The organism is Streptomyces sp. H27-H1, assembly GCF_026627445.1.
Classification (GTDB): Bacteria; Actinomycetota; Actinomycetes; order Streptomycetales; family Streptomycetaceae; genus Streptomyces.
Genome location: NZ_JAPNLJ010000015.1, coordinates 113,417 through 198,745 on the forward strand (window position 1 = coordinate 113,417; position 85,329 = coordinate 198,745).

The following is an 85,329-nucleotide window of genomic DNA, read 5'->3' on the forward strand; positions in this document are numbered from 1 at the left end:
GTGATCAGGCTCGCTCCCACACCGGAGCCGAAGAGCACGACCACCGCGTTCCGGGCCCCGCGTCCCGCGCCGAACCACATCTCCGCCTGGCCGAGCGTGCGGGCCCCGTTGTCGATGATGTACGGGACCTCGGGCGGCACGGCTCCCGTCGCGCGCAGCAGCGCCTCCAGCGGGACCGCGTCCCAGCCGATGGTCTGCCCGTGGACCACGGTCCCCCCCGTCGCGTCGCGGTCGACGATGCCGGGTACGCCGATGCCGACCCCCAGGAGCCGGTCCGTCCCGACCCCGGCCTGAGCCAGGACGGTGGCTATCCCGGTCCGTACGTGGTCGACGATCGGGCCGACGTCGTAGCAGCCGCGAGGTTGCAACGGGAGCTCGGTACGCGCGAGTTCGGTGAGGGCCAGGTCGAACAACTCGACCCTGACGCGGGTTTCGCCCACGTCGATGCCGATCATGTGCGCACTGCCGGGCGCCACGCGCAGCAGCGTGCGAGGGCGGCCGCCGTCCGAGTCGACGATCCCGGCCTCCTCCAGCAGTCCGTCCGCGACGAGTTCACCGACCACGTTGCTGACGGACCCCGAGCTCAGCCCGGTCGCGGGGCCCAGTTCCTGCCGGCTCATGGGCCCGCCGAAGTACAACCGCTGCAGCACGGCGCTGCGGTTGCCCCTTCGCAGGTCCCGCACCGTACGTCCACTGCGCCCCGTGGTCATGTGGCTCCTTCCGCCCTGACATCGATCGCAACATACCCTTGCGCGACCCCTTGACGCGACCCTTTCCCGAGGCTTAACTCACGTCCTAAATTAAGGCCTGGAAAGAACGGGGCCGCCGAGCACCCGGTTGGGGCCGGATGCTCGCACCGTTTACCGGCCTATCGCCTCAACCCTGCCGAAAGGGACCGAGCCGCCATGCGTAGAACCCGAGCCGTCGCCGTCACCGCCGTCACCGTCTCCATGCTCGCAGCCGCCACCGCCTGTGGAGGCGGATCCGCGGATGCGGAGGGCTCCAACAAGGCGCCCAAGGAGATCACCTACTGGGCCTCCAACCAAGGCCCCGACATCGCGGCGGACCAGGCGACCCTCGGCCCGGAGCTGAAGAAGTTCGAGGAGCAGACCGGCATAAAGGTCAAGCTCGAAGTGGTCCCGTGGTCCGACCTGCTCAACAGGATCCTGGCCGCCACCGCTTCCGGGCAGGGCCCGGACGTCCTCAACATCGGCAACACCTGGTCCTCCTCCCTGCAGGCCACCGGCGCCCTGCTGCCCTGGGACGCCAAGAACTTCGAAGCGATCGGCGGGAAGGACCGCTTCGTCGACTCCGCCATCGGTTCGGCGGGCGCCGCGGGCAAGGACCCGGCCGCCGTCCCGCTGTACTCGATGTCGTACGCGCTCTACTACAACAAGAAGGTGTTCAAGGAGGCGGGCATCGACAAGCCCCCGGCCACCTGGGACGAGATGGTCACCATCGGCCAGAAGCTGTCCAAGGACGGCAAGTGGGCGCTGGGAGCCGAGGGTTCGAACCTCTCCAACAACATCCACCAGGCCTTCGTCTTCTCCCGCCAGCACGGAGCGGAGTTCTTCGACGCGAGCGGCAAGCCCACCTTCGACTCCGCGGCCAACGTCGACGCCGTCAAGCAGTACGTCGACCTGATGGCCAAGGACAAGATCATTGCCCCGGGCAACGCCGAGTACGACAAGAACCAGTCCCTCCAGGACTTCTCCAACGGCAAGACCGCCATGGTGCTGTGGCAGAGCGCGGCCAGCAGCTTCAAGGCCAACGGGATGAAGGAGGGCGACTGGGGCGTGGCCCCCGTCCCGGTCCCGGCCGGCGGCGCCCCCGGTGCAGGCAAGAACATCAATTCCATGGTCGCCGGCATCAACATGGCGGTCTTCAAGAACACCGACAACATCGACGGCTCGCTGAAGTTCGTGAAGTTCATGACCAGCGACGAGGAGCAGAAGACCCTCAACAAGACCTACGGCTCCATCCCGCCGGTCAAGGCGGCCCAGACGGACGCCGCCTTCGCCAGCGAGGACCTGACGGTGCTCCGCAATACGCTGTCCACCAGCGCCGCCCCGCTCCCGCAGGTCCCCGAGGAGTCGCAGTTCGAGACCGCGGTCGGAACCGCCGTCAAGGAGCTCTTCGCCGACGCCGCGGCCGGCCGCGCGGTGACCACCGAGTCGGTCAAGGCGAAGCTCACCAAGGCCCAGCAGCAGATGCAGAATTGAGTAACCGTTCATGACTTCCGCCACGGCGGGAAGGGTGCGGCGTACCACTGCCCGGGTACGCCGCACCGGGCGCCTGCGCCGCGCCGCCCTGCCCTACCTCCTGCTCCTGCCCGCCCTCCTCTTCGAACTGCTCATCCACCTTGTTCCGATGGTGATGGGCATCGTGATGAGCTTCCGGCAGCTGACCCAGTTCTTCATCCGTGACTGGTCCAGCGCCCCCTGGACGGGCCTCGACAACTACAGCCTCGCCGTGGACATCGACAAGCCCGTCGGCGCGGCGCTGCTCGACTCCTTCTTCACCACCTGCATGTTCACCCTCCTCTCGGTGGCCTTGTGCTGGTTCCTCGGCACCGCCACCGCCGTGTTCATGCAGGAGACCTTCCGCGGCCGCGGACTCCTGCGCGGCCTGTTCCTGATCCCCTACGCACTGCCGGGCTACGCGGCCGTCATCACGTGGGCGTTCATGTTCCAGCGGGACAACGGCCTGGTGAACCACGTCATCCACGACCAGCTGGGCCTCGGCGGCGCCGAGCACACCTTCTGGCTGCTGGGCGAGAACAGCTTCTGGGCCCTGCTGACCGTCTCCGTCTGGAAGGGCTGGCCGTTCGCCTTCCTCATCGTGATGGCCGCGCTCCAGAACATCCCCAAGGACCTCTACGAGGCGGCAGCGCTGGACGGGGCCGGCATCTGGCAGCAGATCCGCCGGATCACGCTGCCCTCGGTCGGCGCCGTCAACCAGGTCCTGATCCTCGTGCTGTTCCTGTGGACCTTCAACGACTTCAACACGCCGTTCGTACTGTTCGGCAAATCGGCCCCCGAAGCGGCCGACCTCATCTCCATCCACATCTACCAATCCAGCTTCGTGACCTGGAACTTCGGCACCGGCTCGGCCATGTCCGTCCTGCTGCTGCTCTTCCTGCTGCTGGTGACCGCCGGCTACCTGTTCTTCACGACGCGGGGACGGAAGGACGCCGATGCCTGACCGCAGCCCCGTACTCGCCCGGCACGGCAGCCCGCGCAAGCAGCCCCGTGCGAGATCACCGCTCGACCCCCCGGTGTCGTTCAAGGTGATCCGGGCCGTCTTCCTCACCGTCCTCGCCTGCTTCGTCGCACTGCCCGTCTACGTCATGGCGGCCAGCTCGCTCAAGCCCCTCAAGGACGTGGCGGGAGAGTTCCGCTGGATCCCCAGCGGACTCACCATCCGCCCCTACATCGACATCTGGCACACGGTCCCGCTGGCCAAGTACTTCATGAACTCGCTCATCGTGGCGGGCTCGGCCACCGCCTGCTCCGTCGTGATCGCCATCTTCGCGGCGTACGGGGTCAGCCGCTACCGCTTCCGCGGCAAGCGCCTGTTCACCGTGACCGTGCTGTCCACCCAGATGTTCCCCGGGATCCTCTTCCTGCTCCCGCTGTTCCTGATCTTCGTGAACATCGGCAACACCACCGGGATCGCCCTGTACGGATCCCGGGCCGGACTGATCCTCACCTACCTCACCTTCTCCCTCCCCTTCTCCATCTGGATGCTCATCGGGTACTTCGACTCGGTACCGCGCGAGCTCGACGAGGCAGCCACCGTGGACGGCTGCGGACCGCTCGGCGCGCTCTTCCGCGTCGTCATCCCCGCCGCGATACCCGGCATCGTCGCCGTGGCCGTCTACGCGTTCATGACCGCCTGGGGCGAAGTGCTCTTCGCCTCCGTCATGACGAACGACGAGACCCGGACCCTCGCCGTCGGACTGCAGGGCTACTCCACGCAGAACGACGTGTACTGGAACCAGATCATGGCCGCCTCGCTCGTCGTCAGCATCCCCATCGTCGCCGGATTCCTGCTGCTGCAGCGGTACTTGGTGGCCGGACTCACGGCAGGAGCCGTCAAATGACCCTTTCCACGGACCGTTTCAACACAGCCCTCACCGACACCTCCGCGGGCCTCATCGACCTCGCCGCCCTGCCGCGCGACTTCGTCTGGGGCACCGCCACCTCCGCCTACCAGATCGAGGGCGCCGTGGCCGAGGACGGCCGCGCCCCCTCCATCTGGGACACCTTCACCCGCGTCCCGGGCGCCATCGACGGCGGACACAACGGCGACACCGCCTGTGACCACTACCACCGCTGGCGCGAAGACATCGACCTGATGCGGCGGCTCGGCACCAACGCCTACCGGCTCTCCGTCGCCTGGCCGCGCGTCATGCCCGGAGGGGACGGCCCGGTCAACGCCAAGGGCCTCGACTTCTACGACCAGTTGATCGACGGCCTGCTCGCCGCCGGCATCGAGCCGTCCGTCACCCTCTACCACTGGGACCTCCCGCAGGCCCTGCAGGACCGGAGAGGCTGGCCCGAGCGGGCCACCGCCGAGCACTTCGCCGCGTACGCCGGGGTCGTGGCGGAGCGCCTCGGGGACCGGGTCACCCAGTGGGCGACGCTCAACGAGCCGCTCTGCTCGGCGTGGATCGGCCACCTGGAAGGCAAGATGGCCCCCGGCGTGAGCGACCTCACCGCCGCCGTCCGCGCCTCCTACCACCTGCTGCTCGGCCACGGCCTGGCCGCACAGGCCATCCGTGCCGCAGCACCCGGCGCGCAGATCGGCATCGTCAACAACCTCTCCACCGTCGAGCCCGCCACCGACAGCGACTCCGACCGTGCGGCCGCCCGCCGGATGGACGGCCACGTCAACCGCTGGTGGCTCGACCCGGTACACGGCCGCGGCTTCCCCGCCGACATGCTGGAGGTCTACGGGGTCGACCTCCCCGAACAGCCCGGCGACCTGGAGACCATCGCCGCCCCGCTGGACTGGATCGGCCTGAACTACTACTTCCCGCAGGTGGTCACCGCCGACCCGCACGGCGCCGCCCCCTACGCCCGGATGATCGACAGGCCGGACGTCCCGCGCACCGGCATGGACTGGGAGGTCGACGCGGACGGCCTGGAGTCCCTCATCATGCGGCTGAGCGAGGAGTACGGCGCCCAGCGCATCCTCATCACCGAGAACGGCTCCTCGTACCCCGACATCGTCGCCCCCGACGGCAGCGTCCACGACCCCGAGCGCACCGCGTACCTGAACGCCCACCTGGCCGCCTGCGCCCGCGCCGCCCGCCGTGGCGCCCCGCTGGCCGGCTACTACGCCTGGTCCCTCCTCGACAACTTCGAATGGGCCTACGGCTTCGACAAGCGGTTCGGACTGGTCCACGTGGACTACGACACCCAGCAGCGCACCGTCAAGACCAGCGGACGCCACTACGCCGACGTGATCGCCGCCCATCGGGCGCTGTAACCACCCGCCCCTCCCCGTCCCGCCGACCGGACCGCTCCGCCGCGCCGCGCCCGCCCCTCCGCCCGGGGCGGGCGCGGCTCTTCGTGGTGGGATGGGGCAGGGGGCGTGTGACTCACGGAGAGGCGAGAGGTATGTCCGAGGACCAAGAGGGCACCATGCGGGCGATGACGTACGACGCGTACGGCGGAGTGGAGGTGCTTTCCGAAACCCGGATCCCGGTGCCCAAGGTAGGCCCCGGAGAGGCTCTGGTACGGGTCCGGTACGCCTCCGTCAACCCCGTCGACTGGAAGATCATGGCGGGCGGACTCGACGGCCTCATGGACGTCGTGTACCCCGTCGTCCCCGGCTGGGACGTGGCCGGGACCGTCGAGTACGCGGGCATCGACACCCCCGAGTTCACCGCCGGCGACGAGGTCATCGCCTACGCCCGCAAGGACTACGTGCACGGCGGCACCTTCGCCGAGTTCGTGACCGTGCCCGTACGGGCCCTCGCGGCCAAGCCCGTCTCCCTGACCTGGCAGCAGGCCGCGGGGCTGCCGCTGGCCGGCCTCACCGCCTACCAGCTGCTGACGCGCCTGGAGACCGGCAAGCAGGACACCGTCCTCGTACACGGCGCCGCGGGCGGCGTCGGCTCCCTGGGCGTGCAGATCGCCCGCTCGCTCGGGGCCCGCGTCATCGGCACCGCCTCCGCCCGCAACCACGACCGGCTGCGCGAGCTGGGCTGCGAACCCGTCGAGTACGGCGACGGGCTCGCGGACCGGGTCCGCGCCCTGGCGCCCGACGGGGTCACCGTCGTCGCCGACTTCGTCGGGGGAGTCCTGGAGACCACCCTCGAGGTACTGGCCGACGGCGGCCGGCACGCCTCCATCGCCGACCACACCGTGCTCGGCGCCGGGGGCCAGTGGATGTGGGTACGTCCCGTCGGCGCCGACCTCGCCGAGCTGGGCCGGCTGGCCGACGCGGGACAGCTCACCGTCACCGTCGCCGAAGCCTTCCCGCTCGCCGAACTGGCGGCCGCCTTCGAGCTCAGCCAGGAAGGACACACCGCCGGAAAGATCGTCCTGGAGCTCTGAGCCGGGCCGGCCGAGCCGGTACGCACGACCGCGCGCCGCCCGGGTCAGGTTCGGGCGGCGCGCGGGGTGTGCGGGGCGTCTGGCCAGGGATCAGGCGTAGACGCCGAAATGGAACAGGGAGTAGCCGTAGCCGGTTCCCCGCTGGGACATGTCGAGGCGGTCGTCGGCCGGTTCAGGGCCACGTTCGTGCCCGGCACCGGCGGCGGGACCACCGTCACCGAGCGCTGCTCGACGCCTACGTTGCCCCGGCCGGAACGGGCGAGCTACGGGAGGCGTCCGTCGGGACCGAGCACGGTGCCGGCCTCCGGGTGGTACTGGTCGTAGCCGCGGTTGTTGCACTGCAGGCCACCCTTGATGCACTGCTGGACCATGGCGTTCAGGGTGCGCTCGTCCCACGCGTTGAAGAAGTCGTAGTGGAAGGAGTGGCCGGACCCGCTGGACAGCCTGACCTGCGACATGTCCCCGCTGACCGGGAAGGCCATCTTGAACTCGACCATCGGGAGCGCGACCGGGTGGGAAGCGGGGCAGACGTTGTCGTTGTTGCCCGGCTTCGTGACCGGGTAGGCCATGTGCGCCTTGTGGTCGGGAGTGTCGAGGCTCTTGCCGTCCCAGCAACTGGGCGACTGCATACGGATGTTGAGCTGGGTGCCGGCCGGGCAGTTGGCCGGGAACTCGGTGTTCTTGAAGCTGTCACCGCACTCCCAGCCCTCGACCCAGCCCTTGTGCCCGCGGAACTCCGCCGCGGTCTGGGTCGGGCTGCCGACCACGAACCGCAGGCCCTTGGGGAAGGGGCGCACGCTCGTGTAGTCGGTGACCCCGGTCTTGTAGTAGATGACCTGGGGGCCGGTGGGCAGGATCTTCTGGTTGCCGTTGAAGAGCGTCGGCATCCAGTAGCCGGACAGGTCGCCGACGGCGGTGCAGGCCGTGCCGCCGGCGCTCAGGGAGGCGGTGGTGCTGTTGGCGTCCGTGCCGGTGTTGCCCAGGAAGGTGTGGTCGTGGGAGGCGCCCGGGCGGCCCGCGAAGACGATCGGGTCGTCGGGCGCGGTCTTGGTGACCGCACAGTTGGCCTGGAACTCGTGGAAGTAGCGGTCCGGCGGGTTGTTCCAGGACGGGGTCACACCCGTGACCTGCGGAACGGCCGGGATGTAGCCGTCACCGTCGGGGTCGTCGCCGCCCGCGAGCGGGGCCACGGCGGAGTGGTCCATGGTCATGTGGACGGCGCCGGAATCGGGCGTTGCCTGGGCGGTGAGCGCGGTGGCGCCGATACCGGCGGCCGCGGTCACGGCGATGGCCGCCGAGACCATGAATGCGGACAGGGTCCGCGGTCGGAGATTCATCGTGCAGCTCCTTGTGGGGGAGGGGTGGCGAGAGGGCGGCTTGGGAGAGCGCTCTCTCAGATGGCCAGGAAAACGCGGGGCGGCCGGTGGCCGCCCCGCGAACCGGGGGTCAGTGGAGGATCAGGGGAAAGAGACGACGGTGGAGGGAACGGTCGAGGTGCCCGACGTCGGCGCGCCCGTGTTGTTGATGACGTGCTCGTACTGGCCGTTGCCGCCGAGCGAGACGACGAGGAGGTCGTGGAACTTCACGCCGGCCTTCACCGGGACCTCGAAACCGTGGTCCTGACGGATCGTCGGGTCGACGTTGAAGTAGCAGTAGCTGCCCAGGCCCCAGCCCTCGTGGGTGTTGACCGAGTCGGCGACCTTGTAGGCGGCGTATCCCTTGACCGAACCGTTCTGGATGGCGGCCTGGTTGGGGGCGTCGTACGCCTTCTCGTTCTGGAAGAAGATCGTACGGCCCCGCTCGCCGTTCCACTCCACGTCGTACTTGTTGAAGTGCTCGACGAACAGGCCGGTGGCCAGCACGTCGTCACCGTTCACGCGGAACCCGTAGTCGGAGCGGTTGGTCTCCCAGCCCACCCCGTCGCCGTGGTCGGCGCGCCAGATCCAGGTGTGGTCGACGATCGTGTCGTGGTTGTTGATCACCATGCCGGCCGTGGCCTTGCCCGCGCCGGCGCCGCCGACGCGGATGAAGACGTCCTGGACCGTGGTCGGGTTCGCCGCGTGGTCCGTGCCGGCGCCGGCCGGGCCGACCTCCAGCAGGGTCGGGGAGTTGACCTGACCCGCGTCGATGAGGAAGCCGGCGAGCTTGACGCCGTCGACGTCGGCGACCTTCATCGCCGTGACACCGTTGTCCGGAATGATGGTGGCGAGGCCGAGGCCCAGGACGACCGTGTCGGCGCGGTTGACCTGGATGGTCTGGTCGACGTGGTAGACGCCCGGGGTGAAGAGCAGGTGCAGGCCCTGGGCCAGCGCCTGGTTCATCGTCGCGGCGGTGGTGCCGGGCTTGACGACGTAGAACTGGTTCAGCGGGACCGAGGTGCCCTGCGGGGCACCGTTGCCCCAGGAAGTACCGCGTGCGTTCACGCGCTTGGCGGGGACGAACACCTTGTACTCGGAGCCGTCCAGGTAGAGGAACGGCTTCTCGCGGGAGACCGGGGTGGTGTCCAGGGTGGTGTAGCGCGGCTCCGGGAAGCTCTGCGCGGGTGCGCCCTGGGTGCCGGAGAAGACCTGGTTCCAGACGCCGTTGGACCATCCGCCGATGGAGCTGTCACGGGTGTACCACTGCTGCTGCGAGTAGTTGCCGACCTGGCCGTCGATCTTCGAGTCGGCGATGAAGCCGCCCGAGGACCAGCCGTAGCCGGACGGGGCGAGGTTGAGGCCGCCCTTGACGTGCATCCGGCGGAACGGCGCGGCCTGGGACACGGCCCAGCGGTCGGTGCCGTTGACCGGGTTCAGGGCGAGGTTCTCGGCCGAACGCCAGAAGTTCTGGGTGGCGTTGCCGTTGAACCAGCCGGCGTCGACGGTCACGTCACCGTTGATGGTGGTGTCGTCCGGGCTCAGACCGAGGCCGGAGATCGAGGTGTAGAAGCCGATCTGGGCGTTGAGTCCGTTGTACGTACCCGGCTTGAACAGGAACTGGTAGCGCCCGGAGCCGAACTGCGCCGACTCCTGCTGGGCGAAGACCTGGTCCAGCTTGGCCTGGATGTTCGGCGTGGACGGATCGAAGACGATCACGTTGGGGCCGAGGTCACCGCCGCCGGGCAGGGTCGGGCCGGTGCCGCCGGTGGTCCCGTAGACCTGGAACTCCCAGAGGGAGTACCCGTATCCGGTGGTGCGCTGGGTGCCGTACACGCGGACGTAGCGGGCTGTGCCGGTGATGTCGTGGGTCTGCACGCCACCGGTGCTGGTGGCCGTCGAGTACGCCGTGGACCAGTTGGTGCCGTCGGTGGACAGCTCGACGCGGTACGCCTTCGCGGCGGCGGTCTCCCAGCGCAGGACGACCTGGCTCAGCTGGGCGGCCGCGCCGAGGTCGACCTGTATCCACTGCGGGTCGGAGAACTGGCTCGACCAGCGGGTGCCGTTGTTGCCGTCGACGGCCGCGGAGGCCGGGGTGCCGGCGCTCTCGGAGGACGAGGAGGTGGCGGGCTTGCCCTGGGAGAGGAGCGTCGGCGCGGCGGTCGCCGCGGTGCTCGGGAGGAGCACGAGGAAGGCCGCGACCAGAACGGCCGCGAGGGATGCCACGGTCAGCCGGGTGGAACGCGAGCGGCGCCACGAGGGGTGTGGCGGGTGGGCGGAGAGGAGGGGCATGCGGGGCTACTCCTGACGTTGTGGATCCGGGGGGATCGAAGCGTGAGTGAACTGCCCGTGGCCGAGGCCGTCAAGGGTTTGAACGTTCATGAACTGAAGATCCAATGAGGTGTCAAACACGCATCAGGCCTGTGAACTTGGAGTTTCTTCAATCCTTGTGAAAAGTGTTGACGAAAAAACTTCGCAGGACTGTACTGAGGCTCTGACCGCTCCGTCTCGCCGTGCCCGCTACGGCGGGGCGGAGCCTTGGTCCGGAGCCTTCGCCGTGTTCGGAAAGTGGGGCCCGATGGGCGGCCCGTTGATGCCGTGCGTTCGTTACTTGTCGTCAGTGGAGGTCGGGAACGCTGCCGCAGTCCGCCCAGGCCACGTCGGTGCCGGGGAGCGTCGCCGACCAGGGTGCGGCGAGGGCCGCCAGGGCGCCCGGGTCAGGTGGCGTGTGGCCGAGGCCGATCGCGTAACGGGCCAGGCTGGGCGTCCGCTCGAAGGGCCGGGGCCAGGCGTGGACGTCCACGTGGCCCGCCTCCGCCAGGGCGCCGAGCAGGGCGCGCAGCCGGCCGCGGGTGCGGCCCAGGTTGTCTTCGAAATCGTGGGGCCGGGCAGCCGCCACGGTGACCACGGCCCAGGCGGCGTGCCGACGGTGCGGGGGCGTCGCGGCGATGAGGCGGCGCGCGGCACGCTCCTCGCCGGTACGGGCCTCCTCCAGCGCCTCCCACGCGGCGTACAGCTCCCGTGCCAGCACATCGGCGGTTCCCGCGCCGACTTGGCCGGTGCAGCTGCGTACCGGGGCCGAGGGGGTCAGTACGGTGACGGCGCCCTCGCCCCTGCGGCCACCGGCCGCGGCCCCGCCGAGGCAGCCACCGGCCGCGCCCCCGCCGGCCGCGCCCCCGTCGGCGCCCCCGTCGGCCGTCGGGGCCTTCGCAGGGTCCAGGGTTACCGGGATGCGCCAGTCCCAGGCGGCCCAGGTGGCGAAGAAGCTGCGGAGCAGGGCGCCGGGGGAGAGGCCGGGGCAGGCGCCGACCGTGTGGGCGGCCAGTACGGACCAGGCGAGTCCCGGCAGACCGCCGAACGGCGCCGAGTCCAGACCCCGGGACCGGGCCCAGGCCTTGACCTCGCGCGCCAGCCGGGCGAACGCCGCGTGCTCCGGGCCCACGAAGACCCGTACCGCATCGGCGTCGCTCACCGCGCTCAGCGCCACCGCCGAGGCCTCGCCGAGCCGCGCCCGCCGGGCGACGGCCTGGTCCGGCGGCATGGGCCCGGTGGCAACCACGACCAGGTCCACGTCCAGCGCGGCGACGCGCAGCCGCAGACCCGGTACCCGGGCGCCGGTCACCTCACGCAGCCGCTCCGCCTCGGGGAGGGCCGAGGCGACCCGCGCCCGTACCTCCGCCAGGGAGACGGTGCCGGGCAGGGCCGTCACCAGGTCCAGGTCCGACTCCGTCAGCGCGCAGCCCATCCGGCGCGAGCCGGCCACGTGGACGACACCCTCCGGGAAGGCCGCCGCGATGCGCGCCGTGAGCGACTCGGCCCCGGCCCCGGCCCCGGCCCCGGCCCCGGCCGGCTCCGCGCCGCCCGTCCCGGTCGTCGTGGGGCGGTCGGGTTCAGGTGCCCAGCGGATCCTTCCGGTTGCGAGTTCCACCGTCGCCCGGACCTCCATCGGGCCGTCCCCGCGCCGGGACAGTACGGCGAGGGAGTCCACGCGCGCCGACCGGCCAACGCCCAGGCGCGCCGCGAACTCACGCTCCGCGCGCCGAGGATCAGGGCTGCGGCCACGCGTCAGGTGGGGAGTGAACCCCTCGGCCCGGCCCCGGCAGCCCGGGAACCGCGCCTCCAGGGTGCGTCGCAGCTCCTGCCAAGGTGCCTCGCCGACCGCCGCCGGGTCCAGCCACAGGGTCGGGCCGAAGCCGTGCACACCCTCCAGGCGGGCCGTGAACGCGGCTGTTTCCGCGGCCGCTTCGGCCAGCAGGGGCAGCGCCGCCTCGAAGGAGGACTCCGGTACGAAGCCGAAGAGCAGGTTCACGTGCGCGGGCCGGCGTTCCGCCTGCGGATCGTGTGCGCGGCGCACCGCCTCCACCGCCGCGTCCTCGGGCGCCAGCCACGCCACGGCCGTGCGCGCGGTGGCGTGGACTGCCAGTACCGCGTGCCCGGAGGCCTCGCCGCCGCCCTCGCCCCCGTCGGCCGCCGGACCGAGGTCCAGGGTGGCCTCCACCCCGTAGTGGTCGGAGATGAACAGGCCGCCCGCCGCGGCAGAGTTGCCGCGCAGTGCCGCCCGCGTCACGCGAACCTCCGCCGAGCGCAGCAGGATCCGGTCCAGGCGTCCCGGCCGCCCCGACAGCGATGCGACCGCCGCGAGGGGATTGGCGGTCGGATCGAAGGTCGGGGTCCGGTCCTGTGCTCCGTGCACCTCGTTCCACGCATCCCGCAGCCTCAGCGCCTCGGCCGGCCCCTCGGCTCCCGACCGTCCGTCGTTGAAGTCGCCGACCAGAGCCACGTGGTCCGCGTCGACACCGGCCAAGCCCTTGTCGATCCGAGCGAGTTCGGATGCCCGCCGGTCCTCTCCCCGCTCCGTGTGATCGCTCGTCAGATGGGTGGCCGCGACCACCAGCGGCCCGCCCTCCGTGTCCACGGTCACGGCGACGACGGCCTTGTGCGGACCCAGCGCGTGAACGCCAGCCTCCCGCACCGGCAGCCGGCTCAGCACCAGCAGTCCGCTCTCCGCCACGTCCCGCCCGCCCGGGTCCGCGGCGACCGTGTATCCGGCCCGGACCCACGGCTCGGCGAGCAGCATGCCGAGCAGATCGCGCTCCACCTCCTGGAGCGCGATCACGTCGGCGTCGGCCGCCGCCAGATCGGCCAGCAGCAGCGGTCTGCGCCGCGCGGTGGCGATGCGCGGGGCGTCGTACCGGTCCCAGAGCGTGTTCCACGTCAACAGGCGTACGAGGGAAGGCCTTCGGCCGGTGGCCGCGCGGTCCGCGCCGCCCTCGGGGGCCGCTCGCCACGCACCGCCGCCGGACGCGTCCCACGCGTAGGCGGTCCGCGCGGTGAAGAACGGAGCCCGCAGCAGCCTCGGGACGCGGACCCGCCCGGCATCGGTGCCGTCGATGATGTCCACGCCCGTCGCCCGGTCCCACACCAGCTCGCCGTCGGCTTCCACGAACAGCACCCGGTGCCAAGGGACATCGCCCCCGGGCACGAAGGACGGGAGGGGTACCCGCTTCGGTGCGGCGCCGCGCTGCAGCAGTCCCAGCGTGAACCGGGCGGGGTCGAAGCGGGGGTCCCAGCGGACCTGGTGGTAGAGCTCCTCGCTGGTACGCATCAGCCCTCCCCGCCCGGCCCGGTCCAGGCGGCCCCCGCGGTCGCCGTGCCAGTCGCCGAAGCACGGGCCGAAGCACGGGCCGAAGCACCGGCCGAAGCACCGGCCGACGCGCCGATCGAGCCCGCCGTGTCCTCGACGGTTCCGCCCGCCCCGATGTACCAAGTGCGGTGGGCCTCACCGGGATACGGCGGAGCGAAACGCCGCAGCTGCGAGGCCAGCACGGGCGCCGGCACCGGATGCGCGCGCGTGGAGTTGCGGCGCAGCAGATCCGTCTCCCCGACCAGCAGCACGGCCTGGGTGACCAGCGCGTCGCGTCGCCGGGCCACCGCGCCGGCCAGGCCGCGCTGCTGGGGGGTGAGCGAGGTCGCGTCCCACACCACCGTGCCCCCTCGCCGTGCGGCCGCGGCGAGCGCGGAGTCCAGCCGGTCCAGACCCTCGCGGAGCACGTCCGCGTTGTCCCGCTGGTCGGTGCGCGAACCCCGCGCCGTACGCAGATCGTCGAGGCTGATGTAGGCCTCCACCCCGGGCAGGGTGCGGGCGTACGTGCTCTTCCCGCTCCCCGAGGGCCCGCAGAGCTGCACGAGCCGGGGGAACGACGCCCCGTCCCGCCACCGCCAGGTCGCCGCGACCGCCTCCTCGGCGCCGCTCAGCCTGCCCTGCGCGAAGGCCCGGCGCGCCTCGGCCCAGCAGCGGTCGGCGGCGTCGCCTCCGTCGCCACCGCTCGCCGTGTCGCCTATGCCGGCTTCGGCGAGGGCGTCCCGGAGCCCGGACCGCAGCGGCTCCAGCGGTGCGGGCCCGAGCAGCCCCGCCTCCTCGGCGTGCAGCGCGGACCACTCGACGCACTCGCCGTCCCCGTCCCCGTCGCCGCCCTCACCGGACCCCAAAGGCCCGACGGGCCCGACCGATCCGACGGACCCGCCAGGCCCGTCGGATCTGGGGACCGCCCCCGCCAGCGCGTGCAGCACCCCGAGATCGGCCGCCTCGGCCATCCGCGCCAGCCCCGCCCGCCGTTCCGAGTCCGGGTGGGGGAAGGGCCTGCGCAGCGCCGGGTAGAGCCCGACCAGGTCCGCGACCCGCCGCGCCGTGGCCATCCCGAGCGGCCCCGCCGCCAGCCGGGCCGACAGCACGGACCGCGGTATGCCGTGCAGAGCCGCCGCCAGGATTCCGGTGAGCCGCTCCTCGCCGGACCTGCGCACGGCCAACCCGTCGATCCGGTCCGCCACTTCGGCGACCAGCCCCTCGACTCCCGCCGCCTGGACCGCCGTGTCCGCCCCCACCGCGCGGAGCAGTCCGGCCACGTCCGGGTCCGCGCCCGACCGGCAGTCCCACAGGGCGGCCGCCGGACCGAGCCCGTTCGCCACCACCTGGGCGTACATCCAGTGCGTGTCCGTCTGCACATGGCCGCCCCGCACCCATTTGGCCACGCACCGCCCGAAGTCGGCTCGATCGAAGCCGGCCACGGTGCGGACGACGTACCCCTCCTGCCGTGCGGTGTCGACCCGGAGCCGGCGCAGCGCCCGCTCGTCGAAGACTCCGCGCCACAGGACACGTGGGCCCGGCACTCCGAGACCGCGCAGGAAGAGCACCGTCCGGTCCCAGTCCAGGCAGTGGTCGCCGTCCCACACGGAGAACCCGTAGAACCACGAGTCGAGTTCCTCGTACGCGAGCGAGTGCCGGGCGTAGACGTTCTCCCCGCACACCCGCCGACCGGCGGGGATCGCCGGGCCGATACGGCTCTGCAGGCTCTTCACCCAGGCCCGCGACGGATGGTGGCCCGAGTCGAGCGAGCGGGCGTGGAGGCCGTCGGCGTACAGGGTGGTGTTCTCGCCGTCGAGCTTCTCGGTGACCACGATCTCGCGCCCGGCGAAACCGGCCAGCATGCCGGGCCCGGTGGTCCGGACATCGTCGGACGTCACCCCGGCGGACCACGGCAGATGCGGGGTCCGGGGGTAGTGCGTGCGCATGATCCGCTCCCTGCGGCCGAGGCTGGTGCCTGGCCACTCTAGGGAGGCGAAACCCGGCGGACCAGCGAATATCGACGCCGGGCCGCCCCGCCGAAGGCCCTTTTCGTACGTCGGCCACCCGGTCCCACGCGCGGACGGGACCCGGCACCCCCCGCAGGTGGAGCCACCACTCACAGGCGGGCTGCCGCCGGGATCCGGCGGACGTCGCACGCTCCGGTCGGGATCCGCGGAAGAGGCCGACTCCGCTCGCCCCGGCACCGACGGCAGCGGCTGCGCCACCGGCGAGGAGACCTGGCAGGGGCGGGCGGACCGGGCGGACCGGCCGGCTCAGTACCCGATGGTGAACCGCTTGCCCGCGTGCGCGTCGCGCTCGATCTCGTCCACCAGGGCGACCGCGTAGTCCTCCGTGGAGATCAGACTGTGTCCGTCCTCGTCCACGATCAGGTCGTCGAGCCCCAGCCGGTACGTGCCCGTCCGGCTGCCCGGCTCGATTCCGGCGGCCGGGCTGAGGTTGGTCCAGTGGACCTCCTCCACCGGAACGGTCCGCAGGAAGTCGAGGGCGTCCCCGTGGGCGTGCATGACGGCGAGCACCGGCGCGGGGATCCCGGCCTGGTCCCACACCAGCGGTCCGCCGGGGGTGCGCAGGGAGCCCGCCCCGCCGACGGTGACCACCCGTGGCCGGGGACCGTCCGGGCCGAGGGCCTGCACGCCGCCGACCAGTGCCTTCGCGGCGCCGACGAGCGTGCCGGGATCTCCGGAGCCCGGACCGTACGCGCTGACCACCACGTCCTGCCCGGCCGCCGCCTGGGTGACGGACGCGGGGTCGAGGACGTTGCCGCGTACGACGGTGATGTCGGCGACGCTGGCCTCGGACTCGGAGAAGTGCGCGGGATCGCGTACGACAGCCGTGACCTGGTGCCCGCGTCCGAGTGCTTCGTGCAGCACCCGGGATCCGATGGTGCCGGTCGCGCCGAAGAGGGCGATCTTCGCCATGGCGACTCCTGGGGGTGGAGGCTGGAGGGACCCCGGTCGGGGTCCGCCGGGCCCATCCAAGCGAATCCCGCCTCCCGCTCCCGGGAGCGCCACGCGGTCGGCGCCACGCGGTCCGTGACGCGAGCTCAGCGGCGCGGGTTCAGCGGCGCGGGTTCAGCGGCGCGGGTTCGGCGGCGCGGGTTCAGTGGCGCGAGCCCAGCGCCACCCACTCAGCGCCACGAGCCCCGCGCCATCCGCTCAGTGGCACAGCGCGACAATGGCCGGGTCCACCGTCCCCCGGGCCGCCGCGCACAGCGGCGCCATGTCGTACGTACGGTTCGGCTTGGGCCGCGAGCCGCGGGCCTTCGCGGCAGGCGCCGCCGCGGGCTTGCGCGGCGCGGCCCGCCGGGGCCGCTCCGGCCGGTGCCGCGGTGCGGCGGGCTGCACCCGGGTCCGCCCCGCCGCGGCGGGCGCCGCGGGCCCCTTCGGCCCGGGAGCGGCGGCGGCCCCCGGCAGGGGAGTCGGGGCAGCCCCCGGGACCGGATCCTGCGCCACCTCCGGCAGCGCTCCCAGCGGCAAGGCCTCGGCCGCCGGTCCCGGCAGGCCCGTCCGTACCTCCGCCGGGCCCGGCCGTGCTCCGGGGCCGGGAACGGCCCCCGGCCCGGCCGGACGCACGGTCACACATCCGGTCAGACATCCGGCCGTCACGGCCAGCGCGACAACGATCAGGGGCACCCACGGTCCCCGGCGCGACTCCATCCGTCCACCCTGCCCGACGAACGCCGGCTCCCCCGCACGCGCTCACCCGCACGGGTGGTCCCGGTCCCCCGGTGGGGGGCCTCAGCCGCAGGTCACGCTGTCCCTCGGCGTGTAACGGGTCTTCATCTTCTCCCGCTTGACCTCCTGCCCGTCCTTCACGAACACCCGGTCGACGGCGACGTCGAAGCCCTCCAACGGGGACTGCGGTTCGCACTTGGGGCCGGTGTCCGTGCGGGTTGCGGGCGGTTTGACGTTCGTCCGCGGGCCCTTGGCCGCACGGATCTCGTCGTACCGCTTCGTTCCCAGGAAGGTGATGGTGATGGAGGTGTCGGTCGCCTCGGCCTGGATGTAGAGGGCCTTGCCCGAGTCGTTGGCGAAGCGCAGGTCCAGGCTGCCCCATGCGACGGTGGCCTCACGGCCCTCCGGGTAGCGCTCGATGTAGAAGGAGTGCGCCCCGTACTCGACGGGTTTGACCCCGGAGAAGAACATCGCGTTGAAGACGGTGGTGGCCACCGCCGAGACACCGCCGCCCGCGGCCTTCTCGTACTGGCCGTTGTTGATGATCAGGCCGTCGACGAAGCCGTTCTCCTCGGTGCGCTCGCCGACGCGGCGGTTGAAGCTCCACGTCTCGTCGGGCAGCACGAGCGAGCCGTTGATCAGCTCGGCGGCCCGGCCGATGTTCGTCGTACGGTACGGGGCCTTCTCGAAGTCGACGGTGAAGGTGGACACCTCCTCCTTGATGCCGAGCTGCTCGACGGTGTTCTCGGTCAGCTTGGGCCGTATTTCCTCCGTGGCGACCTCGGCCGTACGCTCGGCCGCGCCCGCCCGCGTGAGCAGCGGCAGCACGGTGGCGGCCAGCCCCGGTTCGCCGACCCGGCGTCCGGCCCGGCCCTCCTCGGCGACGGAGACGCGGCCGGCGGAGTCCGTACGCAGCTTCGCCTCGACGGGGCCCGGCGTGGCCTGCCGCAGCGGTCCGGCCAGCTCCGGGTCGGCCAGTAGCGCCTTGGAGTCGAGGCCGGGCGCGAGGCGGCCCCGGCCGTCGTCCTTGAGGGTGAGGTGCTTGGCGAGGACGGCGGGGCCGACGGGTATGCGCTTGCCCTCCACGGTCAGGGTGACCGGCGCGGACACCGCCGGCTCGGCGAACTCCTTCAGCGCCCGGTCCGTCTCCCGCTGCCCGATACGCGGCTCCGTGCTCCGGACGGGGAGTACGACGGGCCCGTCCGCGGCCCGGGGGCAGGAGGCGCGCAGCACGTCGAGGGATCCGTCGACATCGAGGGCGGTACCCGTGACCGGGGCCACCGCCTCGGCCTTGCCCTTCTCGAAGGAGACCGAGCCCTCCCGGACCTCCTGCCGGGTCTTCGCGCCGATCCCGTCCAGGGCGGAGCGGGCCGCCGCCTCGTCGAGCCGGACCACCGGCTCCACCCCGGGATCGCCGGAGGAGAACAGCCGGCCGATCACGCTGACCGGGCCGGAACCGGAGCGGGCCGCCCGGTCGGCGGTGGCGCCGGTGTCCAGGGACAGGCCGAGTGTCGCCGGCTGCGCCCGCTCCGTCCGCTCCCCGATCCGCAGCAACAGCGGCGCCGCGGCGGACGGGCCGAGAGCGCGGGCCAGGGTCTGCCGGGCTTCGGCGCGGCTCATCCCGCCTATGTCGACGCCGCGCACCTTCGTACCGGCGGCCATGTCCTCGCCCGCCAGCAGCAGGCCCGCCGCGTACAGCCCACCGAAGCCGAGGACCGCGACACCGCCCGCCGCACCGGCCACACCCTTGGCGGTCCACCGTTTGCCGGTGGCCGTCGGGGGGCCCGTACGGGAAGCGCGTCGCATCCTGGGTCTCTCCTGTGCTCCGGTGACGTGGTCGGACCGGAGGTTTTCACGCCGCCAGTCCGCACCGGGAACGTAGCAAGATCCGTGTAACCAGGTAATAAGGAGGTATAGGGGTGGCAAAGGGGAATGTGTTGATCTCCGTAACCCGGGGGACGTCCGCGGTGTTGCACAGCCCGCGGGCCCACCCGTGCGCAGCGCCCCCACGTGGCCCCCGCACGGCGCCCGCGGTGCCCCTACGGTGAATGGAGTCCGATGCCGCAGCTGACCGACGAGGCCGTGACCGAGAAGACGGGCGCCGCCCCCGCCGCACCCGAGGACCAGGACCGGGACCGGGCGGCACCCGAGTCCCAGGGCCCGGCCGGACGTCCGGGCACGTGGATGACCCCGGAGGAGTACGGGGCTTCGCGCGCCACGCTCTGGACCGGCGCGGTAGTCCTCGTCACCGATACGGACGGGCGCGTCCTGGTCCAGAGCGTGGACTACCGCTCCGACCGGCTGCTGCCCGGCGGCGCGGTGGACGCCGGCGAGGCACCGGCGGCCGCGGCCGCCCGCGAGATGCACGAGGAGCTCGGCGTCGAGGGCCGCTACCCGCGCTGTCTCGCCGTCGACTGGATCCCGGCCGACGCGCCCGGCATGCCGCCGGGGATGCGGTTCCCCGGCGAGATCCTGCACGTCTTCGACGGCGGCACCTGGACCCGGGACCGCATCGGCTCCGTCCGCCTGCCCGCGCAGGAGATCACCGGCATCCACTTCGCGGAACCGGCCGCACTGACCGCCCTGATGGACGCGGGCGACGCCCGCCGCGTGCTCTGCGCCCTGCGGGCCCGCATCAACGGTGGCGGCGCCGCCCTGCTGGAGGACGGCCGCCCCACCGCCCCCACCGCCCTGGACCGGCTCGGCGCCCTGCGCACCCGCCGCGTCCCGCAGCACGGCACCTGGCACCCGGGTCCGGCCCCCGCGCACCTGACTCCGCAGGACCCCGCCGGCTGGCTCTTCGCCCCCGACGGACGCGTCCTGCTGCTCATCGCCCGCGCCACTGGCGCCGCCCAGCTCCCGCCCCCGACGGCGGGCCGCACCGCCGGCGCGCTCCCGCTCGGGTACCGGTACGCCGACCAGGGCGCGCACCCGCGCACCGCGGCCCGGCTCACGGCGCTGCCCCCGGGCCCGGACCCGGCGTACGCCCGGCTGCTGGCCACCCCCGAACAGGTCCGCGAACTCAGCGACTGGGGCCCGGCCGGCCACGAGGAACTCGCCGCCGTCCACGGCGCCCGCACCCACCTCTCCCTCCCGTCGCCGCCCCGCACCCCTCCGACGGAACTCCCGCCGGAGGGCTGCCACTGGTGAGCACGGAGCGGCTCAATGCCCGTTCCGCGGCTCCCGGTCCCGCAGCATGAGGGGATGAGCGACACTGCGATCACCTACACCGTGTACGTACAGGCCGACCCCGCACGGGTGTGGCAGGCCCTGACCGAGCCCGCGTTCACCCGCCGCTACTGGGGACTCGACTTCGAGACCGACTGGCGGGTCGGCTCGACGATGGTCTGGGTGGAGCGCGGGGCGCGGACGAGCGATCCGGAGCAGGTGGTGCTGGAGTGCGTACCGAACCGGCGGCTCGCCTACACCTGGCACACCTTCACCCCGCAATGGGCGGCCAACGCGGGCGTCGGCGAGGAGCTGCGCGCCGAGCTGGCGAGCGAGCGGCGCACGAAGGTGACGTACGAGATCGAGCCGGTCGGTGACACGCTGGCCCGACTGACCGTCATCCACGAGGACTTCGAACCGGGCGGCACCCTCATCGGCATGTGCGGGCGCGCATGGCCCATGCTCGCCTCCAGCCTCAAGACCCTGCTGGAGACCGGCGCCCCGCTCCCGGAGCAGGGGCACGCCAACGAGCAGGGCTCCGGCGGCTACGAGTCCTACGGCGGGGGTGCCCGAGGGTCAGGTGCGTGAGTGTCAGGTGCCCCAGTGTCAGGTGCCCGAGTGTCAGGTGCGTGAGGGGACGGTGCAGCTCGGCCGGCCGTCGGCGATGTCCTTGCTGTCGTCGTACGGATCGACCCTCGGCCAGGGAAGATCGGCGGCGGCCGCCTCCTTGGAGAAGTAGGGGTGGACGAAGCCGTCGACCGTGCCGCAGTCGTGGTTGCCGAGCTGCCTGCGGTAGTCGGCCGGGACCAGCTTCCCGGCCGTCACACCGGGGGACCCGGACGCGGCGTAGAGCAGCACGAGCTGCCTTCGTACGACGACCCGTGCCACCTCCTCCGTGCCCGGGGCGGGACCGGGCTCCGAGTGCGGGGCCACGCGCCGCAGGGCGTAGACGAAGGTGTAGTCGGCGTGGATCCGCAGCTGTCCCGGATTCCCGCCGGCTTCGAAGGACATCCGGCCGCGCACCCTGATGCCACCACGGGCCGGCGTGAGCTCGGCGGGGTCGAAGCGCGTGAACAGCTCGGTGGGATCGGCGTCCGGGAGTCCCGGTTCGCGCAGGTGCTGCGTCAGCTCTGCGCGGTCGGGCTGCTGCGGATCGAGCAGGTCCATGGCCTCGGCGGGCCATCCGCCGCGGAGCACCTCCGGATCCAGATTGGCCGCGACCAGGAACTCCCCGGCCCGGCGCAGTCCTTCGGAGACGCGTTCCTTCGGGATCGAACCGACCGACGTGGCCGCGGGCAGCGGGAGCTCCTCGCTCTCGGTCGCCCAGGTGCGGGCGGGCGAGCCGCGCAGCGGCAGGCTCGTCGTGGCCGGCCACTCATCGGGCCACGCCTGCTCGTCGAGCGCGGCCGCGTAGGACTCGTCGGCGGGCGGTTCGCCCGGGGCGGCCACCAGCCACGCGGTGACTCCTGCGAGCGCCAGTGCGGCGACGGCTCCGACGGACAGGCGCCTGATACGGCGGCGCCGCCGGTGGGTTTGGAAGGCCGCCTCGGGGTCTTGGCCCTCGTCTCGGTCTTGGCCCTCCGCGCGTAGACGCGCGAGAAAATCCACCGGTTCCGACATGTTAGGCCCCCGCCCTGACTCTTGACTCCGCTCCATCTGACAGGGCGTCGCCCCATGGCACAAGCCGTACTGTGATCACGTAATGGTCCTGTGACCTGCGCAGATGTGCGCCGGCCGGGGTCGTCGACACGTCAATCGACCCGCTCCCCTCCAAGGAGGTATGACCCATGAAACTCGCCGAGATACTGGACGCGGCCGCCGCCGGACGCTTCCCGGCCCCCGACGGCAGCACCACCGTCGTCCCGCAGCCGAGCCCCCGTGACGCCGGAGTCCTCGCCTTCACCGCGCACTCCGTGATCTTCACCGACGAGGATCCGGACTGGGTACGGGCCACCCTCGCCGCCATCGACTGCGACAGCCTGGCCGCCACCATGAACCCGCGCTTCCTCGCCGCGCTCCTGGATCGCACCGGCCGGTCCCACGACACCACCGATCTGCTCACGGTCGCCGGTCCGCTGCCGGGCGAACCCGCCCTGGAACTCCGCGAGATCGACGACCCCGACCATCCCCGGGTCCGCAGGGCCCGCAAGCGCCGTGACGGCGTACGGGTCTGGGCGATGCCCGCGGGCGGGGGAGTGCTGGTACTCGGCCGGGGTGTGGCGGGCCGCTGGGAGACGGCCGTCGAGGTGGACGAGGACGCCCGGCAGCGGGGCCTGGGCAAGGAACTGGCCCGCGCCGCCCGCCACCTGGTCCCGGACGGGGCGCCGGTCTGGTCCCAGCAGGCCGCGGGCAATACGCGCAGCATCCGCGCCTTTCAGGCGGCCGGTTACCGGCCTGTCGGAGCGGAGGCCCTGATGCTGGCACGGGCTTGATGCCACCCTGACAACTTGTCGTTCACCTGTGTCGTGTGGAATGGCCGCATGGGGAGAAGTGAGTACCAGATACGCCAAGGCGGCCCGGAGACCCGGACCGAGGAGGCGGCAGGGTCGCCGGCGGCGAGCGGGCCGTCCGAGCACTGGCGCTACGGCCGCCACTTGGAATCCCTGGCAGCCGTCTCCGGCGAGCCCGCGGAGGCCGAGGCCGTGGCCGCCGTCCTGCGCGACCCGGACCGGGTGATGGCCGAGAGCGCGGTGGTCACGCACCTCGACCGGCGGGCGGCCGGGCTGCTGGCCGACGAAGGCTTTCCCGCCTGGGCGCAGGCCGTCGGAGCCGCCCTCGGCGAGCGCACCTTCGCGGCACGCCGGCTGCGCGAGTGGACCCTGCTGAAGGCCGTCACACGGGGCGAGAGCTGGTCCGCGGCGGAGCTCCTCGCCGCCTCCGACTGGTGTCAGCGCACCGCGGCGCAGTCCCTGCACGCGGACGAGGCCCTGCGTCTGCTCGCCGCCGGCGCCCGGACCCGCCGGGTCCGCAACGCGGCCGCCCAACGGCTGCTGCGGCGGGCCGCGGTGACCTCGTGACCTTCCCGGCACCGGGACCCCGACCTCCCGCCCCGGGCCGCGCGGAAAAGTGTTTGTGCAGGTCAGGGCCGCGAGGTAGACATGCGGCCATGACTACTTTCACGGCCCCGGACGGGACCACGCTCGCCTTCCACGTTTCCGGAGAGGGCGAGCCGCTGATCTGTCTGCCCGGCGGCCCGATGTGCGCCTCCGCGTACCTCGGTGACCTCGGCGGGCTGTCGAAGCACCGCAAGCTCGTCATCCTCGACCTGCGCGGCACCGGGGACTCCGCGCTGCCGGCCGACCCGGCCACGTACCGCTGCGACCGGCAGGTCGAGGACGTAGAGGCTCTGCGCCGTCATCTCGGCCTGGAACAGCTCGACTTGCTCGCCCACTCCGCCTCCGGTGACCTGGCCCTGCTCTACGCGGCCCGGTACCCGGAGCGGATCCGCTCCCTCGTGCTGCTCACCCCGCGCGCCCGGGCGCTCGGCGTCGACTTCCCGGTGCAGGGCCGCAAGGAGGCCGTCGCCCTGCGGGCCGGGGAGCCGTGGTTCGAGGACACCCGCCAGGCACGGGAAGCGGTCTGGGGCGGCACCGCGACCGAGGCCGACTGGGACGCGATGGCGGCCTTCGGCTACGGGCGTTGGGACGAGGCCGCGCGCGCCCACGTCGAGTCCTCCACCGGGCAGTACAACGACGAGGCCGCGCTGCTCTTCGCCTCCGACGGGGCCTTCGACCCCCAGGAGACCCGCGCCGCCCTGACGGCCCTGGCGGCGCCGGTGCTGATCGTGGCGGGCGACGTCGACACCGGTCCGCGCCCGGAGACCGCTCGCGAGATCGCGGAGCTGCTCCCGAAGGCCGAAGTCGCCGTCCAGGCGCGCACCGCCCACTATCCGTGGCTCGACGACGCCGAGGCTTTCAACCGGACCGTCGGGGACTTCCTGAACCGCCGCTGACACCCGTCTCGCAGGGGCGGACGGAAGGGCCGCGCCGCACTGCGGCCGCGGCCCTCCCCTCGCGCTACTTCGCGCCGCGGCGCACCCGCGCCGCCGCGCGGGCCTCGGCGGCCTGCCGGGCCTCGATGGTCTTGCGGGACTCCTTGCCCTTGCCGGGCCGTCCGGGACGGGTCCCGATCCCGCGGAAGCCGAGGTCCGAGCCCGAAGGCCGGCCCTTGGCATCGGTCGCCGCGGCGCCCGCCAGCGGTACGCCGGACGGGGCCTTCGCGCCGGTGATCCGGCTCAGCGCGGCCTCGCCGGAGCGGACCTGGGTGATGGTCGGCCGGATCTTCGCGTCGGCCATCAGCCGGACGATGTCGCGCCGCTGGTTCGGGGTGACCAGGGTGACGACCTTGCCGGACTCGCCGGCCCGCGCCGTGCGGCCGCCGCGGTGAAGGTAGTCCTTGCTGTCGGCCGGCGGGTCCACGTTGACCACGAGGTCCAGGTCCTCGATGTGGATGCCGCGCGCTGCGACGTTGGTCGCGACCAGGACGTTGAGCAGGCCGTCCTTGAACTGCCCCAGTGTCCGGGTGCGTTGCGGCTGCGACTTCCCGCTGTGCAGTCCCTCCGCCCGTACGCCCATGGCCCGCAGGTGCTTCACGAACTGGTCGACCCCGTGCTTGGTGTCCAGGAACATCAGCACCCGGCCCTCGCGCGCCGCGATCTCGGTCGCGGCCGAGACCTTGTCGGCCGCGTGGACGTGCAGCACGTGGTGGTCCATCGTGGACACCGAAGCGGACTGCGGGTCCACGGAGTGTCCGACCGGGTCCTTCAGGTAGCGCTGGACGAGCTGGTCCACATTGCGGTCGAGCGTGGCCGAGAAGAGCATCCGCTGGCCCGCGTGGTGCACCTGGTCGAGGATTTCGGTGACCTGCGGCATGAAGCCCATGTCGCACATCTGGTCGGCCTCGTCGAGGACCACGATCTTCACGCGCTCCAGGTGCACGTCCCGGCGCCCGATCAGGTCGCTGAGGCGCCCCGGGGTGGCCACCACGATCTCGGCGCCGGTGCGCAGGGCGCCCGTCTGCTTGCCGATCGACAGACCGCCGACGACCGTGGCCATCCGCAGCTTCAGGGCCTGCGCGTACGGGGCCAGGGCCTCGGTCACCTGCTGCGCCAGTTCGCGGGTCGGTACGAGGACCAGTGCGAGCGGCCGCTTCGGATCGGCCTGCTGCCCCGCCGTACGGGCCAGCATGGCCAGCCCGAAGGCGAGCGTCTTGCCCGAGCCGGTCCGCCCGCGGCCGAGGATGTCGCGGCCGGCGAGAGAGTTGGGGAGGGTCGCCGCCTGGATGGGGAACGGCTCCGACACCCCCTGGTCGGCCATCGTCGTCACCAGCTCAGGGGGCAGGCCGAGCTCCGAGAAGGACTCCACCGGCGGCAGCGCCGGCGTGGTCGTCCGGGGCATTGAGTACTCGCCCTGGGGGCCGAGGGTCCGGGGGGTCTTCCCGCCGCCCTTCGCACCGCCCTTCGAGCTCGCCTTGGCTCCGGCCTTGATGCCGAAGCGCCCATGAGCCGACGGGTTCTTCATGCAGAACCTTCCGTGAGACGTACAAGATGTCCGATATCGCGACGCGAACGTCGCCAAAAGGCGAATTTTACCATCGGGGCTATGGGGCCAGCGGCCCGAGTTCCCCGGCCCGAACCTGGTCCAGATGGGCGGTGACCTCGGCGGTCGCCCGCCCGAACCAGTCGGCGATGACGGCGATCTCGTCGGGGGTGTACTCGGCGAACACCGCGCCGAGCCGGGCGTAGAAGGGTTCGTAGACGGCGAAGATCCGGGCGGCGGCGGCGGGGTCAGCGACCACCCGTACCCGGCGCCGGTCGTCGGGATCGGGCTGCCGGCTCGCGTAGCCGGCGCGCTCCAGGCGGTTGAGGACCCCGGTCACGGCGCCGGTGGTGAGGTTGGTGAGCTCGGCGAGGTCGCCCGCGCCGAGCGGGTCGTCCCCGGCGCCCAGGATGTGGCCGAGGCAGGTCAGGTCGGTGACGTTGAGCCCCAGCAGCTGTGCGATCTCCTGCTGGCCGACGATGCCGAGGGCGACGTACCGGTCCATGCGCGTCAGCGCCTCCTGGACCGTGGCCGCGGGGCGGGACTTGCCCTGCACGCGGTTACTCCTTAGCATCTAAGTTACTTAGCTCGTGAGATAAATGGCTTTTTCTGTGAGAGAACGCCGTTTCGAGCCTACTGAAGCGACGAACCAGGGGATAACGATGAGCGCTCACGGCCACGTGGACCTCGGCCACACCGTGGCGGGCTGGACCGGCACCGCGATCGCGCTGGTGGGGAGTGCGGCGGCGGGCGCCGCCGTGTGCGCCTCCTGGACCCCCGGCATCTGGATCGGCCTGGCGGTCGTCGCGGCGGCGGGGATCGTCACCTGGCTGCTGCACCTCGCCGGCTGGGGCAAGCCGAGCGGTCCCCGCCCGGAGGCGCAGTGGGACTGGCGGGTCCGCGACACCCTCGCGCACGCCGGCCACAGCGACTGCCTGGGCTGCCGGCTCGGCGGGCCGCGGCGAGGAGTCGCGGCGGCCCCCGCGCCCCGATCCGCCGTGGCCCGCGCGAAGGTCTGATCCCCCGTTCCGCGGACGGGGTGGAGAAAAGTTCGAATAGTCCGAAGCGCCCCGGTTGGCCGCGCTTGGCGTGTGCTCGGGCCGCTCAGTGGGCAGGATCGGGTCCGGCCGCATGTGCGGCCGGTGGAACGTTGTGAAGGATCAGTACAGATGGCAACTGGCACCGTGAAGTGGTTCAACTCCGAGAAGGGGTTCGGCTTCATCCAGCAGGACGACGGCGGTCCCGACGTGTTCGTGCACTTCTCCGCCATCCAGACCGCTGGCTTCAAGGAGCTGGCGGAGGGGCAGAAGGTCGAGTACGACGTCACGCAGGGGCCGAAGGGCCCCCAGGCGGAGCAGGTGGTCGCCCTCTAGTGCCGCTTCACGAGCCCAGTCCGTGACGTGGGCCCCGCCGGATCCTCCGGCGGGGCCCACGCGCGCGTCCGGCGTACGGGTAGCGTGGGCCGGATGATGACGGGCACGCCGGACACCCGGCTGATCGTATTGCGCGGCAACTCCGCTTCGGGCAAGTCCTCCGTCGCCGAGGGCATCCGCGACCGACACGGCCGGGGGGTCGCGCTCGTGGGCCAGGACAACCTCCGTCGCGTCGTCCTGAAGGAGCGGGACACGCCCGGTGCGGCGAACATCGGGCTCATCGGCAGCGTGGCGCGCTACGCCCTGGACCACGGATTCCACGTGATCGTCGAGGGGATCCTCTACGCGGACCGCTACGGCCCCATGCTCGACGCCCTGCGCCGGGCCCACCGCGGGCGGACCCACTTCTACTACCTGGACGTGCCCTTCGAGGAGACCCTCCGACGGCACGAGGGCAAGCCGCAGACCGACGAATACGGCGAGGAACAGCTGCGCGAGTGGTACCGGCCGCTCGACCTGCTGTCCGGCGACTGGGAGAGCGTCATCGAGGCCGAGCACTCGCTGGAGGACACCGTCATTCGGGTCATGGCCGAGACCGGTCTGGTCGCCGGGCCGGCGTAGCCGGTACCCATAGGCGGGCGGGGGGTCACCCCGCCCGGTGCAGCGCGATGAGGAGCAGCCAGATCCGGTCCGCCAGCTCGGCCGGGTCCGCCAGGTCGGCGGGAAGTCCGCCGTGCAGCCAGTCCGCGAGCACGGCGGTGAACGTGGCGGCCACGGCCGAGGCCACCAGCTCGGGGCGCGGAGCGCCCACCGCGGCGCGTTCGGCCAGGCTGCGAGCGCGCAGCTCCCGGTGCAGGCGCTCGCCGAGCGGGCCACCGCCGCCCGGCAGCAGCAGGGTGCGGTAGAGCGGGGCCCGGCCGGCGGCGCCGCCGAGGAAGGTGGCCAGCGCGGCCGGGGGGCGGGCCGGGGGGAGCGCCGACGGGTCCGTCTGCCAGGCGTGCAGGGCATCGACCGCCGCGTGCACGACGTCGGCGCACGCGTCCACCGCCAGCGCGGTGAGGTCCTCGTAGTGCAGGTAGAACGTGGCCCGGCCCACTCCCGCCCGCCGCACCACCGCCGAGACGCTGACCTCGGCGAGCGGCCGGTCCGCGCACTCGGCGAGGAGACTCGCGCGCAGCCGGGCCTTGGTGCGGGCGGTCCGCGGGTCGGTGCGGGCATCTCCGGGGGAGGCGGCCCCGGCGGTCGGCCGGGCGTGCTGTTCGCCGGAGGTCATCCGGCGAGCAGGGCCGCGCCCAGGGCGAGGGCGCCCGGCAGGGCCTGCGCGACGAGGATGCGGCGGTTGGCGGTCGCGGCCCCGTACACGCCGGCGACGATCACGCAGACGAGGAAGAAGATCTGCGTGGCGAGGGAGTCGATGACGAGCGACCAGACCAGGCCGGCGGCGAGGAACCCGTTGTAGAGGCCCTGGTTGGCGGCGAGCGGGGCGGTCAGGCGGGCCGTGTCGGCGTCGAACCCGGACAGCGCGCGGCCGGGCGGACGCTGCCACAGGAACATCTCCAGGACCAGGAAGTACGCGTGCAGCGCGGCGACGAGGCCGATGAGGATCATTGCGACCGTGTGCACGGCCACCTCCCGAGGGGCGGGGTGAGCGAAGAGCGGTCCCTTCGACTTCCTGGACAACTGTACAGGAAGTCCGGTCGCATCCGGCGGCCCGCGGCGCGGCTACGCTGACCGCATGACTGCGCTCGTATATGAAGACTTCGCCCCCGGACGCCACCGCGAGGCCACGCTGATCCGGCACGCGCTCGGCAGCGTGCACGACGAAGCCCTGGTCGCGGGCCTGGCGGGCGGCATCGGCTTCATGTACTTCGTGTTCGAGTACGCCGGCCGGCCGCCGATGCCGACGATCGTCGCCCAGGCCCACCCCGACCCCTGGGTCCAGGTCGCCCTCGGTCGCCTGCGCATCCCGTACGAGGCCACGCGCAGCGCCAAGCCCCGCTGGCACCGGGTCGAGGCCGCGCTCGACGCCGGGGCCCCGGTGTTCTGCACCGTCGACCGGACCGCCCTGCCCTGGCACGGCCCGGCCCCGATGGCCGAACTGGCCGCCGCCGACCCGTACGTGGTGGTCGTCGTCGGTTACGAAGGGGACATCTACTACGTCGAGGACGGGGCGGGCCGCGCGAAGGCCCCGTACCCGATCGGCCGCGAGCAGTTCGGCGCGGCGTGGTCCGGACACAAGAAGGGCCGCCACCAGATGGTGGTGACCACCGGGAAGCCCGCCGGTGAGCCCGACCTGGAAGCGGCGATCGCCGCTACGGTCTCCCGCCTCACCGGGCCGGTGCTGGGCAACCACTTCGACGTCAACTTCGGCTTCTCCGGCATGGAGAAGTTCGCCGCGCAGCTGCGCGACACCACCACCAAGACGGGCTGGGAGCGCCGCTTCGCGAGCCCCGAGGCCTTCGCTCTCGGCACGCGCAGGCTGTACGCCTGCCTGGAGGAGGAGTGGACCGCCCCGGGCGCCACCCGGCCCCTGTACGCGGACTTCCTCGACCTCGCCGGGCACGGGGACGCGGCCGAGCTCTTCCGGGACTCCGGACGGCAGTGGTCGCAGCTCGCGGAGCTGGCCCGCGCGGCGGACCCCGAGGCGGACGCGGCGGGGCGCCGGGCGCTCTTCGACGCCTGCGCGGACCTCGTGGACGGGGCCCTGGTGCTGGAGCGGCAGGCGGTCGGACTGCTGCCGCAGGCGGCGCCCGCCGAGTGACCCACGGGGCGGGCCGGTGACTCTTGCAACCGGCGGGGACCGCGTCAAAAGTTGAGTCGCGCCTGGACGAGGCCCGGCTCCAACGGCTCGGCGACCTGACCGGGAAGTGACGAGCGCCCTCAGCCCTCGTCGACTGTGACCGCCGACACCGGGCAGGCGCGCGCGGCCTCCCGCAGCAGCGGACTGCCACCGCCGTCCTCGAAGCCCGGCAGCACCGCGCCGAAGCCGTCCTCGTCCTGGGTGAAGACGCCCGGCGCGGTCAGGGCGCACTGCCCGGCCCCGATGCAGACGTCCGTGTCCACGGAGACCCGGGCGGCGGGCGGCGGCGTGGGTGCGGGTGCGGGCGTGGGCGCGGGGCTCACCGGGCTCACCACGCCACGGGGAGTTCGAGCATGCCCTGGACGGTGTCCCCGGGCTTGAACGGGATCCGGTCCGGTTCGTCCGCCAGCCGCAGCTCCGGCAGTCGTTCGAAGAGGGTGCCGAGCGCGATCTCCATCTCGGCGCGGGCCAGGTTCTGGCCGAGGCACTGGTGGATGCCGAAACCGAACGCCAGGTGGTGCCGGGCCGGCCGGTGCCAGTCCAGGGTGTCGGGCTCCTTGAAGACGGCCCCGTCACGGTTGATCACGGAGGTGGAGAAGATCACCCCGTCGTCGGCGCGGACGGTCACCCCGCCGATCTCGATGTCCTCGGTCGCCACCCGGAGCATTCCGTCCGCGATCGACAGGAAACGCATCAGCTCCTCCACGGCCGACGGCAGCAGGGCCGGATCGGCGTGCAGCTCGGCCAGCTGCTCGGGGTGGCTGAGCAGGGTGAACGTACCGAGCGAGATCATGTTGGCCGTGGTCTCGTGCCCCGCGATGAGCAGGATGGCGGCCAGCGAGACCAGCTCCTCGACATCGGTCTCGCCGGTCTCCAGGCGCCGGGCGATCAGCTCGTCGAGCAGCCCCTCGCCCGGGTGCTCGCGCTTGTGGCCGATAAGCGCGCGCAGGTAGCCGTTGAGCTGGTCGCGGGCGTCTTCGACGTCGGCGGGTTCCGGGCCGCGCAGCAGGCGCCGGGACTGGCTCTCGAAGAACTCGTGGTCCGCGTACGGGACTCCGAGCAGCGCGCAGATCACCATCGACGGCACCGGCAGGGCGAAGGCGCCGACCAGTTCCGCGCGGGGCCCGGCCGCGACCATCGCGTCGATCAGCCGGTCCACGGTCTCCTGGATCCGGGGGCGCAGGGCCGCGGTGCGCCCGAGTGAGAAGCTCGGGATCAGCATCCGGCGCTGGGTGTTGTGGACGGGATCGTCGACGCCGAGCAGGGCGGCGCGCTGGTTGCGCAGGCCCTTGAAGCGCCTGGTGGGGGCGGGGAAGGAGAGGTTCTGCCGGTCGGCGGAGAGCCGGCCGTCGGAGAGCAGGGCGCGCGCCTCGGCGTGCCCGGAGACGACCCACACGGAGCGGCCGTCGAAGAGGGTGACCCGGGAGAGCGGCCGGCCCGTCCGCAGCGGCTCGTAGGCCGCCGGCGGGTGGTAGGGGCAGGTCCGGTCCTGGGGGAAGGCAATGGTCTTCTCGGACATACAGCACCTCGCACGCGATGGTTCCGTTTCGCCGGGACCCATTACATGCCTAAGGCACCTATCCGATCCATGTGACTTTCGGCCAGATCGCTCGTCTTCGCCCGGATGGCCCAGCGAGCCCGTGGAGGGGTCGCGGGGGAAGGCGGCCGAGGCACCCGGAGCAGCCCCCAGGGAGGCGCGCGGTGAGGCTCTCAGACATGCGCGTCGAGGAGCACCCGGAACTCATCGGCCGTCACCGGTCCGGCCAAGGAGGCCAGTACCCCGCCGTCCGCGATGAGGACGGCGGTCGGGGCCCCGGTTACCTCGTAGCGCTTGGTCTGTCCGGGGCAGCGGGTGATGTCCACGCGTACCGCCGTCAGCCGGGTCCCGTACTCCTGCGCCAGTGCGGCGACGACCGCGTCCATCGCGCGACAGGGCTCCAGGGCCTTCGGCCAGCTCCCGCAGAAGTAGGCGAGCACCGGCCCGTCCGTCATGCCGAGGATGAAATCGAACTCCTCGTCCTCCAGTGGCTGGTGTACCAGACGCGCCATGGATGGTGCTCCGCTTCGTGTGCCGTGCGATCCGAACGGCACCCATCATCGCCGCTCGGCCGTCTCTTTCGGATCGTGCCAGGGCCCGCGGGACCTGGCACCGGCGGTACGCGCCGCCGCCGGGGCATTGTCAGTGCCGTCTGTGAAGCTGACCGGTATGGACGACAGGATGCTCCGGCGCCGGGTCTACGGCGCCGACCACGACGACCCCGACCCGGGTCCGCTCCCGGGACACGCCTACGGAGAGCTCGTCGGCGGCCCCCTCGACGGGTTGCTGCTCGACATCACGGGCTGGAGCGGTCCCCAGCTCGCGGAAGAGGCCCGTCTCCCCACGGAGATAGGGCGCTACGGACCCGGCGGCCGGACCCACTACCGCCGCCGCGCCGCCGATCCCGGCCACTGGGACTGGACGGGCGACAGCCGCTGACTCGCGCGGGGGGACAGGGACACCCTGCCCGGGCGCCCCGCCCGGGTGGCCTCAGCCCGCCGCGTTCCGCCCGACCTTGCGGGCCCACAGCACCAGCGGGACCTGGAGGGGCAGCCGCCCCAGCGCCACGGCCCGCAAGGCGGGGGAGCGGTGGCGGGCGTCGGCGGCCATCTTGACGTTCGCGGGGAACACGCCGACGAAGAACGCCGCCGTCGCCAGCGCCGCGACCCGGCGGGTGCGCGGATGGGCGACCCCGACCGCGAGTGCAAGCTCCGCCGCGCCGCTCACGTACGTCCACTGGCGCGGGCTGCCCGGCAGCGAGCGCGGCACGATCGCGTCGAACTGCTTCGGCACGGCGACGTGTGCCACCGCCGCACCGGCCAGCAGGCCGGCGAGCAGGAGCGGTGAGGAAGGTATGCGCGGCATGGGGAGATCCTCTCGAGGGGGCCCGGGTCCGGCGATCCTACTCGCCAGTAGCCCGGTGTGGGGCGGTGCCGGAATCCGCGCCGCCGCGCGCGTCCCGGAAGTCCCCCAAGATTTTTCCGGGAAGCTGTCGATCCCGGCGTCTCCCGTTCGACGCAGGAGTGAGAGGCGGGGAGGGTCCCCGTCCTCCACCACCGAGGAGTCACCATGCCGCGCTTCCTTTCGATGATCCGCATCGACGAGCAGAGCCTCACCCCCGACACCCCCTTCCCCGCCGACTTCGAGCAGCGCATGGGCGCGCTGATGGAGGAGATCACCAAGGCCGGGGTCATGCTCGACACCGCCGGACTCCTCCCCACCTCCGAGGGGACCAGGGTCACCTGGTCCGGCGGCAGGCTCAGCTACACCGACGGGCCCTTCACCGAGACCAAGGAGGTCATCGGCGGGTACGCCCTCATGCAGTGCAAGGACAAGGACGAGGCGCTGGAGTGGACCAAGCGCTTCCTGGAGACCCACCCCGAGAACTGGACCGTCGGAGCCGAACTCCGCCAGCTCGCCGAGGGCTGACCGCCCGATCCGCTCCGCGCACCGTTTGCCCTGCCGCGTCACGGCTGCTCTGATGGGTGGCCGTGACGGCAGTGAGTACGACCCGAGCGGTCGAAGCGGTGTTCAGGATCGAATCGGCGCGGATCATCGCGGGCGTCGCCCGGATCGTGCGCGACGTCGGCATCGCGGAGGAGATCACCCAGGACGCGCTGGTCGCGGCGCTGGAGCAGTGGCCGCAATCCGGCGTGCCCGACAAGCCGGGAGCCTGGCTGATGGCCACAGCCAAACACCGGGCCGTCGACCTCGTCCGCCGCAAGGAGACCTACGCGCGCAAGCTCGCCGAGGTCGGCCGGTCGCTGGAGGACGCGGCGCCGCCCGCCGAACCGACGGCCCCCGAGGACATCGACGACGACCTGCTGCGCCTGATCTTCACCGCCTGTCATCCCGTCCTCGCCACGGAAGCCCGGATCGCACTCACCCTGCGCCTGATGGGAGGCCTGACCACCCAGGAGATCGCCCGCGCCTTCCTGTCCACCGAGCCCACCGTCGCCCAGCGCATCGTCCGGGCGAAGCGGGCGCTGGCCAAGGCGGGGGTGCCCTTCGAGGTCCCGTACGGCTCCGACCGCGAGGAGCGCCTCGGCTCCGTCCTGGAGGTCATCTACCTGGTCTTCAACGAGGGCTACTCGGCGACCGCCGGCGACGACCTCGTACGCCCCGCCCTGTGCGAGGACGCACTTCGCCTCGCCCGGGTCCTGGCCGGGCTGATGCCCAAGGAGCCCGAGGTGCACGGCCTGGCGGCTCTGCTGGAGTTCCAGGCCTCGCGGATCGCCACCCGCACCGGCCCGGACGGGGAGCCGGTGCTGCTCGCGGACCAGAACCGGTCCAGGTGGAACCGCCTGCTGATCCGGCGCGGGGTCGAAGCCCTGAACCGGGCGGGCGCCGGCCCCTACTCCCTGCAGGCCGCCATCGCCGGCTGTCACGCCGACGCCGTCCGCTACGAGGACACCGACTGGCGGACGATCGCCGCCCTGTACGGACGGCTCGTCCTGCTGATCCCGTCACCCGTGATCGAGCTCAACCGGGCCGTCGCCGTCTCGATGGCCGACGGCCCGGCGGCGGCGCTCCCCCTGGTGGACGCCCTGACCGCGGAACCGGCCCTGCGCTCCTACCATTTGCTGCCGAGCGTACGGGGCGACCTGCTGGAGCGGCTCGGCCGCCCGGCGGAGGCCCGCGCGGAGTTCGAACGCGCCGCCTCGCTCACGCGCAACGCCCGCGAGGAGACCCTGCTGCGCGAGCGCGCGGCCCGGCTCTGAACCCCTCGACGCCGCCACCGCCACCGGAGAGCCCGCCGGGCCGTGGAGCCGGCGTCAGCCGCGCCGGGCGAACGCCGCGACGTCGAGCGGGGTCCGCGGCGTCGGCCGGCGCGGCGGGGTCAGCGCGATGGGACGCCGGAAGGAGCCGTGGCGGGCGATCTCCCGGACCGTCTCGCGCAGGGCCTCCAGGAATCCGTCCATGGTGCGGCGGGCGGCCGGGGTGTCCGAGTAGATCGAGTTCATGTGCAGCCCGTCCGTGTCCCGCTGGAACCAGGAACAGGCGCCGTTCGCCTGGGCCGACCACACGTGGGAGGTGGGCCGCCAGTCCTCGTGGCGCTCGGCGCCCGGACACTTGCGCATGTCGATGTACGAGAAGAAGTTCACCGGGTAGGGCCAGGAGCGCGCCGCGAACTCGCGGGGCGCGAGCAACTCCCAGGCGCGCACGAACGGCACGTCGATATGGTCGATCATCTCGCCGAACCCGGCCCGCACGGACGCCATCACCTGCTCGAAGTCCCGGCCGGGCGAGGCGTCGAACTCGATGGGCATGGTGTTGACGAACCAGCCCACCGAGTTGGCCCACCCGGCCCGGCCGCGCTCGCTCACCGGCATGAACCCCCGGTAGACCCCCGGCCCGCCCGCCTCGCGCAGACAGACCGCGACCGCGGCCAGCACGCCCATGAACGGCTTGCCGTCCACCGCCAGGCACGCCTTCTCGAAGACCTCCGCCTCGGCGGCGTCCAGGAGCGGAGAGGCCTCGTTCACGATGGAGTACATCTGCCCCGGCCGCACGCCCAGTTCGAGCGGGAAGCGTGGGAAGAACTCGCCGTCGCCGCGCGCCATGAACTCCTTCCAGTAGCCCAGCCGCTCGTCGTCCGCGTCGATGGACAGGTAGCGGCCGCGCTGCTCCTCGGCGAAGTCGAGATAGCTCGGCGCGGGCGCCGGATCGAGGTGCTCGCCGCGGCGCAGGGCCTCGTAGGCGCTCTGCACCTCCTGGACCACGATGGGCATCGACATGCCGTCGCAGACGATGTGGTCGAAGGCGAGGTAGACGGTCGCGGACTCCTCGCGCAGCACCGCGCCCATGGTGAACAGCGGCCAGGCCAGCGTGTCGATGCTCCGCTTGAACCGCTCCACCAGGAAGCCGGTGAGCTCGTCGGTGCGGTCGAACTCGGCCACCGGGACTGTGTCCAGGGCCAGTTCGGTGGCGGGAATCGGAGCGCATGCCAACTCCCCTGCCAGGCGCCGGAATTCGCAACGCAACACCTCGTGGCGGCGTACGAACGCCAACAGGGAGAGGCTCAGGGCGTCTTCGTCCAGCGGGCCCGCGACCTCGAAGGTGACCGCGATCCACGAGGCGGTGGGGTCGTCGGCCGCACGGCTCTCCTCGGCGACGGTGAAGTGCTTGTCCTGGTTGAAGGAGGCCCTCCTGTCCGCCGCGCCGTCCGGGCCGGGAGCCTGCGCCCCCGCCGTGGACCGCAACCGCCACTCGACGACCCGACCGGGCGCCATGTGGTGCATCTCCAGAGGAAACTGCCGCATTCCGTCATCCCTTCGACCCCCGAGTCAACCCCGAGCGCCTAACGACATCCGGGGCACGGAAGTGACGCGCGCTACGGGTTCAACGGAAGCGGCGCAGGCGTACGCGCGGCCCTTGCGGGCCCTCGGCGGCTCTGGCGAGCGTCACAGCCCGTCCGCTGTCGCGGCGTCCTGGCCCGCGGGGGACGCGTCATCGGGGCGCAGTTCGATGTGGTCCGCGGCGAGGTCCACCGCCACCCGGTGCTCCATGCCGAGGGCCTCCAGGAACTTCTGCGGGAGCTGTACCCGACCCGTGCGGTCGAGCATCACGTACTCCCGCTCGCTCACCGACTCGGCGCCGTGCTCGTCGGTGACCGTACGGCGCAGCACCTCACTGCTGGTGCGGCCGTCGCGCATCGCCACTGTGCGCCGGACCTCGCCCGCGACGAGCGGGTCGTGGGTGACGATGACCACGGTCGCACCCAGTTCCCGGTTGACGGTGCGGAAGGCCTCGAAGACCGCCCCGCCCGTCTCGGAGTCCAGCTCACCGGTCGGCTCGTCGGCGAGCAGCACCGAGGGGTCATTGGCCATGGCCACCGCGATGGCCACGCGCTGCTGCTGGCCGCCGGAGAGCTCGGCGGGGCGCCGGTCCGCCAGATCGCCGATCTCCAGGGCTTCGAGGAGTTCGCCGGTGCGGACCGCGTGCCGTTTGGCGGCTGAGCGCCGGCCACCCTTCAACTGCATGGGCAGGGCGATGTTCTGCGCCGTCGTCAGGAAGGGGAGCAGGTTGCGGGCCGTCTGCTGCCAGACGAAGCCGACCGCCTCGCGCCGGTAGCGCAGCCGGTCGCGCGCCGACATCTCCAGCAGGTCGTAGCCGCCGACACTTGCGGTGCCGGCCGTGGGCACGTCCAGTCCCGCGAGAATGTTCAGCAGCGTGGACTTCCCGCTGCCGGACGCGCCGACCAGGGCCATCAGATCGCCCTGCTCCACGGTCAGTTCCAGTCCCTGCAGGGCCTGCACCTCGACCCCGTCCGTACTGAAGATCCTCACCAGGCGGTCGCAGGCAATGGCCGTGTCCGCGCCGTGCCGGCGGGGTGCGGACTCGGCCAGGGCCTGCCGCCGCAGCTCGTCGTAGGTGGGCTGATCGCTGTTCACCGCTGGTCTCCCGCTCTCAACTCGGTCGTGATCTGTCGCCTGCCGGAGACCGCCGCCTCCGCGAGCACGGCCCCCGCGACGAGGGCGGCGAGGCCCAGCGCCTGGGTCAGTACGGGCCGCACGAGGACCGGCAGGCCGTCCGGAATCTTCGCCCCGACCAGTGTGGACAGGTCCACTGCCGGGCCCAGCAGGGCGACGGCCCCCGCCGCGAGGAGGGCGCCGCCGAGCGCGGCGGCCAGGGCCAGGGGCACCGACTCCGCCAGGATCAGCAGCACACCCTGGCGGGGACGCAGTCCCATCGTGCGCAGCCGCGCGAGGAGCGCCGCCCGGTCCGGGGCGGCGCGGACCAGGGTCAGCAGGACGGCCAGCAGGGCGAAGCCCGCGGCGCCGGCCAGGGAGGCCCAGAACAGCCGCTCGGCCGAGCGCTGCAGCGGGTCGGAGCCCAGCTGGGCAGCCGTGGCGGAGCTGGTCCGGACGCGGTACCGGTCCTCGGCGGCCCCCGGGTCCTCGGCGCGCACCAGTTGCTCCAGCCGGTGCTGGTCGACCGTGCCGAGCGCGTACCAGCCGTTGGGCGGTCCCATCTGGGGCACGGCGGCCAGGACCGGTGCGGCGGGCAGCACCACGGTGGTGAACTTGGCGCCGGGCCGGGTGGGCGTGCCGTTGACCACTCCGACCACCGCCAGTTTCAGTTTCCCGCCGTTGTCCAGGCGCAGTTCGAAGCCGGAGGTGTCGTCGTCGGCGAGGTCCCCGCTGATCAGCGCGGGTACCGTCGTGCCCGAGGTACCCGCCGCGCCGGTCGCCAGGAGCGCCGGATCGAACTCTCCGCGCCCGAGGGCGCGGGACAGTTTCGCGTATTCCACCGGGTCCGCGACGATCACCGAGACCTGGGTGCTGCCCGCCTTGGTGCCGTAGAGGAACACGTTGTCGTCGTTCCACAGCCGCACCGACGACCGCACGCCGGGCAGAGCGGCCGCCGCCTTGGTGACCGCTTCCGGCAGCGTGCCGCCGAGCGTCGAGATCTGTGCGTCCCCGCCGACGGCCTCGCGCGCGGCCTGGACGCGGGAGTCGGCCATCGCCGTCAGCACCGTGGCGCCGAAGCCCCCGGTGGTGACGGCCAGCAGCATCGCGATGAGCGGCAGTACGGACGGACGTGCCCGCCCCGAGGTGCCCCGCGCGGCGCGCGCCAGCCCGAGGAAACCGATCAGCCCCGCGCCCCGCCCGGCCGCCCGGGCCAGCGCCCCGACCAGGGCGGGCTGGAGCCGGGCCAGCAGCAGACCGCCGCAGAGCGCCAGCAGCAGCGGGGCGGCGACCAGCAGTGGGTCCACGCCGGCGCCGGCCGGAGCGACCCCGCGCGAGCGGACCTCGAACACGGCCGCCGCCGTGGCGGCCAGTACGAGCACTTCGGCGACCAGGCGCCGTCGCGGAGCCGGCCCGCGCGCCGGCGCGAGCAGCACGGCTGCCCGTAGCGGGAAGGCCAGCAGGGCCAGGAGCGTGGCCGCCGCGGCGGCCAGCAGGGAGCCCGCGGAGCGGGGGGTGGGCAGCAGGACCAGGGCGATTGCCGTCGCGAGCGCGGCGGCCGGCAGGACGGTGACCGCGTTCTCCGCGAGGAGCCGGCGAACGATGCCCGCGCGCGAACCGCCGCGGGCGAGCAACAGCCGCAGTTCGGCCTCGCGCCGGTCCCCGGTGAGCGCGGCCGCCAGGCAGAACACCACGAAGGCCACCCCCGCCACGCCCGCCGGGCCCATCGCGGCGAGCGGCGCGGCCGCCTGGCGCCGGGCCTCTGCCTGGGTGAACAGTTCGGGCAGGTGGGAGGTGACGGCGAGATCGCGCCGCTGGGTCTCCCGGGTCAGCCGTGAGGAGGTCGGGCCGGTCACGTAGGAGGCGACCGCCTCGGCCGTGGCGGGCAGTTGGTCGGCCCGCAGCACGGTGGTGTCCACGGGGATCCGCCAGAAGTCCTGGGTGCCCCGCTCACTGCCCTCGCCCCATTGGCCGAGCCGGTCGAGCGACTCGGGGCCCACGAGGCCGTCGAACCGCCAGAACGGCTCCGGCGGGTGGGTCGGGGTCTGGGACTGGCAGGCGCGGACGATGCAGCCGAGATCGGTCCAGAAGTCCTCGGCCTCGTCGTTCACGCTGAACAGCCCGACGACCTCCGCCTTGGCGGGCACCCCGTCCATGCCCGCGAAGGTTTCGAGCACCATGCCGAGCCGGGCGCCGACGGTCTTCGCGGCGCTCTGCGACAGCACGACGGGCACGGGGGCGCCAGGTGCGGCGGCGGCTCCCGGCCAGCGCCCTTCCACCAGCCGCACGTGGCCGGCGGCCTCCCGCAGGTGGGTGAGGCCGAGCCGGGGAGGGATGCCCTCGGGCGCGGTCAGCCCGGGGTTGGCGAGCGAGCGGGGGTCGGCGGCGACGCCGTGGACGGGGCCCGAGGCGGCGACGGAGAATCCGGGGGCGGTCGCCGCGACCAGCTTGGCCAGTACCTCGTCCAGCTCCTGCGGCGTCTGGTTCCCGTAGCGGGGGCTCGCGCTGACCGACAGGCTGGTCTGACCGGGACCGCGCGACTCCAGGAAGGAGCGCAGCGCCTGGTCGGTGCCCCGGTCCATGGCGCGCGGCAGCGCGGCGCACAGCAGGACGGCCACGAAGGCCAGGGCCGCGCCGAGCAGGGTGCTCAGCGGGGTCGCGCGCAGCCGGGTCCGCACCCAGGGCGCGGGCGGGGGCACGGCGCGCGGTGAGGTCCCGCCCGCCGCTGACGGGCGGTCCTGCGCCGGGCCGGTCCCGTCCGGGGTGCGCCGGTCGGCGTTGGTCGCGGCCGGCCCGGTCATATGTCCTCCACGTGCCGCAGCCGGTCGGCCGGCTTCGAGCGGTTCTGATTGCGCCGGCCGCCGAAGACCGCGGACAGCAGCGGTACGGCGGCGATGGCGGCGGCGAGCAGCAGGGTCCGGGCCGCGGGCAGGTCCACCAGGACCTCGGGCACCGGGCGCCCGGCGGCCGGGGTCAGCACGGTCAGCGGTACGAGGAGATGGACGATGACCGCGCCCAGGCCCAGCCCGACCGCGGTACCGAGCCCCACGAGCACGCAGCTCTCGGCAGTGGCCGTCCGGGCCAGGTCCCGGCTCCGGGCCCCCAGCGCCAGCAGTACCGAGAACTCCCGGGCCCGCTCACGGGCGGCGGCCGCGGCGGCCGCCGCGAAACCGATCGCGGCCAGCACCGCGCAGGCCACCGCGAGCGCGGCCAGTGCCCCTTGCGGGCCCGCGCTGAGCGGATCGTCGAGCAGGGTCCTGGCGACCTCCGCGCGCAGCCGCACCTGCTGGGAGCCCGCGCCGGAGCGCAGTTCCGCGGCGGCGCGGGCGGGAGCCGGGTCGTCGGCGGAGGCGGCGGGCAGCCACCATTCTCCGGGCGTCGGCAGCTCCCGGCCGCCCGTCGCGAGGATCCGGCCGGCGGTGGCCAGGTCGACGGCGACCGCGGTGTCGCCGGCCACGGGCAGCGAGCCGACCGCGGCGGTGACCCGGACCGGAAGGGTGACGTCGTCGAGTTTGACCGGCACCAGATCGCCCACGTTCCCGCCGACCGAGGCCAGGTAGGCCCGGGTGGCGATCCCGGGGATCTCGGCGGCCGCAGCGGGTCCCGGCGTCAGGGCGAGCTGTACGCCGCCGCGTTCGCCGGAACCGTCCCGGTAGCGCAGCCGCACCAGGGCGGAGCCGCCCGGTGCGGGCGCGGAGCCCGCGAGCAGCTCGGCGGCCGGGGCGCCGTCGGTGAGCGCCGGGGCCGACAGCTGCCAGTCGGGTGCGGGCACGGCGACGGGGGCCGCCGCTCCGTCCCGGGTCTGCGCGACCGCGAGGCCGCGTACGGTCAGCTCGTCGAAGATTTTGGCGGTGGCGGCGGGCTCACCGGAACCGGCACCCGGATCGGCGTTCGGATCCGCGCCGGGGAGCGGGCCTTCCAGGTCGTACGAGAACACGAGCCCGGCCACGCTGAGCGGGGTGGCGGCCGACCCGATGGGGGCGCCGAGCATCGTGCTGACGTGCATCGACAGGGTGGCGTCACCGCTCTCCGGGAGCTGGACCATCGGCACCCGGTAGGTGATGCCGAACCGGTCGCGCAGCAGCAGCCCGAGGCCGGTGCGGCCGCCCGCACCGGCGGACCGTACGGAGACCGAGAGGTCGATGCGCTCAGGGTGACCGGGGAGGGGGAGACCGGTGGCGGCAGGCGCGGGAGCGGGGGCCAGGGGGGCGAACAGCTCCCGCATGCCGCGCCCGTCCCGCAGATCGGGCCGCAGGGCGAGCCGGTCGGCGGCGGCCGCCGCGTCCAGCGCCATCACCTGGCCGGTGCGCCCGCCCGGCAGATCATGCCGGGTCCGGAGCACCGGCAGCACGCGCTCACCGCCGGGCAGCGCCGCGTACCGGCCGCCCCGGCCCAGCGGGGGGAGGTCGCTGCCCGATATCAACAGGCCCCCGGCGGTGGTGAAATCGGCCTGGTCGCGCTGGGACGCGGACCACGCGGTGTGCTGGCCCAGCGCGAGGACCCCACTGGAGACGGCGAGTACGAGCAGCAGCACCGGCCCCGTGGCCCGGCCGGGCCGGCGGGCCAGCTGCCAGCCGACGAGCGCCGGACCCAGGCCCCGGCCCCGGGCGGCGATGCGCGCGCCGAGCCGCGCCGCGAAGGGCAGCAGCCGCAGCACCAGCAGGGTGCCCGCGCACAGGGCCAGCGTCGGGGCGGCGACCAGCACCGGGTCCACGCCGAAGAGTCCGTCGGACCGCGTCGCCGGGCCGGACCCGGCGGCGCCGTACCGGGAGAGCTGCTGGTAGGCGAGTACGGCCAGGGCCACCAGCGCCAGGTCCGCGCCGGAGCGGGCGGCGCCGGCGACCAGCGCCTGGCGGCGGCCCGCCCGGTGCAGGGCGGCCGAGGCGACGCCCCGCAGGACGACCGGGAGGGTGGTCAGCACGACGCACCCGAGGGCGCAGCCCGCCGCGACGGGCCAGAGCGGCCAGCTCCGGGTGACCGCGAACGGGACGTGGGCCAGGGAGCCGTAGCCACCGAGCAGACGCAGCAGCGGCGGCGTCAGCAGCGGCGCGAGGAGGGCGCCGGGCAGCGCCAGCAGCAGCGACTGGGCCGCGGTGAGGACACCGAGTCGGCCGCGGGAGGCGCCGCGCGCGACGACCAGGGCCCGCTCGGACTCCTGGCGCTCGGTCAGCAGGTGCGAGACCAGCAGCAGCGCCGCCCCGGCGAGTACGGCGAGTTGCAGCGCGCCGACCAGCAGGGTGGAGCGGGCAACGGTCAGGCCCGACCTCAACTCCTCGAGCAGCGCCGGAAGTTCGGTCGTCAGGTGGAGCCCGGATACCTCCTGGAACTCCTTGGAGGCCTTGGTAGCCCGCGCGCGGACCGCCTCGGCCCCGGCGGCGTCCACGCCTGAGAAGTCGGCGCTGAGCAGCACGGCGCGGCTGTCCTGGGGCAGCCCGCCCGCGGTGAAGACGGAATCGTCCACCAGCAGCGGGCCGTACGTGGCGAATCCGGCCACCTGGAGCCCGCGCGCACCGAGCGGATCGAGCCGCCAGTACGGGGCGTCCGGGTCGGCCGCCCGGTAGACGCCGGTCACCAGCACGCTCAGCGGGGAGCCGCCGTACCGGTCGTCGAGCCGCACCTCGGCGGGCAACGCCCCCTCGGCCAGCCCGAGCCGGTCCAGCGCCGCCTTCGGCACGGCCACGGGAACCGGGCCGCCCCGAGTGGAGACCGGCCCCGGGACGGGCTGCGGCCAGGTGCCCGAGAGGAGGCGCACGCGCTCCTTGGCGAAGGCCGCCAGCAGCGTCAGATCGGCGTCCTTGCCCGGGGTGTGCGGGCCCGGCAGCCCGTACGAACGGCTGCGCGCGACACCCTCGGCGGCGACCGGGAGGGGGTCGAAGAGCTCGCGCGCGAAGCCCCGTACCGCCTCGTCGTCCTTGGCCCGGTCGGCCGTCGGGTGCCCACCGGTGACCAGTACCGTGCCGCGCGCGAGTCCCGGCCCCTGGAGGGCCTGGCGCAGTCCGGCGTCGCCCACTCCGCGGGTGAAGGCGAAGAGCGCGGTGAGCACGGTCGTGGTGATCAAAACGGTGAGCAGTACGGCGGCGGCGAGCGGCAATCGCCCGCGCAGCCGGCGCACGACGAAGCCGAGCATGTGCCTGTTCCTCCCCCGCACCGGACTGGTAGCCCCGGATACCGGACGATGCTGCCAGATTCGAACAGATAGCGGAAGGGACTTGCGTGAAGGGTGCAACGGATGAACAAATCGACGGGGCGGGGCCCTCGCAAGGTCGTCTTCATCCGCTCATCCGCTTGGAGGGGGAGCCGCAGCATGACGCAGGAGCAGGAACGGCGACAGGACACCGAGGCGCCGCCGATGGTGGTGGTGGACGGCGTGCGGCGCAGTTTCGGGACGGGGCCGCAGGCCGTGCACGCACTGCGCGGAGTCTCCTTCGAGGTCCGCCGCGGCGAACTCACCGCGCTCAAGGGAAGGTCGGGTTCCGGCAAGACCACCCTGCTGAACCTGGTCGGCGGCCTCGACACCCCGACCGGCGGCAGCGTCGCCCTCGACGGCACCGATCTGGCCGGCCTGGACGAGGACGGCCGCCTCGCGCTGCGCCGCGACCGGATCGGTTTCGTGTTCCAGTCCTTCGGCCTGATCCCGGCGCTGACCGCGGCCGAGAACGTCGGAGTCCCGATGCGGCTGCGCAAGGTACCGGCGAAGCAGCGCGAGGAACGGGCCCGCACCCTGCTCGCCCTCGTCGGCCTCTCCGACCACACCGAGCAGCGCCCCGGCGAGCTCTCCGGCGGCCAGCAGCAGCGGGTCGCCGTCGCGCGCGCCCTCGCGAACGAACCCGACCTGATCATCGCCGACGAGCCGACCGGCCAGCTCGACTCCGACACGGGCCGTCAGATCATGCGGCTGCTGCGCGCGGTGGTGCGCAGCGAGGGGGTCACCGCGCTGGTCGCCACGCACGACCCGGCGCTGATGGAACTGGCGGACCGGGTGGTGGAACTGTGCGACGGCCGGATCGTGGAGGCGGAGATCGCGCAGGCGGACACGGCGTCGCCGGCAGGAGGCCCGTCGCCGCAAGCCGCCTCGGCCGCCGGACCGGCTCCCGGGAACCTGCCCTAGGCCGCAGGCCGGGCCCGGCGGGGCGGACTCGAGGGCCCTACTCGGTGTGCAGGGCCGCGGCGATGGTCATCCGGGCCGCCGAACGGGCCGGGACCAGCGCGCCCAGGACGGCGATCGCGACCCCCGCGCACAGCATCCGGGCACGGGTGCTGGGGTCACGGGTGTTGGCGCCTTGGGTGCCGACGTCCTGCGCGTCGGGGTCCGGGGTGCCGGGTCTGTGCGTCCGGGTCTTGCGCGTCGGCGTTCTGAGCCCCGCCGTCGAGGGTGCGATCGCGGGCGACGTGGCCGTCGGCCATCTCGAGGAGGCGGCCGGCGCAGCGGGTGGCCAGATGCGGGTCGTGGGTGACGATCAGCAGGGTCTGGCCTATCTGGTTGAGGTCGATCAGCAGGTCCATCACCTGCTCGCCGGAGCGGCTGTCGAGGGCGCGCCGGTCGGCTCGTCGGCCAGCACCAGCGCCGGACGGTTCATCAGCGGCCGTGCGACGCCGACGCGTTGGCGCTCACCACCGCTGAGTGTCGCCGGTAGTTGTTGCGGCGGTCGGCGACCCCGAGCTCGTCGAGGAGTTCCAGGGCGCGGCGGTGGGCCTGGCGCGCGGAGGTGCCGGTGAGCTGGGCGGCCAGGGCGACGTTGTCGAGCGCCGGCAAGTCGTCGATGAGGTTGAAGAACTGGAAGATCATGCCCACGTCGCGGCGGCGGTAGAGGGCGAGGCCGGTCTCCGTCAGCCTCCCGAGGTCCTGTCCGTGCACCGAGAGGGTGCCGGCGGTCGGCCGGTCCAGGCCGGCCACCATGTTGAACAGGGTGGATCTCCCGCATCCGGAGGGGCCCATCACGGCGACGGCCTCAGCCGGCGGATCTCCAGGGACAGGGCGTCGAGCGCCAGGGCGTCGCCGTACTCCTTCGAACCCGGTCCAGGCGGACGACGGCCTGGTCGGCGTTCTCGTGATGAGGTGTCATGGCACGAACCCAGAAGGCGGGTCGGACCTGCTGCGTCACCCCCCGGAGGTAAACGGGAGGCCTGGTCATCCTGGGGATGTACGCGGGAGGGACCCGGGAGGGTGATGTGGACTACACGCGGTGCCTGCGATGGTCTGGTAGCGGAAACGCGGAACGCGGGCCGCGGCCCGGGAGGCGGGGAGGGGGATTTGCCGTGACGGCGGCATGGGGGATCGGCGCCGCGGTGTGCGCCGTGTGCGCGGTGTCGGCCGTGCTCGGGCTGACCGGGGCGCTGCTGCGGGCCCGCGCGGCGCACCGGGCGGCGATCGAGGAGCGCGGCTGGCTGCTGGAGCGCGAGCGGGAGACCGCGGCGCGCACCGCGGTGGGCGCGGAGCGGGCCCGGATAGCGGCGGAGCTCCACGACATAGTCAGCCACAACGTCAGCCTGATGATCGTCCAAGCCGGCGCCGCCCGAGAGGTGTTGGCGACGATGCCGGTCGAGGCGGCGGCCGCGATGGCCGCCGTGGAGAAGGCCGGGCGTACGACCATGACCGAACTGCGGCACCTGCTGGGCCTGCTCGCGCCCGCCCAGGACGGCAACGACGAACCGTACCGGGGCCCCGGCGCCGAGAGACGGGATGTGTCGGCGGAGTTGGCGCCGCAGCCGAGTCTGAGCAGACTCGGCCCGCTCATCGACCGCATCGCCTTCGCCGGGCTGCCGGTAGAGGTCCGGATATCCGGCGACCCGCGTCCGCTTCCCGCCGGGATCGACGTCACCGCCTACCGGATCATCCAGGAGGCGCTGACCAACGCACTCAAACACGGAGACGGGGCGAAAGCCGAGGTGACGGTGAGATACGCGGACCAGGCACTGAGGGTCGAGGTGCTCAACAGCGGACCGAGCGTGCTGTCCGGAGACCGGGCACCGGCGCGGACGGGAAGACCCGCCCAGGCCGAATCCACCACGCCGCGCCCGAAGGCGGACGGCGCGGGGCACGGGCTGGTCGGCCTGCGCGAGCGGGTCGCCGTGTACGGAGGGGACTTCGACGCACGCCGCCGCCTCGGCGGCGGCTACCGGGTCCGCGCGCGGCTCCCGCTGGAGCGGCCGTGACCACGCGGGTCCCGGCCGCCGAGCCGGCCACGAGAGCTGCTGCGCCCCGGGTGGTCATCGCCGACGACCAGGAACTCGTTCGCACCGGATTCCGCATGATCCTCACCGCCCGGGGGATCGACGTGGTGGGGGTGGCCGCCGACGGCGTGGAGGCCGTCTCGGAAGTACGCCGGCTGCGCCCCGACGTCGTCCTGCTCGACATACGCATGCCGCGTCTGGACGGACTGGAGGCCGCGCGGCAGATCCTCGCCGAAGCCCCGGAATGCCGGGTGATCATGCTGACCACCTTCGACCTCGACCAGTACGTCTACGCCGCCCTCGCCGCCGGAGCCAGCGGATTCCTGCTCAAGGACGTCACCCCCGAACACCTCGCCAACGCCGTACGGCTCGTCGACACCGGCGACGCGCTGCTCTCCCCGTCGATCACGCGCCGACTGGTGGAACGCTGCGCCTCGGCATCGGCCGCACGCGGCGGTGGGGTACTGGCGTCCCACCCCGACCTGGGCGCCCTCACTCCGCGCGAGCGGGAGGTGCTGACCCTCATGGGTCACGGCCTCTCCAACGCCGAACTGGCCCGCCAGTTCACGCTCAGCGAGGCCACCGTGAAGACCCATGTCGCCCGGATCTTCGCCAAGCTGAGCCTGCGCGACCGCGCCCAGGCGGTCGTCCTGGCCTACGAGACGGGCCTGGTCACCCCGGGGAGCGTCTAGGGCTGTGACCGGAAAGGTTCACCGTGTCGCGGCGCCCGGCACGGCACTTCTCCCCCAGCTACCGCTGGGAGGTGCCCCCTGCGTTGTCGGACCGGGCAAGTACGTCCAGTACGGGCCTCGGCCCTCCGCCTTGCGATGCACCGCACCGGACACCGCGACCCGGCACACCTTCCCGGCCACAGCACTAGGGCGCGCCCGTCGGACCAAGTCGGATCATCCCGCGGGTGGGCCGGGGCTCGCCAGGAGGTGCAGGCGCAGGGCGAGTTGGATCTCCAGGGCGCGGGCCGGGGTGTTCCAGTCCTCGCCGAGGAGCCGGCCGATCCGGTCGAGGCGCTGCACGACGGTGTTCACGTGGATGTGCAGCGCGTCCTTGGCCTTGGAGAGGCTCGCCCCGTGGACGTAGTAGGCCTGGAGGGTGTGGACCAGTTCGGTGCCGCGCTGGGCGTCGTAGTCGATGACGGGGCCGAGTACCTGGCCGACGTACCCGCCGACGTCACCGCGGTCGCCGAGAAGCAGGCCGACGAAGCCCAGGTCCGGCAGGGCGGCCCCGTGGCCGGCATGGCCCAGGGCGTGCAGGGCCCGCAGGCAGCGCAGGGCCTCGGCGTACACGGCCGGCAGCCCGCCCGGGTCGGCGGCCGGTCCGGCGGAGCCCACGGTGACGGGCGCGCCCACCGCCTGGCCCAGCTCTGCCGCCAGGGACCGTGCGAGGTGTCCGGGTCCCTCGGCCGGGGCGAGCAGGACTACGTGGCCCTCGTGCAGCCCGGCCAGGCCGTCGAGGGCGCGGGCACGGCGCGCCGCCTCCGCCGACAGCCGGGGTCGCAGTGCCGCGTCGCAGTGGAGCACCAGGATGGAGTGCGGGCGGGTGAGGTCGACGCCGAGTTTGCGGGCCCGGATCGTCCGGCTGCCGGGGTCGGGGGTGCGCCCCGGGCTCCGCGGGGTCAGCAGGTCACCGAGGAGTTCGCCGCGCACCCGGTCCTCGGCATGGGCCACGGAGCGGCGCAGCAGCAGGAGGAGCGCGGTGACGAGCCCGGTGCGTTCGAACAGCCGGCGGTCGGTGTCCGACAGATCCGCCCGGCCCGTCAGGGCGATGCTGCCGAGGAGTTCGGGCCCGGCCAGGACGGCGCAGACCCACACCCCGTCGACCGGCACGGCCCGGCCGCCCGAGCGGGAGGCCGCCACTCCCTGGGCGGGCGGCCCGATCGGTTCGGTGGCGACCCGGGCCAGTTCGGCTCCGTCGGCGTCGTGCACCACCAGACCGCCCCGCAGCAGCGCGGCCACCTCGCGGGCCACATCGGTGACGTCCCCGCCGCGCAGGACCAGATCGGTGAGCCGGTCGTGGGTTTCGGTGGCCAGCCGGGTGGCCTCGCTGTGGGCCCGGGCGGTCTCGGTTGCGGCGTTCAGCTCGAACAGGGCCGTACGGGTCTCCTCCAGCAGCCGTGCCCCGTCGATGGCGACGGCGGCGTGGTCGGCCAGCGAGGAGAGCAGCGCGACCGCGTCGGGTGCGAACTCGCGCACCGAGCGGTCGGCGGCGTAGAGCACCCCGATGACCCGCGAGGCGACGCGCAGCGGTACGCCGAGGATGCCCCGCAGCCCCTCCTCGCGCACCCCGGAGTCGATGGTGCTGGTGTGCCGGAAACGGTCGTCGGTGCGGTAGTCGGCGCTGGCGTACGGCCGGGCCGTCTGGGCGACCAGGCCGCCGAGGCCCTCGCCCATGCCGAGGCGCAGCTGCTGGAAGGCGGCGGAGACGGAGCCGTCGGTGACCCGCATGAAGGTATCGCCGACGACGGGGTCGTTGAGGGTGAGATAGGCGACGTCCGTACCGAGCAGGGTCCTGGCCCGCCGCACGATGGCCCGTAGCACCGCGTCGAGATCCCGCAGCGCAGCGAGGTCGCCGGCCGTGTCGAAGAGGGCGGTGAGCTCCGCCTCGCGCCTGCGGTGCTGGTCGAGCGTGCGCCGGATGTCGAGGGCGACCCGGGTCGCCTCGTCCACGAGGGCCTGTTCGGCGGCGTCGGCCCCGGCGGTACGGGCCTGCGCGCCGGGCCGCGCGAAGTGCTCGAGGGGCGCACCCTGGGCGAGGAGGTCCAGGAGTCGGCGCAACGCGGCCGCGGGCGCGGTGGGATCGTTCACGGGGGCCATGCTGGCAGCCCTTCGGTGCGGGGTGGTGAGCGGGTCCGCCCGCCGGACCGGACGCACCGGTCACGGCGGGCAGACCCGGGGGCGCGCGGACTCAGGCGGTGTCGGAGGCCGCGGAGGCGTACCCGCTCTCCGTGGGCACCCCGGCCGGCGCCGCCGCTCCCGCCCCCGCCTTCGGGACGGACAGGTCGCGGCCCCGGGTCTCGCGGGCGAAGAGGACGGTGAGGGTGGTGACGAGGGCGGCCGCCGACAGGTAGACGGAGACCGGCAGGGAGGAGCCGTAGTCCTTCAGGAGCTCGACGGCGATGATCGGGGCCAGGGCGCCCGCGACGATCGAGGCGAGCTGGGAGCCCATCGAGGCGCCCGAGTAACGGACCTTGGTGTCGAACATCTCCGAGACGAAGGCGGCCTGCGGCCCGTACATGGCCCCGTGCAGGAGCAGGCCGGCGGTGACGGCCGCGGTGATGACGGCGAACGACTTGGAATCCACCAGCGCGAAGAACGCGAACGCCCACAGGGCCATGCCGACCGAACCGATCAGCGTCACCGGCCGGCGGCCGATCCGGTCCGACAGCGCGCCCCAGGCCGGGATGGTGATGAAGTGGACGGCCGAGCCGATCAGGAGCGCGTTGAGCGCGGTGGTCTTGGGGAGCCCGAGGTGGGTGGTGACGTAGACGAGGAGGAAGGAGGTGAGGACGTAGTACGAGATGTTCTCGCCGAACCGGGTGCCGATGGCGGTGAGCACCTGCCGCCAGTCCTTGCGGAACACCTGGACCACGGGCGCACTCTCCTCCTCGGCTCGGCCCGCGGCCTCGGCCTGAGCCGCGAGGAAGACGGGTGACTCGGAGACGGAAAGACGGATCCACAGCCCGACGACCACGAGGACCCCGGAGAGCAGGAAGGGGATCCGCCAGCCCCAGGCCAGGAACGCGGCGTCCGACTGGACGGCGGCGAGCACCGCGAGGACGCCGGTGGCCAGCAGATTGCCCCCGGGAGCCCCGGACTGCGGCCAAGAGGCCCAGAACCCGCGGTGCTCGGGCCCACCGTGCTCGGAGACGATCAGCACGGCCCCGCCCCACTCGCCACCGAGCGCGAACCCCTGCACCAGCCGCAGCGCGGTCAGCATGATCGGAGCCCCGATCCCGATGCTCGCGTGGGTGGGCAGCAGCCCCATCGCGAAGGTCGCCCCGCCCATCATCAACAGGCTCAGCACCAGCAGCTTCTTACGCCCGACCTTGTCCCCGAAGTGCCCGAAGACGACACCGCCGAGCGGCCGCGCGAGGAACCCGATGGCGTAGGTGAGGAAAGCGATCAGGGTGCCCGTGAGCGGATCAGCGGTGGGGAAGAACAGCTTGTTGAACACCAGGGCGGCGGCGGTCCCGTAGAGGAAGAAGTCGTACCACTCGATGGTGGTCCCGATGAGACTGGCGGCGACGATCCGTCTGATGCCGGACGGAGCCTTCGGGGCGGCTGCGGGGGAGACCATGTGCACCACTTCCAGGGTGTCTGCGGGGACGTCGGGTGTGGGCACAACGTAGAAGTCCGCAGGTCAACGGCATATGTGGCTGGCCGTCACAATCACCCGCAGCCCGATGTGTCCGGTCACCACACGGCCACTCTCGCACCTCGTCGGCCGCCTCCGGAAGGAGGTGGACAGGCCGTGCCGAAATTGCAGAGTTGTACCTGTTTTGGGGAGGCGGTGCTGGTTCCCGTGCTGGTTCGGTGCTGGTTCGGTGGTGACCCGAAACCCCACGTCAGCACCTCTCGCAACCCGTCCCGTGCTGGTTCGGTGCTGGTTACGCTGCGTGGAGCACACCCGCTTTGGCTTCGAGTCGGGGCAAAGGGCGAATCGCTGTGGCTGTGGTTTCCATGGTTCCCAGGGCCCCTTCGTGCCCCGGCGTCCGAGGCCAGACACGCAACCTCTCGTGGTTGATGCCCGGGGCCCTGGCTGCCGACAGGTCGCCCCTTCCCGGCGTACTAATGCTGGCTTGCCCTAGCGGCGACCTTTGGATCTTCCACCTGCGTTCCCCGCCCGGGGTGGCACGCATCCGTGAGTCGTGCGGTTGGCAGACGTCGGTGTCAGTGGGGGCTGATTGGATGCTCTGGTGAGCTTCCTGCTGCAGTACCCGCTGGTCAGTTCCATCCGCGACGCCTACCGGATCCGGATACACGATCCTTGGGTCCACTGGCATGATCGTCGTGAGCAGGCCGCATGCGACGAGCTGCACTCTGCCTTGCAGCAACTCGGTATCCAGGATCCGATACCCCATCATTTCGAACGGGGTCTTCGGCGGGAGGCACGTCGGAGGTACGCGACCGTGTCACGGACAGCGATCGCCACCGTCATCCTCGTTGCATGGTCCGGCTTCTGGGCCTTCGCCGTCGTGCGGTTCGGCCCCATGGTGTACCTGGAGCCGGAAAAGCTGCTGCCAGGTCTCGGTCAGGAGATGGTCAGGATCCGGGATGCGGCGCCACGGGACATGGGATGGAAATCTCTGGAGCTGGTCGTCCCACTCGGCTGGATGCTCGTGTTCGCATGGGTGCTCCTGTCCTTTGGGTCCATTGTCTCCGGCATCATCAGGAACCCCTCCGCAGCCAGTCTGATCAGGCATCCGCGCGGCATCATGACCACCTACCACCCGGTCACGCTGGCCGCCCAGGTGATCGTGCGTTGTGCCGCTGCGAAAACTGCCCAGGCCGAGAGCCGTGCCGCCGCCACGATGCAACTGACTCCCGCCATGAACCGCTTCACACGGTCGTTGCTCCACGGTCCGATCCTGCGTGGCAGCATGCCGACGTCATCGACCAGGTTCCGGGCGGCGAGGGAACACGCCAGGCGTGTGGTCGCTCATTTGCTCACGGCTGAGGAGGAGACCGACCGTGCGCCCGATCAAGCGTTGAAGAAGCTGTCCGCGAAGGTGCTCCGTGCCGGGGACCGGTATGCGGAGGGCCGGCTCGGGGCTCTGCTGGACGACGATCTCAGTAACGTTGCCCCGATCCCCTCGCGCGCCCGATGGGTACGAATCGGTGCGGTCGTGGGGCTGATGCTGGGGCTCGTCTTCACCATCGCGGCCTTCGATCTGCCGCAGGCGGTCGAGGCCTATGCCATCGCGGGAGTGGGAGCCATCGTGACGCTCGTGCTGAACGGCCCCGGCGATGTGCTGCCCCCTGGACTCGGGAGGGCGCGGTGAGGACGATGTTCGGATTCCGAGGGCTGTAACACCCGGAAACGCAGAAGTGCTTGAGCAATGCTGATCCCAGCCGTGATCTCGCGCCCACGCTCGGGGGAGGTCGCCTTCGTACAGGGAGTTGGGGCGGGTGGCTGGTGGCTGTGGCAGGCCACCACCGTACGGCGTCGTGATGTGGAAACACGGTGCTGATTCTGGGGGATGGGCGGCCTGGGGCCGGCCACCAGCGGGACGCCGGTGCAGACGGACAGAAGGGCGGCGCGAAGCATGACGAAGTGGGTACGGTGCGGGCGGCCACTTAAGAGCACGGGCGCGCCGTGTTCGTATTGGACAATCTGGAGTCTGGGTGGATGCCGGTTGCATCTGGACGATGAGGACTGGCAGAAGCTGTACGAAGACCCGCTGCTGACGTACCGGCAGACGTATGGTTGCCTGCTCTCCACGCCGGAAGGTCACATCGAGGACTTCCGGCGTGGGGCCCTGCCTCCGGCATGCCAGGCCTGGGAGCACCCGTCTAGCGTGGCGCCGCCCGGGGATGGCGCGCTGACAGCGCTGGTGGCCTGGCAGGCGGGCCGCTGCGCGGGGTGTGGCCACGTCATGTACTCCGCGTATGGGGACGCTGCTGATCTGATGCTTGACCATGACCACCACACCGGTTTGGTGCGGGGTCTGCTCTGCTCTCAGTGCAACGGGCTGGAGGGCATCTCTCCTCCGCGCCATCCTCGCTGGTTTCGATACCGGACGTTGTCGCCCGCGCACATCCTAGGGATCTCGGTGACGTACGGAGCCAAGTCGAAGAAGCTGGCAAAGGCGCTGATCGCCGAAGGGCGCGCAGCTGCGCTTGCCGCCAAAGTGCCGTTGGCACGTTCGCTTTGACGGGCAGTGTGAGTGGGGTTAGCCATAAAGGCTGTTTCCGTGTCACTCGATAGGACAGGGGCTTAGAAGGCGCCTGCTCTATCCACTGAGCTACGGGGGCTGACCTGCGAAAACGCAGCTTCCGAACACAAGTCCTGTGTCGCTGTGCCACACATGTGCCACAAGGGTACGTGTGCGGCTACCGGCTCGACCTCCAGCGTCTCACAGGATCTTTACATCCCCGAGGCCCGGTGCGGAAACAATTCTGCCTCCCCGGCCGTTGTGGCGTCTGGGTAAAGGGACGCATGGGGGTGCTGAGACTGAGGCTGTTCGACGTCAACGGTGGGGGTGCGGTGGAGATCACCGCACGGTCGGCGGAGCTGGAGCGCCATCTGCAGGACGTGGTCGAGGCGAACATGGAGCTCCTCCTCGGGGTCCGGTTCCTGGCGAGCGAGTACAGCACGGGGCCGGTGCATGGAGGCCGGATCGACTCGCTCGGCTTGGACGAGAACGGGTCGCCGGTCGTCGTCGAGTACAAGCGCGGCCGTGACGCTGGCGTCATCACGCAGGGGCTCTTCTACCTGTCGTGGCTGGTCGACCACAAGGCCGAGTTCCAGCACCTGGTCCGCGACCGGCTCGGGGATGCGGCCGCGGCCCAGGTGCTGTGGAGCGCACCCAGGCTGATCTGCGTCGCGGAGGACTTCACCCGCTATGACGTCCACGCCGTACGCGAGATCCGCCGCAGCATCGACCTGGTCCGCTACAGCTACTTCGGCAGCGACTTGCTGGCGCTTGAGCCCGTGGCGACCGTGGTTGCCGACGGGGCCATCCGCAGCGACCGCAGACAGCGCAGGGCCGTACCGGGGGGAAGGCAGGCGGAGAGCGCCGGCGTCGCGGACCTGCGCACCGCACTGGAGGAGCTGCTGCTCGGGCTCGGCGACGATGTCAGCCGCGTCGACCGCAAGCAGTACCGCGCCTACCGGACACTGCGGAACTTCGCCTGCGTCAGCCACGGCCACCAGCAGGAAGTCGTCATGACACTGCGCCTGTCTCCGAAGTCGGTCGATCTCGTTCCCGGGTTCAGCCGGGATGTCGGCGAGATAGGCCACCACGGAACGGGAGATCTGGAGGTGCGTCTGCGTACTGAGCGAGATCTCCACAGGGTGGAGCCGCTCCTTCGGCTGGCCTATGAAGCAGTGTGATGGCTCGGGCAGCAGAGTTGGTCCGTCGTGGAGGCAGCGGTGGTGGCCCTTCGAGGGAGGAATGGGGGATGGCGGTGTCCTTCCATGATGCGGCGGATTCAGGAATTCGGAAATCCTGGATCCACTGCTATGGAGAGCATCTCCCTTCCCAGCGGATCAGGGGCATCGCAGCCTTCTCCCCCACGCCAGCTGCTGGCTAGAAGTACTTCGGGGCATCTCGGGTGGCCGTGCCTGCCTGCCTGCCTGCCTGCCTGGCTGGGCGGGTCGGGGCGGTGTTCAACGCCGGGGAGCGGGGCGGGGAGCCGATGCCGGAGGGCGGGCGACGGCGGCCTTCGTCGCCAGGTGGGATGCGGTTGTGGCGGCGCGGAGCTGAGGCTGCCGGAGGCCCTGACCGTGGGCGAGTTCGAAGGCGACGTCCTGGATGAGCGCTGTGGGGGCGTGCGTCGAGAGGTGGATGGCCCAGTGGGGGCTGTCGGCGGTGTTGCCGCCCCAGACGGTCCAGGCCGGCAGGACGCTGGCCTGCTTGACGGAGGTGTCGAAGCGCAGCCCAGCCCCGTGGCCGGGGGTGGGTGCCGTCCAGTCGATGAGCCGGGATCCGACCTTCAGAGGCCAGCCGACGTCCTCCAGCGGGCGGGAGGCCTGGGCGAGGTGTTCCTCCGTCACCGGGGAGTTGGTGCTCGGGCTCCAGGCGTTGTCGGTGTTGAGGCTGTCGAGCAGGGTGCGCATGATCTCGACGGGGGTGGTGGGGGTGGCGGTGGCGTGCCAGAGGCGTTCTCCGACGGGTGACTCGTAGGCGGCGATCGTCCAGGCGTCGTCGCCGCGAAGCGCTTCGTGGAGGAACTCGACGCGCAGGGTGAGAGATTCGTGGCTGGCGATGGTCGTCTCGTCGTGGGGGCGCCACTTCTCCCACTCCTGGTGTTTGGTGAAGAAGTCGCGCAGGAGGGCTTCGTGATCGCCGGGGTCGGCGGCGTACGCGGGAACGCTCTGCGAGACCGGCTCGGCCGGGGCACCGGCCTGCACGAGCGGCGCGGCGGGCGCCGGTACACCGACGGGAAATGAGGCGAGGGCTTCGGCCGCGGCGCGCTCGATGTCTGTCGGGGGTGCGGGTCCCGGTCGTGCTGCGACGGGGTGGCTGCTGAGGAATCGGGCCACCGCCTCGGCTTCGGAGTCGAAGAACCAGGTCTCCTGGCGCAGGTAGTCCTCGCCGTGGAGGTGGATGCTCCTGCCGTCCTGGTAGGTGCCGACCGCGACGGTGGTCCAGCCGTCGTGGGCATGCATGTGGATCACCAGACGGCCGGCGGCGATGTCGTCGTGGATGCGCTGGGCCTCGGCGCTGACCTCGCGGATCTCCTCCCGGTCCAGCCAGGTCATGGGGTAGTTGCCGTACGTCCACTCGGTGTCGATCTCCTCCTGGAGGGCGGGATCGATGTCCACGGTGGTGCCGTCTTCACGCAGGGCCTGGGCGGCCTTTCCGGCGTAGTGGGGTGCTTCGTGGTCGATGCGTGCCAGAACCATGGTCGTGTCGCTGGTCGAGCGGAATCCGTGGATGGCGAGGGCAGCGCGCGCGAGGTAGAGGGGGCTCCCGGTGATCGTGGCGGTCACGGCGGTGCCGTGGCCGGGGTGGAGCGCCAGGCGGACGTGGGCGGAGGGTGAGGGGCTGGGCATGGGGCTCGCTTCTCGGGTCCGGCCGGCAGAGGGCCGGCCGGACCCGGTTGGGTGGGCTTATCGGGAGGACCGTGTCGACACGGTGGGGGCGCGGGTGGTGCGGGGGGTGGGTGGCCCGGCCCGGGAGGCTGGGGCCGGCCGAGGGCGGGGGCGTTCGGCGGGTGTCTGGCTGGTGACGTGTTGCCAGCGGGCTCGGACCGAGGTGAGGTCGGCGAGGGCGCGGCGGCTGCCGGTGACCAGCTGGTGCGGGGAGTTCGCCGGGTCGTGGGTGAAGGCCTGGATGTGCCGGCCGGTGGTGTGGGCGTGGTGGAGGAGTGAGCGCCGCAGGATCTGCTCCCCCCAGTGCTCGGGGACCCCGGCCGAGGCGGCGAGCATGTCCAGGGCGGCCTGCGCGGTGAATGCCTCGGTGAGCAGGCCGTGCTGCTGGGCCTCCCAGAGCACGGTCACCTCGTCGACCGGGTCCCCGCGCGCGGCCAGCGAGGTCAGGCATCGGTAGAGGGCGCCGTGGAGGGGGACGGCGAAGTCCTCAGGGCGAAGCCACCGCATCGACGACAGCGCGGCCGGGTACGCGGCGGCCGTCGACAGCAGCAGCTCCTCCTCGCTCACCACGTCCGGCCCGGTGTCGCGGGCGGGCGGTGGCGGGAGTGGGGTGCGGGGGAGCGAGCCCGGGTGGGAGGGGAACGCCGCGGCCAGGTGGTCGAGGAGGGCGGCGAGGGAGTCGGCCCGGCTCAGGGTCACGGTGGCGGGGTCCGGCAGCCCGGTGTCGGTGGCCGCCTGGATGAGGACTTCGCTGTGGGCGCGGACGGTTCGCCGAGCGTGGTCAGCCCTCACCATCCGCGCGTACGCGTGGGCGTGCGCGGGCTCGGGGCAGGCCGCGGCCAGCGTGTGGAGGTAGGACAGGGCCAGGCCGCGGGAGTTGGGGAGTGCGTGGGCGTGGACGGCATTGATCCAGACCGGCTCCTTCGCGTGCAGGGGCGAGGCCGGCGGGGTGAGCGTGGCCACCGCCGCGAACAGGGCACGGTGCCTGGCGGAGGAGAAGTGCGCGGCTTCGAGCGGGCCGACCGCCTTGATCCCGTACGGGTCGAGGAGGAGTGCGCCGAGCAGGGCCTGCTCGGCGTAGTGCACGGGCGGACCCGCGGGGATGTCCTCCAGGCCGAAGTCCGCTTCCGGAATACGGTTGTTGGCCATCAGGCCGCCAGCACGAAGTCGGAGCGGGTGAGGGTCTTGCCGAGGTGCGGAGCCAGAAGGTGGGCCGCAAGAAGAGGCGGTACGGCGTTGCCTATCTGGGAGAACTGCTGGCCCTTCGTACCGGCCCAGGGATAGTCCGCCGGGAAAGTCTGCAGCGCCCCGGCCTCGGTGGCGGTGATCCGGATCGGATCAGGCGCCGGATCCAGTCCGCCAGATGCCGCCGCCGAGGCTTCGGCGACCCACACGCACTCGTTCGCTCGGTGGCCGAAGAACAGGGTGCCGGCGGGCTCGTGCGCACCGCGGACGGTTGCGTTCGCTTGATTGTTGCTGCGCAGGGACCAGGACCAGGGACAGTTCCCGCAGGTGCAGGACGGGGTCACCGCCCGGGAGGCGCGACCACGAGTACGTCGCGGGGCGGCGGTCGGCCTGGGCGCCTTCCAGGTACCGCGGTCGCGGGCGTCGGTGAGGGTCTTGCGGGCCCCCGTAGGGAAGGGCTCGGGGCCGCCGCCAGGCCCGCCGCCGGCGCACACGGTGGGCACGGGGCGGTCGGTGGCGCCCCAGCCGAGGGCTTCGGCCATGGACACCCACTTCTCGCGGCCTGGCCCGAACAGCGACTCGGGCTCGGCGGCCTCGGCGTGGGTGGGGGGCGGTGGCTCGGCTGTGCGGGTCCGGGAGGCGAGCAGGATCGCCCGCTTCCTGGTCTGCGGTACCCCGTAGTCGGCGGCATTGAGGATCCCGGTCCAGACGGAGAAGCCCCAGGTACGCAGGATCACGGCGTACTGCCGCCATAGCGGCAGGACGTCCGGGACCTCCTCCATGGCGATCCACTCCGGCTCGCCGACCTGGTGCAGGGCGTGGAGGTAGCGCATCGGCTCCGCGGCCAGCAGGCTCCGGGGATCCTTGCAGGCGGTCAGCAGCTTCGCGCGGGTGTCGCGTCCGGCGGCGAGGTCGGCGACGGCCTGGTGGACGAGTGGCTGGTCGAGCAGGCCGAGCCGCTTGCCGGCCATCGACCATGCCTGACACGGCGGGCTCGCTATGAACCCGAGGGTGCGGCCGACCAGTGGCCACGCCGGGTACATGGCCACATCAGTGCGGATCGTCAACTGGCCTGCGCGGGCGCGGGTCTTGCACGCCCACTCGTCCCACTCCAGACCGACGTCGCGCACGCCCAGGACGTGCATGGCGTGGCTCCAGCCCCCGGGACCGGCAAAGAGGTCCACCACGAGCCTTTCCATCACGAGGCCAGCCCGAAGTCGTCCTGCTCCTGCTCGCTTTCCTCGCCTCGGCAGGCCCAGGGCGAGCACCCGTTGGCCACGCCGTTCTCCAGCTCGTCGGATGCGGCGGCATCACGTTCCGAGCGGGTGACATGGTCGATCGGGGCCACGGCGAGCGGGACGCGGGAGCGATGGAGAAAAGCCTCACCCAGCAGCGGATTACCCGATGCATTGGCCCTTGCGTTTCCCTGCCGGATGGCCGCGTCGAAGGCTACGACGTCGTCCCATTCAGCCGGGGAGTTATCCCGCAGGCTCCGCCACTGGCATCCGAGGCAGCTCGACTTCGGGGTGTCCGCCAGGCTGACGCTGGAAAGGTAGCGGATGCAGTCTGCGCGCGACCAGTCGAGATCGCTGATCAGTGGATGCCGATTGCGCATGTACTTCACGTCGGAGTCCTTGGCGCGATGGAACTCATCCGTCGATATGCCGACCCACTGCTCGACGTAAAGGCCCTTGGGAACCCGCTGCGGATACGGGAAACCCAGCAGCTCACGAACCTGTCGTTTAATCGGCTTGATCTTATACTCGCCGGTACATTGGCGCCTGGTCATTCCAGGGAGACTGTCTCGGTTGAGAATGTAGAGCGGCATGGAGGCGAATCGGCGTTCCGGATCCAGGGCGTCATCCCTGATGTTCCCTGAAGAAACTCGGAGAATCGGTATACCGGCCGGTTTGGCTACCTCGCGTTCTAGCCGGTCGAGGTGATCATAAACGGCCTGGGGTTCCCAGCCTGTGTCGGCGAAGACCGCGAAGTCGATTCGCGGGAGTATTCCTTCGGCGGAAAGCGCGAGCAGGCAGGACGACTGTACTCCGGCGCCCAGAGAAAGGATGCGGTAGCGGGGGTTTTCCAAGAGAGGGGATCCAAGGGGTGGTACGGGCGCCGAAGGCGATCACGGCGCGAAGGAGGCGGACAGAGGGGAAGAGCGGACGGATCAGCGGGCCTTTGCCGCTGCCGCAGTGGTGCGGGCAGGGAGGGAGCTGGGCGCTGACCGGGCTGGTGGGCGGGGACCGTGCCCGAGGAAGGACGTCACGGCCGTTGCCCCGCTGAGGGTGAGGCGGACCCGGTCGTTCGGGGGACCCCCGCTGAAGTCCGGCGGCGCGGACCCGGGTTCCACCGCAACGAGCCCGGCGTGTTCCAGAGCGCGCAGGGTGTCGATGCGCACGGAACTGCCACGGCTGTGAACCAGCTCGCGGCCCTCCCGTCGGCCGATCACGAGGTGTCCCCGGGCGGTGGCCTGAAGCGCAGCCTGCTCGCCGGGAGTCAACGCATCGTTAGTGATGGGCGTCGCGGGCCGACGCCGGTGGATCTCGGAAGCAACGGCGCTCGCCGACTCCAGGGCCATGACCGCAGCCAGCGCTGTCAGTTCCCGTGCGAGCTGTATCTGGTGTGCGACTTCACCGCTCCCGGACGGTGGGGCCGAGAGCGAAGCCGGGCTGCTGAGTCGGGCCTTGGCCTGGGCAAGGTGGCGTACCGCTTGTCCGGTCAGGACAGCCAGGTGCTTGATCCGGACCGTGGCCTCGGTCAACGTCACACCCGCGTACATCGGCTGGTCGACGATGGCCTGTACGGCCTCCAGGCACGCGCCCACCAGGACTTGCGCGGAGGCGTGCCCCCAGGTGGCACCGTAGGCCGGCTGGAGCCGGGCGAGGTGATCGTTGTGCTGGGTGAACTGGTCGGCGAGTGCGAGCAGACGCACCACGGGTGAAGGCGGGGTGGGGATGGACGGCGGTCGGGCAGCTGACGCGGACAGCGCGGGTGGAGCGGCTACGGACGGCGCCGGAGGGCTGGGCGCGGTCTTCGAGGGGCGGTCGGGCCCGGAGGTTGTGGGTGGGTCGGGCAGGGCGAAGAGGGCATCATCGGTCATGAACGGGTGGGACCTTCGTAGGTGCACCGCCAGGCGGGACGGTCCGCCACCGGGGCGGATCTGGTCAGCGGGCGTATGTGGGACCTGGGCGACGCGGAGGTACGGGCAGAACGGGCTCGAGCGCGGGACCGAGGCGTCGGAGAGCTTCGTGCCCCGGGGCGTCGAGGACGCGGCGTCCCAGGTCCGTCACGCGGAGCCGCTGTCCGGCGGTGAGGCTTCCGCTGGCGTCTAGGCGGACGAGCTCCTTGCTCGTCAGCGAGTCCACGGTCGCCGTGGAGATCCGCTCGCCGCTGCCGATCCAGATCCGACGGGCGCCTCTCCGGTCGGCGGACAGGAGGACCTGGTCGTCCGCGATAAGGCATAGGGCCCGGTACTCGGCCCGGTTCGAGTCGGGCAGCGGCACGGGTTCGGCGGCGCGGGTCGCCTCGCGCAGGCCGGCTGTCTGGGTGAAGGCGGCGGCGTTGTGACAGGCGGCACGGGCTGCCTGGATCAATGCGACGGCGCTGTCGAGATGCCCGTCGAGGGCCCACCGGTGGACGGCTGGCTGGGCGAACATCCGTCCGGCGGCAGGATCCGGGAGCCCGTCGGCACGGTGGTACTCGGCTGCCACCGCAACCGCCCCCATGACGTGGGCCGTGATGTCGGAGGAGGTCTTGACGAGCTGCCCGAGGGACTCCACGGCGTGGTGCCCGGACACGGTGGTGTAAGCGTACGGCCGCTCGGCGGTGCTCAGCAGCAGCACGAGGGCGGTGGCGGACAGATCTTGGGCGGTGGCGTACCAGGACGCGAGAGTCGGCAGCGAGCCGATGCCGGCGACGGGGCGGGCTCCGGCGAGGAGTTCACCGAAGGCGCCGAGGTCGGTGGACAGGCCGTGAAGGCGCTCGATCGTGCGAGCCGCTTCGAAGGGGAGGCTTTCCAAGAAGGGATTCCAGGAGTGGTTCGGGCACCGGAGGTTGCCACGGTGCGAGGCGGGGAGCGGGGCAGGGCATCAACAGGTAGGCGGCGTGCGGGGAGGTGACCGGTACGAACACGGCGGGAGGGGCTGGGTCAGCGGGTTCGGACGGGTCCGGACGCGGTGTGTGCGTGGGGGACGGCTAGAGCAGTGGGTGCCGCGGGCTCGGTCGGCGCGGTGGTCACGCCGGGGCTGTCCGCTGCACGGGCGATGAGTTGCTGGTCCTCGCGCCGTGCGGCGAACGAGGCCAGGCGATAGGACAGCCGCTGTGCCAGCCGGCTGTACGTCTTCGCCGCCCGATCCAGCTCCTCGGTGGCCTCGCTCAGCCTGCTGCGGCTCGCCGCCGGGGTCTCATCGGCGTCTTCGTACAGCAGGACTTCGGTGCGGCGGTGGATGGCGAACGTGCACAGGGTGGCCGCGAGGGATACCTGGGTGGTGGCTTCCACGAGCTTGGCGAGGTTCTCGTGGCCGCCCTTCATGGCGGCGTACTGGCTGGTCGACAGCACGAGGGCCTGCTGGGTGCACTGCATCGCGAATTCCTGTACGCGGATGGCGGTCGGCCCGATCTCGCGCAGGGGTTTGGCCATCTCTCCCGCCCTCACGCTCTCCACCTCCTCGCGAAGGGCCTTCAGGGTGGGGGCCACCTGGCCCAGGAGGCGTGTCTGTTCTACAAGGTCGACGATCTGCAGGACGAACTCCCATGAGGCGTTGGGTACGGGCTGGGTTCCCGGGCGCGGGGACGAAGGTGTGGGCGCTTTTGCCGACGGGCGGTCCGAGGCGTTGTCTCGAAGCCCGGCTAGCGGGTGCGGGCCGTCGGTGGGCGGACAGGGCGTACGGGAGTGGAAGCCGGTGTGGGCGGCGGGGCTGGGCCGAGGGTGTTAAGGGCCTGTTTGCCGGTGGGAGTGAGGCGCAGTCGCTGGCCCATGACGAGGCTGGTGGCGAAGCTGCGGTTCACCAGGTCTTTCGCCTCCAGGGCCTCGACCGTGCGCATGGTGAACCGGTGAGGACCGGGTTGCCCGGAGAGGGCCAGCTTGTGCTTGCTCAGGTACACCACGATCTCGTGCTCGGCGATGGCCTGGAGCGCGCGGTGTTGGGCGTCGTTCAGCTTGGGCGGGGCCTGGCGTGGGGATGGTTGCGGACCGCGGTCGGCGCCCGGGTCTACCGGCGAAGGGACGGCGTGCCCGGGTGCCTCGCCGATTGCGGATGCCTGGGTGGGGGAGTTGGGCGCTGCCGACGGCTGGGGGGCGGTCGTGTCCGGCTTCACGTGGTCACGGGCCTCGGCCAGAGCCCGGCGGATGACGGGAAGGTGCTTCTCGGCGGCCTCACGGAACTCGATTCGGTCCATGGCGTCGTCGACGGTCCCGTATGGCGTGGGCTCGCAGGCGATGGTCAGGGGGGCGAGGATCTTCGTGTAGCCGGACAGCGCTTCGGCCAAGGCGACCGAGGCCATCGAAAGGATGTGGGTCGGCCGCCAGATGCGGGGCTCGGGGTGACGGCGGGCGTGGTCGCTATGGGCGTGAGCCTCGCTGGCTACTCGTGCGAGGAGTGCACTGACCTGGCTGATGTGCCGAGTGACGGTGGTGACGGAGACGTGGTCGATGCCGATCGGGTGACGGCGAAGCTCCTGGATGATCTCGTCGATGATGTCGGACAGGCCGGGATATTCCAGGGGCGGTGGGTTCGAATCAGGCACAGGGGTCCTTTTGTTTGCGGGGGCTGGCTGTTGTGGGCCGAGACGAGACCCCGTCTGCTTCTTCCGGGAAGGTCAGCGCGGTCGGCACGGTGAGTGCGTCGATGAGCGGTCCGGTTGGTTCATCCCGACTTCCCGAAGTCGTTCTTCTCGATGAGTCATGCCGTGGTCCCGAAGTCGGCCTGGCTGGGCGCCACCTTGGTGATCGCTCGGGCGGTGATGGCCTTCGAGGCTCGGGTGGACGCGGCGGACAGCTCGTCGGCTCCGGGCTCCAGGTACCAGGGGCGCATGGCGAGCATGGCGGGTCGCATGCCGGTGGCGAAGAGCAGTCCGGATCCCTTGGGGAGGGCGCGGATGGCGTCGGCGGGCAGGATCCGCTCCTGCCGCATGGAGACGGAGGTGGACTTCCCCGAGTCGGAGGTCGAGGTGGAGGTGGTCTCGACGTCGTGGTCGCCGATCATCCGGCTGAGCTTGTCGGCGAAGTCCGGGTCGTCGATGCCGCTGCCGATGACCTTGATGGTGGAAGCGCTCCACATGGCGTCCATGCCGGCGTCGCCCCAGACCCGCTGGCCTTGGCGGTAGCTCTGCAGGATGGTGATCGGGATGACCCCGCGGCTGCCGAGGTGGGAGTACAAGTCTGGCAAGTCTGAGATTTTGCACACGTTTGCGGCCTCGTCGAGGACGCAGATCATGGGCGGGTCGAGCCGCCCGCCTGCTCGCTCGGCCTGGGCTGTCGCGGTGCGCATGACGGAGTCCGCGCAGGCGGCGATGAGCGCGGAGGCTCCGCCGCCGCCGTCCTTGCTGAGGAGGAACAGGGTGTCGGTGCTGGTGACGAAGTCCCGGGGCTTGAACTCCTCGGCGTCCTTCTGCGGGGTGACCCACTTCGCGATGTCGGCGTTCAGGAGGCAGGCGGCGTACTGGCGGCTCGTTTCGTAGATCCCGTCCCGGGTCTCCGGGGGGCCCTCGACCGTTCCCTTGAGCTGTGAGGCGACGGCGGTGAAGCCGTGGTCTCGCAGCAGGTCGAGCGGGGTGCGGTCGGCGGGGAACGCGAGCCAGCTCATCACGTCGGTGATCGGTCGTTGGTCGAGTGCGGCAGCGAGGAACAACTGGCTCAGCACGTTGGAGGCGGCCTTGGACCAGAAGTCGCCCTGCTGGCTGGCGTCGACGGCGGCGGTAAGGAAGTGGCCGGCGAGACGGCCGGCCCCTTCGAGGGTGTCGGCGTCGGCGAGCGGGTTCCACCACATGGTCCGCTCGGCGTGGGCGATCTGCTGCGGGTCCATCGACCAGGTCCGGCCCACTTGTCCGCGGGCATCGAGGCAGCAGGTGTACGCGTCGCCGGCGGCCTTGTTCGAGGTCAGGAGTACGGGGCCGGGCGCGGAAAGGATCATGGGGATGGCCAGGGTGGTCGTCTTGCCCGATCGCGGCGCCATGATCGCGACGGCCACGTCCTCGAAGTTCATGCGGACCTCGGTGCGGCTTCCGGCGATGTTGCCTAGGAGGAGCCCGGTGTCCTTGGGGGCGAGCTTCTTGACGTCCTTCAGGCTGGGGCGCAGTGATCGCGCCTTGCCGTTGAGGGACTTGGCCAGCAGCGGCTCGATGTCCCGGGCCTTGGCCATGCCCACGACCTGCTTCTTGGTCCCGCCTCCGGTGCGCTTCTTCCACTGGGTGAGGGCAACGACGGCGATCGTGACCAAGACGATGCCGGGAAGGATGATGCGGCCGATCACCAGCGCGGCGCTGCCGGTTGTGGGCCACAGGAGTTCCGGGTGGAGGAGGGCATTGGCGGGGTCGTAGGGAGCCCAGGGGCCTGCGTCGGTCAGCCAGGTGGCGCTGTTGCCGCCCAGCCAAGCGAGGTTGGCCCAGGGGATGGCCACGGCCAAGGCGCCGAGTAGCAGTTTGAACACGAGGTCGGTGAAGTCATTCGAGGTGTCGGGGCGGTTGGGCGGCAAGCAGGCGTCCTAGGGCGGTGGTTAGAGCCGGGGCGTTGACCCGGCTGGACGGTTGGGCAGCGGGGGAGGTTCGGGGATGCGGGCCGTGTGAGCGGTGGTGCCGTGCGCGAGGACGTCGAGGTGAAGGATCGTTTCTGCGTCGCGGATCCAGAGGTGCAGGTGCGGCCAGGCGGCGTGGTTGCGGTGCTGGAGGGTTGCTTCGTACTCGGTGCGCGTGTCGGTGTCGCGGGCGAGGATCACTTCGCGGTCCACCAGCCACTGGGTGTGCAGTTCGTCCAGGCGGCGGGCGGCATCGCGCAGCCCCGCGAAGATGCCGGTCCAGGAGTCAGGCAGGGCCTGCGGCGGCAGGCGCGTGGCCTGGATTTCGGCGACGGTGACGAGCTGCCCGGCGCTGTAGGAGATCTTCCGGAAGGCCCGCCAGATGGTGGCCTGCGTCGTGGTGCTGACGGGAGCCGGTGTTTGGGCGTGGGCGCCAGGGTCCGGGGGAGGTAGCAGGACGCGGGCGTCGCGCACATATACGGCGAGCTGTTGGAGGCGTAGCCGGTGGAGGTCGGTGGGGGACAAGGCCAAGGGGGAGAGGTGCCCTTCGAGCAGCGGGGGAGTGGGAGTTCCCGGAGGGCGCGTACGGTGCTGCGCCCTCCGGGTGCGGCTACCGCCTCGGGGCCGCGGCGTTGGTGGTCGGGGCGGGCTGATGCGGACGGCTGGTCGGCAGCTTCGCCGCTCGGGTCAGGGCGCGGGCGCCTGCGCGCGCCGCATCCATCCGCACGGTGTGGTCCGCCACGATCTGCGGGCCGACGGCGACCATGTCACCGTGCGTGGCCCGGTAATGGACACCTGGTTCGTGCGAACCACGCCGGACACCAGCGGGGCTGCCGAGCTGCTCGATCAGGCCGGCCAGGACGTGAGGGGGTGTGGTCTGGTCAAGAGAAGCGGACCAGACGGTCTCGAAGTTGCCCCCGTAGGACTCCGCGACGGCCTGGACCTGCCACCAGAAGTAGTCGTCGTCCCGATCGCCTCCTCCGAGCTGTTTGATCTTCAGCCCTTGGCTGCCGGGCGGGGAGGCTTCGCGCCCGAGCGGTTCGTCGCTGATGTCCCATCCGGCGGAAGCCAGCGACTCCCATACGTCCGGCGGAGCGTGCGCGGGGGCCGGTCGGATGAGGGAGTCGGTCAGTCCCGCGATGATCTCGACAGGAGTGCTGCTGGCGAACCCAGCTTGCCAGTAGCCGGGTGCGAAGATCTGCGTGCTGCCCACCGACCACGCGTGGTAGGGCGACGAGAGGTCGAGGAGCAGGCTCAGCGAGCGGTCGGGGCTGGTCAGGGAGACCTGAGGAAGGCCGCGGTCACCTTCGTGCCTCCAGCCGGCCGCGCGCAGGGCGTGCGTGATGTGCCGGGGATCCCCCGCGCCGGCCAGGTGGCGGGGGGTGACCTCGCAGTGGAACTGGCCCTTCATGTCCTCGGCGAAGGCTCGCAGGTCCTCGTTCACGAGGGGCTCTGGCTCAGGACGGCATCCGTCCTCAGCTGGCTGACGTCGAAGTGCAGGATCGTCCAGTCCTGGATGTCGTTGGCTGCGAGGGTGAGCCACTGCACGGCGTGTTGGACCTGCGGCGTCCAGGGGACCGGTGCCTGCTGGACCAGGTAGCGGGAGGTCGCACGCAGAGCCTCGGAGAGGCGCGCGAGAACACCGTGGTCCTCGTCCAGCAGGACGGCGGTCAGTGCCAGGGCGTGTTCCGGAGCGGGTCCCGATCGCAGATGGGCGGTGAGCTTCAGGAGCGTGTTCGCGGTCTCCTGGAGCTGTTCGGGCGTGAGTTCGGTGGAGCTGTCGGTCATGGGCGTCCTGTAAGGGAGGGGGGTTAGCGGCGGCCGGCGGTGGTGGTGCCGCTCCTGGCGGTGTGGGGGCGGGGTGCGGCCTTTCGGGGCTGGCGGGCGGCCCACGCGTTCTTGGCCCAGGTCGCGGAGCGGGCGGCGGTGACACGGGCCTGCTGCCAGGCGGCGAGACGGGAGGGCAGGACCGACACCGAGGTGGTGCGGATCCGGTCGGTGGCGGGCACGTGCCCACGTGGCCGCATCACGGGCTGGGGGTCAGCCAGGGCGGTGGCGAATTCCTGGACCAGGTGCATCGGGGTGGTCTGGGAGAAGACCGCGTCCCAGGCACGACCGTGTTCGGTACGGGCGCCGGCCCACCAGTGCGCCTTGCCAGGCTCGCTCTGGTGAAACTGGATCCAGGCATCACCGTCCGGGCTGGTCGCGGTGAAGTGCTTCCCGCGGGCGGTCGCCCAGTTCTGCTCCTCCAGTGGCGCCCACACATTTGGTGCGTGCGCCAGGCGCTGCTGGGTGAGGGCGTCCGTCAGCCCCGCGATGATCTCGACGGGCACGTGTTCGGTGAGGGTCACGTGCCAGGCGGGCTGCTCCGGGGTGGCTCGGCCGGAGACGGTCCAGCCCGGCGGCATCGCACCCGGGTCGTACCCGATGCGGACGGACTTGTCCGGGCTGTCGAAGAGGAGCGGGCTGCCGGCTCGGGGCGTCTTGTCGGCCCATCCGCTGGCGCGGAGGTATTCGGTGACGTGCCGGACGTCGCCGCCACCGGCCAGGTGGCGAGGCTCGATCAGGTAGTGCTGCTCGGGGAGCTCTCCGCCCGGCCCCCAGCCCGTCCACTGCCGAGTCATCGGGTCCTCCCTGCCGGTGAGGCCAGCGAGGCTGGCGGCAGCGGCGCGGAGGTCTTGACCGGGGCAGGGAGGGCGTCCGGCCACTGGGCGATCTCGTCGCCGGTGCCGAGCAGGTTCTCCGCCTGGCGGAAGACGGAGTCGCAGGAGTTGGCGAGGTCTCGCCAGATGTCCGCGTCCTCGACACCGGCGTCGTTGTACCGCTTGGCCATCCGGCTTACCGCGCCCAGGACGTTGCTGACCTGATAGAGCAGACCGTCGTCAATCTCGAAGACGGGCCTCAACAGCGTGGCGGCGTCATGGGCGGGCAGGCCTTCGTCCAGCTGCGCGGCCAGGGCGGCAAGGGTGATGCGGACGTCAACGAGGTCTTGCGTGGTGACGTTGAACAAGCGGCCTCCTTTCGGGAGTCGGGGTCGCGGCGGTGGTGGCTCGGTGTGGAGGGCCGGTGGTCTCCTCCTGGTGCTCCGAGGGTGTTCTTGGTGTTCCAAGGGACGGGCGCCTGTCGCTGCCGAACGCGTAATCTTTCAGGTAGCGGCGCAGCAGGAAGTAGCCGAGCGGGGGTCTTCGCCGGGCGGAGATGGGAGGTGGGAAGGGGGTTGGCGATGGGTAGATCGGATCTCCAGCGAGGGTCAGGAACGCCGGCGTGGGGTGGGCGCCGTACTTCCCGGTGTGGGGATTCCCGCTTGCGGCTGTGGGGTTAGCCCGTTCCGGGCGGCCTTGGCCTCCGTGTAGGTCGCCTCGTCGAAGAGCTCGGGGGCGATGTTGACCCGGTATCCGGCCGCCGTCCCGGCGGCCATGGCCCGGGTCGCATGCTGTCGCACCTCGTCAGGGCTGAGGGTTTCGGGGAGCTTGTGCCATACGTAGATCGGCGGCATGGTGTTCCGCTCGAAACCCTGGGAGTCGAGCAGCTTCAGGAGGCGCTCGGGGGCTCCGGTGCGAGTGTCGGCGTAGACGGCCTTGTCAAAGTGGTGCAGGTAGATCTCGACATCGGTGCCGAATTCGTCAGCGTGGTTCAGGACGCCTGACCCTTCCTGTCTCGGTGTGTGTCGCGCTGATCAGCGGGTTCGGGCGGGAGCGCCCTGACTGCGAGGGGTTACCACTGCGGGCTTAGAGGTGAGGGGTGCTGGGGTTGGAGCGGGACGGACGACGACACCAATCCCCAGCCGGTCCAAGCGCTGCGATGCGGCCTGGATCCGGGCGATCTGCTCACGGTCGCCGTACGAGGCCGACAGGATGAACATCCGGTCGTACGGGTGGTACCCGAACCCGGAGCTGTACAGGGCATCGGCCGCGCCTTCGGCACCCGATACTGCGCCGACGACGCCGTCGGGGTACCAGGCCATGCTCACCCGTCCGGCAAGCAGGGGCGGCGCGGGACGGCGGGGGATCGGATTTTCTGTGTTGCGCCGCACCTGCTCCAGCGCCGCCTCGAAGCGGGGCAGAAGCCTGTGGGCGACCTGTGAAGCAGCGCGTCCGGGGTCGGCGGGGACGGTGATGCCGTTGGGCTCGGCCACGAGGTGGAAGGCGTCCGGGTCGGCTTCCGGGACGAGAGCGCCGACCATGAACTGGCGAGCGAACCTGGGCCGGTCGAAGACCAGGAGCCGGGGTCCGTCGACACGGCTGAGCACAGCCTGGTGGCCGAGGACGAAGTCGGAAGCCGCGTGTCCGATGGCGCCGGCGTCCCAAACTTGGTTGGTCGTGGGGATCTGATCGGGGTACGTCTTGTGCCTGGTGTACGTGCTGGTCCAGGTGGGGCCGGGGAGGCGTTGGGCGAGGGCGGAGGCGAAGCCGGCGAGGTCATCGCGCCGTGGCGAGGGGGACAGGGTGCACCTTGTTGTGTGGTGGGGAAGGTCAGCGTCCGCGCCGGACTGGCGGGGCCGGGGGCAGCGGGGGACAAGAGCAGACAACGGACGCTTCACGCTCGGATGTCTCGACCCCGGCGCAGGAGGGGCGCAGAGGGTGAGCGGTGTGCCGGTCGCCGAGCGCGTTGCGGTAGGCGGAGACCTCGATGGTGATCGTGTCGATCTTCTCGGCGAGGTAGCGGATACGGGCCGCGTGCGCGGGGTCCGCCTCATCTCCGAGACCGGCGAAGAAGTCCGCTGCGGCTTCGAGGACCGAGATGGCGGCCGGCAGGACGCCGTCTCCGGGGGCGACGAGCTCGGTGAGGGCTGCGGTGGCGTCTTCGCTGTGTTCTGCCGTGCGGATCTTCGCGGCGAGGTTTTCGACCTGGCCGCCGATGGTCAGGTCGAGGAAGGTCATCGGACTCGGGGCGAAGTCCGGGTCGTGTTGTGTGGTGTACCCGGCTGCCTTCAACCGTGCAACGGCGACTCCGGCCAGGTGGAGTTCTTCTCCGGCGGCAAGCCTGCGAGGCAGACGGTGAAGACGGTCGTGCTGGCGTAGGACCGGGATGAACCCGGCGCGCTGAAGGATTCCCTCGGCGTACTCGTCCCCGCCCCGGGCGAGGACTTCGTCGGAGTGCGGATCGCGGGAGATGTGTACGTGGTGGTCGGATAGGGCTATGGCTGGCTCCAGTTGGCTCAGCGTCCTCGCGGGCCCGGAATGCTGGGCTGGGCAGGGACGGGCTGGACGTGGTGTACGGCGGTTCGGCTCGGCGTGGCCCACGAAGGGTCGGCCAGCACGGCGATGGCCGTGACCTCGGCGTTCAGCGCTCGCAGATGAGTGGCCACGGCCGCGAGACGAGCGCTGATGTCGGTGCTCCGCCCGGGGTGGAAGGAGAGGACCTCGGCGGTCTTCGTGCTGACGCGTGCCGCTCTGGGCAGCAGCCCGAGTTCGGGGTCAGCCAGTTCGGCCAGCAGCTTCTCCGCCGTCCCCGCGAGGGAGGCGGATGGTGCCTGCGGCGCCTTGTCCGGGAGGGGGGAGTGGAGGCCGAAGTCGCCTTCGAGTCGTCGTGCCTCGGCGGTGAGGTCGCGGGCGAGGCTGCGCGGCACGTCGGCCCATGACCCATCGGTGCGGATCAGGTTGGCGACGATGTGCAGTGTGTTCGATTCTCCGAGGAAGGCGACCCAACGGCACCCCGGGGCGCCGGCCGGTGCGGCGATGCCCGCGGTCCGGGCCATCCGTTCGGCGATCTGCTCCCACGTACCGGGATGCTGACCGGAATCATGCGGGTGGAGCCGGAACTCCAGATGGAGGACTGCGTGCCGGTCCCCGCCGGGACTGGTGATGAAGGGGTGTTCGTCGAAGGGCTCATCGAGATGCTCGACCCACTCCTCCGCGCTCCACATACGGGCGTTCTCCTCCAGCACCGGCCGCTCGGTGAAGGCCGGCCCGTGAGCAACTACGGTGAATGCGATCAGGTCCACGACGTGGAGCAGGGGCCGGCCGAGGGCATCCTCGAAGACGTCCTCGACGTGAAAGAGCCGAGGTCGGACGAGGGGGATCATCGGCCGTGCTTGGTGTCGGAGACGTGGACGAGTTGGTCGTACTCGGTCAGGCTGTACCACCCGCAGTCGATCTCGGTGTTCTCGTCTGCTGAGGACAGGCGAGGCAGGAGAAGCTCCTCCAGGGCCCGCATGTGGATCAGACAGTCCGGGCAGTGCCGGTCCAGGTGGATGAGGTAGCGCGGGTGCCCGGTGACGAAGGTGTGCTGGCCGCCGAGCGGGTTGCGCAGCCGCCAGCCATCCTCTTCGGTGGGGGTGTGCCACGACGGGGCTACGACGGTGACGGCGTCACCGTAGAGGCTGTCCCCCGCCACACCGTGGATGATCACGACTCGGTCCCCGGGGGCGAAGTGGCCGTGGGTGATGTCCCGGTTGGGGGTGAGGGCGTCCGCGGGGGTGACGTAGGGCGGGCGGGGAACAGCTTCAGGCATGGCCGGGTCCTTCCACGAATAGGTGCCGAGCAGCGGCGGGGATTACTTCAATCATCCGGAGAATTCCGGATTATCGAATTCGCGGATCGTGCGATAGATAGGGCTACAGGTGGGGGTTCTCGTTGCCGCGGTCCGTCTCGGAGGCGGCGTCTACGAGCTCGGGAAGGTCGGTCCCCGCAGCGTCACGCTGGTCGATCCACCAGCCCGCCCGGCGGATGCCGCGGACGGCTTCCTCCAGCGTGGCCCAGTCGGATTCATCCCAGGCTCCTTCCGCTACCAGAGCCTCGTACGCGGCCGTAACCAGCTGGTGCCGACTGCGTTCACCCCACGCCAGAGCACGCTCGGGTCCCTCCAGCGGAGGCATGGAGAACTTCACCGCCCACTCCGTGGCGGTGGCCTGCTCCTCAGCGCGCTTGCCGGTGAGCCAGGCTTCCCGGCTCTCGCTGTCGCCGTCGCGGGCTGCCTTCCAGCAGGCGGTGCAGTCCTTCGTCCCGAGCCATCGGGCGAAGCCAGCACGCTTGTCAGCGGGGCGGGTTGAGAGATCGTGCTCGGTCTGATGACCGCAGGGATGCTCGACATTCCAGCGGGTCTGAATAGCCAAAGGGGAATTCCTCGGTGAGAAGGGAGGCGAACCAGGTGATGGTGGTTCTAGCGCGAACTAGCGGCCTCGCGTGGTGCCGGTGACCGTGCTCGCCGGCGCTGGGGTGGGCCCCACACGGTGAACCGAGGCGACTGCGCTGGTGACGGATGTACCGCGCTGCGGTGACCGGGCGGTGGCCGCGCCGGCGATACGCGCCTGACGCTTGGCGAGGCCAAGGCTCACCGCGGGCCGCGGAGGATCGGCGCTGAGCTCTGGATCGAGGGTGAAGTCGGCCTGGACGACGAGGCCCAGGCCGCGGATCGCGGTCACGGCCTGGCGGGCCCGGCGCTGGCCGTCCTGGCTGGGCTCGGTGAGCCGGTGCAGGTTGGTGCCGGGGACGGGCTCGAACTGGACGCGTTCGAGGGCCCAGTCGCGTAGATGGTCGGTCAGGCGCGGGCTGGACGCGGCGACGAAGCCGTACTCGGGGTGCCATCCGAGGTAGAGGTGCGGGGCTTCCAAGGACTCAAAGCGCCTTTCATCAAGGGGAGTCGGCGTCTGGTCCGCCTACGGTGCGCTGCGGACTTCGTGTGCGGCGGTGAGCAGGTCGACGCCCAGCTGGTAGAGCAGCCGGTCGGCGACGTCGAAGAGATCGCTGGTGTGCGTGTAGCGCCGGGCCAGGGCCGGCTCCTCGTGGTCCCGGCACCACGCGGCGGCGGCCCGAAGGAGGTCACGGAGTCCCAGCAAGGCGCCGTCCGCTCCGGTGGCGCCCTCCACGAGAAGGTGGAGGGCCGCCGCTGACGGTGCCTGCGCTCCTTGATCAGCCCAGGCGCGGACGGCACGGCCCGGATCGGGGAGCCCCAGGCCGGCGAGGTACGGTCCTGCCTCCAGGCGGGCCAGCCGCCGAAGACCCGCAGGCCCCAGGGCAGGCTCCGCACCGTCCTCCCCGGGATCCCGGGGAGGACGGGCGTCGCTGTCGAGGGTCAACGGTGTGCCGTCTTGGCAGAAGGCTTACTGAGGGGCGCCGGCTTACGGACGGTGGTCGCGGGCGGTGTGCGGCGCCCCGGGAGCCAGGCCCGTACGGCATCGGAGTAGGGCGTCGTCGGGTCCTGGTCCCAGGCCACGACAGATCCGCTGTCGGACTCCGAGAGCGGCAGGACCTCGATGCCGTGGGGATGCAGGACGTAGGCCCACTCCAGCCAGCCCTGTCCGGACGCGGACTCGTCACAGGTCATCCGCTCGGCCGGGCTGCCGTCGGGCGTGAACATGTCGTCGATGGCCGAGCTCGGCCTGGAGCCGTGCTGGCCGACGAGGTTCTGGCGGATGTCCTCGGGCGTGCCGTCGAGGAGGTCGTCGCCCAGCGAGTTCCATCCGACCGCGGGCGAGTCGATGAGATGAGCGGCCAGGGCTTCGGCGTCACCGGCGAAGCGGTGCTGATAGGCAGCGAGCAGGAGGGGGAGGTGGTTGCTGGGGTATCCATCCCAGTGCACGTAGATGCCGGTAAAGCCGGTCTCCGTGGGGCGGGCGATGGTCGATCGGGTAGCCAGGGTGACTCCAGGTGAAGACGGCTCGCTCGTCGCGAGCCGGTGGATGAATGCGGGGCGCAGCCCGGTCAGCGGGCCGGCCCGGAGGGCCTGCCGTGCGGCGGACTCGGGGCGGGCGGCACGACGGGCCTGATGGGAGGACGGAAGGTATAGGCCCGGGGGTGCTCAGAGGTGAGGGTGACCTCGTAGCCGTAGGTCTGCAGGAGGGTGCCGGCGGAGCGGACGAGCTCGTCGGCATCGGCGGCAGGGTTCCGGGGACGGCATAGACCGGATTCCGGGTCCAGCAGCCAGGCGGAGTGCACGTCCAGCAGGAGGCGCATCGCGTGCGCCGACAGCACGTTGACGAGCGGGGAGCCGTCGAAGTCCCGTCCGAAGACAACCTGTTGGACTTCTCGGAACCGGGTCTCCCGAGATACGCCGGCGGCGGCCAGCCGGTAGCTCGGCAGGAAGCTGCGGCTGCGTATGGCGGCGGCTGCCCGCGCAGGGTTCCTCGGCACGGAGATCGCGGCCGGAGGTGCGGTCGTGTCGAACTTGAAGGCGCCGGCGGGGAGCATTCCGGCCACCAGGATCTGCCGAGCGCGTCGAGGCCGCTCCACCAGGTAGAGCTGGTAGCCGTGAGGGTGGGTGAGTACGGCCCGCTCGCTGTCTCTGGCGTGGCGCAGAGCCCGCGTGAGGACGCCATCCCGCCTGTCCCAACAGCGCTTCTCTGCCGGGTCCCACCCAGTCTCATTGGCAATGACGGGATTCCGTCGGGCTGAGGCGCCCCACGCGGGCCCCAAGCTCGCGGCCAGCTGCTGAGCGAACAGGAACAGGCCGTCGCCTGGGGCTGTCCCGGTCGCCGGACGGTTCTGGCCCGGGCCCGTCACCGGCCTTCCTCGAAGTGATGGAAGTGCGCTACGGGGTGGCCGAGGGAGTGCAGAACGTGCACGGCATCGTGGACGAGATGGATCTGCTGCCCGGCGGGGAGGGACGGCGGCGGAACGTACCCATCGTGCTCGGGGGAGTAGGCGAATCCGCGTTCCCAAAGGATCCGTTGGAGGGGAGAACGGGGGAGCTCCAGCGGTCCGGCCGTGTGGAGGCCGATGCGGATGCTGGCGGGATGGTGCAAGGAACGGGGACCCTCTCGATTGTGTGTTCAGCGAAGGTTGCGAGGCGTGGACCCAGGCGTTGGGGGGCGCGTGGGCACGGCCGGGCGCGAGACGCCCTTGGCCGGCGAACGGTCGGTGTACAGGGATCCTGCTGCGCGGAGGGCTTCGCCGGCCCGACGGAGGTCTCGACGGGAATCGGCATGAGCGATCACCAAGCGCCACTCGACGTGCTGCCGGGCAACCCGGGGAGGGGCGCTCTCCGTATGGAGGGCTTCAGCCAGGCTGCCGACGGCCGCTGAGGCCAGCGCCGCTGCAGAGGCGAGGTGGGCGAGCGCGGCCACACCGCGGGAGTCAGGACATCGCTCGGACTGCGTGGCGATGTCGAGTAGATAGCCAGCTGCACGGGCGAGCGCTTGGGCCTGGTGCACCTGCTGGTACAGGAGCGGTGCCAAGGGCCGTCGGGTACGTTGCCGGCCGAGTCGAGCAGGACGAGCCTCTGTGGGATTTGCTCGAACGCGGCGGCAAGCGTCATGACTTCGTCGGTCCAGGCGAGGCCGTCCGATGGCTCCCACGAGAACCCATACTCGTCGTAGTGGCTGATGAGACCGTTCTCCACCTGAGCTTCGCGGTCGGCGAGTTCGTCCTGAATACGGGCGTCGTCGTTGGCGGCCTGCAGGTAGTCGGCCCAGTCGGCATCACTCATGCCGGGAGGTCGGTTCATGCGTTCTCCGATCGGAACGGATCAGCGGCCGTGTGTCGTCTGCACGGCGGCTGCCCCTACGTGCCGGGGTACCGTCGAGACGGGGGCCGCCGGTACGCGAGGCAGACGGGCGACGCGAGCGTCCACGGCGGCGAGCAGGGGGCCGATCTCACGGCCGTGCCCTGCATCGGGGCCCGCCGGCGGTGTGCTGCCGGCGCGGGAGTCGTAGACGACTGCGAAGTCGGTCCAGTCCTCCGCGGGTGCCTGGTGGGTGACCAGCCAGCCGCTGTCCTCGGGGCCGATGATGAGGACCGAGTCGTGGCCGGGCGGGTAGGCGTAGACGAGCCAGTATTGGAGGCCCTGCTGGACATCGCAGACCATGCCGCGCTCACGGAGCGGGGTGATCAGGTACGCATAGTTCGCCCATACCTGCTGCCACGCGGGATCTCCGGTTCCTCGGTGATCCGGCAGCGGAGCCAAGGCGCGGCGATGCTCGGCGGGGGTCATCGCGGCTGCCCGCCGTCCAGAGGTGCTTCCTCCTCGGAGTCAGGAAGCGGATCATCGTCACCGAACGGGTCCGCCTCCGATGCGATGTACCCGAAGACGGTCCGTTCCAGTTCCCCGAGGAGGTCAAAGCCGGTGTGCTGGCGGAAGGCATCGAGACGGTCGGCGACGTAGCGCTGGCGGTCGATCTCGGCTGTCGCGACCCGTGCCAAATTCCGCGTGGACAGGCGGCCCCACTCCAGGAGATCCGTGCGAGTGGCGCGGTCCATCCAGACCCAGATCCCGTTGCCCAGCTTCAGGATGCCTTCGGGGTGGAACATCCCAGACTGCCGCCGCGGCTTGGGGCTCCGCCGCTCGCCGAACCCCCGCACGAGGCCCTGGACGAGCTTGTCGGCGGCAGCGGCACGGACATGCACTTCGAGATCTTCGTGGGCGAGCCGGTTGCGGAGTTCGTCTTCGAGATCGCTCTTGCGGAAGCGGCCGGTCTCGTCGGTGACGGAGGCGGCGGCCTCTTCGACGATCTGCCACAGGCGGGAGTCGGAAGGGGTGCTCATGCGAGATCACGCTCCCGAAGCGTCGCGGCCATCTCGGTCAGAGCCGCCATGGCGTTCTGGATGACCTCGGGGGTGATGGATCGGCCTGGCAGGACGAACTCTGGGTCGAACATGCTGGCGGTGTTCGTGCCGCGGGCCTGGGCGAGGGGCGGCACCACCTCGCAGAGGAACTGTGTGGCCACCTTGCGCTGACGTACCTCTTCTTCCGCGCGGGCCTTCCGCTCCGCCCAGGCGCCGGCCAAAGTCAGCTCTCCCTCGACCACGCGATCGGCCAGTTCGTTGTCCTCCGCCCGGAGTCGGGCGAGCTGCGACTCCGCTGACTCGGCCTGGTTCTTGGCCTCGCGTGCTGTCTTGTAGGCCTCGTCGATGGTGATGGCGCCGTTGATGACGGGATCGACGAGGTCGGGTGCGTGTCGGAGGATGGTGTTGGCCTGGCCGATCCGCCCGAGGGACACCCCTGCCTGTTCACTGACTGAACGAGTGGACTGTTCAGAGACTGAACGGTTCGATCGTTCAGTGATTGAAAGGGCCTTGGCCGCGATCATGGCCAGCTGTCCCTTGGTCAGGTTGCGTCGTCGCGCGTTGACGGACAGGGCGTACGCGTCGGCATCGTCGCCGTCGTAGGTGGCGAAGACCGGCTCGATGCCGATGAGCTCGCAGGCCTTGAGGCGGTTGCGTCCGTCGAGGAGTCGACCGGCGCTGTCCAGGATGATGGGCTGGAGCTGGCCAAGCTGGCGGATGTCCTCAGCGAGCGCCTGGAGTTCGTCTTCGTCGAGCATGGGGAAGATGGTGGCGGTGGGATGGAATTCGATGATCGGTTCCTGAGGTTGGTGGGATGGCCGGGTAGCTAGTGCATCCGGGAATCTGTGTCGAAGAGGGTGGATTCCTGGGGGTGGAGGAGGTGCTGGACGATGAAGGATCTTCCGGCGACCCGCCACAGTCCGCGACCCCGGTTGAGGTGGGAGATGGCCTGGGTTTCGACGCTGGTGAGGCCGAGGAGTCCGGCAGCGGCGGCGAGCTGGTCGTTCTCCTGGCGGTAGATGATGCGGGTGGAGCAGTCCGCGAGGAGGCCTTCGGCGAGTGCGCGGCCTCGGGAGCCGACGTCGCCAGCGGTGAGCAGGTCCGACAAGCGGTGGATCACCATCAAGTTCGCGATACCGAGCCCGCGGGACAGCTTCCACTGGGCCTGCATGCGCTCCAGCAGGCCGGCGTGCCTCATCAGCCGCCACGCCTCGTCGTAGACGACCCAGCGCCGGCCGCCGCCCGGGTCGGTGAGCGCAGCCTCCATCCAGGCCGAGGCGCAGGTCATGGCCAGGACCAGAGCGGTGTCGTCCCCGGAGCCGCCCAGGCGGGAGAGGTCGATGGTGAGCATCGGGCTGTCGGGGTCGAAGCGGATGGTCGACTGCGCGTCGAACATGCCCGCGAGGTCACCGTGGACCAGGCGGCGCAGGGCGTGGGCGAGGTCGCGGGCGGCGTCGCCGAGGTGGCCGGACATAGTGCCAGCGGCCTGGTCGAGGAGGTTGGGCTGGTTGAGGGTGTGGGCGATGTCGCCGAGCAGCGGGGTGCGCCCGGCTGAGGCGGCGGCCTGGACGACCGCGTCGAGGGCGACGTCGAGGGCGGTGTGCTCCATCGGCTGGAGGTCGCGGCCGAGAACGGTGCGTGCCAGGGACCCCAGGAGCAGGAGGCGGCGCTTGCGGATCTCGCCCGCCCAGTCCGCTTCCGTCACGCTGGGTGGGCGGGGCGCGGCGTCGAGGGGGTTGAGCTTGCCGGGGAGCCCGGGGCCGAGGGCGATGGAGGTTCCACCGAGGGCGGTGGCGACCGGGGTCCACTCGCCCTTCGGGTCGCAGGGGACGTACACCTTGTACCCGAAGGCGACCGACCGGAGCGCGAAGGACTTCGCGAGAGCGCTCTTGCCCTGGCCGATGACGCCGGCGAGCAACACGTTCGGGTTGGTGAAGCCCTCGACCCGCCCGTACAGGGAGAAGGGGTCGAACGTGAAGCTGGCCTCGGCGTGTACATCTCGACCGATGTAGACGCCCTCGGCGCCGAGACCGCCCTCGGCGAGGAAGGGGTACGCGCCGCTCGCGGTGGCGGTGGTCATGCGGTGTGCGGGCAGCCGCAACTTGTTTCCGCGGGCGGAGGCGGTGCCAGGCCGTCCGGAAGGCGGGTACAGCGGCAGCGGCATCTCGGCCTCGGTCGGCAGGTGTCCGCCGGGGAGGGAGGCGGCCGTTTCGCGGGCCTTGGCTTCGGCTTCGGCGAGCTGGCGCCGTGCGGCGCGGCGGGTGGCGCGGTCGGTGCCGTGGGGGGTGAAGAGGGGGGATGCGCTGGCGCGTCGGGCGCGGCGTGCGGGCCGGTGGGTCATCGGGGGCGGCCTGATCTCGTGAGGGCGGGGGTGGTCATCGCCCGCAGTGGGTGACGTGGCCGCGCAGGTCAGCGGGGGTGGTCTTGCGCCGGATGGCGTGTCCGGCGCTGAGGTGGCGCTGGCAGATGGTCAGCACGGGCGGGCCTTCGGGGAGCCGGTTCGGATTGCACTCCTCAGCCGCGCCGGGGGCGAGGGTGGGGTTCGCGGGGAGGGTGTGGAAGGCGTCGTGGACTTCGGCTGCGGCCTGCCACAGGCGGGTGTGGGCGCCGGCGAGGTGACGGCCCGCGGTCGGCCACGCGGTGCGAGTGGCGTCGGTGAGCTTGTCGAGGAGCTGGTGCAGGGCGGTGAAGTGCGCGTGCACGGTGTCGAGGTGGGCTCGGTCGGCGGGTGCTGGGGTACCGGTGGTGAGGCCGCGGGTGTGGTGGCGGATACCGGCTGTGGCGGCGCGCAGGTAGGGGTGTGAATCGGGGAGGGGGGTGGGGGGTGTCACGGATTCCTTCCTGCGGGGCAGGGATGGTGCGGCGCCGCTAGAGGGCGGCGCGGGCCAGGGGCAGCGCGGCGAGCGCGAACGCGTCGGGCTGCTGGAACAGGAGGCGGCGCAGGTCGACTTGAGCGGTGACAGCGGCGGTTTCGATCTGTGCGCAGGCCGCGTCGAGGAGGGGGTCGGTCTCGGCGCTGACGGTGATCAGGCCGGTAAGCGCGACGTCGGCGTGGCCGGCGATGAGCTGGCGCTCGCGGTCTTTGACGTCCGTGTACTCGACGTTGTCCTCTTCGCTGTCGACCATGCCCTTGCGTCGGCGTTCGGCGACGTCGGCGATGATCGTCGCCTTGCGGCGCTGGACATCGCGCAGGGCGGCCGTCAGGGCCTGCGGCGCGTATATGAGGGAGAAGCTGCGCCGGACGCCGGCGCTGAAGAGGAGGCCGTGGAGGAATCCGGCGCCGGTCTCGGTCCTGGGCCAGGACTCCACCCAGTAGGTGGCGTGTCGGGCGGAGTCGGTGGCGAGCCGGTCGCTCTCCTCGATCTGGACCACGGGCCCGGCGGCAGCCGGGTCCGCCTCGGCGCGGCCGTTGGGAGACCACTGCTGGAGTGCGGACATGGCCTTCGGGTCGTACGCGGTGCGGATCACGGCCGAGATCTCGCGGGCGGTCAGCCACCCGGTGACGGTCAGGCCGGAGGAGCGGGCGGCCTGGGCGACGGAGCTGGTGGTCGTGGCCATGACGGTGAAGGCGCCGGCGAGGCCGCCGCCGGCCTGGGAGATGAGGCGCTTGGCGGCCTTGAGGTCCAGGGAGATCGCGATGTATGCCTCGTGCGGGGCGGCGGCCGGACCGGCGGAGGCCAGCAGCTCCGAGTAGACCTGCCCGGCGACGGGGGTCTGGGCGTTGCCGTGCTGGGCCCAGTGGCGGGCCAGTCCGTCCCCGGAGTCGGGCACCGTGCGCTCCAGGACCTGGACGGTGGCGACGTGCCCGGTGCGGGCGATGCTCGCCAGTGCTCGGCCCCAGTTGGTGACGTTCGCGTTCTGGGTGCCAGGGTCGAGCAGCGCGAACGCTCGGGAGGTGACGCGGGCGACGGCGGTCAGGGTCTGCTGCTGAGGGTCGTGGACGGCGGCGGCCTGCGATCCGTCCGGGGTGACGACGCGCAGTGAGGCGGTGGTGCCGGGGAGGTGGAGGAGTCCGTCCACGCGGGGGCGGGAGACGGCGCGGGCCAGCCACATGGTCTGCCCGGTCCGGCGCCGGTGTGCGTAGCGGATGATGATCGGCGCCCAGTCGATGAGGGAGCGGCCCTGGCGGCGGACGAAGGTGAGGGTGGCGATGGCCGCCCACAACGGGGTCATGGTGAATGCGCCGACGAGGCCGGAGGTGACGACGGTCGCGAGGAGCAGTGCGAGGGTGATCGAGACGAGGGTCAGCTGGGGGAGGGTGAGGCCGAGGAGGATGCCGCGACGGGAGCGGATGGGGAACTTCACCGTCATCGGGGAGATAGACAGATCTGACAAGTGGAGGGCCGTTCAGGTGCGGGCGGGAGGCCGGGGTGGGTCCGTGGGACGCGCCGGAGCGGGCGCGGCGCGTCCCACGGGGCTTCCTGCCGTCAGCGGATGGTGATCAGTTGCCGGCGGGTGGCGGCGTCGGGGCCGCCGGTCCGGTCGACTGGCCGGTGTCGGTCGACGGAGCGGCTCCCTGCGGAGGCGGAGAACCGGTCCCGCGGCCCGACCACTGCGTGCTGCCGGAGTCAGGGCTGGCCGGGGGTCCACCGCCGGGCTGCTGCCCGGACGGGCCGCCAGGCTGTCCGCTGGTGTCCTGCTGCGGGCTCGTCGGCGGAGGCTGAACCGCCTTCGTCAGCGCGTCCATCGCGGGCGACATGCCGCCGCCCTCCTGGGAGCCCTGCTTCTGCCCCTCGCCACCGCTCGACTGGGAGGCGATGTCACCGGGGAACCCGCCGCTGGCGAGCGAGTCGGGCCCCTGGGGCGCGGCGGATCCTGCTGCTGCTCCGCCGGCCCCGCCTGTCGCGGCCATGGTTGCTGCCTTGCGGGCCGCCTGCTCAGTGTGCTGACGGGCAACCTGCGCACCTGCACCACCGGCGCGGTGGAGGGACTCACCGTCCGCGCCCTCTGCCGCCCAGTGCACAAACCGGAACGTGGCGTACGGGGCCAGGAGCACCAGGCACATGATCACGATGCCGGCCATGATGTCGGCCAGGGCCTGGGTGCCCTCCTTGCCCTGGGTCTCACCGAGGGCGGAGATACCGAGGATGAAGATCACGGTCATCAGGAGCTTCGAGACGACGAGGGTCGCGGTGGCTTCGATCCAGCCGCGGCGCCACCGGCGTGCAACCTCCCAGCCGCCGCCGGCGCCGGCGAAGACCGCGAGCGTGACGAGGACCAGGATGCCGACCTTGCGCATCAGCATCACGCACCAGAACATGAACGCTCCGACGGCCGCGCCGATCCCGACGAAGGCGGGCACCATCCAGCCGAGTCCGGCCACACCGCCGATGACGGAGACCTTGATGCTCCGCCGGACTGCCTCCTCCATCGAGGTCCCGGCCGCCGCGAAGAGCCCGTCCGACAAGGCGTCGACGACTTCGATCGCGATCGTGGTCAGGCCGATGGCGCTGAACGCGAAGATCACGCCCATGAAGGTGCCGGTGAACGCCTGGCTCAGGGCCTGGCCGTCGCGCTTGACCGCGGCCCGCACGAGCTGGGCGCACATGGTGGCCACGAGCATGACGAGGCCGATGGGCAGCAGCGTCTCGTAGTTGTCCCTGAACCAGGTCGCGTTGAGGTCGATCTTGGTGGTGGCGGTGATGCCCTCGACGGCGAGGTCACTGGAGGCCATGGCCAGTTCACCGACCGACTTCGCGATCCAGTTGCCGATCCCTTCCGTGATCGCCTTTCCGGGATCATTCGCGAAGTCGATCACGTCGGCGGCGGTGCACAGTTTGTTCGCGATGGGCAGGTCACAGAACCCCATGCGGGGGTACCTCCTTTCCAGAGGCGGGGCGGGTCACGGCAGGACCCGGGGCGAGATCGCGACGAGGGAGCAGTCCGTTCCGGGGCGGCACTGGACGGCGAGGGTGACCGAGCGGTCCTCGGCTCCGGCGCCGCCGCCGTTCCAGCTGATCTGCTGCTTGCCGGTGACGGTGACGGCGTAGATGTACGCCGTGGTGAGCGTCGTGGGGTCCTCGGCCAGTGCCTGCTTGAAGCTGCTGGGGAACCGGGATTCGGTGACGGTGGCCTCGGCGTGCTGGGCGTTGTCGTGCATCCGGGTCCACAGCACCGGGTCGGGTATCAGGGCCTGGATTCCGGGCCAGTCGGCGTACTTCGTCTCCTGGGTGACCCAGGCGCGAAGGCCCGCGAGGTGCTGGGTGTGGCTGGTGGTGCGGGTGTCGTAGGTCCACAGGACCTGCGCCGCCGCCTTCCCGTACGCGAGCGGGTCGGAGATCTTCGCCGGAGGGGCCACCGTGCCAGTTCCACCGGCCGGAGGGTGCGCCGGGGAAGGGGCGGACGACGAGTTAGCGGGGCCGGGGACGGCGGACCGGTGGGTTTCGGAGCGTCCGGTCCACCAGGCGGCGAGCCCAGCGAGTGCGAGGAGGACGGCCAGGCCGATGGCTAGGAAGGCGATGCGCTTGTTCGCCGACCAGTGGCCTGCGTGGGTGTACATGCGGGGGTGCGCGCGTTTGCGGGATCGTTTCGCCACTACTTGACCTGGGTGCCCAGGTTGGAGAAGAAGGCGACGGCGCCGTTGGCGGCACCGAGGCCGAGGGCCGCGCCGGCGCTGACCAGGGCGCCCTTTTTACCGTTGGCCTCGCTGTTGTGGCCGCCGGTGAAGTGGCCCCAGGCCCAGACGGCGAGGCTGACCGAGAGGGCGCCGACGACGGCGATGATCCCGTACAGGTTGATGGAGTTGACGACGTCCTTGAGGACCGACAGGCCCGGCAGGCCGCCTTCCTTGGGGGCGACGCCCGGGTCGTAAGCGAGATAGATGATGCGGTCGATCGAGGGCATGGCTGCGCTGAACTCCTTGCCCGCACGGGCAGTACGGCTTCGTGCGGTGGCTGATCTGAGGGGGAAGCGACGGGGGCGCGTGGTTGGGCGGCGCAAGGTCGCTGGGAAATCCGGCGAGGAAGCCGGATGGGAAGGACGGCCGTCAGGCGGTCAGGAAGCGGGGACCATCCGCCGGACGGCGATGATCTCGCCGAGACTGGCCTGGGTCACGATGCGGACCGGCTTTCCAGTCCGCGGAGCCTCGATCGCCAGGGCCGTGCCCTTCGCCGTGCCGACGGCAATGGCCACGTGCTCGGGTCCGTTCGGACCGGGTCGGGTGAACAGCAGATCACCCGGCTTGATGTCGGAAACCGGCACGCTGGCACCTTCGTTGACCTGGGTATACGTGGTGCGGGTCAGGGCGATCTGGGCGGCGTTGTAGGACTGCTGGGTCAGGCTGGAGCAGTCGCACCGGCCCATGGGGTCCGGGCCGTGGGAGGAGAGGCAGGTGCCGCCCCACTGGTACATCGTGCCGAGCTGGCCCATGGACCACCGGATCGCGGTCTGCACCTTCGCCGGGGCGTCCTTGGGGATCTCGTACCCCTCGGGCACGGTGCCCTCGGGGATCGGTCCGAAGTCCCCACCGCCCTGGCACCCGCCGGCGGCCGGGGGCTGTGATCCCGGGGCGGGCGTACCGCCGGATCCGGCGCCGGGCAGGACCTTCACGATGGCCTGCTGCAAGGCCCGGGCGAGCGGCTCCCACTGCGCGTACGCATCGGGGTATCCGCTGATCTGGACCTTCTGCGCGGCCTGGGTGATCGTCAGCTGCTCCCAGCCGGACACTTTGAGGAGCGCCTTGTAGAACTTGGTGCTGGCGTAGACGGGGTCCCGGATCTGTTCGGGTGTTCCCCAGCCCTGGCTGGGCCGTTGCTGGAACAAGCCGAGGCTGTCGCGGTCGCCGTAGTCCAGATTCCGCAGGCGGGACTCCTGGATCGCGGTGGCGAGCGCCACGACCTGTCCGCGTTCGGGGATGTGCAGGGAGATGCCGGTGGCGACGATGGTCTTCGCGTGCGGGATCTGCTCGGCTGGCAGCTCCAGGCCTTCGACGCGTACGTCCTGGCTGATGGAGCCGTTCGTGCCGAGGATCGCCTCGACCGCCTTGGCCACTGCGGCCGTGTCGACCCCGGGTCCCGGGGTGCAGGTGGTCGAGCGTCCTGCGGATCCCGCCGCGGCCACGGCGGCGGTGGCTGCGAGGAGAAGGGGTGAAAGGCAGATGACGCCTATCGCGGCGGCGAGCGCCTTCAATCAGGTCGCCGCGACGGGGGACCGGGCTGGTCGGCGGCGGCTGTCGCCTTCGGGCATGGGCGTGCCATGGATGTCGTCCTTGAGGGAGTGAAGGCCAGGCCGTGGCGCGTAGAGGAGCGGAAAGACGCCGCGGCCGGCGGTAGGTGATCAGGGAGCCAGAGGGATCCGGCCGAGTTGCTGCTCGTCCGGGCCTGGTACGCGGCTAGGTCCTGTCTGGAGATCGGATTATGAATGTGGTGCGATGCTGCGGAGCCAGAGCATCGCACCGCACAGATGCAGGCCGGCCTCGTAGCTTTCTGGCGTCTTGTCAAAGCGGAACGCGATGCCGC

At 71.7% G+C, this 85,329-nt stretch carries 83 protein-coding genes and 1 pseudogene (1 of these 84 running past the window's edge); 24 read left to right on the top strand and 60 right to left on the bottom strand.

Annotated elements, in window-relative coordinates:
• Positions 1-710 carry the 5' portion of an ROK family transcriptional regulator gene (locus OTB20_RS18485; protein WP_267818849.1) on the bottom strand. Its footprint begins 619 nt before the window's first position, so 710 of the gene's 1,329 nt are visible here — the first part of the coding sequence; it begins with the start codon at positions 708-710; its stop codon lies off the left edge, out of view.
• 195 nt (positions 711-905) lie between these two features.
• Between OTB20_RS18485 and OTB20_RS18490 the strand changes: the two genes are divergently transcribed.
• The 5 genes from OTB20_RS18490 (at position 906) to OTB20_RS18510 (ending at position 6,569) form a co-directional block, all read left to right on the top strand.
• Entirely contained in the window at positions 906-2,222 is a 1,317-nt protein-coding gene (locus OTB20_RS18490) for an ABC transporter substrate-binding protein (RefSeq protein ID WP_267818851.1), read from the top strand.
• 10 nt (positions 2,223-2,232) lie between these two features.
• On the top strand, positions 2,233-3,204 hold the full coding sequence (locus OTB20_RS18495; protein WP_267818852.1) for a carbohydrate ABC transporter permease: 972 nt from the start codon (positions 2,233-2,235) through the stop codon (positions 3,202-3,204).
• Positions 3,197-4,105, top strand: coding sequence for a carbohydrate ABC transporter permease (locus OTB20_RS18500; RefSeq protein ID WP_267818854.1), 909 nt, complete (start codon positions 3,197-3,199; stop codon positions 4,103-4,105). Before OTB20_RS18495 ends, OTB20_RS18500 begins: the two co-directional genes overlap by 8 nt.
• Positions 4,102-5,496: a GH1 family beta-glucosidase gene (locus tag OTB20_RS18505; RefSeq protein ID WP_267818856.1), complete on the top strand. Its 1,395-nt coding sequence runs from the start codon at positions 4,102-4,104 to the stop codon at positions 5,494-5,496. The genes OTB20_RS18500 and OTB20_RS18505 overlap by 4 nt, the downstream gene beginning before the upstream one ends.
• 155 nt (positions 5,497-5,651) lie before the next feature.
• Positions 5,652-6,569 (top strand): NADP-dependent oxidoreductase, encoded by a 918-nt coding sequence (locus OTB20_RS18510; protein ID WP_267818986.1) that lies wholly within the window; start codon positions 5,652-5,654, stop codon positions 6,567-6,569.
• Between the two features lie 263 nt (positions 6,570-6,832).
• On the opposite strand, the gene OTB20_RS18515 is transcribed toward OTB20_RS18510, so the two are convergent.
• The 7 genes from OTB20_RS18515 to OTB20_RS18545 all read right to left on the bottom strand — a co-directional run bounded on the left by OTB20_RS18515 (position 6,833) and on the right by OTB20_RS18545 (position 19,048).
• Positions 6,833-7,906 carry a DUF1996 domain-containing protein gene (locus OTB20_RS18515; protein WP_267818858.1) on the bottom strand — a complete coding sequence of 358 codons (1,074 nt, stop codon included), beginning with the start codon at positions 7,904-7,906 and terminating at the stop codon, positions 6,833-6,835.
• 120 nt (positions 7,907-8,026) lie between these two features.
• Positions 8,027-10,216 carry a discoidin domain-containing protein gene (locus OTB20_RS18520; protein ID WP_267818859.1) on the bottom strand — a complete coding sequence of 730 codons (2,190 nt, stop codon included), beginning with the start codon at positions 10,214-10,216 and terminating at the stop codon, positions 8,027-8,029.
• Positions 10,217-10,541: 325 nt separating this feature from the next.
• Positions 10,542-13,529, bottom strand: coding sequence for a poly(A) polymerase (locus OTB20_RS18525; RefSeq protein ID WP_267818861.1), 2,988 nt, complete (start codon positions 13,527-13,529; stop codon positions 10,542-10,544).
• Complete coding sequence (locus OTB20_RS18530; protein ID WP_267818863.1) at positions 13,529-15,493, bottom strand: RNA ligase family protein; 1,965 nt, start codon at positions 15,491-15,493, stop codon at positions 13,529-13,531. Before OTB20_RS18530 ends, OTB20_RS18525 begins: the two co-directional genes overlap by 1 nt.
• Before the next feature lie 327 nt (positions 15,494-15,820).
• The gene (locus OTB20_RS18535; RefSeq protein ID WP_267818865.1) at positions 15,821-16,486 is read right to left on the bottom strand and encodes an NAD(P)-dependent oxidoreductase; all 666 of its coding nucleotides are present in this window, start codon (positions 16,484-16,486) and stop codon (positions 15,821-15,823) included.
• Between the two features lie 237 nt (positions 16,487-16,723).
• Positions 16,724-17,200 carry a hypothetical protein gene (locus tag OTB20_RS18540; protein ID WP_267818867.1) on the bottom strand — a complete coding sequence of 159 codons (477 nt, stop codon included), beginning with the start codon at positions 17,198-17,200 and terminating at the stop codon, positions 16,724-16,726.
• Between the two features lie 105 nt (positions 17,201-17,305).
• On the bottom strand, positions 17,306-19,048 hold the full coding sequence (locus tag OTB20_RS18545; RefSeq protein ID WP_267818869.1) for a VanW family protein: 1,743 nt from the start codon (positions 19,046-19,048) through the stop codon (positions 17,306-17,308).
• A 252-nt stretch (positions 19,049-19,300) separates the two neighbouring features.
• On the opposite strand from OTB20_RS18545, the gene OTB20_RS18550 reads away from it, so the two are divergent.
• Positions 19,301-20,392 (top strand): NUDIX domain-containing protein, encoded by a 1,092-nt coding sequence (locus tag OTB20_RS18550; RefSeq protein ID WP_267818871.1) that lies wholly within the window; start codon positions 19,301-19,303, stop codon positions 20,390-20,392.
• A 54-nt stretch (positions 20,393-20,446) separates the two neighbouring features.
• Positions 20,447-20,998 carry an SRPBCC family protein gene (locus tag OTB20_RS18555; protein ID WP_267818873.1) on the top strand — a complete coding sequence of 184 codons (552 nt, stop codon included), beginning with the start codon at positions 20,447-20,449 and terminating at the stop codon, positions 20,996-20,998.
• Positions 20,999-21,031: 33 nt separating this feature from the next.
• On the opposite strand, the gene OTB20_RS18560 is transcribed toward OTB20_RS18555, so the two are convergent.
• Positions 21,032-22,018 carry a hypothetical protein gene (locus tag OTB20_RS18560; RefSeq protein WP_267818875.1) on the bottom strand — a complete coding sequence of 329 codons (987 nt, stop codon included), beginning with the start codon at positions 22,016-22,018 and terminating at the stop codon, positions 21,032-21,034.
• Between the two features lie 179 nt (positions 22,019-22,197).
• On the opposite strand from OTB20_RS18560, the gene OTB20_RS18565 reads away from it, so the two are divergent.
• From OTB20_RS18565 to OTB20_RS18575, 3 genes are all read left to right on the top strand, one after another.
• Positions 22,198-22,842 carry a GNAT family N-acetyltransferase gene (locus OTB20_RS18565; protein ID WP_267818877.1) on the top strand — a complete coding sequence of 215 codons (645 nt, stop codon included), beginning with the start codon at positions 22,198-22,200 and terminating at the stop codon, positions 22,840-22,842.
• A gap of 48 nt (positions 22,843-22,890) precedes the next feature.
• Complete coding sequence (locus OTB20_RS18570) at positions 22,891-23,427, top strand: hypothetical protein (protein ID WP_267818879.1); 537 nt, start codon at positions 22,891-22,893, stop codon at positions 23,425-23,427.
• An 89-nt stretch (positions 23,428-23,516) separates the two neighbouring features.
• The gene (locus OTB20_RS18575; protein WP_267818881.1) at positions 23,517-24,362 is read left to right on the top strand and encodes an alpha/beta fold hydrolase; all 846 of its coding nucleotides are present in this window, start codon (positions 23,517-23,519) and stop codon (positions 24,360-24,362) included.
• A gap of 64 nt (positions 24,363-24,426) precedes the next feature.
• Here OTB20_RS18575 and OTB20_RS18580 read toward each other — a convergent pair whose 3' ends face one another.
• Entirely contained in the window at positions 24,427-25,929 is a 1,503-nt protein-coding gene (locus tag OTB20_RS18580) for a DEAD/DEAH box helicase (protein WP_420716437.1), read from the bottom strand.
• Between the two features lie 79 nt (positions 25,930-26,008).
• Complete coding sequence (locus tag OTB20_RS18585; RefSeq protein ID WP_267818883.1) at positions 26,009-26,503, bottom strand: MarR family transcriptional regulator; 495 nt, start codon at positions 26,501-26,503, stop codon at positions 26,009-26,011.
• Positions 26,504-26,609: 106 nt separating this feature from the next.
• Between OTB20_RS18585 and OTB20_RS18590 the strand changes: the two genes are divergently transcribed.
• The 3 genes from OTB20_RS18590 to OTB20_RS18600 all read left to right on the top strand — a co-directional run bounded on the left by OTB20_RS18590 (position 26,610) and on the right by OTB20_RS18600 (position 27,941).
• Positions 26,610-26,966: an HGxxPAAW family protein gene (locus OTB20_RS18590; RefSeq protein ID WP_267818885.1), complete on the top strand. Its 357-nt coding sequence runs from the start codon at positions 26,610-26,612 to the stop codon at positions 26,964-26,966.
• Positions 26,967-27,116: 150 nt separating this feature from the next.
• Positions 27,117-27,320: a cold-shock protein gene (locus OTB20_RS18595; RefSeq protein WP_267818887.1), complete on the top strand. Its 204-nt coding sequence runs from the start codon at positions 27,117-27,119 to the stop codon at positions 27,318-27,320.
• Positions 27,321-27,416: 96 nt separating this feature from the next.
• Positions 27,417-27,941, top strand: a complete 525-nt coding sequence (locus tag OTB20_RS18600; protein WP_267818990.1) for an AAA family ATPase — start codon at positions 27,417-27,419, stop codon at positions 27,939-27,941.
• Positions 27,942-27,966: 25 nt separating this feature from the next.
• Here OTB20_RS18600 and OTB20_RS18605 read toward each other — a convergent pair whose 3' ends face one another.
• Both OTB20_RS18605 and OTB20_RS18610 read right to left on the bottom strand, forming a co-directional pair.
• Complete coding sequence (locus tag OTB20_RS18605) at positions 27,967-28,593, bottom strand: TetR/AcrR family transcriptional regulator (RefSeq protein ID WP_267818889.1); 627 nt, start codon at positions 28,591-28,593, stop codon at positions 27,967-27,969.
• A complete protein-coding gene (locus OTB20_RS18610; RefSeq protein ID WP_267818890.1) occupies positions 28,590-28,943 on the bottom strand; it encodes a DUF1304 domain-containing protein in 354 nt (117 codons plus the stop codon). Before OTB20_RS18610 ends, OTB20_RS18605 begins: the two co-directional genes overlap by 4 nt.
• 112 nt (positions 28,944-29,055) lie before the next feature.
• Here OTB20_RS18610 and OTB20_RS18615 point away from each other — a divergent pair, with 112 nt between their 5' ends.
• Entirely contained in the window at positions 29,056-30,081 is a 1,026-nt protein-coding gene (locus tag OTB20_RS18615) for a BtrH N-terminal domain-containing protein (protein WP_267818892.1), read from the top strand.
• A gap of 119 nt (positions 30,082-30,200) precedes the next feature.
• Here the strand turns inward: OTB20_RS18615 and OTB20_RS18620 are convergent, their stop codons facing one another.
• The 3 genes from OTB20_RS18620 to OTB20_RS18630 form a co-directional block, all read right to left on the bottom strand.
• Complete coding sequence (locus OTB20_RS18620) at positions 30,201-30,383, bottom strand: ferredoxin (RefSeq protein WP_420716439.1); 183 nt, start codon at positions 30,381-30,383, stop codon at positions 30,201-30,203.
• A gap of 65 nt (positions 30,384-30,448) precedes the next feature.
• Positions 30,449-31,639, bottom strand: a complete 1,191-nt coding sequence (locus tag OTB20_RS18625) for a cytochrome P450 (RefSeq protein ID WP_267818896.1) — start codon at positions 31,637-31,639, stop codon at positions 30,449-30,451.
• 191 nt (positions 31,640-31,830) lie between these two features.
• Complete coding sequence (locus OTB20_RS18630) at positions 31,831-32,169, bottom strand: thioredoxin family protein (protein WP_267818898.1); 339 nt, start codon at positions 32,167-32,169, stop codon at positions 31,831-31,833.
• A 157-nt stretch (positions 32,170-32,326) separates the two neighbouring features.
• On the opposite strand from OTB20_RS18630, the gene OTB20_RS18635 reads away from it, so the two are divergent.
• The gene (locus OTB20_RS18635; protein ID WP_267818900.1) at positions 32,327-32,596 is read left to right on the top strand and encodes a hypothetical protein; all 270 of its coding nucleotides are present in this window, start codon (positions 32,327-32,329) and stop codon (positions 32,594-32,596) included.
• A 51-nt stretch (positions 32,597-32,647) separates the two neighbouring features.
• Here the strand turns inward: OTB20_RS18635 and OTB20_RS18640 are convergent, their stop codons facing one another.
• A complete protein-coding gene (locus tag OTB20_RS18640) occupies positions 32,648-33,022 on the bottom strand; it encodes a hypothetical protein (protein WP_267818902.1) in 375 nt (124 codons plus the stop codon).
• Positions 33,023-33,226: 204 nt separating this feature from the next.
• Between OTB20_RS18640 and OTB20_RS18645 the strand changes: the two genes are divergently transcribed.
• The gene (locus OTB20_RS18645) at positions 33,227-33,586 is read left to right on the top strand and encodes a YciI family protein (RefSeq protein ID WP_267818903.1); all 360 of its coding nucleotides are present in this window, start codon (positions 33,227-33,229) and stop codon (positions 33,584-33,586) included.
• Positions 33,587-33,657: 71 nt separating this feature from the next.
• Positions 33,658-34,878, top strand: a complete 1,221-nt coding sequence (locus OTB20_RS18650) for an RNA polymerase sigma factor (RefSeq protein ID WP_267818904.1) — start codon at positions 33,658-33,660, stop codon at positions 34,876-34,878.
• A gap of 54 nt (positions 34,879-34,932) precedes the next feature.
• Here the strand turns inward: OTB20_RS18650 and OTB20_RS18655 are convergent, their stop codons facing one another.
• The 4 genes from OTB20_RS18655 to OTB20_RS18670 all read right to left on the bottom strand — a co-directional run bounded on the left by OTB20_RS18655 (position 34,933) and on the right by OTB20_RS18670 (position 43,696).
• Positions 34,933-36,420 carry a condensation domain-containing protein gene (locus tag OTB20_RS18655; protein WP_267818906.1) on the bottom strand — a complete coding sequence of 496 codons (1,488 nt, stop codon included), beginning with the start codon at positions 36,418-36,420 and terminating at the stop codon, positions 34,933-34,935.
• Between the two features lie 141 nt (positions 36,421-36,561).
• Complete coding sequence (locus OTB20_RS18660) at positions 36,562-37,551, bottom strand: ABC transporter ATP-binding protein (protein ID WP_420716438.1); 990 nt, start codon at positions 37,549-37,551, stop codon at positions 36,562-36,564.
• The gene (locus OTB20_RS18665; RefSeq protein ID WP_267818908.1) at positions 37,548-40,370 is read right to left on the bottom strand and encodes a hypothetical protein; all 2,823 of its coding nucleotides are present in this window, start codon (positions 40,368-40,370) and stop codon (positions 37,548-37,550) included. The genes OTB20_RS18660 and OTB20_RS18665 overlap by 4 nt, the downstream gene beginning before the upstream one ends.
• Positions 40,367-43,696 (bottom strand): FtsX-like permease family protein, encoded by a 3,330-nt coding sequence (locus OTB20_RS18670; RefSeq protein ID WP_267818910.1) that lies wholly within the window; start codon positions 43,694-43,696, stop codon positions 40,367-40,369. Before OTB20_RS18670 ends, OTB20_RS18665 begins: the two co-directional genes overlap by 4 nt.
• A gap of 177 nt (positions 43,697-43,873) precedes the next feature.
• Here OTB20_RS18670 and OTB20_RS18675 point away from each other — a divergent pair, with 177 nt between their 5' ends.
• Entirely contained in the window at positions 43,874-44,677 is an 804-nt protein-coding gene (locus OTB20_RS18675; RefSeq protein WP_267818912.1) for an ABC transporter ATP-binding protein, read from the top strand.
• Between the two features lie 155 nt (positions 44,678-44,832).
• On the opposite strand, the gene OTB20_RS18680 is transcribed toward OTB20_RS18675, so the two are convergent.
• Positions 44,833-45,072: a hypothetical protein gene (locus OTB20_RS18680; RefSeq protein ID WP_267818914.1), complete on the bottom strand. Its 240-nt coding sequence runs from the start codon at positions 45,070-45,072 to the stop codon at positions 44,833-44,835.
• Positions 45,072-45,505, bottom strand: a pseudogene (locus OTB20_RS18690) (ABC transporter ATP-binding protein). Before OTB20_RS18690 ends, OTB20_RS18680 begins: the two are co-directional and overlap by 1 nt.
• Before the next feature lie 320 nt (positions 45,506-45,825).
• Between OTB20_RS18690 and OTB20_RS18695 the strand changes: the two are divergent.
• Complete coding sequence (locus OTB20_RS18695; RefSeq protein WP_267818916.1) at positions 45,826-46,722, top strand: sensor histidine kinase; 897 nt, start codon at positions 45,826-45,828, stop codon at positions 46,720-46,722.
• Complete coding sequence (locus OTB20_RS18700; protein ID WP_267818917.1) at positions 46,719-47,432, top strand: response regulator; 714 nt, start codon at positions 46,719-46,721, stop codon at positions 47,430-47,432. Before OTB20_RS18695 ends, OTB20_RS18700 begins: the two co-directional genes overlap by 4 nt.
• Before the next feature lie 213 nt (positions 47,433-47,645).
• Here the strand turns inward: OTB20_RS18700 and OTB20_RS18705 are convergent, their stop codons facing one another.
• Together OTB20_RS18705 and OTB20_RS18710 are read right to left on the bottom strand one after the other, a co-directional pair.
• Positions 47,646-49,568, bottom strand: a complete 1,923-nt coding sequence (locus OTB20_RS18705; RefSeq protein WP_267818918.1) for a helix-turn-helix domain-containing protein — start codon at positions 49,566-49,568, stop codon at positions 47,646-47,648.
• 91 nt (positions 49,569-49,659) lie between these two features.
• Complete coding sequence (locus tag OTB20_RS18710) at positions 49,660-51,051, bottom strand: MFS transporter (protein ID WP_267818993.1); 1,392 nt, start codon at positions 51,049-51,051, stop codon at positions 49,660-49,662.
• A 619-nt stretch (positions 51,052-51,670) separates the two neighbouring features.
• Between OTB20_RS18710 and OTB20_RS18715 the strand changes: the two genes are divergently transcribed.
• The 3 genes from OTB20_RS18715 (at position 51,671) to OTB20_RS18725 (ending at position 54,810) form a co-directional block, all read left to right on the top strand.
• Positions 51,671-52,756, top strand: a complete 1,086-nt coding sequence (locus OTB20_RS18715; protein WP_267818919.1) for a hypothetical protein — start codon at positions 51,671-51,673, stop codon at positions 52,754-52,756.
• Positions 52,757-53,110: 354 nt separating this feature from the next.
• Positions 53,111-53,629: an endonuclease domain-containing protein gene (locus OTB20_RS18720; RefSeq protein ID WP_267818920.1), complete on the top strand. Its 519-nt coding sequence runs from the start codon at positions 53,111-53,113 to the stop codon at positions 53,627-53,629.
• Positions 53,630-53,913: 284 nt separating this feature from the next.
• On the top strand, positions 53,914-54,810 hold the full coding sequence (locus OTB20_RS18725; protein ID WP_267818921.1) for a DUF5655 domain-containing protein: 897 nt from the start codon (positions 53,914-53,916) through the stop codon (positions 54,808-54,810).
• A 276-nt stretch (positions 54,811-55,086) separates the two neighbouring features.
• Here OTB20_RS18725 and OTB20_RS18730 read toward each other — a convergent pair whose 3' ends face one another.
• From OTB20_RS18730 to OTB20_RS18795, 14 genes are all read right to left on the bottom strand, one after another.
• On the bottom strand, positions 55,087-56,475 hold the full coding sequence (locus OTB20_RS18730) for a DUF317 domain-containing protein (protein ID WP_267818922.1): 1,389 nt from the start codon (positions 56,473-56,475) through the stop codon (positions 55,087-55,089).
• A 57-nt stretch (positions 56,476-56,532) separates the two neighbouring features.
• Complete coding sequence (locus OTB20_RS18735; RefSeq protein ID WP_267818923.1) at positions 56,533-57,663, bottom strand: DnaB-like helicase N-terminal domain-containing protein; 1,131 nt, start codon at positions 57,661-57,663, stop codon at positions 56,533-56,535.
• Positions 57,663-58,898: a DNA cytosine methyltransferase gene (locus OTB20_RS18740; protein WP_267818995.1), complete on the bottom strand. Its 1,236-nt coding sequence runs from the start codon at positions 58,896-58,898 to the stop codon at positions 57,663-57,665. Before OTB20_RS18740 ends, OTB20_RS18735 begins: the two co-directional genes overlap by 1 nt.
• Positions 58,898-59,731: a hypothetical protein gene (locus OTB20_RS18745; RefSeq protein WP_267818997.1), complete on the bottom strand. Its 834-nt coding sequence runs from the start codon at positions 59,729-59,731 to the stop codon at positions 58,898-58,900. Before OTB20_RS18745 ends, OTB20_RS18740 begins: the two co-directional genes overlap by 1 nt.
• 138 nt (positions 59,732-59,869) lie before the next feature.
• Complete coding sequence (locus OTB20_RS18750; RefSeq protein ID WP_267818924.1) at positions 59,870-60,802, bottom strand: hypothetical protein; 933 nt, start codon at positions 60,800-60,802, stop codon at positions 59,870-59,872.
• A gap of 64 nt (positions 60,803-60,866) precedes the next feature.
• On the bottom strand, positions 60,867-61,721 hold the full coding sequence (locus OTB20_RS18755; protein WP_267818926.1) for a hypothetical protein: 855 nt from the start codon (positions 61,719-61,721) through the stop codon (positions 60,867-60,869).
• Between the two features lie 128 nt (positions 61,722-61,849).
• Entirely contained in the window at positions 61,850-62,398 is a 549-nt protein-coding gene (locus tag OTB20_RS18760) for a hypothetical protein (RefSeq protein WP_267818928.1), read from the bottom strand.
• Positions 62,399-62,550: 152 nt separating this feature from the next.
• Positions 62,551-63,447 (bottom strand): hypothetical protein, encoded by an 897-nt coding sequence (locus OTB20_RS18765; protein WP_267818929.1) that lies wholly within the window; start codon positions 63,445-63,447, stop codon positions 62,551-62,553.
• Positions 63,448-63,602: 155 nt separating this feature from the next.
• Positions 63,603-65,393: a type IV secretory system conjugative DNA transfer family protein gene (locus OTB20_RS18770; protein WP_267818931.1), complete on the bottom strand. Its 1,791-nt coding sequence runs from the start codon at positions 65,391-65,393 to the stop codon at positions 63,603-63,605.
• A 21-nt stretch (positions 65,394-65,414) separates the two neighbouring features.
• Positions 65,415-65,963: a hypothetical protein gene (locus OTB20_RS18775; protein ID WP_267818933.1), complete on the bottom strand. Its 549-nt coding sequence runs from the start codon at positions 65,961-65,963 to the stop codon at positions 65,415-65,417.
• Positions 65,964-66,042: 79 nt separating this feature from the next.
• A complete protein-coding gene (locus tag OTB20_RS18780) occupies positions 66,043-66,876 on the bottom strand; it encodes a DUF317 domain-containing protein (RefSeq protein WP_267818935.1) in 834 nt (277 codons plus the stop codon).
• Complete coding sequence (locus tag OTB20_RS18785) at positions 66,873-67,220, bottom strand: hypothetical protein (RefSeq protein WP_267818937.1); 348 nt, start codon at positions 67,218-67,220, stop codon at positions 66,873-66,875. The genes OTB20_RS18780 and OTB20_RS18785 overlap by 4 nt, the downstream gene beginning before the upstream one ends.
• 23 nt (positions 67,221-67,243) lie before the next feature.
• The gene (locus OTB20_RS18790) at positions 67,244-68,056 is read right to left on the bottom strand and encodes a DUF317 domain-containing protein (protein WP_267818939.1); all 813 of its coding nucleotides are present in this window, start codon (positions 68,054-68,056) and stop codon (positions 67,244-67,246) included.
• Positions 68,053-68,442 carry a hypothetical protein gene (locus tag OTB20_RS18795; protein ID WP_267818941.1) on the bottom strand — a complete coding sequence of 130 codons (390 nt, stop codon included), beginning with the start codon at positions 68,440-68,442 and terminating at the stop codon, positions 68,053-68,055. The genes OTB20_RS18790 and OTB20_RS18795 overlap by 4 nt, the downstream gene beginning before the upstream one ends.
• 420 nt (positions 68,443-68,862) lie before the next feature.
• On the opposite strand from OTB20_RS18795, the gene OTB20_RS18800 reads away from it, so the two are divergent.
• Positions 68,863-69,078, top strand: a complete 216-nt coding sequence (locus tag OTB20_RS18800; protein WP_267818942.1) for a hypothetical protein — start codon at positions 68,863-68,865, stop codon at positions 69,076-69,078.
• 30 nt (positions 69,079-69,108) lie between these two features.
• On the opposite strand, the gene OTB20_RS18805 is transcribed toward OTB20_RS18800, so the two are convergent.
• From OTB20_RS18805 to OTB20_RS18905, 21 genes are all read right to left on the bottom strand, one after another.
• Entirely contained in the window at positions 69,109-69,960 is an 852-nt protein-coding gene (locus tag OTB20_RS18805; protein WP_267818944.1) for a hypothetical protein, read from the bottom strand.
• Positions 69,905-70,366, bottom strand: a complete 462-nt coding sequence (locus tag OTB20_RS18810; RefSeq protein ID WP_267818946.1) for a hypothetical protein — start codon at positions 70,364-70,366, stop codon at positions 69,905-69,907. The genes OTB20_RS18805 and OTB20_RS18810 overlap by 56 nt, the downstream gene beginning before the upstream one ends.
• Before the next feature lie 224 nt (positions 70,367-70,590).
• Positions 70,591-71,457, bottom strand: coding sequence for a hypothetical protein (locus OTB20_RS18815; RefSeq protein WP_267818948.1), 867 nt, complete (start codon positions 71,455-71,457; stop codon positions 70,591-70,593).
• Positions 71,454-71,885: a hypothetical protein gene (locus OTB20_RS18820; RefSeq protein ID WP_267818950.1), complete on the bottom strand. Its 432-nt coding sequence runs from the start codon at positions 71,883-71,885 to the stop codon at positions 71,454-71,456. The genes OTB20_RS18815 and OTB20_RS18820 overlap by 4 nt, the downstream gene beginning before the upstream one ends.
• Before the next feature lie 103 nt (positions 71,886-71,988).
• Positions 71,989-72,486, bottom strand: coding sequence for a hypothetical protein (locus tag OTB20_RS18825; RefSeq protein ID WP_267818952.1), 498 nt, complete (start codon positions 72,484-72,486; stop codon positions 71,989-71,991).
• Positions 72,487-72,543: 57 nt separating this feature from the next.
• Entirely contained in the window at positions 72,544-72,984 is a 441-nt protein-coding gene (locus OTB20_RS18830) for a hypothetical protein (RefSeq protein ID WP_267818954.1), read from the bottom strand.
• Between the two features lie 45 nt (positions 72,985-73,029).
• Positions 73,030-73,449, bottom strand: coding sequence for a hypothetical protein (locus tag OTB20_RS18835; RefSeq protein ID WP_267818955.1), 420 nt, complete (start codon positions 73,447-73,449; stop codon positions 73,030-73,032).
• Positions 73,446-73,952, bottom strand: coding sequence for a hypothetical protein (locus tag OTB20_RS18840; RefSeq protein ID WP_267818957.1), 507 nt, complete (start codon positions 73,950-73,952; stop codon positions 73,446-73,448). Before OTB20_RS18840 ends, OTB20_RS18835 begins: the two co-directional genes overlap by 4 nt.
• A gap of 122 nt (positions 73,953-74,074) precedes the next feature.
• Positions 74,075-74,560: a hypothetical protein gene (locus OTB20_RS18845; RefSeq protein ID WP_267818958.1), complete on the bottom strand. Its 486-nt coding sequence runs from the start codon at positions 74,558-74,560 to the stop codon at positions 74,075-74,077.
• A 308-nt stretch (positions 74,561-74,868) separates the two neighbouring features.
• Positions 74,869-75,114: a hypothetical protein gene (locus OTB20_RS18850; protein WP_267818960.1), complete on the bottom strand. Its 246-nt coding sequence runs from the start codon at positions 75,112-75,114 to the stop codon at positions 74,869-74,871.
• 188 nt (positions 75,115-75,302) lie between these two features.
• Positions 75,303-75,797 carry a hypothetical protein gene (locus OTB20_RS18855; protein ID WP_267818962.1) on the bottom strand — a complete coding sequence of 165 codons (495 nt, stop codon included), beginning with the start codon at positions 75,795-75,797 and terminating at the stop codon, positions 75,303-75,305.
• Between the two features lie 39 nt (positions 75,798-75,836).
• On the bottom strand, positions 75,837-76,301 hold the full coding sequence (locus OTB20_RS18860) for a hypothetical protein (RefSeq protein WP_267818964.1): 465 nt from the start codon (positions 76,299-76,301) through the stop codon (positions 75,837-75,839).
• Entirely contained in the window at positions 76,298-76,852 is a 555-nt protein-coding gene (locus OTB20_RS18865; protein WP_267818966.1) for a hypothetical protein, read from the bottom strand. Before OTB20_RS18865 ends, OTB20_RS18860 begins: the two co-directional genes overlap by 4 nt.
• Positions 76,849-77,631 carry a ParB/RepB/Spo0J family partition protein gene (locus OTB20_RS18870; RefSeq protein ID WP_267818967.1) on the bottom strand — a complete coding sequence of 261 codons (783 nt, stop codon included), beginning with the start codon at positions 77,629-77,631 and terminating at the stop codon, positions 76,849-76,851. The genes OTB20_RS18865 and OTB20_RS18870 overlap by 4 nt, the downstream gene beginning before the upstream one ends.
• A 68-nt stretch (positions 77,632-77,699) precedes the next feature.
• Positions 77,700-79,214 (bottom strand): ATP-binding protein, encoded by a 1,515-nt coding sequence (locus OTB20_RS18875; RefSeq protein ID WP_267818969.1) that lies wholly within the window; start codon positions 79,212-79,214, stop codon positions 77,700-77,702.
• A 34-nt stretch (positions 79,215-79,248) separates the two neighbouring features.
• Positions 79,249-79,704: a DUF6238 family protein gene (locus OTB20_RS18880; protein WP_267818971.1), complete on the bottom strand. Its 456-nt coding sequence runs from the start codon at positions 79,702-79,704 to the stop codon at positions 79,249-79,251.
• Positions 79,705-79,741: 37 nt separating this feature from the next.
• Entirely contained in the window at positions 79,742-81,208 is a 1,467-nt protein-coding gene (locus tag OTB20_RS18885) for an SCO6880 family protein (protein ID WP_267818972.1), read from the bottom strand.
• 106 nt (positions 81,209-81,314) lie between these two features.
• Entirely contained in the window at positions 81,315-82,682 is a 1,368-nt protein-coding gene (locus OTB20_RS18890; protein WP_267818974.1) for an SCO6881 family protein, read from the bottom strand.
• Between the two features lie 33 nt (positions 82,683-82,715).
• Positions 82,716-83,372 (bottom strand): hypothetical protein, encoded by a 657-nt coding sequence (locus OTB20_RS18895; protein ID WP_267818976.1) that lies wholly within the window; start codon positions 83,370-83,372, stop codon positions 82,716-82,718.
• 35 nt (positions 83,373-83,407) lie between these two features.
• Positions 83,408-83,716, bottom strand: coding sequence for a DUF6112 family protein (locus tag OTB20_RS18900; protein ID WP_267818977.1), 309 nt, complete (start codon positions 83,714-83,716; stop codon positions 83,408-83,410).
• A gap of 150 nt (positions 83,717-83,866) precedes the next feature.
• Positions 83,867-85,000, bottom strand: a complete 1,134-nt coding sequence (locus OTB20_RS18905; RefSeq protein ID WP_267818979.1) for a C40 family peptidase — start codon at positions 84,998-85,000, stop codon at positions 83,867-83,869.
• Positions 85,001-85,329: the final 329 nt, after the last annotated feature.

What these genes read in the sequence shown, in the direction of transcription:
- OTB20_RS18680 (WP_267818914.1), bottom strand. Translation starts at nt 45,072, where the DNA reads ATGGACCTGCTGATCGACCTCAACCAGATAGGCCAGACCCTGCTGATC.
- OTB20_RS18600 (WP_267818990.1), top strand. Translation starts at nt 27,417, where the DNA reads ATGACGGGCACGCCGGACACCCGGCTGATCGTATTGCGCGGCAACTCC.
- OTB20_RS18735 (WP_267818923.1), bottom strand. Translation starts at nt 57,663, where the DNA reads ATGGCCAACAACCGTATTCCGGAAGCGGACTTCGGCCTGGAGGACATC.
- OTB20_RS18545 (WP_267818869.1), bottom strand. Translation starts at nt 19,048, where the DNA reads ATGCGACGCGCTTCCCGTACGGGCCCCCCGACGGCCACCGGCAAACGG.
- OTB20_RS18490 (WP_267818851.1), top strand. Translation starts at nt 906, where the DNA reads ATGCGTAGAACCCGAGCCGTCGCCGTCACCGCCGTCACCGTCTCCATG.
- OTB20_RS18555 (WP_267818873.1), top strand. Translation starts at nt 20,447, where the DNA reads ATGAGCGACACTGCGATCACCTACACCGTGTACGTACAGGCCGACCCC.
- OTB20_RS18520 (WP_267818859.1), bottom strand. Translation starts at nt 10,216, where the DNA reads ATGCCCCTCCTCTCCGCCCACCCGCCACACCCCTCGTGGCGCCGCTCG.
- OTB20_RS18820 (WP_267818950.1), bottom strand. Translation starts at nt 71,885, where the DNA reads ATGCCTGAAGCTGTTCCCCGCCCGCCCTACGTCACCCCCGCGGACGCC.
- OTB20_RS18750 (WP_267818924.1), bottom strand. Translation starts at nt 60,802, where the DNA reads ATGACCGATGATGCCCTCTTCGCCCTGCCCGACCCACCCACAACCTCC.
- OTB20_RS18725 (WP_267818921.1), top strand. Translation starts at nt 53,914, where the DNA reads ATGGGGGTGCTGAGACTGAGGCTGTTCGACGTCAACGGTGGGGGTGCG.
- OTB20_RS18890 (WP_267818974.1), bottom strand. Translation starts at nt 82,682, where the DNA reads ATGGGGTTCTGTGACCTGCCCATCGCGAACAAACTGTGCACCGCCGCC.
- OTB20_RS18815 (WP_267818948.1), bottom strand. Translation starts at nt 71,457, where the DNA reads ATGATCCCCCTCGTCCGACCTCGGCTCTTTCACGTCGAGGACGTCTTC.
- OTB20_RS18895 (WP_267818976.1), bottom strand. Translation starts at nt 83,372, where the DNA reads ATGTACACCCACGCAGGCCACTGGTCGGCGAACAAGCGCATCGCCTTC.
- OTB20_RS18800 (WP_267818942.1), top strand. Translation starts at nt 68,863, where the DNA reads ATGCTGTCGCACCTCGTCAGGGCTGAGGGTTTCGGGGAGCTTGTGCCA.
- OTB20_RS18865 (WP_267818966.1), bottom strand. Translation starts at nt 76,852, where the DNA reads ATGAGCACCCCTTCCGACTCCCGCCTGTGGCAGATCGTCGAAGAGGCC.
- OTB20_RS18870 (WP_267818967.1), bottom strand. Translation starts at nt 77,631, where the DNA reads ATGCTCGACGAAGACGAACTCCAGGCGCTCGCTGAGGACATCCGCCAG.
- OTB20_RS18615 (WP_267818892.1), top strand. Translation starts at nt 29,056, where the DNA reads ATGACTGCGCTCGTATATGAAGACTTCGCCCCCGGACGCCACCGCGAG.
- OTB20_RS18495 (WP_267818852.1), top strand. Translation starts at nt 2,233, where the DNA reads ATGACTTCCGCCACGGCGGGAAGGGTGCGGCGTACCACTGCCCGGGTA.
- OTB20_RS18845 (WP_267818958.1), bottom strand. Translation starts at nt 74,560, where the DNA reads ATGCTCCCCGCCGGCGCCTTCAAGTTCGACACGACCGCACCTCCGGCC.
- OTB20_RS18515 (WP_267818858.1), bottom strand. Translation starts at nt 7,906, where the DNA reads ATGAATCTCCGACCGCGGACCCTGTCCGCATTCATGGTCTCGGCGGCC.
- OTB20_RS18665 (WP_267818908.1), bottom strand. Translation starts at nt 40,370, where the DNA reads ATGACCGGGCCGGCCGCGACCAACGCCGACCGGCGCACCCCGGACGGG.
- OTB20_RS18875 (WP_267818969.1), bottom strand. Translation starts at nt 79,214, where the DNA reads ATGACCCACCGGCCCGCACGCCGCGCCCGACGCGCCAGCGCATCCCCC.
- OTB20_RS18530 (WP_267818863.1), bottom strand. Translation starts at nt 15,493, where the DNA reads ATGCGCACGCACTACCCCCGGACCCCGCATCTGCCGTGGTCCGCCGGG.
- OTB20_RS18570 (WP_267818879.1), top strand. Translation starts at nt 22,891, where the DNA reads ATGGGGAGAAGTGAGTACCAGATACGCCAAGGCGGCCCGGAGACCCGG.
- OTB20_RS18630 (WP_267818898.1), bottom strand. Translation starts at nt 32,169, where the DNA reads ATGGCGCGTCTGGTACACCAGCCACTGGAGGACGAGGAGTTCGATTTC.
- OTB20_RS18625 (WP_267818896.1), bottom strand. Translation starts at nt 31,639, where the DNA reads ATGTCCGAGAAGACCATTGCCTTCCCCCAGGACCGGACCTGCCCCTAC.
- OTB20_RS18565 (WP_267818877.1), top strand. Translation starts at nt 22,198, where the DNA reads ATGAAACTCGCCGAGATACTGGACGCGGCCGCCGCCGGACGCTTCCCG.
- OTB20_RS18710 (WP_267818993.1), bottom strand. Translation starts at nt 51,051, where the DNA reads ATGGTCTCCCCCGCAGCCGCCCCGAAGGCTCCGTCCGGCATCAGACGG.
- OTB20_RS18675 (WP_267818912.1), top strand. Translation starts at nt 43,874, where the DNA reads ATGACGCAGGAGCAGGAACGGCGACAGGACACCGAGGCGCCGCCGATG.
- OTB20_RS18785 (WP_267818937.1), bottom strand. Translation starts at nt 67,220, where the DNA reads ATGACCGACAGCTCCACCGAACTCACGCCCGAACAGCTCCAGGAGACC.
- OTB20_RS18860 (WP_267818964.1), bottom strand. Translation starts at nt 76,301, where the DNA reads ATGACCCCCGCCGAGCATCGCCGCGCCTTGGCTCCGCTGCCGGATCAC.
- OTB20_RS18740 (WP_267818995.1), bottom strand. Translation starts at nt 58,898, where the DNA reads ATGGAAAGGCTCGTGGTGGACCTCTTTGCCGGTCCCGGGGGCTGGAGC.
- OTB20_RS18580 (WP_420716437.1), bottom strand. Translation starts at nt 25,929, where the DNA reads ATGAAGAACCCGTCGGCTCATGGGCGCTTCGGCATCAAGGCCGGAGCC.
- OTB20_RS18605 (WP_267818889.1), bottom strand. Translation starts at nt 28,593, where the DNA reads ATGACCTCCGGCGAACAGCACGCCCGGCCGACCGCCGGGGCCGCCTCC.
- OTB20_RS18655 (WP_267818906.1), bottom strand. Translation starts at nt 36,420, where the DNA reads ATGCGGCAGTTTCCTCTGGAGATGCACCACATGGCGCCCGGTCGGGTC.
- OTB20_RS18535 (WP_267818865.1), bottom strand. Translation starts at nt 16,486, where the DNA reads ATGGCGAAGATCGCCCTCTTCGGCGCGACCGGCACCATCGGATCCCGG.
- OTB20_RS18670 (WP_267818910.1), bottom strand. Translation starts at nt 43,696, where the DNA reads ATGCTCGGCTTCGTCGTGCGCCGGCTGCGCGGGCGATTGCCGCTCGCC.
- OTB20_RS18640 (WP_267818902.1), bottom strand. Translation starts at nt 33,022, where the DNA reads ATGCCGCGCATACCTTCCTCACCGCTCCTGCTCGCCGGCCTGCTGGCC.
- OTB20_RS18645 (WP_267818903.1), top strand. Translation starts at nt 33,227, where the DNA reads ATGCCGCGCTTCCTTTCGATGATCCGCATCGACGAGCAGAGCCTCACC.
- OTB20_RS18900 (WP_267818977.1), bottom strand. Translation starts at nt 83,716, where the DNA reads ATGCCCTCGATCGACCGCATCATCTATCTCGCTTACGACCCGGGCGTC.
- OTB20_RS18635 (WP_267818900.1), top strand. Translation starts at nt 32,327, where the DNA reads ATGGACGACAGGATGCTCCGGCGCCGGGTCTACGGCGCCGACCACGAC.
- OTB20_RS18510 (WP_267818986.1), top strand. Translation starts at nt 5,652, where the DNA reads ATGCGGGCGATGACGTACGACGCGTACGGCGGAGTGGAGGTGCTTTCC.
- OTB20_RS18575 (WP_267818881.1), top strand. Translation starts at nt 23,517, where the DNA reads ATGACTACTTTCACGGCCCCGGACGGGACCACGCTCGCCTTCCACGTT.
- OTB20_RS18590 (WP_267818885.1), top strand. Translation starts at nt 26,610, where the DNA reads ATGAGCGCTCACGGCCACGTGGACCTCGGCCACACCGTGGCGGGCTGG.
- OTB20_RS18790 (WP_267818939.1), bottom strand. Translation starts at nt 68,056, where the DNA reads ATGACTCGGCAGTGGACGGGCTGGGGGCCGGGCGGAGAGCTCCCCGAG.
- OTB20_RS18595 (WP_267818887.1), top strand. Translation starts at nt 27,117, where the DNA reads ATGGCAACTGGCACCGTGAAGTGGTTCAACTCCGAGAAGGGGTTCGGC.
- OTB20_RS18855 (WP_267818962.1), bottom strand. Translation starts at nt 75,797, where the DNA reads ATGAGTGATGCCGACTGGGCCGACTACCTGCAGGCCGCCAACGACGAC.
- OTB20_RS18730 (WP_267818922.1), bottom strand. Translation starts at nt 56,475, where the DNA reads ATGCCCAGCCCCTCACCCTCCGCCCACGTCCGCCTGGCGCTCCACCCC.
- OTB20_RS18505 (WP_267818856.1), top strand. Translation starts at nt 4,102, where the DNA reads ATGACCCTTTCCACGGACCGTTTCAACACAGCCCTCACCGACACCTCC.
- OTB20_RS18500 (WP_267818854.1), top strand. Translation starts at nt 3,197, where the DNA reads ATGCCTGACCGCAGCCCCGTACTCGCCCGGCACGGCAGCCCGCGCAAG.
- OTB20_RS18705 (WP_267818918.1), bottom strand. Translation starts at nt 49,568, where the DNA reads ATGGCCCCCGTGAACGATCCCACCGCGCCCGCGGCCGCGTTGCGCCGA.
- OTB20_RS18550 (WP_267818871.1), top strand. Translation starts at nt 19,301, where the DNA reads ATGCCGCAGCTGACCGACGAGGCCGTGACCGAGAAGACGGGCGCCGCC.
- OTB20_RS18525 (WP_267818861.1), bottom strand. Translation starts at nt 13,529, where the DNA reads ATGCGTACCAGCGAGGAGCTCTACCACCAGGTCCGCTGGGACCCCCGC.